Annotated in this window: 110 protein-coding genes, 3 tRNA genes and 1 rRNA gene (1 of these 114 running past the window's edge); 66 read left to right on the forward strand and 48 right to left on the reverse strand. The window is 47.3% G+C overall.

Translation table 11 applies throughout. The annotated features are described in order from the left end of the window. Positions 1–156 precede the first annotated feature (156 nt). From rrf to Q365_RS0118165, 4 genes are all read left to right on the forward strand, one after another. A 5S ribosomal RNA gene (gene rrf / locus Q365_RS0118150) occupies positions 157–272 on the forward strand. Positions 273–378: 106 nt separating this feature from the next. After that, a tRNA-Asp gene (locus tag Q365_RS0118155) sits at positions 379–455 on the forward strand. Between the two features lie 36 nt (positions 456–491). Continuing rightward, a tRNA-Trp gene (locus Q365_RS0118160) sits at positions 492–568 on the forward strand. A 552-nt stretch (positions 569–1,120) separates the two neighbouring features. Then, positions 1,121–1,978 (forward strand): endonuclease/exonuclease/phosphatase family protein, encoded by an 858-nt coding sequence (locus tag Q365_RS0118165; RefSeq protein WP_028024669.1) that lies wholly within the window; start codon positions 1,121–1,123, stop codon positions 1,976–1,978. A gap of 16 nt (positions 1,979–1,994) precedes the next feature. Here Q365_RS0118165 and focA read toward each other — a convergent pair whose 3' ends face one another. Continuing rightward, on the reverse strand, positions 1,995–3,449 hold the full coding sequence (gene focA / locus Q365_RS0118170; protein ID WP_028024670.1) for a formate transporter FocA: 1,455 nt from the start codon (positions 3,447–3,449) through the stop codon (positions 1,995–1,997). Between the two features lie 218 nt (positions 3,450–3,667). On the opposite strand from focA, the gene Q365_RS0118175 reads away from it, so the two are divergent. Then, a complete protein-coding gene (locus tag Q365_RS0118175) occupies positions 3,668–4,573 on the forward strand; it encodes a LysR substrate-binding domain-containing protein (RefSeq protein ID WP_028024671.1) in 906 nt (301 codons plus the stop codon). 65 nt (positions 4,574–4,638) lie between these two features. Here the strand turns inward: Q365_RS0118175 and Q365_RS0118180 are convergent, their stop codons facing one another. Together Q365_RS0118180 and gloB are read right to left on the reverse strand one after the other, a co-directional pair. Next, the gene (locus Q365_RS0118180; protein ID WP_028024672.1) at positions 4,639–6,210 is read right to left on the reverse strand and encodes a lytic transglycosylase; all 1,572 of its coding nucleotides are present in this window, start codon (positions 6,208–6,210) and stop codon (positions 4,639–4,641) included. A gap of 72 nt (positions 6,211–6,282) precedes the next feature. Then, on the reverse strand, positions 6,283–7,041 hold the full coding sequence (gene gloB / locus Q365_RS0118185; protein ID WP_028024673.1) for a hydroxyacylglutathione hydrolase: 759 nt from the start codon (positions 7,039–7,041) through the stop codon (positions 6,283–6,285). 31 nt (positions 7,042–7,072) lie between these two features. Here gloB and Q365_RS0118190 point away from each other — a divergent pair, with 31 nt between their 5' ends. After that, entirely contained in the window at positions 7,073–7,807 is a 735-nt protein-coding gene (locus Q365_RS0118190; protein ID WP_028024674.1) for a methyltransferase domain-containing protein, read from the forward strand. A 55-nt stretch (positions 7,808–7,862) separates the two neighbouring features. On the opposite strand, the gene rnhA is transcribed toward Q365_RS0118190, so the two are convergent. After that, complete coding sequence (gene rnhA, locus Q365_RS0118195; protein ID WP_028024675.1) at positions 7,863–8,330, reverse strand: ribonuclease HI; 468 nt, start codon at positions 8,328–8,330, stop codon at positions 7,863–7,865. A 51-nt stretch (positions 8,331–8,381) separates the two neighbouring features. Between rnhA and dnaQ the strand changes: the two genes are divergently transcribed. Continuing rightward, positions 8,382–9,110, forward strand: coding sequence for a DNA polymerase III subunit epsilon (gene dnaQ / locus Q365_RS0118200; RefSeq protein ID WP_035025348.1), 729 nt, complete (start codon positions 8,382–8,384; stop codon positions 9,108–9,110). Between the two features lie 11 nt (positions 9,111–9,121). After that, complete coding sequence (locus Q365_RS0118205) at positions 9,122–10,405, forward strand: TIGR03503 family protein (RefSeq protein ID WP_028024677.1); 1,284 nt, start codon at positions 9,122–9,124, stop codon at positions 10,403–10,405. 182 nt (positions 10,406–10,587) lie between these two features. Here the strand turns inward: Q365_RS0118205 and fadE are convergent, their stop codons facing one another. Further along, positions 10,588–13,038: an acyl-CoA dehydrogenase FadE gene (gene fadE, locus Q365_RS0118210; protein ID WP_028024678.1), complete on the reverse strand. Its 2,451-nt coding sequence runs from the start codon at positions 13,036–13,038 to the stop codon at positions 10,588–10,590. 287 nt (positions 13,039–13,325) lie between these two features. Here fadE and lpcA point away from each other — a divergent pair, with 287 nt between their 5' ends. Then, entirely contained in the window at positions 13,326–13,904 is a 579-nt protein-coding gene (lpcA, locus tag Q365_RS0118215; protein ID WP_028024679.1) for a D-sedoheptulose 7-phosphate isomerase, read from the forward strand. 77 nt (positions 13,905–13,981) lie between these two features. Next, positions 13,982–14,773, forward strand: coding sequence for a class II glutamine amidotransferase (locus Q365_RS0118220; RefSeq protein WP_028024680.1), 792 nt, complete (start codon positions 13,982–13,984; stop codon positions 14,771–14,773). Positions 14,774–15,104: 331 nt separating this feature from the next. Here the strand turns inward: Q365_RS0118220 and Q365_RS0118225 are convergent, their stop codons facing one another. The 3 genes from Q365_RS0118225 to purM form a co-directional block, all read right to left on the reverse strand. Beyond that, the gene (locus Q365_RS0118225; RefSeq protein WP_028024681.1) at positions 15,105–17,027 is read right to left on the reverse strand and encodes a methyl-accepting chemotaxis protein; all 1,923 of its coding nucleotides are present in this window, start codon (positions 17,025–17,027) and stop codon (positions 15,105–15,107) included. Positions 17,028–17,274: 247 nt separating this feature from the next. Continuing rightward, the gene (gene purN / locus Q365_RS0118230; RefSeq protein ID WP_028024682.1) at positions 17,275–17,910 is read right to left on the reverse strand and encodes a phosphoribosylglycinamide formyltransferase; all 636 of its coding nucleotides are present in this window, start codon (positions 17,908–17,910) and stop codon (positions 17,275–17,277) included. A 2-nt stretch (positions 17,911–17,912) separates the two neighbouring features. Continuing rightward, positions 17,913–18,956 carry a phosphoribosylformylglycinamidine cyclo-ligase gene (gene purM, locus Q365_RS0118235; RefSeq protein WP_028024683.1) on the reverse strand — a complete coding sequence of 348 codons (1,044 nt, stop codon included), beginning with the start codon at positions 18,954–18,956 and terminating at the stop codon, positions 17,913–17,915. Positions 18,957–19,136: 180 nt separating this feature from the next. Between purM and upp the strand changes: the two genes are divergently transcribed. Further along, positions 19,137–19,763: a uracil phosphoribosyltransferase gene (upp, locus tag Q365_RS0118240; protein ID WP_028024684.1), complete on the forward strand. Its 627-nt coding sequence runs from the start codon at positions 19,137–19,139 to the stop codon at positions 19,761–19,763. A gap of 79 nt (positions 19,764–19,842) precedes the next feature. On the opposite strand, the gene Q365_RS0118245 is transcribed toward upp, so the two are convergent. Beyond that, on the reverse strand, positions 19,843–21,084 hold the full coding sequence (locus tag Q365_RS0118245; protein WP_028024685.1) for a uracil-xanthine permease family protein: 1,242 nt from the start codon (positions 21,082–21,084) through the stop codon (positions 19,843–19,845). A 315-nt stretch (positions 21,085–21,399) separates the two neighbouring features. Between Q365_RS0118245 and Q365_RS0118250 the strand changes: the two genes are divergently transcribed. Continuing rightward, positions 21,400–22,572 (forward strand): DUF2066 domain-containing protein, encoded by a 1,173-nt coding sequence (locus tag Q365_RS0118250; RefSeq protein ID WP_245621576.1) that lies wholly within the window; start codon positions 21,400–21,402, stop codon positions 22,570–22,572. Between the two features lie 97 nt (positions 22,573–22,669). On the opposite strand, the gene Q365_RS0118255 is transcribed toward Q365_RS0118250, so the two are convergent. From Q365_RS0118255 to bepA, 4 genes are all read right to left on the reverse strand, one after another. Next, positions 22,670–23,083, reverse strand: a complete 414-nt coding sequence (locus tag Q365_RS0118255; RefSeq protein WP_028024687.1) for a DUF2069 domain-containing protein — start codon at positions 23,081–23,083, stop codon at positions 22,670–22,672. A 44-nt stretch (positions 23,084–23,127) separates the two neighbouring features. Continuing rightward, complete coding sequence (wrbA, locus tag Q365_RS0118260) at positions 23,128–23,721, reverse strand: NAD(P)H:quinone oxidoreductase (protein WP_028024688.1); 594 nt, start codon at positions 23,719–23,721, stop codon at positions 23,128–23,130. Continuing rightward, complete coding sequence (gene arsC, locus Q365_RS0118265) at positions 23,721–24,071, reverse strand: arsenate reductase (glutaredoxin) (protein ID WP_028024689.1); 351 nt, start codon at positions 24,069–24,071, stop codon at positions 23,721–23,723. Before arsC ends, wrbA begins: the two co-directional genes overlap by 1 nt. Positions 24,072–24,170: 99 nt before the next feature. After that, on the reverse strand, positions 24,171–25,628 hold the full coding sequence (bepA, locus tag Q365_RS0118270; protein ID WP_028024690.1) for a beta-barrel assembly-enhancing protease: 1,458 nt from the start codon (positions 25,626–25,628) through the stop codon (positions 24,171–24,173). A gap of 173 nt (positions 25,629–25,801) precedes the next feature. Here bepA and Q365_RS0118275 point away from each other — a divergent pair, with 173 nt between their 5' ends. The 3 genes from Q365_RS0118275 to Q365_RS0118285 all read left to right on the forward strand — a co-directional run bounded on the left by Q365_RS0118275 (position 25,802) and on the right by Q365_RS0118285 (position 28,698). After that, a complete protein-coding gene (locus tag Q365_RS0118275; protein WP_028024691.1) occupies positions 25,802–26,023 on the forward strand; it encodes a sulfurtransferase TusA family protein in 222 nt (73 codons plus the stop codon). A 12-nt stretch (positions 26,024–26,035) separates the two neighbouring features. Continuing rightward, entirely contained in the window at positions 26,036–27,118 is a 1,083-nt protein-coding gene (locus tag Q365_RS0118280; protein WP_028024692.1) for an AI-2E family transporter, read from the forward strand. 116 nt (positions 27,119–27,234) lie between these two features. After that, a complete protein-coding gene (locus Q365_RS0118285) occupies positions 27,235–28,698 on the forward strand; it encodes an FAD-dependent oxidoreductase (RefSeq protein ID WP_028024693.1) in 1,464 nt (487 codons plus the stop codon). A gap of 86 nt (positions 28,699–28,784) precedes the next feature. Here Q365_RS0118285 and Q365_RS25845 read toward each other — a convergent pair whose 3' ends face one another. Beyond that, on the reverse strand, positions 28,785–29,693 hold the full coding sequence (locus Q365_RS25845; RefSeq protein WP_051563824.1) for an MBL fold metallo-hydrolase: 909 nt from the start codon (positions 29,691–29,693) through the stop codon (positions 28,785–28,787). A 191-nt stretch (positions 29,694–29,884) separates the two neighbouring features. Between Q365_RS25845 and Q365_RS0118295 the strand changes: the two genes are divergently transcribed. Next, entirely contained in the window at positions 29,885–30,787 is a 903-nt protein-coding gene (locus tag Q365_RS0118295; protein WP_028024694.1) for a LysR family transcriptional regulator, read from the forward strand. Between the two features lie 158 nt (positions 30,788–30,945). Here the strand turns inward: Q365_RS0118295 and bcp are convergent, their stop codons facing one another. Then, positions 30,946–31,416, reverse strand: coding sequence for a thioredoxin-dependent thiol peroxidase (gene bcp / locus Q365_RS0118300; RefSeq protein ID WP_028024695.1), 471 nt, complete (start codon positions 31,414–31,416; stop codon positions 30,946–30,948). Positions 31,417–31,740: 324 nt separating this feature from the next. Here bcp and dapA point away from each other — a divergent pair, with 324 nt between their 5' ends. Beyond that, the gene (gene dapA / locus Q365_RS0118305; RefSeq protein WP_028024696.1) at positions 31,741–32,619 is read left to right on the forward strand and encodes a 4-hydroxy-tetrahydrodipicolinate synthase; all 879 of its coding nucleotides are present in this window, start codon (positions 31,741–31,743) and stop codon (positions 32,617–32,619) included. An 18-nt stretch (positions 32,620–32,637) separates the two neighbouring features. Continuing rightward, positions 32,638–33,663, forward strand: a complete 1,026-nt coding sequence (gene bamC, locus Q365_RS0118310) for an outer membrane protein assembly factor BamC (RefSeq protein ID WP_028024697.1) — start codon at positions 32,638–32,640, stop codon at positions 33,661–33,663. Positions 33,664–33,783: 120 nt separating this feature from the next. Here bamC and Q365_RS0118315 read toward each other — a convergent pair whose 3' ends face one another. The 5 genes from Q365_RS0118315 to Q365_RS0118335 form a co-directional block, all read right to left on the reverse strand. After that, the gene (locus Q365_RS0118315) at positions 33,784–34,887 is read right to left on the reverse strand and encodes a phosphoribosylaminoimidazolesuccinocarboxamide synthase (protein ID WP_028024698.1); all 1,104 of its coding nucleotides are present in this window, start codon (positions 34,885–34,887) and stop codon (positions 33,784–33,786) included. A gap of 240 nt (positions 34,888–35,127) precedes the next feature. Further along, positions 35,128–35,340, reverse strand: a complete 213-nt coding sequence (locus Q365_RS0118320; protein ID WP_028024699.1) for a DUF2897 family protein — start codon at positions 35,338–35,340, stop codon at positions 35,128–35,130. 2 nt (positions 35,341–35,342) lie between these two features. Further along, on the reverse strand, positions 35,343–36,014 hold the full coding sequence (locus tag Q365_RS0118325) for a M15 family metallopeptidase (protein ID WP_028024700.1): 672 nt from the start codon (positions 36,012–36,014) through the stop codon (positions 35,343–35,345). Further along, positions 36,014–37,147 carry a succinyl-diaminopimelate desuccinylase gene (gene dapE, locus Q365_RS0118330; RefSeq protein ID WP_028024701.1) on the reverse strand — a complete coding sequence of 378 codons (1,134 nt, stop codon included), beginning with the start codon at positions 37,145–37,147 and terminating at the stop codon, positions 36,014–36,016. Before dapE ends, Q365_RS0118325 begins: the two co-directional genes overlap by 1 nt. 37 nt (positions 37,148–37,184) lie before the next feature. Beyond that, positions 37,185–37,535, reverse strand: a complete 351-nt coding sequence (locus tag Q365_RS0118335) for an ArsC family reductase (RefSeq protein WP_028024702.1) — start codon at positions 37,533–37,535, stop codon at positions 37,185–37,187. Between the two features lie 194 nt (positions 37,536–37,729). Here Q365_RS0118335 and Q365_RS0118340 point away from each other — a divergent pair, with 194 nt between their 5' ends. Then, entirely contained in the window at positions 37,730–38,053 is a 324-nt protein-coding gene (locus tag Q365_RS0118340; RefSeq protein ID WP_028024703.1) for an ArsR/SmtB family transcription factor, read from the forward strand. A 98-nt stretch (positions 38,054–38,151) separates the two neighbouring features. Then, positions 38,152–38,433 (forward strand): winged helix-turn-helix domain-containing protein, encoded by a 282-nt coding sequence (locus Q365_RS0118345; protein WP_028024704.1) that lies wholly within the window; start codon positions 38,152–38,154, stop codon positions 38,431–38,433. 19 nt (positions 38,434–38,452) lie between these two features. Here Q365_RS0118345 and Q365_RS0118350 read toward each other — a convergent pair whose 3' ends face one another. The 3 genes from Q365_RS0118350 to Q365_RS0118360 all read right to left on the reverse strand — a co-directional run bounded on the left by Q365_RS0118350 (position 38,453) and on the right by Q365_RS0118360 (position 39,693). Beyond that, positions 38,453–38,833: an MmcQ/YjbR family DNA-binding protein gene (locus Q365_RS0118350; protein WP_028024705.1), complete on the reverse strand. Its 381-nt coding sequence runs from the start codon at positions 38,831–38,833 to the stop codon at positions 38,453–38,455. Further along, positions 38,834–39,274, reverse strand: coding sequence for a DUF1499 domain-containing protein (locus Q365_RS0118355; protein WP_028024706.1), 441 nt, complete (start codon positions 39,272–39,274; stop codon positions 38,834–38,836). A gap of 74 nt (positions 39,275–39,348) precedes the next feature. Next, entirely contained in the window at positions 39,349–39,693 is a 345-nt protein-coding gene (locus Q365_RS0118360) for a DUF2956 domain-containing protein (protein WP_028024707.1), read from the reverse strand. Positions 39,694–39,816: 123 nt separating this feature from the next. On the opposite strand from Q365_RS0118360, the gene Q365_RS0118365 reads away from it, so the two are divergent. The 13 genes from Q365_RS0118365 (at position 39,817) to Q365_RS0118425 (ending at position 53,617) form a co-directional block, all read left to right on the forward strand. Next, positions 39,817–40,137 carry a heavy metal-binding domain-containing protein gene (locus Q365_RS0118365; protein WP_028024708.1) on the forward strand — a complete coding sequence of 107 codons (321 nt, stop codon included), beginning with the start codon at positions 39,817–39,819 and terminating at the stop codon, positions 40,135–40,137. Between the two features lie 170 nt (positions 40,138–40,307). Continuing rightward, on the forward strand, positions 40,308–40,787 hold the full coding sequence (locus Q365_RS0118370; RefSeq protein ID WP_028024709.1) for a DUF2919 domain-containing protein: 480 nt from the start codon (positions 40,308–40,310) through the stop codon (positions 40,785–40,787). Further along, the gene (locus Q365_RS0118375) at positions 40,784–41,179 is read left to right on the forward strand and encodes a hypothetical protein (RefSeq protein ID WP_028024710.1); all 396 of its coding nucleotides are present in this window, start codon (positions 40,784–40,786) and stop codon (positions 41,177–41,179) included. The genes Q365_RS0118370 and Q365_RS0118375 overlap by 4 nt, the downstream gene beginning before the upstream one ends. A 123-nt stretch (positions 41,180–41,302) precedes the next feature. Then, positions 41,303–42,202 carry a Dyp-type peroxidase gene (locus Q365_RS0118380; protein WP_028024711.1) on the forward strand — a complete coding sequence of 300 codons (900 nt, stop codon included), beginning with the start codon at positions 41,303–41,305 and terminating at the stop codon, positions 42,200–42,202. Between the two features lie 319 nt (positions 42,203–42,521). After that, a complete protein-coding gene (locus Q365_RS0118385; RefSeq protein WP_035025356.1) occupies positions 42,522–42,833 on the forward strand; it encodes a PTS fructose transporter subunit IIB in 312 nt (103 codons plus the stop codon). Positions 42,834–42,835: 2 nt separating this feature from the next. Continuing rightward, positions 42,836–45,292, forward strand: coding sequence for a glycoside hydrolase family 2 protein (locus tag Q365_RS0118390; protein ID WP_028024713.1), 2,457 nt, complete (start codon positions 42,836–42,838; stop codon positions 45,290–45,292). 175 nt (positions 45,293–45,467) lie between these two features. Next, positions 45,468–47,126, forward strand: a complete 1,659-nt coding sequence (locus tag Q365_RS0118395; protein ID WP_028024714.1) for an ABC transporter substrate-binding protein — start codon at positions 45,468–45,470, stop codon at positions 47,124–47,126. Between the two features lie 125 nt (positions 47,127–47,251). After that, positions 47,252–48,238 carry an ABC transporter permease gene (locus Q365_RS0118400; RefSeq protein WP_028024715.1) on the forward strand — a complete coding sequence of 329 codons (987 nt, stop codon included), beginning with the start codon at positions 47,252–47,254 and terminating at the stop codon, positions 48,236–48,238. A gap of 2 nt (positions 48,239–48,240) precedes the next feature. Next, the gene (locus tag Q365_RS0118405; RefSeq protein WP_028024716.1) at positions 48,241–49,260 is read left to right on the forward strand and encodes an ABC transporter permease; all 1,020 of its coding nucleotides are present in this window, start codon (positions 48,241–48,243) and stop codon (positions 49,258–49,260) included. Further along, the gene (locus Q365_RS0118410; RefSeq protein WP_028024717.1) at positions 49,257–50,237 is read left to right on the forward strand and encodes an ABC transporter ATP-binding protein; all 981 of its coding nucleotides are present in this window, start codon (positions 49,257–49,259) and stop codon (positions 50,235–50,237) included. Before Q365_RS0118405 ends, Q365_RS0118410 begins: the two co-directional genes overlap by 4 nt. A 10-nt stretch (positions 50,238–50,247) precedes the next feature. Continuing rightward, the gene (locus Q365_RS0118415; protein WP_028024718.1) at positions 50,248–51,240 is read left to right on the forward strand and encodes an ABC transporter ATP-binding protein; all 993 of its coding nucleotides are present in this window, start codon (positions 50,248–50,250) and stop codon (positions 51,238–51,240) included. Positions 51,241–51,267: 27 nt separating this feature from the next. Then, complete coding sequence (locus Q365_RS0118420) at positions 51,268–52,656, forward strand: M17 family metallopeptidase (RefSeq protein WP_028024719.1); 1,389 nt, start codon at positions 51,268–51,270, stop codon at positions 52,654–52,656. A 34-nt stretch (positions 52,657–52,690) separates the two neighbouring features. After that, positions 52,691–53,617, forward strand: a complete 927-nt coding sequence (locus tag Q365_RS0118425; RefSeq protein WP_028024720.1) for a N(4)-(beta-N-acetylglucosaminyl)-L-asparaginase — start codon at positions 52,691–52,693, stop codon at positions 53,615–53,617. A gap of 103 nt (positions 53,618–53,720) precedes the next feature. Here Q365_RS0118425 and Q365_RS0118430 read toward each other — a convergent pair whose 3' ends face one another. From Q365_RS0118430 to Q365_RS25855, 4 genes are all read right to left on the reverse strand, one after another. Further along, on the reverse strand, positions 53,721–54,524 hold the full coding sequence (locus Q365_RS0118430; RefSeq protein WP_035025359.1) for a MurR/RpiR family transcriptional regulator: 804 nt from the start codon (positions 54,522–54,524) through the stop codon (positions 53,721–53,723). 45 nt (positions 54,525–54,569) lie between these two features. Further along, positions 54,570–57,233 carry a glycoside hydrolase family 38 N-terminal domain-containing protein gene (locus tag Q365_RS0118435; RefSeq protein ID WP_028024722.1) on the reverse strand — a complete coding sequence of 888 codons (2,664 nt, stop codon included), beginning with the start codon at positions 57,231–57,233 and terminating at the stop codon, positions 54,570–54,572. Between the two features lie 84 nt (positions 57,234–57,317). Beyond that, entirely contained in the window at positions 57,318–57,764 is a 447-nt protein-coding gene (locus Q365_RS0118440; RefSeq protein ID WP_028024723.1) for a PTS sugar transporter subunit IIA, read from the reverse strand. Between the two features lie 5 nt (positions 57,765–57,769). Next, the gene (locus Q365_RS25855; RefSeq protein WP_081796302.1) at positions 57,770–59,332 is read right to left on the reverse strand and encodes a PTS fructose transporter subunit IIC; all 1,563 of its coding nucleotides are present in this window, start codon (positions 59,330–59,332) and stop codon (positions 57,770–57,772) included. Between the two features lie 233 nt (positions 59,333–59,565). Between Q365_RS25855 and Q365_RS0118450 the strand changes: the two genes are divergently transcribed. Then, positions 59,566–60,459 (forward strand): helix-turn-helix transcriptional regulator, encoded by an 894-nt coding sequence (locus Q365_RS0118450; RefSeq protein ID WP_028024724.1) that lies wholly within the window; start codon positions 59,566–59,568, stop codon positions 60,457–60,459. 128 nt (positions 60,460–60,587) lie between these two features. On the opposite strand, the gene crr is transcribed toward Q365_RS0118450, so the two are convergent. The 5 genes from crr to cysZ form a co-directional block, all read right to left on the reverse strand. Further along, complete coding sequence (gene crr / locus Q365_RS0118455) at positions 60,588–61,097, reverse strand: PTS glucose transporter subunit IIA (protein ID WP_017009306.1); 510 nt, start codon at positions 61,095–61,097, stop codon at positions 60,588–60,590. A gap of 42 nt (positions 61,098–61,139) precedes the next feature. Next, positions 61,140–62,867 carry a phosphoenolpyruvate-protein phosphotransferase PtsI gene (gene ptsI, locus Q365_RS0118460; protein ID WP_028024725.1) on the reverse strand — a complete coding sequence of 576 codons (1,728 nt, stop codon included), beginning with the start codon at positions 62,865–62,867 and terminating at the stop codon, positions 61,140–61,142. A gap of 55 nt (positions 62,868–62,922) precedes the next feature. Beyond that, on the reverse strand, positions 62,923–63,180 hold the full coding sequence (locus Q365_RS0118465) for an HPr family phosphocarrier protein (RefSeq protein ID WP_028024726.1): 258 nt from the start codon (positions 63,178–63,180) through the stop codon (positions 62,923–62,925). 317 nt (positions 63,181–63,497) lie between these two features. Beyond that, positions 63,498–64,466, reverse strand: coding sequence for a cysteine synthase A (gene cysK / locus Q365_RS0118470; protein WP_028024727.1), 969 nt, complete (start codon positions 64,464–64,466; stop codon positions 63,498–63,500). 228 nt (positions 64,467–64,694) lie between these two features. Then, positions 64,695–65,456 carry a sulfate transporter CysZ gene (cysZ, locus tag Q365_RS0118475; protein WP_028024728.1) on the reverse strand — a complete coding sequence of 254 codons (762 nt, stop codon included), beginning with the start codon at positions 65,454–65,456 and terminating at the stop codon, positions 64,695–64,697. A 267-nt stretch (positions 65,457–65,723) separates the two neighbouring features. On the opposite strand from cysZ, the gene zipA reads away from it, so the two are divergent. Beyond that, complete coding sequence (gene zipA, locus Q365_RS0118480; RefSeq protein ID WP_035025362.1) at positions 65,724–66,716, forward strand: cell division protein ZipA; 993 nt, start codon at positions 65,724–65,726, stop codon at positions 66,714–66,716. 92 nt (positions 66,717–66,808) lie between these two features. Here zipA and Q365_RS0118485 read toward each other — a convergent pair whose 3' ends face one another. From Q365_RS0118485 to Q365_RS26530, 8 genes are all read right to left on the reverse strand, one after another. After that, entirely contained in the window at positions 66,809–68,377 is a 1,569-nt protein-coding gene (locus Q365_RS0118485) for a lytic polysaccharide monooxygenase (protein WP_028024730.1), read from the reverse strand. A gap of 332 nt (positions 68,378–68,709) precedes the next feature. Beyond that, positions 68,710–69,450 carry a DsbA family protein gene (locus tag Q365_RS0118490; RefSeq protein ID WP_028024731.1) on the reverse strand — a complete coding sequence of 247 codons (741 nt, stop codon included), beginning with the start codon at positions 69,448–69,450 and terminating at the stop codon, positions 68,710–68,712. Positions 69,451–69,467: 17 nt separating this feature from the next. Continuing rightward, complete coding sequence (locus tag Q365_RS0118495) at positions 69,468–70,004, reverse strand: protein disulfide oxidoreductase (RefSeq protein ID WP_035025364.1); 537 nt, start codon at positions 70,002–70,004, stop codon at positions 69,468–69,470. Continuing rightward, entirely contained in the window at positions 69,997–72,108 is a 2,112-nt protein-coding gene (locus tag Q365_RS0118500) for a protein-disulfide reductase DsbD family protein (RefSeq protein WP_028024733.1), read from the reverse strand. The genes Q365_RS0118495 and Q365_RS0118500 overlap by 8 nt, the downstream gene beginning before the upstream one ends. Before the next feature lie 64 nt (positions 72,109–72,172). Then, entirely contained in the window at positions 72,173–72,601 is a 429-nt protein-coding gene (locus Q365_RS26910; RefSeq protein WP_051563825.1) for a hypothetical protein, read from the reverse strand. A gap of 188 nt (positions 72,602–72,789) precedes the next feature. Then, on the reverse strand, positions 72,790–73,686 hold the full coding sequence (secF, locus tag Q365_RS0118510) for a protein translocase subunit SecF (protein ID WP_028024734.1): 897 nt from the start codon (positions 73,684–73,686) through the stop codon (positions 72,790–72,792). 2 nt (positions 73,687–73,688) lie between these two features. After that, positions 73,689–75,503, reverse strand: coding sequence for a protein translocase subunit SecD (secD, locus tag Q365_RS0118515; RefSeq protein WP_028024735.1), 1,815 nt, complete (start codon positions 75,501–75,503; stop codon positions 73,689–73,691). A 158-nt stretch (positions 75,504–75,661) separates the two neighbouring features. Beyond that, on the reverse strand, positions 75,662–76,255 hold the full coding sequence (locus Q365_RS26530) for a hypothetical protein (protein WP_245621577.1): 594 nt from the start codon (positions 76,253–76,255) through the stop codon (positions 75,662–75,664). A 117-nt stretch (positions 76,256–76,372) separates the two neighbouring features. On the opposite strand from Q365_RS26530, the gene ligA reads away from it, so the two are divergent. From ligA to Q365_RS0118540, 4 genes are all read left to right on the forward strand, one after another. Then, a complete protein-coding gene (gene ligA, locus Q365_RS0118525) occupies positions 76,373–78,385 on the forward strand; it encodes an NAD-dependent DNA ligase LigA (protein ID WP_028024736.1) in 2,013 nt (670 codons plus the stop codon). 523 nt (positions 78,386–78,908) lie between these two features. After that, entirely contained in the window at positions 78,909–80,255 is a 1,347-nt protein-coding gene (locus tag Q365_RS0118530) for a multidrug transporter (protein ID WP_028024737.1), read from the forward strand. Between the two features lie 249 nt (positions 80,256–80,504). Next, a complete protein-coding gene (locus Q365_RS0118535; RefSeq protein WP_028024738.1) occupies positions 80,505–80,690 on the forward strand; it encodes a hypothetical protein in 186 nt (61 codons plus the stop codon). A 221-nt stretch (positions 80,691–80,911) separates the two neighbouring features. Next, entirely contained in the window at positions 80,912–81,625 is a 714-nt protein-coding gene (locus tag Q365_RS0118540) for a YccT family protein (protein ID WP_028024739.1), read from the forward strand. A gap of 78 nt (positions 81,626–81,703) precedes the next feature. Here Q365_RS0118540 and Q365_RS0118545 read toward each other — a convergent pair whose 3' ends face one another. After that, positions 81,704–81,892, reverse strand: coding sequence for a hypothetical protein (locus tag Q365_RS0118545; protein WP_028024740.1), 189 nt, complete (start codon positions 81,890–81,892; stop codon positions 81,704–81,706). A gap of 258 nt (positions 81,893–82,150) precedes the next feature. Here Q365_RS0118545 and gltX point away from each other — a divergent pair, with 258 nt between their 5' ends. Further along, a complete protein-coding gene (gene gltX, locus Q365_RS0118550; RefSeq protein WP_028024741.1) occupies positions 82,151–83,572 on the forward strand; it encodes a glutamate--tRNA ligase in 1,422 nt (473 codons plus the stop codon). Positions 83,573–84,070: 498 nt separating this feature from the next. Further along, complete coding sequence (locus tag Q365_RS0118555) at positions 84,071–85,135, forward strand: porin (RefSeq protein WP_028024742.1); 1,065 nt, start codon at positions 84,071–84,073, stop codon at positions 85,133–85,135. A 138-nt stretch (positions 85,136–85,273) separates the two neighbouring features. On the opposite strand, the gene Q365_RS0118560 is transcribed toward Q365_RS0118555, so the two are convergent. Further along, a tRNA-Arg gene (locus Q365_RS0118560) sits at positions 85,274–85,349 on the reverse strand. An 82-nt stretch (positions 85,350–85,431) separates the two neighbouring features. Continuing rightward, on the reverse strand, positions 85,432–86,565 hold the full coding sequence (locus Q365_RS0118565) for a flagella assembly protein FlgT (protein ID WP_028024743.1): 1,134 nt from the start codon (positions 86,563–86,565) through the stop codon (positions 85,432–85,434). Between the two features lie 204 nt (positions 86,566–86,769). Between Q365_RS0118565 and Q365_RS0118570 the strand changes: the two genes are divergently transcribed. Next, positions 86,770–87,405, forward strand: a complete 636-nt coding sequence (locus tag Q365_RS0118570; RefSeq protein ID WP_028024744.1) for a FlgO family outer membrane protein — start codon at positions 86,770–86,772, stop codon at positions 87,403–87,405. Positions 87,406–87,422: 17 nt separating this feature from the next. After that, positions 87,423–87,851, forward strand: coding sequence for an LPP20 family lipoprotein (locus Q365_RS0118575; RefSeq protein WP_028024745.1), 429 nt, complete (start codon positions 87,423–87,425; stop codon positions 87,849–87,851). A gap of 196 nt (positions 87,852–88,047) precedes the next feature. On the opposite strand, the gene Q365_RS0118580 is transcribed toward Q365_RS0118575, so the two are convergent. From Q365_RS0118580 to flgA, 3 genes are all read right to left on the reverse strand, one after another. Continuing rightward, a complete protein-coding gene (locus Q365_RS0118580; RefSeq protein WP_028024746.1) occupies positions 88,048–88,479 on the reverse strand; it encodes a flagella synthesis protein FlgN in 432 nt (143 codons plus the stop codon). An 8-nt stretch (positions 88,480–88,487) separates the two neighbouring features. Continuing rightward, positions 88,488–88,799 carry a flagellar biosynthesis anti-sigma factor FlgM gene (gene flgM, locus Q365_RS0118585; RefSeq protein ID WP_028024747.1) on the reverse strand — a complete coding sequence of 104 codons (312 nt, stop codon included), beginning with the start codon at positions 88,797–88,799 and terminating at the stop codon, positions 88,488–88,490. A gap of 85 nt (positions 88,800–88,884) precedes the next feature. Next, positions 88,885–89,583 carry a flagellar basal body P-ring formation chaperone FlgA gene (gene flgA / locus Q365_RS0118590; protein WP_028024748.1) on the reverse strand — a complete coding sequence of 233 codons (699 nt, stop codon included), beginning with the start codon at positions 89,581–89,583 and terminating at the stop codon, positions 88,885–88,887. A gap of 130 nt (positions 89,584–89,713) precedes the next feature. Here flgA and Q365_RS0118595 point away from each other — a divergent pair, with 130 nt between their 5' ends. From Q365_RS0118595 to flgL, 14 genes are all read left to right on the forward strand, one after another. Further along, positions 89,714–90,646, forward strand: a complete 933-nt coding sequence (locus Q365_RS0118595) for a chemotaxis protein CheV (RefSeq protein WP_028024749.1) — start codon at positions 89,714–89,716, stop codon at positions 90,644–90,646. Between the two features lie 6 nt (positions 90,647–90,652). Continuing rightward, positions 90,653–91,480 carry a CheR family methyltransferase gene (locus tag Q365_RS0118600; RefSeq protein ID WP_028024750.1) on the forward strand — a complete coding sequence of 276 codons (828 nt, stop codon included), beginning with the start codon at positions 90,653–90,655 and terminating at the stop codon, positions 91,478–91,480. Positions 91,481–91,678: 198 nt separating this feature from the next. Next, positions 91,679–92,074, forward strand: a complete 396-nt coding sequence (gene flgB, locus Q365_RS0118605) for a flagellar basal body rod protein FlgB (protein WP_028024751.1) — start codon at positions 91,679–91,681, stop codon at positions 92,072–92,074. A 3-nt stretch (positions 92,075–92,077) separates the two neighbouring features. Beyond that, complete coding sequence (flgC, locus tag Q365_RS0118610) at positions 92,078–92,494, forward strand: flagellar basal body rod protein FlgC (RefSeq protein WP_028024752.1); 417 nt, start codon at positions 92,078–92,080, stop codon at positions 92,492–92,494. Between the two features lie 17 nt (positions 92,495–92,511). Next, positions 92,512–93,264 carry a flagellar hook assembly protein FlgD gene (locus Q365_RS0118615; protein WP_028024753.1) on the forward strand — a complete coding sequence of 251 codons (753 nt, stop codon included), beginning with the start codon at positions 92,512–92,514 and terminating at the stop codon, positions 93,262–93,264. A 21-nt stretch (positions 93,265–93,285) separates the two neighbouring features. Continuing rightward, the gene (flgE, locus tag Q365_RS0118620) at positions 93,286–94,593 is read left to right on the forward strand and encodes a flagellar hook protein FlgE (protein WP_028024754.1); all 1,308 of its coding nucleotides are present in this window, start codon (positions 93,286–93,288) and stop codon (positions 94,591–94,593) included. Between the two features lie 206 nt (positions 94,594–94,799). Continuing rightward, complete coding sequence (gene flgF / locus Q365_RS0118625) at positions 94,800–95,549, forward strand: flagellar basal-body rod protein FlgF (protein ID WP_028024755.1); 750 nt, start codon at positions 94,800–94,802, stop codon at positions 95,547–95,549. Positions 95,550–95,565: 16 nt separating this feature from the next. Then, complete coding sequence (flgG, locus tag Q365_RS0118630; protein WP_028024756.1) at positions 95,566–96,354, forward strand: flagellar basal-body rod protein FlgG; 789 nt, start codon at positions 95,566–95,568, stop codon at positions 96,352–96,354. A gap of 15 nt (positions 96,355–96,369) precedes the next feature. Then, positions 96,370–97,155 carry a flagellar basal body L-ring protein FlgH gene (flgH, locus tag Q365_RS0118635; RefSeq protein WP_028024757.1) on the forward strand — a complete coding sequence of 262 codons (786 nt, stop codon included), beginning with the start codon at positions 96,370–96,372 and terminating at the stop codon, positions 97,153–97,155. Between the two features lie 27 nt (positions 97,156–97,182). Then, positions 97,183–98,274 (forward strand): flagellar basal body P-ring protein FlgI, encoded by a 1,092-nt coding sequence (locus Q365_RS0118640; protein ID WP_028024758.1) that lies wholly within the window; start codon positions 97,183–97,185, stop codon positions 98,272–98,274. Between the two features lie 2 nt (positions 98,275–98,276). Beyond that, positions 98,277–99,278 (forward strand): flagellar assembly peptidoglycan hydrolase FlgJ, encoded by a 1,002-nt coding sequence (flgJ, locus tag Q365_RS0118645; protein ID WP_028024759.1) that lies wholly within the window; start codon positions 98,277–98,279, stop codon positions 99,276–99,278. Between the two features lie 58 nt (positions 99,279–99,336). After that, the gene (locus Q365_RS0118650) at positions 99,337–99,798 is read left to right on the forward strand and encodes a hypothetical protein (protein WP_028024760.1); all 462 of its coding nucleotides are present in this window, start codon (positions 99,337–99,339) and stop codon (positions 99,796–99,798) included. 159 nt (positions 99,799–99,957) lie between these two features. After that, positions 99,958–101,835 (forward strand): flagellar hook-associated protein FlgK, encoded by a 1,878-nt coding sequence (gene flgK / locus Q365_RS0118655; RefSeq protein WP_028024761.1) that lies wholly within the window; start codon positions 99,958–99,960, stop codon positions 101,833–101,835. 11 nt (positions 101,836–101,846) lie between these two features. Further along, the gene (gene flgL / locus Q365_RS0118660; protein WP_028024762.1) at positions 101,847–103,040 is read left to right on the forward strand and encodes a flagellar hook-associated protein FlgL; all 1,194 of its coding nucleotides are present in this window, start codon (positions 101,847–101,849) and stop codon (positions 103,038–103,040) included. A gap of 23 nt (positions 103,041–103,063) precedes the next feature. Here flgL and Q365_RS0118665 read toward each other — a convergent pair whose 3' ends face one another. Further along, the gene (locus Q365_RS0118665; RefSeq protein WP_028024763.1) at positions 103,064–103,951 is read right to left on the reverse strand and encodes an AraC family transcriptional regulator; all 888 of its coding nucleotides are present in this window, start codon (positions 103,949–103,951) and stop codon (positions 103,064–103,066) included. Positions 103,952–104,132: 181 nt separating this feature from the next. Here Q365_RS0118665 and Q365_RS0118670 point away from each other — a divergent pair, with 181 nt between their 5' ends. After that, positions 104,133–105,353 carry a sugar efflux transporter gene (locus Q365_RS0118670; RefSeq protein WP_028024764.1) on the forward strand — a complete coding sequence of 407 codons (1,221 nt, stop codon included), beginning with the start codon at positions 104,133–104,135 and terminating at the stop codon, positions 105,351–105,353. A 109-nt stretch (positions 105,354–105,462) separates the two neighbouring features. Here Q365_RS0118670 and Q365_RS0118675 read toward each other — a convergent pair whose 3' ends face one another. After that, complete coding sequence (locus Q365_RS0118675) at positions 105,463–107,559, reverse strand: tetratricopeptide repeat protein (RefSeq protein ID WP_028024765.1); 2,097 nt, start codon at positions 107,557–107,559, stop codon at positions 105,463–105,465. Positions 107,560–108,030: 471 nt separating this feature from the next. Between Q365_RS0118675 and Q365_RS0118680 the strand changes: the two genes are divergently transcribed. The 8 genes from Q365_RS0118680 to Q365_RS0118715 form a co-directional block, all read left to right on the forward strand. Beyond that, positions 108,031–109,173, forward strand: a complete 1,143-nt coding sequence (locus Q365_RS0118680; RefSeq protein WP_028024766.1) for a flagellin — start codon at positions 108,031–108,033, stop codon at positions 109,171–109,173. Positions 109,174–109,615: 442 nt separating this feature from the next. Beyond that, positions 109,616–110,755 carry a flagellin gene (locus Q365_RS0118685; RefSeq protein WP_028024767.1) on the forward strand — a complete coding sequence of 380 codons (1,140 nt, stop codon included), beginning with the start codon at positions 109,616–109,618 and terminating at the stop codon, positions 110,753–110,755. 65 nt (positions 110,756–110,820) lie between these two features. Then, positions 110,821–111,243 (forward strand): flagellar protein FlaG, encoded by a 423-nt coding sequence (locus tag Q365_RS0118690; protein ID WP_028024768.1) that lies wholly within the window; start codon positions 110,821–110,823, stop codon positions 111,241–111,243. Positions 111,244–111,259: 16 nt separating this feature from the next. Then, positions 111,260–112,627 carry a flagellar filament capping protein FliD gene (fliD, locus tag Q365_RS0118695; RefSeq protein WP_028024769.1) on the forward strand — a complete coding sequence of 456 codons (1,368 nt, stop codon included), beginning with the start codon at positions 111,260–111,262 and terminating at the stop codon, positions 112,625–112,627. A gap of 11 nt (positions 112,628–112,638) precedes the next feature. Beyond that, positions 112,639–112,932 (forward strand): hypothetical protein, encoded by a 294-nt coding sequence (locus Q365_RS0118700; protein WP_028024770.1) that lies wholly within the window; start codon positions 112,639–112,641, stop codon positions 112,930–112,932. A 12-nt stretch (positions 112,933–112,944) separates the two neighbouring features. Then, complete coding sequence (gene fliS / locus Q365_RS0118705) at positions 112,945–113,349, forward strand: flagellar export chaperone FliS (RefSeq protein ID WP_028024771.1); 405 nt, start codon at positions 112,945–112,947, stop codon at positions 113,347–113,349. A 172-nt stretch (positions 113,350–113,521) separates the two neighbouring features. After that, a complete protein-coding gene (locus tag Q365_RS0118710) occupies positions 113,522–115,000 on the forward strand; it encodes a sigma-54 dependent transcriptional regulator (protein WP_028024772.1) in 1,479 nt (492 codons plus the stop codon). A gap of 166 nt (positions 115,001–115,166) precedes the next feature. Further along, positions 115,167–115,343: the 5' portion of a sensor histidine kinase gene (locus tag Q365_RS0118715; RefSeq protein WP_028024773.1), read on the forward strand. Its footprint extends 873 nt past the window's final position; only the first 177 of its 1,050 coding nucleotides appear in the window; it begins with the start codon at positions 115,167–115,169; its stop codon lies off the right edge, out of view.

Consider the following 115,343-nt stretch of genomic DNA (forward strand, 5'->3'; position numbering starts at 1 on the left):
TGAGCTAACTGATACTAATTGCCCGTGAGGCTTAACCATACAACACCCAAGGGGTTTTAGCGGACTCAAATAAGAACATTGAATGTGTAAGAGAAGCTAGTCAGAATTTTCCCAGATTTTAGTTTTTCGCGAATGCGGGAAACACAACAAGATTTGCTTGGCGACCATAGCGTTATGGACCCACCTGACTCCATGCCGAACTCAGTAGTGAAACGTAACAGCGCCGATGGTAGTGTGGGGTCTCCCCATGTGAGAGTAGGACATCGCCAGGCTTCAAATTCGTTTTCATCTTTTTCAGGAAAAGATGAAGGCAAAAAGATTAGATACGTGTATTGAACGACATGTATCGGATAGGCAGGACACTGTTTATCACCGTGTGGAGCGGTAGTTCAGTTGGTTAGAATACCGGCCTGTCACGCCGGGGGTCGCGGGTTCGAGTCCCGTCCGCTCCGCCATTTATTCAGACAGAGTTAAGTCTTTAAAATAACTATAGGGGTGTAGCTCCAATTGGCAGAGCAGCGGATTCCAAATCCGCGTGTTGGGAGTTCGAATCTCTCCACCCCTGCCACATTTAAGGCTCTAGCAGAAATGCTAGAGCCTTTTTCGTATGCGTTATTTCAAAATCACACCGTTAGTCAGAATGCTGGCCTTGGATAAATCTCTCGAATGCTAGCTTTGTCCACCGCTGCCACATTTAAGGCACTAGACTGTGCGTAGCGAAGAAATGCTAGCGCTTTTTTGTATGCCAGCTTTAGACGAACTCACACCTGTCACATTTTAGACTCTATGAAGAGCTTCTCTTTGATGTTGGTATCTCTTGCTTTTGGTAAGGTGTGTAGGTGCTGTTATGTGAATGTTCTATAACGGATATGCCATTGATTAATGCAAGAACGCCAAATTGTTTGAATATCAACTTACTCTAGTAGCCAGCGTGATTTTTTAATCTGATATGTTCAATGTAATATGCCTTACTGGGTGCCTATTTATTACCCCGATTGAAGTGACTTGCTACGTTGATTGACAATGTTGAGAACAGGTGGACATGTCACTTACTATGATTTTTTCGCGTCGTTTTGTAGCGGATTTACACCCATCAATATATTAGATAATGAGCTTTCTTATGAGCCAATTTAAGCAACGCTGGGTTGTTATTTTTGCGCTATTGCTGCTTGTCGGATGTGCTGCTGTGTACTTCATGGTTGATGTTCCTGCTGAAGCGAGTCTTGCTTCCGGAGACAAGAAGGTGAAGTGCCGTGATTATGCATCACCGACGATTATCGACACGGGAGTGCCTCTCAATGTCGCGGTATGGAATATTTATAAGCAGCAGTTAGATGGCTGGGATACTGAGCTTTCAACGTTATCGAAAAGGAATGCGTTGATTTTATTGCAGGAAGCACAAAGTAAACCTAGGTTGTCCCAGTATATCGAACGTGAAGGTTGGCACAGTAATCAGGCTTATGCTTTCGCTGTAAATGGAGAGATTGCCGGGGTCATGACACTTTCAGATGCGATACCGAAGAGAGTCTGCGCGTACACAAAAGTTGAGCCGTATTTACGATTGCCGAAGAGTGCGCTGTATAGTCAGTTTGCTCTCTCAAACGGCGAATCACTCTCTGTGGTTAATATCCACAGCATTAATTTCACTTTTGGCACTGATGAGTATCGGGCGCAATTACGGGCGCTGGTGCAAGCCGCAAGCGGGCTTGATGGCCCTCTAATTGTTGCAGGGGATTTGAACACATGGAGTGATGAGCGGCTCGAACTCGTCAGCGAAGAGCTTCATCACCTTGGTTTGGCTGAGGTTGAATTTAGAAGAGATGAGCGATTGAAGGTCTTTGGGCATGCGCTTGACCATCTGTTTTATCGAGGCGTCGAACTTAAAGCATCCTCCTCGCAGTCTACGTCAGCCTCTGATCATGCGTTTATTGAAGCATCTTTTGTCTTTATGCTACATGACGAAAGGGACAGCTTGTAGGCTGTCCCTTCATTTCTTAACTGACTCTTTCCATCAGGCTTTGTGGCTCATTCTCATAGAGCGGCCTTAGTGCTTGAATGATGTCAGAGCGCGAAATAACACCGACCAATCGTCCATCCGTAATCACCGGCATGATATGTGGTTTGCTCACTTTTGCTTCTTTGACGCGTTCTTTCAGTGACAAGGTAGAAAAGCTAGTTGCAATACCCATTGGAGATACAGGGAACACTTTTTCTTTGTCCATCACTAGAAACTCCGCAACATCAATCAAACTTTCGTTGGCATTAAGCGCAGTCACTTCGTCGCTCATTAACTCGCCGACCAGAGAGTTCGTGTTTGGCAGGTAGTCTTCACACCAAAGGTTGACCATCGCATCGTGCACGGAGAAGAAGCCCACGACTTGCTGTTGTTCATTGCATACTGGTGCGCCAGTCAGGCAATTTGAAAGCAAGGTATCAATGGCGTCAGCCGTGCGGTCGCTTGCTTTCAGGACGATAGGGCTTTTGTTCATTAGGTCTTTTACTTTCACATTGTTCATCATGGCAGAGTCCTTAGTCGCTTTTTTAATGTCAACTGGCGTGTTAACGCTCAGCATGTCAGGTTGTTGCATCTGTTTACGGTAAATTCCCCAGTTGGCGAGCCCTACAAGCACAGCGCCGCCGACAATATTGCCGAGAGTGACTGGGATAAGGTTGTTGATTAAAAAGTTATTGATAGTGAGGTCGGAATAACTCGCTGCGTTTGTTCCAAGCCCTAACCAGAATGTGTCTGGTGAGAAGTGAGTAATGACGATACCCAGAGGCACCATAAACATATTGGCAATGCTATGTTCGAACCCACTTGATACAAACATGGCGACTGGGAGCATGGTCATCACGGCTTTGACGATAGGGTTAGCAGAACAAAAGGTCAGCCAAATTGCAGTACAGACCAGAATGTTACACAGCACACCCAATGTAAAAGCTTCGAGCCAAGTATGATGTAACTTGTGTTGTGCAATGTTGAGCGCATTGAGCCCCCACTGCCCGCCATCAAGTTGGTATAAGCCTGCAGCGGTAACCATGACAACAAGTAGCGTTGCACCCAAGAAGTTGCCTACATAGACCTTGCCCCAAGTGGAAAGCAATTTGCGTGTACCCACCTGATTGTTTGCCCATGAAATGCTCGACAGAACCGTACTGGTAAACAGTTCGCCTTCAAAAATCACAATCAGTATCAGTCCCATACTGAATGCAAAGCCGCCAATTAAGCGATTTACACCCCAACTCGTACTGTCGTTGCCGGTTGTCACCGTAATGTAGAAAAGAAATGCGAGCCCGATAAATGCGCCGGCTAGCGTTGCAAGGCTCAGTGTTGCGCCACTCTTTTTACTGATTTTTTTTAAGGCATAGCGTTCTGCTTCATTCATCATTTCTGATGCCGAGAACCCTTTGACTGAGACGAACTCGTGTTCAGAGTAGGCTGTTGTCATTACTGCTCCTCCCAAAGAATATCCATGTGTTTTCCTTTTGTTGTGTTTGGCTAAATGCCCGACTTCCTAATCAGCGTAATGGAGTGAGCAGTATCAAGTACAATTGATAATTCTTTGAATTGTCTTCAGATTTATTGATGATTTTTCGGCGCTCTGTACAATGAATACATAATAAAAAAATAGGTTATTTCGGTTGGTTTTTTAGGGAGAAAAAGACGATGCGATATTCGCTCAAACAGCTTGCAGTTTTTGATACTGTGGCGGACACAGGTAGTGTTAGCCAAGCCGCTGAAATACTGTCGCTGACTCAATCAGCAACCAGCATGTCATTGTCTCAGCTGGAAAAAATGCTAGGACGGCCGTTGTTTGAACGCAAAGGCAAGGGGTTGATTCTTACGCACTGGGGGAGTTGGCTAAGACCTAAGGCAAAACGCCTTTTGCGAGACGCAAAACAGATAGAAATGGGGATCTACGAGCAGCACTTGCTTAGTGGCGAAATTCGACTGGGAGCCAGCCAAACGCCTGCGGAACATCTCGTGCCAGACCTTATCAGTATTATTGATAATGACTTTCCAGAAATTCGAATTTCCTTAGGCGTTCATAGCACGAGTTCCGTCATTTCTGGTGTGCTCGATTATCGTTATGATCTCGGGATTATAGAAGGACGTTGTGATGATAATCGCCTACATCAAGAACCTTGGTGCAATGACCACCTCACTATTGTCGCTTCCTCCCATCATCCGTTTTCTCGTCATGATCAAGTTAGCATCGCGCAGTTAGAACAAGCTAAGTGGGTGCTGCGAGAGCAAGGATCAGGCACGAGAACGGCGTTTGAAAGCTCAATTTGCCACCATATTGAAGACCTTGATGTTTGGCGTGAGTACGAACATGTGCCCGTAATTCGGAGCCTAGTCGCGAATGGCTCTTACTTGACGTGTCTCCCTTATCTCGATGTTGAACCCTATATTGAAAGCGGCAAGCTTGTAGCACTGAACGTCCCTGAACTGAAAATGGCACGTTCGCTGTCGTTTGTATGGCGCGCTGACATGGCAGAGAACCCATTGGTTGACTGTTTCAAACGTGAAGGGATTAGGATGATGAAGCGTCATCCAATGGTCATGTGATTCTTTGGATCAAAAAAGGGCATTGTGGAATACAAGGCCCTTTTTATCTATCAGAAAAATTGAAGCTACGCGCTGACTTTTGTTACATCAATATACAGTTTCAATTGTTGCCCTGGCTGAATATAAGCGTTCTTCTTCAATGAGTTCCACTTAATCAGATCGGTTACAGAGACCTTATATCGAGAAGCAATGCCACTCAGCGAGTCTCCCTCGCGGATTTTGTAAAAGATAGTGCGAATACGAGCACCTTCTTCCGCTTTTTTCCACACAACCAAATCTTGACCGATACGCAGTGGGTCTTTCGGGCTCATACCATTCCAGCGGGCTAGCTCGCTATGTGAGACACCATGCTTCCGAGAGATTGTCCAAAAACTATCCCCTTTAGTAACCTTGTGAGTTAGCTTTACATCCCCGCGTTTTTTGCTTGTCATTTTTGCAAGACGTTGAGGTGCGCTCAGTGAATATTGGCTCTCATCTTTCAGTGCAACAGGGATCAGCAAATGTTGGCCAACACGTATATTGGTTCCTCTGATGCTATTTGCACGTTGAATCACTTTTACTGTTGTATTGTGTCGCTGCGCAATCAAGCCTAATGAGTCGCCGCCTTTGACTTTATAGCGGGTGACCTTAATGCCTTGATTGTTATTCTCAGCAAGGTTAGTCGTGAATTGTTCCACGTTGGCTTTTGGCAATAAAAGCTGGTTGTTTCCGTCAGGTGCGGTTGCCCAGTGGTTATACGCTGGATTTAGGCTTTGTAACTTAGACAATGAGAGTCCCGCATAGCTAGCGGCAAGCGCCAAATCCATCTGAACATTCGGTTCGACGACTTCGAGTACCGGCTGGTTCGCAATTGCCGGTAGCACCAAACCGTATTTTTCTTTGTTTTTAACCACATCAGCAACGGCAATCAGCTTAGGTACATAACCACTGGTTTCTTTGGGTAAAGACAATGACCAAAAATCGGTAGGTTTACCTGCTGCTTTGTTCTTGCGAATTGCACGGAAAACACGCCCTTCGCCAGTGTTGTAGGCTGCAAGCGCATGGAGCCAATCACCATCAAATTTCTTGTGGAGATACTCCAATAAGTCTAATGCTGCGTCGGTTGACGCCACAACGTCTCGACGACCGTCATACCACCAGTTTTGCTCAAGTCCGAAGCGGCGACCTGTTTCCGGTACAAATTGCCACAAACCTGCTGCGCGCCCATGTGAATATGCAAATTGGTCAAAAGAACTTTCGACCACGGGAAGCAATGCAATTTCTAGCGGAATACCGCGCTCTTCCACTTTTTCAGTGATCAGATGAAGAAACGGCTCTGCACGTTTAGAGACAGTGTGGAGGTGCTGAGGGTGCTTTAAGTACCAACTACGGTAGTATTTAACTCGTTCGTTTTCGGGTACAGGCATGTCCATTTGCATGGCAATCCGATTCCAGACATCCTCCTGATTTTGCGGAGTAATCACAGGTGCCTCAACCTTAGGTTCAAGCGTCTCAGCTTGTTGGTTCGTTGCAGCTTCCTTGGCTTGCAAGGTTTCCTGTTGGTCTGGCGTATTAGTCGTTGTTGCGACGTCATCTTGCCCTGTTAATTGGCATCCTGCGAGAAACATCGATCCCACTAATACGTAACGGAACTTCATTAATAGATTAACCTTTCAAAAAATGGCCGGTGATGATAATCGGCCTGACCGTTTGCTTACAAGTGACTTGCGTCAAAATTCATCTTTCCAACGTCTGAGCGCTGCAAATGTTTCAACATCAGAGCTGTCCGTCGCAGTATGTTTCACCGCTTCTTTGACTGAAGCGTGATTCACGCGCAAAAATGGATTAATGCTCTTTTCGCGACCAATCGTCGACGGCAATGTCATTTGATTGATGGCTCGTAAATCGTTAACAGTGAGTACATACTCACCAAGCGCAGTATTACTGGGTTCAACCACTTGAGCAAATTTCAAGTTTGATTGTGTGTATTCGTGCGTGCAAAACACCAAAGTTTCATCAGGAAAAGTGGCTAGGCGCATTAAAGATGAATGCATCTGAGAAGGCGAGCCTTCAAAAAGGCGACCACATCCACCAGAAAACAAAGTATCACCGCAAAACAGCATACCTTCGGTATGATAAGCAATGTGGTCAACAGTATGTCCCGGGACATGTAAAACGGTGAATGGCGTGTTAAGCAAAGAAAATGATGCGTTGTCCTCAAGAGGATGAGTGACTTGTGAGAATCGTGCGGTTGACGGGCCATAAACGGTGGCACCAGCATAAACAGATGTTAACGCATTGACACCACCCACGTGGTCAGCGTGATGGTGAGTTAGCAATATTGCGTCTAAGATAAGCTCATGCTCAGCCAGAAATGCGAGCACAGGCTTTGCATCGCCGGGATCAACAACAACACAATGATTGTCATCATTTTTTAGTAGCCAGATGTAATTGTCATTGAATGCGGGTATGCTTGATATCGATAGCATTTTCACTCTCCAGCTATAACTCAAATACTCTATGAAGCCAGCACGCAGTCAACGTCCATTGGAATACCCGTATACATGGGAACAATTCGCTCATGGTGAATGGGCGTGCTCTCATATTCAGACTCGGCTCGACGAATGGCTTCCTCGATTTTTTGGTTACCACATGCTGAAACTGGGCGGCTTAAGCTGCGAGTTAACCAGCGGGCATTGTAACATCCAACATCAAGTCTGCATTGATAAGTTAAACCCATTGCGAAATGTCGAAGCAGACGGCTACCAACTTCCGTTTGTTGATAAAGCTTTTGACGTTTGCATTCTCGCGAACCAGCTAGATTACTCTGGCGACCCCCATCGATTATTACGCGAAATTGATAGAGTGATGATCGATGATGGCTATTTGGTACTTTCTGGTGTCAACCCGAGTAGCTTGATGGGGATCGGACGCTTAATTCCGTGGCGTAAGAATAAACTGCCGTGGAATGGAAGAATGTTCAGTCCACTTCGTGTGCGTGATTGGTTGGGGTTGCTGAATTACGAGATCATGGAAATGTCGTGTTTTGGTTTGGTCCCTGCGACACAACACCGAACCTGCGGGGTTTGGTTTGAAAATGCATGTTCAGGTCTGTTGCCAGCAATGGGATCGCTCTATTTCATTGTGGCGAGAAAACGAACCTATCCATTGAAGCCGATTAAACCCGAGTGGAAAATGCGAAAACGCTTATCGCCAGTCAGTGTGAATTATAGAACCGGATCTGGCGACGTTTGAATGCGAGAAGGTGTCGGCGACAAGCATAGCGCTGTGCGCTTGATATTGGCGTGAATTACTCGTTGGGTTTGTAGCCTGTATCCGGTTGCGTTGGTTTTTCAGCACCTGCACGAGCGAGTTCGTCACAACGTTCATTTTCAGGGTGGCCAGCGTGACCTTTTACCCATTGCCAATCGATGGTGTGGCGCTGAGATTCCGTGTCGAGCTTTTGCCACAGATCTGCATTCTTCACTGGCTTTTTATCAGCTGTTTTCCAGCCTCGTTTTTTCCAATTGTGAATCCACTGCGTAATGCCTTGGCGTACGTACTGACTATCCGTGGTTAGTACTACTGAGCATGGCTCTTTGAGGCTAGCAAGGCCCATGATGGCAGCAAGTAACTCCATGCGGTTGTTTGTGGTGAGTTCAAAGCCTTCGCTCATCTCTTTTTCATGTTGCTTATAGCGTAAAACCACGCCATAACCGCCAGGTCCAGGATTGCCGAGGCAAGATCCATCAGTGAAAATTTCTACCTGCTTGACCATATTTGTTAGTATCTATTTAAATTAATCGCCAAGTCTGACATAAGTGACGCCATGAAAGCCAGTTACGACAGAATAATCGTTCTCGATACAGAAACCACGGGTATGAACCGTGAAGGTGGCCCTGTTTATGAAGGCCATAAAATTATTGAAATTGGTGCCGTTGAAATTGTTAACCGCAAGCTAACGGGGCGACACTTTCACGTGTATATCAAGCCAGATCGCGAGATAGACCCTGAGGCTATCTCCGTTCACGGTATTACCGATGAGTTTTTGGTGGGTAAGCCGGAATACGCTGCTATTCATGAAGAATTTCTGGCGTTCATTAAAGGGGCTGAACTGGTCGCGCATAATGCGCCCTTTGACGTCAGCTTTATGGATCACGAGTTCCAAACCGTTGATCCGAGCATCGGCAAAACTGAAGACTATTGTAAAATCACCGATACCCTTGCGATGGCAAGGAAGATCTTCCCTGGCAAGCGCAACAACCTCGATGTGCTCTGTGATCGTTATGGTATAGATAACTCGCACCGAACACTGCACGGCGCATTGTTGGATGCCGAGATACTCGCCGACGTTTATCTATTAATGACGGGTGGGCAAACAACCTTGTCCTTCAGTGGAACGGATTCAAATGGACAAGATACCAATGATGAATCAATCCGACGTGTTGAAGTGGGAACAAAAAAACTAAAGATCATCCATGCCTCTGCCGATGAACTAATAGAACATGAAGCGCAGCTGGACGTTATTGCGAAAAACGGCAGCTGTCTCTGGCGGTAACAGGAGATGATATGAAAATGGGATGGTTTGGCGTGCTGCTTGCGTTGCTGACGGTATTCAGTGCCGCAGCGGAGCAGACATCTGATCGTGACATTCGATTATTGAATAACCGTTTTCGTATCGATTCCACCATCACTCAGGTAGCGTTTGTTATCTATCGCAAGAACCCAAGCAAGCCCGTTGTTCTTGTGCAACCTGATGGCACCAAGCTGTATGAATGGCGTCACCCTGACAACGTGTCTTGGCACAAAGAGCCGGACATGGATATCGTATCCATTTTTGACCCAATGCCTGGGCCGTGGCAGGCAATAGGTAAAGTGACACCAGAGAATAAGATACGCATATTGTCGGAGCTGAGCATGAAGGTAGATACCTTCCCTCATCGGCTCTATCAAGGGGAAACCCTTAAGTTCACTGCACGCCTAATGCAAGCTGGCGAGCCACTAAACCTTCGAGACTTTCTCGATCGCGTCGAATTGACGGTAACCTTCACCGAATACTTGGAGAGTGTGGATGACATCCCCGTTGATCAGCGTCCGCAGGAAATGTCTCTGGGACGATTTATCGATGATGGTTCTGGGTTGGATGAAGTGGCTGGGGATGGCATTTTTACCGTTGAGTTGCCCGTCAATGCTGCGCCAGGAAAGTACCGTGCGCGGGTAACGTCTGGAAATGGCGTTTTCTTTCGTACACTAGAACAAGAGGTTCTCGTGTACCCAACGCCTTTAATGGCGACGTTTAAGCAAAGCCGCAAAAAAGCGCTTCCTCACCACCTGCTTGTGGAGTCAGACTCAGCAAGTATCGAAAATGGCTCCATTGCAGCACATGCTGAATTCAAAGATCCCAAAGGAAAAGTGTCGGTCTATCAAGGCGTGTCTGGCAAAGAATATACCGCGCTGAATGTCGATATTGATAACTTTATTGAGCCTGGTCAGCACAAGTGGTTTGCTTGGCTCTATGGAACAGACAAGTTATCGGGGCGCTCGTTGGTTTTCCATTTGCCTGAGCAGACGTTTGCAGTGGCAGACTACGAAGCCATTGAAAAGGCAAAGCTCGAGCGAGAGGAAAGAGAAGCTGAGCGTGCGCGCATTGAAGAGGAAAGACTTCAAGCGATTCAGCGAGAAGAAGACCGCAAGATGGCAATGATCACCATTATTGGCGGTAACATCTTATTGCTTGTTTTGGCGATACTGACTTGGTTTATCATTCGTAAAATCAAAGCGAAGAAACTCGCGGCTGAAACAGAAGAAGAGTTAGAAGCGCCACCTCCTGAGGGGTCTGATAAAGCAGCGTGATGCTTGTGGCTCGTGGTTTGTGGTAAGAGAGAAACCGCGTGTGAGACTACCACGCCGCGATTAAGCCTTAAAAGCCTTGAGGGCGTTTGATAGTCATCAGCGTAGACAGTATGAGTGAGACAAAAAAAGGAGAAGCGATGCTTCTCCTTTTTTGATGCCATGTTTGTTAACACATGCTCAGATTATGCTGCATGGATAACCTTATCTAAGGTTTTGCTTGCTGCGGCAAGCTCATCGGATTCAAAGTCGTCAACATTGATGGTTTCCAATCGACCCGCTTCTGCGATGCATAGGATCTCCGCTTCTTTGTCGGTGATCACGCCTTCACGTAAACCAATCTGCGCCACTTTGTCGAGGAACATGAACGGTAGCTTTTGACCTGTTGTATCACAGACCTTTTTGTAGACAGGCTCAGCCGCCAAAATGTCGAGTAGGGCTTTTTCAATCTTACCGACAGGGTTGTGCTCTGAGGCTTCGAGGAACTGACCACGACCAATTCGGCTTCTCGACTCTCCCGGCGTTTGCAAGATTTGAGCAACCTTGCCGTCCAATTGGTCATTCGGTTTGGTGCGACGAGTGCCAAATGGGAACAGCAGGACACGCAGTGGCGCCGCTACCCATCGGCTTGGGAAGTTATCCAAAAACTCAATCAACGCCGTCTCCGTTTGATACAAAGCGTCTTGCATGCCCCAATGAACCAAAGGCATATCGGCTTTCTGATAACCTTCATCGGCATATCGCTTCATGGTTGAAGAAGCGAGGTAGAGTTGGCTCAATACATCACCAAGGCGAGCAGAAAGACGTTCTTTGCGTTTTAGGTTACCACCAAGTACAGCCATCGAAATATCGGATAGCAACGCGAGGTTAGACGCATAGCGGTTCATTTGTTGGTAGTAACGTGCGGTTTCGTCTTTTCGTGGTGAATTCGACGTACGACCGTCAGTCAGACCTAGCCACACAGAACGAACCAGATTACTGATCACAAAGCCAACGTGACCAAACAGCGCTTGATCGAAAGAGCTAAGGGCTTCGCGCTCGTTTTCGTTGTATGCCGCTTCCATTTCAGTCAACACAAACGGATGGCAACGAATCGCGCCTTGGCCATAGATGATCATTGAGCGTGTCAGGATGTTCGCGCCTTCAACCGTAATGGCAATCGGTGAACCTTGGTAACCTCGGGCCAAGAAGTTCTTCGGCCCTAGACAAATGCCTTTACCGCCCACGACATCCATGGCATCAATCACACTGCGCTGACCACGGTGAGTACAGTGGTATTTCACAATGGCTGAGATAACTGAAGGTTTTTCACCTAAATCGATACCAGTCACGGTTAATGCACTAGCCGCATCCATCACATACGCATTACCACCTATTCGTGCCAGTGGCTCTTCGATGCCCTCCATTTTACCAATAGGCAATTTGAATTGGCGTCGAATACGCGCATAAGCACCCGTTGCCAAGGCTGCCGACTTAAGACCGCCCGTTGAATTAGAAGGCAGCGTGATACCACGACCAACAGAAAGACACTCGACCAGCATACGCCAGCCTTGACCAGCCATTTCTGGGCCACCAATGATAAAGTCCAAAGGAACGAAAATGTTGTTACCGCGCGTTGGACCATTTTGGAATGGCAGGTTCAGCGGGAAGTGTCGACGACCAATTTCCACACCATCGAGGTCAGTCGGGATTAATGCACAGGTAATGCCGAGGTCGGTTTCGTTGCCAAGCAATCCGTCTGGGTCTTTTAGTTTGAAGGCCAAACCAAGCACAGTCGCCACCGGAGCAAGGGTGATGTAACGTTTGTTCCACGTGATCGACATCCCCAGCACTTCTTCGCCTTGCCACATGCCTTTCGTAACGAAACCTTCGTCAGGAATCGATCCTGCATCCGAACCTGCTTCTGGGCTAGTGAGAGCAAAGCATGGAATCTCAAGGCCGTTGGCCAATCGAGGCAGGTAATAATCTTTTTGATCACGCGTACCATAATGCTGAAGCAGTTCGCCAGGGCCTAAGCTATTTGGAACACCAACGGTGGAAGAAAGCACACTAGATACACCGGTCAGTTTTTGCAAAACCAGAGATTGCGCGTAAGCAGAAAACTCAAGCCCACCATATTCTTTCTTGATAATCATGGCGAAGAACTTGTTGTCCTTTAAGTACTGCCATACGTCTTCCGGAAGGTCTGCAAGTTCGTGTGTCACTTGGTAGTCGTTGACTATACGACACACTTCATTAACGGGCCCATCAAGGAAAGCGCGCTCTTCAACACTCAAGCGTGGCGCAGGGATGTCATGCAGTTTGTTCCAATCTGGCGCACCACGGAAAAGGTCTGCTTCCCACCACACAGTGCCAGCATCAATGGCTTCCTTTTCTGTTTGTGACATTTCAGGCATGACACCTTTAAACATCTTGAGTGCCGGTTTGCTCAGCCAGCTTTCACGAAAAGCACGCACATTCAGAGGAATGGCGATGGCAAAGAAAACTAACCACGTAATTTGGCCTACGTTGCCAAGGAGTGATCCAATTATTAACAAAGTCGCTGCGGCGGCAGTGAACAATTTCAGGCCAGCACGGTGATACGCTAAAAGCGCAAGCACTGCTAAGAACGTTATTAGATATAGGGTTGTTGCCATGTCAGGTTCTCCTTCTCCATCAACCCAGCTTAAATTGGTAAGAGGTCATACCACTTAATTGTAAGCAGGTTTTTGCAAGAATGTAAAACAATGACCCGTAAAAATGTGCACCGTCTTTCACAGATTAGGTAAATTGCTCTAATCCATTTTTCAGATAATTGTTTTCATTCAACAATCACAACCGTCATGGGAATATCGACAGCTTCCAGTGTTTACGGGTACACTGGCTCAAGACAAATTTGGGCGGCTTGCCCCATGCCATTCAACATAAAAAAAGAGAATAGCCCATGTACCAAGACCTTATTCGCTCTGAGCTGACTGAAGCTGCAAGCGTGCTAGACGCGTTTCTAAAAGACGAAAAGAATATTGCGAACATTGAAGCTGCTGCAAAGCATCTGGCGGATTCATTTAAAGCAGGCGGCAAAGTGCTGTCATGCGGTAACGGTGGTTCACACTGTGACGCGATGCATTTTGCTGAAGAACTGACAGGTCGCTACCGCGAAAACCGTCCAGGTTACCCTGCGATTGCGATTTCAGACCCTAGCCATATCTCTTGTGTGAGTAATGACTTTGGTTATGAGTTTGTCTTCTCACGCTACCTTGAAGCTGTCGGTATGAAAGGCGATGTGTTATTTGGTCTGTCTACATCGGGTAACTCAGGTAACATTCTTCGTGCGATTGAAGCGGCAAAAGCCAAAGGCATGACATCTATCATGTTGACGGGCAAAGACGGCGGTAAAATGGCAGGACTGGCGGACATTGAAATCCGTGTACCGCATTTTGGTTATGCTGACCGTATTCAGGAAGTGCACATCAAGATCATCCACATCCTGATCCAGCTTGTTGAAAAAGAAATGGAAAAATAATTGGGCATTGCCCAAGCCGTGCTGAGTTGCTCACTGAAGAGCAACTCTCGCCGTTGATAAGGAAAGTGTGACGGAACATGTGTGAACTTCTTGGCATGAGTGCCAATGTCCCAACTGATATTTGTTTTAGTTTTACGGGTTTGATTCAGCGTGGTGGCAATACAGGTCCGCACCGAGATGGTTGGGGAATCGTCTTTTACGAAGGCAAAGGCTTTCGCACATTCAAAGATCCCAACCCTAGCTGTAACTCTAAAATCGCCGAACTCGTTCAAAGTTACCCCATCAAAAGCTGTGCGGTAGTGAGTCATATTCGACAAGCTAACCGAGGGGATGTGAATCTCGAAAACACGCATCCTTTTACACGTGAGATTTGGGGACGTTATTGGACGTACGCGCACAATGGTCAGCTGACAGGTTATGAAGATATGCCATCTGGGCACTTTAAACCGGTTGGTGAGACAGACAGCGAGAAAGCATTTTGCTGGCTACTGCATGAAATTGAGCAGTATTACCCAGAAAAGCCTGAAGACATGACGGAGGTCTTCCGTTTTATCGCAAGCCGATGTGACACATTGCGTGAACTGGGTGTGTTTAACATGCTGTTTAGCGATGGTGATTATGTCATGGCGTATTGCACCAATAATCTCCATTGGATCACTCGCCGTGCGCCGTTTGGCAAAGCTAGTTTGATTGATGAAGATGTTACGGTCGATTTTCAAGAAGAAACGACGCCAAACGACGTGGTGACTGTGATTGCAACTCAGCCACTCACTAACAATGAAACCTGGCACAAAATGCAGCCTGGTGAATATTGTGTGTTTCATCTTGGTGAAGTCATCACCTGTAATCGCGCTGATTTTTCTGGCTGATATACCCAAACAACCCGAAGATGCTGGATTCAGCGAGCTTTAATGACGTTATGATCAAGGCGTCACTTTGCCGATGTAGTGAGCTCCATTAAAAAGGGACAACACCGAGCATGACGTCAGTAAACTCGCCCGAAGGGAGGCCCTCAGAGCGTCCACTTCATCGTTAAATCCCTGTGAAATAGAATGACTATTCCTACAAGAATTTGCCTTGAATTGAACACTCTGATGGCCTCTGAAATCGAGCATCTTCAGGTTACTTGGGTATAAGAAGGGGTAAATGCCCATGTTGGCGCATTGACCCCTTTATCAATCCATGACTCTTTCTGGCGATCTATATTTTATAGTGAGCTAACTGTTGGGTCATATCTCCTGCGAGTGACTCCAGTGATGCACTGGATTTCTTCACTGTTTCAGTGTGATGAGTGTTCTCTTCGCTAATAGCGTTGATGAGCGAGACATTGTTAGTGATCTCTTCTGAAAGAGAGAGTTGCTGATTTGCCGTGCCACTGATCCCAGAGTTAGCCGCATTGATCTGTTGCACCGCATTCAAAATGTTTTTAAAGAACTCACCAGTAGATTTGGCTATCTCCAAATTTGATATTGCCGTATCGCGGTTTTTCTCCATCAACGATGACATCTGACTTGAGCCGGATTGCAGGCGCTCAATCATTCCTCGAATCTCTTCTGTTGATGCTTGTGTGCGGCTGGCGAGAGAGCGAACCTCATCGGCGACCACGGCAAAACCTCGCCCTTGCTCACCAGCGCGAGCCGCTTCAATAGCGGCATTGAGCGCGAGTAAGTTGGTCTGTTCTGCAATCTGCAAAATAACGTCCAAGATCCCGCTAATATCACCGGTCGCTTTGGTGAGTTCGTTCACCACATCTGTGGATGTGGTCATTGATTGGTGTTGATTCTCAATACTCTGAATCATCTCTTGAACGACGCGACTACCCGTTTGCACTTGCTCATCTGCGCTTTCGACAGCGGTTGTAGCGACCCTGACATTTTCAGCGACTTCTTGCACCGCTTCGTTGATTTGGTGAACGGACGACGACACTTTTTGTGTTTGTTCGCTTTGTTTTCTCATCGCAACCCAAGACTGTTGAGCCACATCAGAAAGGGAGTGAGAGGCGGTGGTTAATTCTTGAGATGATGTTGATGCTTGTTGAATGGTGTGCTGAATTCTGGCCAATACGCGGTCAAAACTGCGAGCCATCGTACCAAATTCATCTTTGCGGTCTGAATTGAATCGCTTGGTGAGATCACCTTCACCTTCAGCAATGTCATCGATTGTGGCGATAAACTCGTTCAGGGGGGTCACAATAATGCGTCTCATGGTAACGACGATAACCAAGGCAAAAAGCACCACGACTGCCATCACTGTGATGAATGCGCTCCATGCCGCATTCGAAGTGAGCGCTGTCACATCTGATTCGGGGTAGGCGAGCACGACGTCGTAACCCCACTTGTCAAAAGGAATGGTTGAAATATTCCAACCTTTTGCGTTGTCAGCGAGAGCGTCGTTTATCGTTGTGCTGCCCACGTCTTTAGAATGTGCGCGAATGCGTTGTTGGTTGTCGCGCAGCGCGATAAATCCATTCTCCAACAGCCCCGAGTTTTCGATGGCAAGATTGAGGTGGCTTAGTTCGGCAGAGTAGCCGACATACCAAATACCAATAATTTGATTGGTGTTATCTCGAATCGGGCTGTAAGCCGTGATGTAGGGGTCGCCGAGAATATCGATCTTACCGTAATATGCGTTCCCGTCTCTGATCGTTAAGTCGACCTTTCCGCCTGGGGACAGGATGGTTCCCGTAGCGCGTTTGTCATTTTTAATGACATTGGTAGCAATGCGAACGAATTCGTTGTTGTCCTTAGCAAAGATGGTTGCTGTACCGCCCATAATCTCTGTAATGCCGTCAACAAGTGCGAAATTATTCGCTTGGCTGGTGCCGCCCAGATACATGTTGGTGGCTTGTCGATCACTGACCGTGACTTTCTCTCCGAGTGCAGCTTCACCGAGAGAACTCCCTTCTTTGATCAATAGGTTCATACTGCTTCGGACGCGATCCATCACTAATCCATGAGAGCTTTCCATCAGCCCGATCATTTCCTGCCCAATCGCGTCTTTTTCTTTCTCAATTTGAAGCCGAGTAATCTCTGCTTGGTTGGAGTAATTGAGGAAAAAAACGATAACACCCACAATCAGACCAATCACGGCGATGATGAGTGAAAACTTTCGTTGAATAGGCATTGGTATATCCCCTATGTCAAAGGTGTTGCCTTTGATTTGATTCAAATGATTCATTTTTTGAACAATAAAAAGGAGTATAGACAAAGTTCTAGATGCAATGAGTGAAGCGTGATTTGGCGTGTGGGATATTAAATTTAACTAACTGAATATAATCAAAAAATACACGTCGTTTGATGGGTAAAAAAATGGCTGCCGTCCATAGGAAGGCAGCCAGTTCTATTGATTAATGAGAGAGGTTTAATTGGCGTTAGTCTGTCGCATAACCTGATAGGCCAAGTTCATTGCTGTCGAGAAATGCTTTTTCATTACTCATGTTGAGGCGGTTCTGACAGAACCACTCAATGACAATGGGATAGATGCGATACTCTTGCTCTTGAACCTTTGCCATTAAGGTGTCGGCATTGTCCTGCGCTAAGATAGGCACTTGAGCTTGAAGAATAACAGGCCCGCCATCGAGCTCTTCAGTCACAAAGTGCACAGAGGTTCCATGCGCTTTGTCACCTGCGTCAATGGCACGCTGGTGGGTATTCAAGCCCGTGTACTTAGGCAGCAACGAAGGGTGAATATTGATCATTTTACCGTGGTAATGCTGAACGAACTCAGGCGTTAATATTCGCATGAAGCCAGCGAGCACAATAAGATCAGGTTGATAACCATCAATGGCCGTCATCAACTTATCGTCATATTCGCTGCGATCTGTGATGCCTTTGCTTTTCACAACGACAGCATCAATACCAGCTTCTTTCGCACGGGTCAGTCCGTAAGCATCTTCTTTGTTTGCCACTACCGCTGCTATCTTGATGCCATCATTTCCATGGCATTGATCGATAATGGCTTGCAAGTTAGAGCCGTTTCCGGAAACCAGCACTACCACGTTTTTCATGATCACCCCTTGATTTCTACCTGCTCTTCATCAGCAGATGCATTCGCAATGTTGCCAAGTAGCCACGCGTTCTCACCTTCTTGGTTAAGAATGTCGATAGCTTGTTGAGCTTGCTCAGCAGGTAGGGCAATGATCAAACCAACACCACAGTTAAAGGTGCGGTACATTTCGTGTTGAGTGACGTTGCCGTTTTCTTGTAGCCATTTGAAAATCGCTGGCCATTCCCAGCTGTTTCCATCGATAACCGCTTTCGTGCCTTCAGGCAGAACGCGTGGGATGTTTTCCCAGAAACCGCCGCCAGTGATGTGAGAAATCGCATGCGCATCGCAGGTTTCTAGCATCTTAAGAACAGGCTTAACATAAATGCGAGTTGGTTCTAGAAGGTGGTCGCCCAACGGCTTTCCTTCAAGGTCTGCGGATACATCGGCGTTTGATACTTCGATGATCTTACGAACCAAGCTGTAGCCATTTGAGTGTGGGCCTGAAGATGCGATAGCGATGATCGCGTCTCCAGCACTGACTTTAGAGCCGTCAATGATGTCTTCTTTTTCCACAACACCGACACAGAAACCTGCAACGTCGTAGTCTTCTCCGTCATACATGCCTGGCATTTCAGCGGTCTCACCGCCGATCAAGGCACAGCCTGACTGCAAACAACCTTCACCAATACCAGTGACAACATCTGCCGCAGTATCAACATCCAGTTTGCCAGTTGCATAGTAATCAAGGAAGAAGAGAGGCTCTGCACCTTGAACAATCAAATCGTTCACGCACATAGCAACCAAATCGATACCAATGGTGTCGTGTTTTTTCAGATCCATCGCTAGGCGAAGCTTGGTACCTACACCATCAGTACCGGAAACCAGTACGGGTTGTTTGTATTTTGTAGGCAATTCGCAAAGTGCGCCAAAGCCACCGATGCCACCCATGACTTCAGGGCGACGCGTGCGCTTAACTACACCTTTGATTCTGTCAACGAGGGCGTTACCTGCATCGATATCTACACCTGCATCTTTGTAGCTAAGAGAAGACTTATTATCGCTCACTGGGGATCCTTACCGAGTTGTGGACTTAAAAGCGGCGCTATTTTAACAGTGCCATTCTAAAAAGGAAAACGTTTGCGTCAGGCAATTTGCAGCAAAAAAGCGCAACTAGTTGTCTGTAACTATTCCACCCATATTTCTTGTGTATAATGCGGTTAATTTGTTTTTTTGCAGGAGTCTGTCATGAAAGTGGTTGAGGTTAAGCACCCGCTGGTTAAGCATAAAATCGGTTTGATGCGTGAAGGTGACATCAGCACCAAGCGTTTCCGTGAGTTGGCCACTGAAGTTGGCAGCCTGCTGACGTACGAAGCAACATCAGACTTCGAAACCGAAAAAGTGACAATTGAAGGGTGGAATGGCCCTGTTGAAGTCGATCAGATAAAAGGTAAGAAAGTCACGGTTGTGCCAATCCTCCGTGCAGGTCTGGGCATGATGGATGGCGTGCTTGAGCATATTCCAAGTGCACGTATTAGCGTGGTTGGTATTTACCGCGATGAAGAAACGTTAGAGCCAGTGCCTTATTTCCATAAACTGGCGAGCAACATCAATGAGCGTATGGCGCTGGTGGTTGACCCAATGCTGGCGACTGGTGGTTCGATGATCGCGACAATCGATCTATTGAAAGAGAACGGTTGTTTCAACATCAAAGTGTTGGTACTTGTTGCCGCACCTGAAGGTCTTGAAGCGCTAGAGAAGGCGCACCCAGATGTTGAGCTGTATACCGCTGCCATCGATGAAAAACTCAATGACAAAGGCTACATCGTGCCTGGCTTGGGTGATGCGGGCGATAAGATTTTTGGTACCAAGTAAGTTTTAGTTGTACTTGCAACACCAATAATGAGAAAGGCTTCCATCATGGAAGCCTTTTTTGTACTTGTTTTTCGCTTAATCAGTCTTCCATTTGCGCATTGTCGACAACGTGGGTCTCGCCCATGTCATGCGGAAGGATGAGGTTAAGCAAGATAGCCACGATACCGCACAAGCTGATACCTTGAAGGCTGAATTCGCCAATACCAAACGCCATACCACCAATACCAAACACCAGTGTTACAGCCACAATGGTCAGGTTGCGTGCTTTGTGAAGGTCCACTTGGTTCTTAATCAATGTGTTAAGACCAACGGTTGCGATAGAACCGAACAGCAAAATCATAATGCCGCCCATAACCGGTACAGGAATGGTTTGCAGCACGGCGCCAAGCTTACCAACAAAGGCCAATATGATCGCAGTAACAGCCGCCCAAGTCATGATCGCTGGGTTAAATGCGCGAGTCAGCATAACCGCCCCAGTCACTTCACTGTATGTGGTGTTTGGTGGCGCACCGAACATTGAAGCGGCAATCGTTGCCACGCCGTCACCTGCCATGGTGCGGTGCAGACCTGGTTTCTTCAGGTAGTCTTTACCCGTTACGTTTGAAATAGCCAGCATATCGCCAACGTGCTCAACCGCAGGTGCAATCGCCACCGGGATCATAAACAAAATGGCATTGATATTGAAAGCTGGTGCGGTGAATGCAGGCATAGCAAGCCAAGCGGCGTTAAGAACGGGAGAGAAATCGACCACGCCAAAGAACAATGCAACGAGGTAGCCAGATACAATACCCGCTAGAATGGGAACCAGTCGAAAGAAGCCTTTTGCAAACACAGACATGGCAATGGTGGTGACTAGTGAGACGCCTGAAATCCAAAGTGCGACCGAACCATCAACAAGCTGAAAAGCGCCATCGCCAGATTTTCCAAGCGCCATGTTAACCGCAGCGGGTGCTAATCCTAGACCGATGACCATGATGACTGGGCCAACGACCACTGGCGGGAGCAGTTTGTGAATGAAGCCCACGCCACGTACTTTGATGATGCCACCCATAATGACATAAACCAAACCCGCGACCATGAGTCCGCCCATGGTGGCTGGAATACCCCATGTTTGAACACCGAACATGATAGGAGCAATAAAGGCAAAAGAAGAGGCAAGGAAAATGGGGACAGAACGTTTGGTAACTAGTTGGAAAAGAAGGGTACCGACACCCGCACCGAAGAGAGCAACGTTAGGGTCGAGTCCGGTTAACAGCGGAACCAACACCAACGCGCCGAAGGCAACAAATAGCATTTGTGCCCCTAATAAGAATTGCATCATGACGCTCCTTCTGAAATGAAAAAATCGGCGGATACTACCACTAAAAGTAGGCGCTTTGCAGTGATTGATGCTGTCTTGTCGACGAGTTACACAGTCATTTCTAACTTTCTTTGAAGCTTGTGGTCTATGAAATGTGTTTGTGAGGTTTATACTTTTTCTGTCGATGGGGATGGATATGTGGCGACGAATTGATCATATGTGGCTCATTGAATAGTGTCGCTTGGTTATATCGCTCAAATTCGGTGTTTTGCCATTGCTGACAGTGTGGCTTCAATTTATGATCAACGTTTAACATTCGAGTTGTCTGGCAAATATATGTTACGAATATTCTTTTTCGTTTTGGCGTTAGCACTAGGGCAAACCAGTGCAATGGCTTCTGCGTTGTTCAGTACGGAAGTTGTGCTGGATGATAGTGATACCGCGACAGAGCAAACCGCGAAACAAAAAGCGTTTGTTGATGTGCTGGTTCGTATGTCGGGTCAGTCCAATGTGGGCGAAAACCCAGTGATTCAAAAAGCGCTTCCTTCGGTAAACCAATATATTACGCAGTTGGGGTACGGAGAATCAGAAGGGCTACGCAGCTTAGTTTTGGCATTTGATGATGCAAAAATCAGAACACTACTAACACAAGCACAAGTGCCATATTGGGGGCTGCCGCGTCCTGAAGTGCTGTTTTGGCTGGTGGAAGACAGCGCATCACAGCGCAATGTGGTGTGGGAACAGTCTGGTTCTGACTTGATTACGACTCTCAAAGCGGAAGGAGAGCGACGAGGTTTGCCCGTTCTGATGCCAGTGGGCGACTTTGACGATGTGGTTGCGATTTCCATTCCTGATCTTTGGGGGGGATTCACTGGGCCAATTTCTCAAGCGAGTACGCGTTATAACCCGACCGGTGTTGCCGTTGTCAAAGTTCGTAATAATCGTTTGAGTTGGCAGTTATTTCCCAATGCGGCAAATATTGGTGGCGATGCGCCAATAGAGGGGCAAGTATCGGGTGCGCCAGCACAAGCATTTGCAACAATGGTTGATGATATCTCTAACTATTACGCTGAACGCTTAGCGATTAATCTTGGTGTTGCTGATAGCAATGCGACGGCGTTAACCATTACGGGCTTGAACGATGCTGAAGATTTCTTTGTGGTTGAGCGCACGCTAAAAGGACTTAACTCGGTTGCATCTCTTCGATTAGCGTCCATTGAATCAGGCACTGCGACGTTTCGCATCAGCCTATTGGCCAATGAAGAAATCTTCCACAATGAAATGATGTCTGACCGTCGTCTTCGTCGTGTTGAAGTATTACCAGAGCCAGTTGTTGAAACGCTACCAACACCAACACCGGCACCAACACAACCAGTCGGTGTTAATGGCGAATCACAAGAGACTATCGACGGTGTTATTGTTCCTGTTATTGAGGAACCCGCTTTGATTGAAGCGCCTCAGGTAACTCATACTGACACATCGACATTGACCTACCAATGGGTGGGTTAAGCCTGAAATAGTCGACGTTTATACAAAAAGAAAAGCAGGTGAATCCACCTGCTTTTTTTGTCTCTGAGCAATAGTTGTCAGTATCAGAGGCTATCGCTTATTTTTCAAATCGTGCTTTCTCTTCGCGTTCTACTTGGGAAAGTTTCTTAAGACCCAACCCCATTTCTTGCCCTTTTCGTTTCGCGAAATAGATGTTGCTGACAAATGAAATCGAAGTCAGTACCAATTCGACGAGGGCAAGCCAACGCTCTCCTTGGTCAATCCACAAGATCGTTAATGCATGAGTGAAGTAGAGCATCAAAATGAAGTTCGCCCACGCATGTGTATAAGGCTTACCCGTAATGATCCCTTTTAACGGCAAAAGTAGCGGCAATAACCAAGCGATGGTGACACCATAAGGGTTTACATGGATATGTGGCGACAAAATGCCATGCCACAACGCCACCCAGCCAAACAGGGCTAGGTAAGAAGAAAGCGCTACAGCCCTAAGGCGAGAAGTAGAAGAGAACAACGGGATAACTCCTTTTATCTAAGTCTTATTTCTGTCTCTTGGGATCAATGTCGAAGCTTCGTTGCAATGTCCGCGAGTCTTTTGCCTGCTGCGATAGCGAGACTTTTTTCGTCATTATCAGGTTGACGGTGACCTTCAACGCTAACGTGTGAAGGGCCATATGGAGAGCCGCCACCTGACGTCGTGTGCAATGCTGGTTCTGAATGGGGAAGTCCAACAATGACCATGCCATGGTGTAGCAGTGGCAACATCATGGACTGCAACGTGGTTTCTTGCCCACCGTGCAACATTGAGCCTGAGTTAAATACCATTGCTGGCTTACCGATTAATGTCCCCTCAAGCCATGCTTTGCTGGTGCTGTCGATAAAATGTTTCAGCGGTGCCGCCATATTACCGAAACGCACCGGGCTGCCCAATGCCATGCCATGGCAGGCCTTCAGATCGTCCAGCGTGACATAGGGATCGTCGGGGTTAGCCGTGGTCGCGGAAACGTCGGTGGCTTCCCCTGCGAACATTAACTCAGGTACCGTACGCAGCCTTGCAATCGCACCGGATGACTCAATGCCTCTTGCCAGCAGGCGAGCCATTTTTTTTGTGCCCCCGTGGCGGCTGTAGTAGAGCACCAATATCTCTGTCATTAGAGAATATCGAGCACATTTTCAGGGGGGCGACCCATTGCCGCTTTACCATTGGCTACTACGATAGGGCGCTCAATCAGTTTTGGATTTGCTGCCATGGCGACGATTAACTGTTCGTCAGTGACAGAGCTGTCGCCAAGGTTGAGTTCTTTGTAGATGTCTTCCTTGGTGCGCATCATTTCACGTGGCGACTCAAAACCAAGCTGAGAAAGCAATGTCTTGATGGTGTCTATCGAAGGAGGGGTATCTAAATAGGCCACAATTTCTGGCTCAATGCCACGCTCTGTAAGCAGCGCCAAGGTTTGGCGACTCTTTGAGCAACGAGAGTTGTGGTAAATGGTGACTGACATGAAAGCTCCTTGTACTGCGTTATTTGCCGCAGTTTATGTTGTCATTTCCCAAGCCAAGATATGCATAAAAGCATCTTGGCTTAGATTTAATGCCTTTTGTTAGCGTTGAAGTGCGCTGAAACGCGCTTCTTCCACCCTCAGCTGATCAATACGTGCATCGTAGCGAGCTTGATCAAGACTGCCAAGCTCAACCAACTGGCTAGCTTGTGTGTAATTGTGAATGGCTTTGTGCCAGCGCCCTTGCAAGGCATACAGTTCACCTTGTGCGGCCAAAGCGCCATGGCGAACCCCTTGTTTATCGAAGGCTTCTTGGAGAAGAGACCAGCCATTAACATCATTCGGGAAACGATGAGTGTATCGTGTGAGACCCGTTGTCGCTTCTTTGTATCTTTCTGCATTGATCAACACATAATCTCGGTTCAATAACAGCACCGGGTTATTAGGCTGACTCTCTAGCGCTTGGTCTAGGCGTTTCACTGCTTGGTCGAAATGCTTCTGACTCACGTCCAAATCGGTCATGGCATCAAGGAAAAAACGATTGTTAGGCTGCGCCTTGATGAGTGGGGCTAGCAGTTTCCCCGCTTTCTCAAACTGACGACTGTCAATGTAGATCAAAGCCTTGCCGTAGTTGATGGATTGCGCTTGAGCAGGCGATGCCTTTCTCAATTCACGGTTAAATCCATCCAACGCGGCGGCGTGATCCAAGCCAGCATATCGCGCTATCACACGAGACCTTGCTAGTTGATATTCTGGTGAGTAAGGCACGGTTTTTTGCGGATACTGCTGAGCGCGCGCACGTGAATCCGTAATGCGCGAATCTGGCATGGGGTGCGTCAGCAAAAACTGAGGCGGCTTAGAAGCAAAGCGATATTGGTCAGATAAGCGCGTGAAGAAACGCGGCATCGCATTCACATCAAACCCTGAACGCGACAAGGTTTCGATGCCGACGCGATCAGCTTCTTTTTCGTTACTGCGTGTGTAGTTGATTCGGCTTTGGATGGATGCTGCCGTTGTTGCTTGTGCGGCAGCGATACCCGCCTGTGGGGCGGCAATGGCCAGTAACAAAGACCCAACTAAGGCCGCTGTCGTCAATGGCGTTTGCTTTGCTTGATCTTCCATTGCTCGCGCGAGGTGTCGTTGGGTTAAGTGTGCGATCTCGTGAGCAACGACCGATGCCAGTTCACTTTCACTTTGAGCATGAAGGAAAAGGCCAGTATGAAGAGCAACGTGTCCACCGAAGAATGCAAACGCATTAATGTCACGATTGCGAATTAAGATGAACTCAAACGGCGTTTTAACATCGTTCGCATTTGCAACTAATGTTGCACCTAGCGATGAAATATACTCGGAAAGAAGAGGGTCGTTAACGATCGGCTGACTGCCACGCAGTATGCGCATGTAAGCCTTACCGTATTCAATTTCTTTTTCGACTGACAAAGTGCCAGCTGCGGCCGTCCCAATGTCGGGCAGACTGCTGTAACTGGTTGCCATCACAGGGGATGATAGTGAAAGAGAGGCGACTAAAAGACTTGTCGTCATTTTTTTAAACAACTGCATAACTGACGTTGGTGCCTCCAGCACGCGGAAAAAAAGGGTGCGAAATCTTATAGGTAGACAGCAAACTTGTAGAGAGGTTCTGTGTCGCTTAACGAAGCACGAGGTTACCTGAACTACATCTCCGCGCCGTTTAAGTATACAATGCGGTCGATAATAGCGATCAGTGAGAAAGAATGGAAATTCAATCCCTTGATTTGCGTGAGCATCGCTGTCCTATGGCGTTGCTTATGGCCAAAAGAGCCTGTGCAAAATTGGGGCAGGGAGAGCAATTAGCGCTATACGTGTTGGACAGCGGTACAGTGAAGGATATTCCCCGCTACTTAAATAGCAATGGGTTTGATTTTGAGCAAAGCGTTGTGTCTGGTGCGACGGTGTTTTACGTCACCAAACTTTAAACGGGAATTTACATGTTAGAAATGCTTAACCGTTGGTACAAAAGACGGTTTTCAGATCCACATGCGGTCAGTTTGATCACATTACTTATCATGGGCTTTGTGGTCATTTACTTCTTCGGCAATTTGCTGGCTCCGTTGTTGGTGGCGATTGTGTTGGCGTATTTGTTGGAATGGCCAGTGTCGAAAATGGTGTCTTTCGGTCTCCCTCGGGTGATGTCCGTCATTTTGGTGCTGACTCTTTTTGTGGGATTCATGTTGCTTGCCTGTTTTGGCTTAGTCCCCACGATTTGGACTCAGGTGATTAATTTGATCGCCGACATCCCGACAATGTTTAACGATTTTCAGTTCTATATCTCTCATCTACCAGAAGCTTACCCTGATCTTATTCAGCCAGAGATGGTGACTGCGTTTCTCGATACGCTTCAAAGTCGTGTTCTTGGCTTGGGCGAAACGGCAGTCAAAGGGTCTCTTGCCTCTTTGGTGAGCCTAGCTACGCTTGCCGTTTATTTGATCTTGGTACCGCTGTTACTGTTCTTTTTGCTGAAAGATCGCGATGAAATGCTGGCATCTTTTAGTACGTTTTTGCCTCGAAACCGAAAACTCACGAATCGTGTCGCGAGTGAGATGAATGAGCAAATTTCAAATTATATTCGTGGCAAAGTGACTGAAATCATCATTGTTGGCATCGCGAGTTACATTACTTTCGCGTTGTTAGATTTGCGCTATGCAGCTCTGTTAAGCGTCGCGACGGGTTTGTCGGTACTCATTCCTTATATCGGCGCAGCAGCAGTGACGCTGCCGATTTTCATGGTGGCGTTGTTCCAGTGGGGCATCAGCCCTGAACTTGGCTATTTGATGCTTGCATACGGCATTATCCAAGCACTGGATGGTAATGTTTTAGTTCCTGTCCTGTTCTCAGAAGCGGTGAACCTTCACCCTGTTGCGATTATTGTGGCCGTGTTGGTATTTGGCGGATTCTGGGGCTTTTGGGGGGTGTTTTTTGCCATCCCTCTCGCGACATTGGTCAAAGCCGTGTGGAATGCATTGCCATCACACGATCTCGAAGATGATGCAGTGTCTGAAACTTCAAACTAAAATGATCCGTAACGTCATGAATTCAGTAATGACAAGAGGCCTTTAGGGTCTCTTCTTTTTTGCAAACGTTGCAAATTGATACTTTATATATTTTTGAAGCGAGAATTTCGATCGTGGTGGGTAGTGAGCAAGCTGAGTTGGCGACATCGGCAGCGCCTTTTAGGGTAGGTATTGTTGGTGGTGGCGTTGCAGGTGCAACGGCAGCACTGAAAATGGCAGGGCTTGGTATTGAAACGCTGTTGTTTGAAGCGGGTGATAGCTTAGTCAGCGGTCCACCGATTTGTCACCTTCACGCGGGTGGTAACTTATACCGTGAAATTTCTGACGAGCAATGTATTGCGTTGCTTGAGCAATCCATTGCGACTGTGCGTGCTTACCCTGATACGGTAAACCGTCGTCCTACCGTGATAGCGATTCCGACCTCAGACGCAGGCGAGCCCGACACTATTCTGAAGCGGCTTGAGCAACTGACACTTCACTACAAAACATTGATTGAGCAAGATGCAGACAATGAAGTGTTGGGGCATCCTGAACAATATTTCACACTCTACGACAAGCACGATTTAGCGCGACTCGCTCAACAGTCACTGCCGGACAATCCACAAACACCTGATGATTGGCTTATCCCAGTGGCGAAATACATGCCACATGACAAGTTCAAGTTCCCATTGGTGGTGGTGCAAGAATATGGCCTGAGTGTATTTCGCTTAGCAGCGACTGCAGCGCTAGGATTGGAGCAATCTCAGAACTGTCGCGTTCACCTGAATAACACGATCACCCAGATTGAGCCGCTGACTGAGGGCTGGCGAATTGAGTCAACAGATAGAGATGGCGCCTCTCAGGTTCATGATGTCGACTTTGTCATTAATGCCTGCGGCTTCCGCACGGGGAAAGTGGATGACCTTGCATCATTTTCACGTAAACGATGGGTGGAGTACAAAGCGGCCTATGTGGCTCACTGGCCATCCCAGCCTGGAATGTGGCCAGAAGTTATCGTGCATGGCGATCGTGGCACACCACAAGGTATGGCGCAGTTAACCCCTTATGCAAACGGCTTTGTGCAGTTGCATGGCATGACACACGACATAACCTTGTTTGATGGCGGGCTGGTGGCGAGCACAGAGGCATCAGCGCAGCCAAATTTGCCGCAGCACATGGTGGCGAAAGCTGGCGGTGGTTGGGAGTGGACAGAAATCCGTGAACGTACCGAGCGCGCTATTTCTCACTTCAGCCAGTGGTTGCCTGAGTTTGAACATGCTGAAGTTGGTGGAAAGCCGCTTTGTGGCGCACAACAAATCCCAGGTGAAGACCCAAGCCTTCGTGCTGCCGATGCGACGTTTGAAGGTGAGCGTTATGCGCGTGTCGAATTGGTAAAAGCGTCATCCGCGCTGCAAGCCGCAGATCGTATCCTTGCACATTGTGAGCAGCATGGCTGGATTTCATTGCCTGCAGGGTGGGAAAACCCGACGTTGCCGCTAACCGTTTCTTTGGATAGCGATGCGATTGTAGAGAAAGCGCGCCGCTTAGCGATCAACCGTGATTATCCGGATGCGTTAGCGTTACCGTTTCCTCAACAGTAAACCGTTGTCGACCTTGATTGAAAGAAAAAGCCTGCGAACAGCAGGCTTTTTGCGTTTTATGGGGTGAATCATGCGGGCTTAATCGCTCAGTGTTGCATGTGGAAATCGACACTGTTTTTCAATAAGAAGCCTGCTTCTTTGTACTCTGGATAGCGTTTTTCCATTTCGGCCATCGCCTCTTCTTTTGAGGCCGCGGTCGCTGTGATTTTTTGGAAATCATCAATGTAAGTGATCATGGCGGAAAACAGACCGATATCTGAAGGTGCGCCGTGCCCTGGGTAAACCGTCGGGTTTAGCTCAGTGTAGCGTTCTTTCAACTCTGCCAGTTGCGTCTTCCAGTTGTTAACGTGTGCATTCGTGACGCCTTGTCCCATCCATAGATGGACTTTGTTGTAACCAAAGTCAGACGTAAATAGGCCATTGATGTCTTCAACATAGACAGTAGTGATGTGCTCCGCTTCCATAGGAAGGTACTGTGTCGTCAGAGCAAGCTCACCGCCACCCACCAATGACAATGTCTCGCCAGAAAGCACTGAGATGTTATTTTCGTAATCAAAGCCATTTGGGTTTTTATCTGACTTTGGCTTAAGAGCAGGCTCTGCATCTAACCAACCCACGCTTTCCATCCAAGTAGAGAATCCAATGATGTCTTTTTTGATGTCTTCATTCGCAACCACCACTTTTGCATCAGGAAACTCTTTGAGCAGCCAATCCATCCCAATGTAGTGATCAGGGTGACCATGACTGATCAGTAAATGCGTAAGCGGTAATTTCTTCGCTTTAATCACTTCACTCAGCTTTTTGGCTTCGTCGGTTGAGCGTTGTAAATCCATCACCACCAGTGATTCACCGTTTGAAAACAGGTACGAATTCACGGTCGCGGTTTCACCATTGAAAATATCGACGTCTACTGGCGTCGCCGCGAAGGCATTTGAGAACACGCCGAAAAACAAACTCATTGTTGCAATAGCTAAAGAATAAACACGTAACTTCATTTTTATTTCCCTCTTCTCATCGTTATCTCTTGATGCGACGTTACAAACATTGCCTTTATACCCAAGCACCCAAGCACCCAAGCACCCAAGCCGCTTAGCTCGGGCATCAAGTTGTGAAAAGACTAGTCGCTTGACTAAATGAGAGAAACAACAGCTAATAAATTCACTGTTTACTAAATAGCGCTAATAATATGAACCTTGTTTACTTGCAGACGTTTCTGGTTGTCACTGAAGAACGAAGCGTCACTAAAGCGGCAGATATATTAGATGTTTCTAAGGGATTGGTTTCTCGACACATTAAGCGATTGGAAGAATCACTGAATGTTCGATTGTTGCACCGAACAACGCGCACTGTCGCGCCGACAGAAGCTGGAAAGGAACTCTATGAAAAAGCGAAACAAATTCAACGATTAGCCTTTGAAGCTGAAGTTCGCATCAAAGGTCTTACTGATGAGATAAGTGGCGACCTAAAAATTACAGCGCCCTTTGAGTTTGGTCGCGCCTTGTGCCGTCATGTCATCTCCACTTTTAGCAAACAATACCCGACGGTAAGGTTTATTCTCGACTTTGGCCCTCAATTGAAAGACGTCGAGTTTGGTGACTACGATATCGCGTTTCGCGCCTATGAAGCTTTGCCTAATGATGTCATTCAAAAGCGACTTGGGTATATACGAAATGTCCTTGTTTGTAGCAAAGACTATGATGAAAAATCGCAAATCACGTGTGTTAACGACCTTCGAGAACGTCAGTTTATTCTCAACAATCAAAACGATGCATGGAACACCCTGATATTGATTGAGGGGAATCAAGAGTACTCTATCAAATCAAAAGGAAACATCAGTAGCAGCACCTATCATTCCATGTTGGAGTTAGCGCTACAGGGTATGGGAATCGCAAGCTTGCCTTACTATCAAGTCGAAGCATTCATCGAGAAAGGCGAATTGGTACACGTTCTTCCTGATGTATCGGTAAAAGCGCACCACCTCAGTTTGATATATGCCAACCGGCGAGTGACGCCCAGCAAAATAAGCGCGTTCAACAAAGCCGTGACTGAGTGGTTGGTTTTAAGTGATCACTACATCATCGAGCAGTAGAGATACCCAAGCAACCTGAACGCTTCTGAAACCGAGCCGCGAAAAAAAGCGCTTAATGAATATCATCAAGCGCTTCTTATTTGTTTGGTGAATCTGCTTATTGCGACAAGTATGGGTGTGCACCATGTGTGCCGTTGTTACCCGCCTTAGCGAGCAGATTACTCGCCTTTGAGGTAGTTGATAACCACGTCATGGTGATCTTTGGTTTTGAATTTGTTGAACACGTGCTCAACGTTGCCATCTTCACCAATGAGGAAACTGATGCGGTGAATGCCATCAAACTCTCTGCCCATGAATTTTTTCGGGCCCCAGACGCCAAAGGCATCTGCAACAGCATGGTCTTCATCGCTCAAAAGGGTGAAGTTCAGTTCTTTCTTTTCTTCAAAGCCTTTTAGTTTTTTTACCGGATCAGGGCTTAGGCCGAGTACCACGGTATTTAGCGCTTCTAACTCACTTTTACTGTCGCGCAGTGAGCAAGCTTGAGTAATACAACCTGGTGTCATTGCCTTTGGGTAGAAATAAACCAGAACTTTGTTTTTCCCTTTGAACTGACTCAGCGACACCATTTCGCCGTTTTGATCTTGAAGCGTAAATTCTGGTGCGGCAGCACCGGCAGTCAGCATTTGCATAAGTCTTCCTTAATTGAAAATAGTCACGTGTTAAGCGAATACATTTTTGTATGAAAAAATGCATTTGGACGCAAGCCTACACCTTTCTTGGTGGTGTAGGCACCTGCGGCCGTTCAATTTGTCTCATTGATGATATTTCAGCCAAAATAACGCTTTTTGATGCGTTCAGACAGATTTGGCAATCAACATTACGGTAGTCAGGACAATATCGTTCATTTTCGTGGTGATCAACCGCGCAAAGCCAGCGTTTAGGCGCGGTCTCGGCGCTTGTTTTTGCAGGTCGCCAAAAGTACCATGGGACAAAACGCATTTTTGGAGAAGGAAATGTTTTCAGGAAGTATCGTGGCATTGGTCACGCCGATGGATAGCTCTGGTGAAGTTGACTATACCAGTTTGAAAAATCTCGTAGATTTTCATGTTGATGCTGGCACAGATGCAATCGTTTCTGTGGGTACAACAGGTGAATCTGCAACCGTCACCGTGGAAGAGCACATCAAGATTGTTCTGAAGACGCTAGAATTCGCAGACGGACGCATCCCTGTGATTGCAGGAACAGGTGCAAATGCAACACATGAAGCCATTACCTTCAGCAAGATGTTTGCAGGTTCTGGTATTGCGGGTTGTTTGAGCGTCGTGCCTTACTACAACAAACCGTCTCAAGAAGGGTTATTCCAACACTTCAAAGCGATTTCTGAATCCACTGAACTCCCGCAAATCCTGTATAACGTACCGGGGCGTACTGTCGCTGACATGTTGCCAGAAACGGTTGCGCGTTTATCTGAATTCGAAAACATCGTCGGCATTAAAGATGCAACTGGCGATTTAGACCGCGTGCGTGTTCACCGTGAACTTTGTGGCGAAGATTTTGTCCTTTTAAGTGGTGATGATTTAACTGGACTGGATTTCGTTGCTGCGGGTGGACAAGGTGTTATTTCGGTATCGAATAACATTGCTGCTGCGCAAATGGCAAAAATGATCAAATTGGCATTGGCGGGTGAGCTTGATGAAGCGCGCTCAATCAATGAAAAGATCATGCCTCTTCATACTGATCTGTTTGTAGAAGCGAACCCAATTCCGGTTAAATGGGCACTGCATGAAATGGGCCTTATTGCGGATGGAACACTGCGTCTGCCGTTAACCCCGCTCAACACTGCGTTGCAGCCTAAGGTTAAACAGGCATTGATTGACGCTGGTGTGCTGTAACGCTTCTCTGGAGATACAATGAAACCTGTTTTTAAACTCGCCTTGAGTGGTGTACTGGTTGCCTCTTTGGCGGCTTGTTCAAGTGCGGACAAACGACGTCAAGCGTCCGATGATTTCGAGTATCTCAATACTCAGCCTATGACTCAGTGGCAGCTGTTGCCCGATCAGGTGCCAGAGTTTTCTGGTGCCTATCGCATTCCTGATCGTGACTTTGATGGCCCAGTAGGTCGTGATATCGATATTCGTCCTCCCCAGCAAATTCTTGAGCTTATCCCTGGTGCTCGTTATGAGCAGGATGCTGAAGGTGTTTCTGTTTGGATGCCTAGACCGGAGCAAGCTGCTCACCTGTGGCAATCCATTGAAGAGATGGCTTCAGGCCCTCAAGTTCCAGTTCGCAATGTTTCCCCTGGCAGCATTGAAACCGATTGGGTTGTGTGGAGCATTGAAGACGACGAGGAAGTGATTGAAAGCCGCTACCTTCTCACACAACAAAAAGAGCGTGCTCGTGAAGGTTTCCGCATCGAAATGGTGGAATGGAAGCGCAATGGGCAGGCTGAGAACTTAAGCTTGTCCTCTCGTTCTCGTTACAACGCGCAGATGACCAATCTGATTGCTGCTCGCTACGATGAAGAGTTGCGTGAAGAAGCGCGTCTTAAAGCACAAGAGTTGGTGAAGAATATTCCTATCAGCTTGGGCAAAGACCGCAGCGGACTGCCTGTCATCATTGCACGTGCACCTTATGATGTATTCTGGGAGCGTTTCCCGAACATTCTAGGTCAGCTTGGCTTTACGATTGAAGAGCGTAACCGTTCTCAAGGTACGTTGAGCGTTGCACTAAAAGAGCAGGATGATGAGTTCTGGCAAGATTTAGGTGTTCAACCTCTGCAGCTAGAGCGTAAAAACTACAACATTCAGTTGGGCGATTTGGGTAACCGAACGTCGATTAACGTCACTGATAGTTCAGGTAAGCCTGTTCCTGAAGAGCAACTGGCGAACCTTAGCCCTGCACTTGTGGCAGCGGTAGAGCGATTAAACCGTAACTAGTTGGTTATCTGTCTAGTTACCAGTGATTGATGTCGTTGAAATGAAAAGAGGACGCTAAGGCGTCCTCTTTTTTGTCTCGAAATCTGATTCTTGAGCCTTGATACCGACGGAATCAGTCAATCAGTCAATCAGGCCATAGTCTTTGCGCAGGATATCGATAATTTCTTGCTTAGGATTCTCGCTCAAGTGGATTGGCTGACCGATAATTTTCTCGGCGATGCCAATATAGGTGCGTGAAATATCCATTAAGGCGTCGACAGGCAATGCGTTGTCACGGGCCAAGGCTTCACGCTCTGGCATACGCTCTTTGTTCAGCAAGATATCGGGATCTGGGAAATAACCCAGTAAGAACTGACGAAACCCTTCTTTCGAGTTTTCGACAATATTGCCTGCTTCGTATTCTGCCGTATCCCAAATACGTGATGAATCAGGTGTGCCCACTTCATCCATGTAAATCAACTTTTCTTGCCCTGATGCGTCGGAGACGTAGCCGAACTCAAATTTGGTATCCACGAAGGTTTGGCCAACAGCATCAAGCGCGTTACTAATAACGCCAAAGCCTTCTTTTAGGTAGGTTTCGTAAAGAGCAATATCATCTGCAGACGAGAAATTGAACGCCGCAAAGTTATCTTCGATGTTCTGACGGGTGATGTTCACATCATCAGCTTCAGGCACACCGGGAATCCCTTTCAAAATCCCTTTGGTGGATGGCGTGATCAACAGCTCTGGCAAGGCTTTGTCTTTTTCTAAGCCTTCCGGCATTGCGATACCACAGAATTCACGTTCGCCTTTGGCATAAGAGCGCCACATCGATCCTGTGATGTACTTGCGGCAAATGGCCTCAATTTTAACAGGCTTGGCTTTTTGAACGATCCAAACGAACGGGTGGGGAATGTCGAGAATATGGCTGTCAGCTAAACCATTTTCTTTAAACAGTTTGAACCAATGGTTCGAAATGGCGTTGAGTGCAGCGCCTTTACCCGGAACGCCTTTTAGGCCGCCTTCCGCATGCCAGATACAATCAAACGCGGAAATACGGTCACTGATGACCATGATCGCGAGCGGTGCATCGGGAGCCACATCGTAGCCTTTTTCTTGAATAAGGCGTTGGCTATCAGCTTCTGTTAACCAATAAACGGAGCGGACTTTTCCGCTGTGGACTGGCTGGTGGGTACGAATGGGAAGATCGTCGTTAACGGCGAGAACTTGATCCGCGAGGCTCATTGAGACATTCCTATCTGTTGTTGAACGGCACACAGAAGATGGCAGGGAGCGGGAATTCCTTGCGCTTACCATCCATTTGACACGCATCATACCAAGAAGTCTTTACTCGCTGTTAGAGAAAAAGCAAACGTTTGCCTAAAAAAATAAAATGCAGGTTTTTGCTGGTGGATGGGCAAGAAGAAAGCGACGTTGGCGTCGCTCTTGTCATTGGAACTGAAAATAAATGAATGAAGTCAGGGCTTACCAAAAAGATGACTTGTCGTCTTCGTCATCCTCTTTGTTGGGTTGCGTTGTTTTTTTCTGTTCTTCATTGGGTTTATTGGCGTCGTCAGTTTTGGGTTTTTGCTTCATCCCAAACTTCGCATTTGCGGTGTACTTGAGCGCCATGATGTTACTGACCACTACCGCGACCACAATGAAAATAATCACATAAGGGTTGGTTAGAAAATCCATGATCAGGCCTCACACACATTAGAAATGTACTGTGAATATATCCAATTCAACATGGGAAGGATAGTTTCACGCCCTTGTATGTCGGATGACGCAATCACTGAATTCAAGGTTTGTGGTGTGAGTTGTTCTAGCAATCCCTGCGTGGTCGCTTTGTGGCTGATATGCCAAGGTTCGAATGCCACGCCGCCTTTGTCTTCACGATAAGGAAGGTAAAAGCCGTATTGCTCGAGGTGTTCTTCAAGCCAAGTAAAAAGGGGCGCTTGATGGCCAGAGAGATACTCCCACGGCTCTAGCTGCAAAGAGACATCTTGCGGCATAAGATTCGTCGCATACACGTCGATGTCAGTTCCCCAATGGTGTCGACTTGCGCCGGGCAGTGCTGACCATCGAAGGATCGCGCGTACTTTTTCTTCATCGCTTAGGCGAGAAGGGTCGAGCGCGGCACCAGTATCATCGAGGATCGGTCTAAGGCCTGTGAACTTGTTGTTCCAAATCAGTTGCTGACGTTCAAAGTCTCGAAAGCTGCTGGCAATCGTTAACTTGAACCCTACAGCCTGCGCGGCGGTTTGAAGGCGGATAAAATCCGCCTTCACGTCGGCATGCAGCAAGAAGTCACCATGAGAAACAAGGTGCTCTTGGGTTTGACCGGTCAGCGACGCAACACGCCAAGGCATTAGGCGAGCGCTTTCTCTAGGACTTTTTGATACATGTCCGTGAGCTTTTCTAAATCGGCAATTTTCACACACTCATTCACTTTGTGGATGGTTGCGTTCACAGGGCCAAGTTCGATGACCTGCGTGCCCATTTGCGCGATAAAGCGACCGTCAGATGTACCGCCTGTCGTAAGCAGTTCAGGTTTCTGATGGTTCACTTCATCAACCGCTTCAACAACGGCATCCAGCAAGGTGCCCGTATCCGTAAGGAAAGGGTGTCCGCTAAATGTCCATGCTAAATCGTATTCGAGGCCGTGTGCATCAAGCACCGAGTGAATACGTGATTTGATGTCATCAACCGTCGATTCAGTGCTGAAACGTAGGTTGAATTGCACATGAAAATCACCAGGAATAACGTTACTTGCGCCTGTGCCAGATGCCACATTCGGGATTTGGAAACTGGTCGGTGGGAAATAAGCGTTACCTTGGTCCCATTGAGTTGCCGCTAGTTCAGCCAGTGCAGGCAAGGCTTGGTGAATTGGGTTACGCGCCAGTTGTGGGTAAGCCACGTGGCCTTGGATCCCTTTGATTATGACGTCGCCAGTGATCGAACCGCGACGGCCATTTTTCACCACATCGCCCACGGCGTGCGTGCTTGAGGGTTCGCCAACAATACACATATCAATGATTTCGTTACGCTCGACCAAGGTGTCTACCACGCGGGTCGTACCATTGATGAACGGGCCTTCTTCATCTGATGTGATCAAAAAGGCGATAGAGCCTTTGTGGTCAGGGTTTTCAGCCACAAAACGTTCAGCGGCGACGACCATTGCAGCCAATGACCCTTTCATGTCGGCAGCGCCGCGACCATGAAGGTAGCCATCAATGACGGTGGGTTCGAAAGGTGGTGTATGCCATTGCTCAACTGGGCCAGACGGCACCACGTCGGTATGACCGGCGAAGGCAAACAAAGGACCCTCTGTGCCACGGCGTGCCCAAAGGTTCGTTGTGTCTTCAAACACTAAGCGTTCGATAGAAAAACCAATCGCTTCTAAGCGAGAGATCATAAGTTCTTGGCACCCTTCATCGATAGGGGTGACGGAAGGGCGGCCTATTAAATCCTTGGCCAAAGACAATACAGCACTGTCTGTCATGGGGGAGTGTGTCCTTTCTACTATCTATTTTTAAATGTTATTTTGCGAAAATGTTCGCGTATTCGTCGGGTTTGAAGCCAAGGTAGTATTGGCCACCATGTGCAAGCAACGGACGTTTAATCATTGCAGGCTGAACCAACATCAGCGCGATGGCATTTGACTCATCAAGATTATTTTTTTGTTCTTCAGACAGTGCACGGAACGTGGTTCCACGTTTATTCACCATCGCTTCCCAACCTAATGCTTCAACAAACTGTTTTAGCATGTCTTGATCAATGCCATCTTTACGGTAGTCGTGAAACGCGAAAGGTTTCTCTTCCGTCTCTAGCCACTTCAGCGCTTTCTTAATGGTGTCACAATTCTTTATCCCGTAAACCACTGTGGTCATTGACGGCTTCCTCTTGCTGGTCGTCTTTGGCGATAGATTGACATTGCCACGTTTTGAAAGCAAGGCGTGTGCAGGGATCCCATGACAAACCCAAAACACAGTCTGGTCAATAATTAAAATTGCTAATTTAGATTAAACTAATACAATTCACTTTAGTTAAATTAAATGTAATGAATCAGTTGTGAGGAAAGGAAGTGACACAAGAGTTGATTGACCAAGCAACGGACGCTGCGAAAGTGCTGCGTATTTTGTCGCACCCAGAGCGTCTGCTCGTGCTGTGCCAGTTGAGAGAAGGCGAGCGTAATGTCTCTGCACTTCTACAAAACAGTGCGTTAAGCCAGTCAGCGTTCTCACAACATTTGACTGTTTTGCGACAAGCCGGATTAGTGGCGACGCGCAAAGAATCTCAATCTGTTTATTACCGCATTGGTGATGCTAAAGTTGAAAATTTGATTAACGCTATTCAAGGTGCTTGGTGTGGCGAAATGCCGTTAGTATCAGAAGAGACGTCTAAGTGAGAGAGTGCTCCCGTGTGAATGCGCGTTCATATTGATCAAGCGCAATACCTCATTTGCAATTCATTGAATAATGGGGGAAGTCATATTAGGAGGTCTCAATGGAACTGAATCCGGTTTTTGCAAGAAGACTGTATCTCGCTTTCTTGGTAGAAGAAATGGAACGCCCCAATGTTCCGCGTTTGATTGAAGCGACAGGCTGGCCGCGTCGTACCATTCAAGACGTGATCAAATCATTAGCGGGTTTAGGTATTGAATTGGCATTCATTCAAGATGGGCGTCGCCACAACGATGGCTATTATCGCCTGACTGATTGGGGACCCTTCAAACGAGAATGGGTTGAGGAACGCAAAAGAGATATCGTTTGCACCCTCGAAGGCTAATAGAAAAAACGCAGTCAGTTCACTGCGTTTTTTTGTGCGTGTGAATATCGTTATCTAGCACGGGGCGCAAGGCACTTTGAACATACTTGGGCAATTTATCCACCACCAAATGCCAAGAACGGTTAATGATGTTTTCCAGTTCTGATGTGGGTAATGGGCATGCACTGCTAAACTCAATCCATCCGGCGCGAGCCAAATGTGGCGCGGGACGACACCCCGGTATCTCTGCCATCATCACAAACAAGTCATCAGGCACTTTACATGCCATTCTGCTGTCGTCAAAAAAGATGCACACCATCTTGGTTTGATGAACGCTGTAGACATCGACACCTCCCCACTTTACATCGTGACGAATGCCAATAAGTGATTGGCAGTGACCATGTAGTGCCTTGATGTCCATTTACTTAATAAGACCTTCAGCTTGCAGTGCTGCACGTAGGGCTTCTGTGCGTTTACGGTTAACACCAAAATCAGAATAGCCCACGCGAGATTCAGAGCGAACCATTAAGGTGCCATCTTCAATGCGAAGATCGAGGTCATCGACAAAGCGCATGATTTTGCTGACGTATTCAATGCGAGCATAGCCCGGTTCTTGAGCGCCTACACGAGCGCCTGGCAATGTGAGTGCGACGTCAATGATTCGTGGCATGGTGACGTCGTCTGAGGCTAGCTCGAAAGGGGCGATGGCATATTCCTCGCGGGTATCTACCGTTGAAACGCAATTTGGTTTATCGCCACAGGGCGTTCTTGATTTATCACTCACAGATTCATCTCCTTGTGCACACCCTTGTAGTATCAGTAATACTGCGCCACTGATCAGCGCGAGAAGTGTTTTGTTCATCGTTCCCTCTCAATTTATTCTCATTCTGCATATTCAATCGTTGTGTATTGTTCGCAACACAGCGATTGGTTGCATTAGGCTTTTGTCATGAATACATAGCCAACAAATCCTATCCAGCTTAGTAGTAGCAATATCCAAGGCAGGTGATTACTGCTACTCGTAGACTCGGCTTCTGGCACCTCTGTCACATTGTGAGCGGCTTGAGATGCAGTGATGTTCTTTTGTCGTTGCTGTTTCTTTTTGTCTTTATCTCGTTCGCGGGCTTTGGCTTTTTGTTGCTTCTTATATAGCGCAATGCCTTTCTCAATACCTTGAGCAATTAATTTTGTTTCTTCTTTAGATTGCCCCTGTCTTTGAGTGGCCTTGGCGATCTTCATGGCTTCTTGCTGAGTTTCAGGGGAAGAAGGGGTATTTGTCATGGTCTGTCATTCTTCTAGCAACATTGGGCATGAGTGAAATTATACTGTGATAACAAAATGTCACGAAACCTAAAACGGGTAAATGTGTCAAAGGTCTAGCATTAGAAACAAGGAAGCAAACAAATGATCTTAACAACAACGCCAACAGTACAAGGCCGAGATATCACTCACTACCACGGTGTCGTGGTGGGTGAAGCCATATTGGGTGCCAATATTTTTAAGGATATCTTCGCAAGTATTCGCGATATCGTCGGTGGTCGTTCTGCAGCGTATGAACGTGAGTTAGCCAAAGCGCGAGAAATTGCATTTGAAGAGCTACGTGAACGCGCCATTGAATCGGGTGGCAATGCCGTTGTGGGCATTGACCTTGATTACGAAGTGGTTGGCCCCAATGGTGGTATGTTGATGGTGAGTGTAAGTGGCACCGCGGTAACATTGGGATAAGCCATAATGTGCTTAACTGTGAACCCGCTTGAATCTTGTTGTAAAACTTACTGCGTTACACCGCAATTATTGGTGCATCTACTTTGCGCTAACCTGGAATATTGAGACAGTGTGGCTGCGGGTTGTGAACAATGTTTTATTACTCCCAGCCCCAAAGAAAACACACATAGATGAATACGCATTTGTACCAATCACCTGATTACTACGACAAACATGGCAATGCAAAGCCAAACCTTCTTTTTTGGCTAAGTTGTCTTTTCTTAGCGCGGTCTTGGTTGGTTTTTGTTATTGCAGGCGTAAGCCGAGAGCAGGGACAAGATCTTCTTGCACTGTTCTACCCGAGCCATAACGCCCTTTATATAGGCTTAGGCGTGGGGTTCCCAGCCGTCGTATTGATGCTGCTGGCGGGTAACCTCCATCGTTATCCTGCGTTTTTCGACAGGGTTTGGCATTGGGGAAAAACGCTGCTAATTACTGCGTTCTTTACTGACTTGATACTGCAAATCAAGCATTTGATGATATTACACTGGCAGTTCCAATGGAGCGGCGCAGTGACCTTACTGATTGCGCTTTGGCTGGTCATTTATTTGTTTAAGAGCCGTCGCACTCAGTTTTTGTTTAAAGCCCCGATTTTAAGAGAAGAAAAATGAATGAGTGGAAGAAAGGGCTTGTCCTATTTAGTGCCATGTTAAGCCCGTTGGCGATGGCAGATTGGCAAGTCGACGTGAATTTTGAAATGGACCGAGCAGGCAAGCAGCACCGCGCGCAAAGCTCTGTATCCCTAATCCCCGGCGAAGAAACCATTTTATTTGATGATGGAATGCCAAACGGCTCCGTAGTCGGAAAAGCCGAACTGCTTGAAGTGACCGCTGACGAAGTGCGAATTTCACTGGTTGTGCAAGAGCAATGTGACGATGGCGCATGGCGAACCATTATGTCGCCTGTGGTCTGTGCCGGTTTGAATACGCCAGCATCCATTAACTTCAGCAATGAGTCATTGGACGAATTTGCCTCACTTAAAGTAGAAATTACGTCCGTTTAACGTCCTCTTAGGTACCTTTACAGATCTGAGACAAAGTCATAGTAAAATATTGGCATTATGCTTAGACTTTTCTTCGTATCAGACATAATGAACTGATCGTTCTGTATTTATCTGGAGGTAACAATGGCGGTTTCTCAGCCAGCAATCGTGGCCGATGCTGGGCCGTTCGCACTTTACACTGTGCTGAAAGTCACTGGTTCATCATCTGCTGTATTGCAACAATGTCGTGTCATTCACTCGCTGGTTGACGAAATTAATGCCAATCAACCCGGCGCAGATCTAAAAGCTGCCGTGTCGTTTTCAGCGGCTTTTTGCCAAGCGAACGGTATTGCTACTCCAGAAGAGTTTGTCGATTTTCGCGCATTGGGGCAGGGCGATACGCAAGCGCCTGCAACTGATTGTGACATTTTGCTTCACGCTCACTCTACTCGCCATGATTTGAACTTCTTCATGTTGCGTAAATTCCTTTCTGATATCGCGTCTGACGTGACTGTGGTCGATGAGACCTATGGATACCGCTACCTCGATTCTCGCGATATGACGGGCTTCATTGATGGTACCGAAAACCCTGAAGGCGAAGATGATCGTCGTGAAGTGGCGATTATTGCAGATGGAGAGTGTGCTGGCGGCAGTGTGGTGATGATGCAGCGCTATGTGCATCGTCTTAATGCATGGGAACCGCTGTCAGTGAAACAGCAAGAAAAAGTGATTGGTCGTACTAAACCAGACTCTATTGAGTTGGAAGATGTGCCAGCAACTTCCCACGTAGGTCGTGTCGATATTAAAGAAGATGGCAAAGGCCTAAAAATGGTTCGTCATAGTTTACCTTATGGCTCAGTGTCGGGCGATCACGGGTTGCTGTTCCTAGCGTATTGTCATACTCAGCATGTTCACAAGACGATGCTAGAAAGCATGTTTGGCGAACGCGACGGAAAAACCGACATGATGTTGCGTTTCACCACGCCAGTGACAGGGGCATATTTCTATGCGCCATCAATGGATGCGTTAAGTGACCTTGCGTAACACAGACGTTATTGCGCTCGCGGCTAAATCGTCATCATAGCGGTAAAATAAGGGCGCAATAAGTTGAACTCAAAGCACTGCCAACAGGCGGTGCTTTTTTATTATGTGGAAACTAAATATTGAATCGACGTGCCTGCCATGATGCTCTTTTTCCTCGAACTGTGACCTAAGCGAAACAAACCTTTTCGCTAAGTTTGACCGCGCTTCGCTTTTGCAACACACCATAAAAATGTCCAGTGAATCTATCTCGACGCACCCGCACTCATTGTGATGATCTTCAGGGTATAACGTTATAAAAACAGACGTGCTGGAGAAGATCATGAACATTGTTGCCATTACTGCCTGCCCTTCAGGTGTTGCCCATACTTACATGGCTGCTGAATCATTAGAACAAGCGGCGATTGCTCGCGGCTGGACAATTAAAGTTGAAACCCAAGGTGCGCTTGGCACAGAAAACGAAATCACATCAGACGATGTACAAAACGCTGATGCAGTTATCGTGACGACAGACATTGAATTGGTTGGCATGGCGCGTTTCGAAGGCAAGGCTGTCATTGAAACCACAGTGAAAAAGTTAGTTGTAAATGCAGCTGAAATTCTTGATTCAGCCTGTGACGTAGCGGTGGCTTAACCATGACAATGTTGAAATTAGATGGCGAATGGACACTGACTTCTTTGGCGGATGCCACCATCGTTGCGCCCATCATGTTGCCAGGTGATGTACATAGCGCTTTGCTTGCCGCAGACATTATTCCAGACCCATATTTAGGCTGTAACGAAACCCAAGTGCAGTGGGTCGGCGAGCATGATTGGCGACTAGAAAAAACCTTCATTGCCGATGCCGATCTTCTCGACGCGAAAGCGGTCGATCTGATCTTGAACATGGTCGATACCATGGCCGAGATCGTGTTGAATGGTGAAACCATATTGCTATGCAGCAACATGTTCCGCCATTACCGCCGCGACGTTCGCCCATTCTTACGTGACGGTGAAAATACGTTAAGAGTCACGCTTAAACGCGCAGACATTGAAGCCAAAGCGCGCGCTGAGCGTTTGCCTTTCCCAGTACCTTGGGCGGTTGGAAACAACCAAATTCCTCACATGAATACTTTGCGAAAAACACAGTGCCATTCAGGATGGGATTGGGGTATTTGTTTAATGGTGAGCGGAATTTACGACAGTATTCGTTTACAAGCGGTGTCGGAAGTTCGCCTGCAACAGGTGCGTTCAACGCAGCAATGGCACAGCGATGGTAGCTGTGATGTTACTGCGATTATTTCAGCCGAGAGCATCACCCCAGATGCTGCTGTTCAGATTGAATGTTGTTTGGTTAGCCCTGATGGCGAGCGCATGTCGCAATCCGTAGCCTTGATCAGCGCTGAGGTGGAATGCTGTTTTCGTGTGCCTCAGCCTAAACGCTGGTGGCCTGCAGGTTACGGACAGCAGCCGCTCTATACGCTGACAGTGATGACGGATGGCCAAACTATCGAGAAACGCTTGGGCCTTCGTGAGCTGTATTTAGAAACGGGCGAAGACGAGGTGGGCGCGGCGATGACATTTGTCGTCAACGACAAAGCCATCATGGCTAAAGGCGCGAATTGGATACCGCTTGACGCAATGCCAAGTAGACAGACTCCTGACCACTACCGCCGTTTATTGGAAGATGCCAAAGCCGCCAACATGAACATGATCCGCGTTTGGGGTGGTGGCATGTATGAACGCGATACTTTCTACGACTTGTGTGACGAGTTAGGTTTGTTGGTGTGGCAAGATTTGATGTTCTCTTGCGCCTTATACCCATCAACACCGGATTTCCTTCGCGACGTAGAACAAGAGATCACCGAGCAAGTTCGTCGATTGAGCGATCACCCTTCACTGGCCTTGTGGTGCGGTGACAACGAAGTGATCGGTGCGATCAATTGGTACCCAGAATCTCGTGCGAATCGCGAAAAATACGTGGTGAATTACGATCGTCTCAGCCGCGTTCTACAGGAAGTGGTTGAGCGCGAAGACACAAGCCGTCGCTTCTGGGCGAGCTCGCCATGTAACGGTGAGTTAGATTTTGGTGATGCGTGGCATGACGACAACAAAGGTGACATGCACTTTTGGGATGTGTGGCATTCCGGTAAATCGTTCGATGCTTACAGCAGTATCAAGCCGCGTTTTTGTAGTGAGTTTGGTTACCAATCTTGGCCGTCATTGCCAACCGTGAAAACCTTTGCGGCAGAAGAAGATTGGAACGTAACGTCTCCAACCTTTGAGCAACACCAGAAAAACGGTCGTGGTAATAGCATTATCACTGAAATGTTTACCCGTTATTTCCGATTCCCGTCCAACTTCTCTCAGATGCTGTATTTGAGTCAGGTTCAACAAGCGCTGGCCATCAAAACGGCCAGTGAATACTGGCGTGCGAATAAGCCCGTTTGTCGTGGCATCTTGTATTGGCAGTTGAATGATTGCTGGCCAGTGAGTTCATGGTCGAGCATTGAATATACTGGGCGTTGGAAGCAACTTCACTACCATGCGAAGCGATTTTTCGCGCCACAACTGGCCGTGTTTATTGATGATGGTGAAACGCTAAAACTGAATGTTATCAATGATGAACACCGTAAACTCGGCGCCAAGGGACAAGTGACCTGGTACGACTGGCAAGGTGAAGTGATTGATACGTGGCCGGTCGAAGCGACGCTGGAAGAAGACGGTAACCAAGTGCTGTGGCAGTGCGATCGCAACGTGATCAACGAGCGCAAGCACGAAGGCTTCTTCCAAGTGGATATGGAATGCAATGGGCAAGCGTTAACGAATACATGGTTTGACGATGTGTATAAGCGCCTGCCGTTACCTCGTGCCAACGTAGAGGCTGATGTCATCGAGAAAAATGGCACGATGACCATCACGCTAACAACCGATAAACCTGCGTTCTTTGTTCATCCTGAACTTGAGGGAGAAGGACGTTTTAATGATTCAAGTTTTACCCTGATGCCATGTAGCCCAGTGACGCTCACTTACACAGGTGATGCATCGGCAGAAGAAATTCGTTCGAAACTTTCGATTTATCACTTAGTGCAAAGCTATACCCTAACTCACTAAAGTATCTGGGAAGAAAAACCATTGGCGATCTTTGTCGCCAATGGTTCGGTTTCGTGCGCCTTAAGAACGGGAATTTGAAGAAAAATCACGTTAATCAGGGCAATAAAAACCGTGTGAACCAGTGTTTTCTTGTGCAGGGATTTAGCAACAACGTCATTTGAAGTAAGGACACCCAATGCTTAGCAAAACGAAACTTGCAGCCATTGTGCTTGCCGCTTTAACCGCACCAACCGCGATTGCCACAGAAAGACACGAGCTGACCATCGTGTCGGATTTCTATCCGACGATGATCAGAAACTTCAACCCTTTCCTGTCCACCACGCTGCGTACGACGACAGATTTCGTCTACGAGCCTTTGGTCATTTTCAACCAGATGCACGGGAACAAGCCGGTTATGCGTCTGGCGAAAGATTACTATCTTTCAGAAGACCTGATGCAGGTCACGTTTGAAATTCGAGAGGGCGTGAAGTGGTCAGACGGTAAACCGTTCACGGCAGAAGACGTTGTTTATTCATTTGCACTCATTAAAGAAAAGCCAGAGCTCGATCCTAAAGGCATGGACAACTGGGTCAAATCCGTCCGACAGGATGGCAATAAGGTTATTTTTGACCTGACTGAGGTCAATACCAATGTCCCGTATGAAATCTCGACCATTCCAATTGTGCCAAAGCACATTTGGCAGAACATTGAAAAACCGGAGCTGTTCACCAACGACAATCCAGTAGGTTCGGGGCCATTTACCGAAATCGACACCTTTACGCCTCAGCTTTATATTCAGTGTCGTAATCCGCATTACTGGGACAATGACAATCTCGACGTCGATTGCTTACGTGTGCCTCAAATCGCTAACAATGATCAGTTGTTGAGTAAGGTCATCAAATCTGAATTGGATTGGAGTGGACACTTCATTCCTGATGTCGACATGGTCTATGCAGCAAGAAGCCCTCACCACAAATACTGGTACCCAGCGGCGGGCCCTCAATCCTTCATGCTGAATTTCAAAACGCCGCACCCAGGCAACAATGAAGCGATTAACAACATCGACTTCCGTCGTGCGTTCTCTATGTCGATCGACCGTCAGAAAATCATCAATATTGCGTTTTACGGTAACGGCGTGGTGAACGATTACGCGTCTGGTCTTGGTCAAGTCTTCGATTTCTGGGCAAACCAAGACACCTATAACCAATACAAAAACTACAACACATTCAGCGTAGACAATGCGAAAGCGTTGCTTAAAGAAGCAGGATTTATCGATATCGATGGTGATGGTTTCGTTGAAACGCCTACCGGTCAGCAAATTGAGCTTGAACTTCAATCTCCAACGGGGTGGACTGATTTCAATAATGCCGTCCAATTAGGGGTAGAGCAGCTTCAAAAAGTTGGCGTGAAAGCCAAAGCCCGTACCGCAGACTTCGCTGTGTACAACCAAGCAATGTTATCTGGCACTTATGACGTGGCGTATACCAACTACGTGATTGGTGCCGACCCTCATCGCTATTGGAACCGCGCTTTCCATTCTCGCTACCAAGAAGGAGCCAATGCGCCTCGCTATGCGATGCATTTCTTTAAGCATGAAGAGCTTGATGTCCTATTAGACAGTTTCTATAAAACGGACAAGCAAGAAGAGCAGATGCAAATCGCGCACAAAATCCAAAAAATCATCGCAGAGAATCAAGTCACGGTACCTGTGATGTCAGGTGTGGATGTGTATCAGTTCAATGAAAGCCGCTTCACGGGCTGGTGGAACGAAGCAAATCCAAAAGGTCGTCCAATGTCATGGGCGGGTGTACCTGAGCGTCTGTTGCATGTTCTGGATTTGAAACCTAAAGCCTAAGGCTATTCGGGAGCGCATGTTCGTATGCGCTCCTTAGTTTCTCGTTAATCAACACCTATCAGCGTAATAAAAATGGCTAAGCCTGTTTTTATATGCACCGGGTTAACTGTATCTGAGGATAAGGTATGGCCTTTTTTCTTCGACGGCTTTCATTCTATTTAATGGCATTAATTTTTGCCGCCACATTGAATTTTATTTTGCCCCGCGCAATGCCTGGCGATCCGGTCACCATGATGTTTGCGAATGCAACGGCAGAGGTAACGCCAGAGCGTATCGAATCCATGAAAAAGCTTCTTGGGTTTGTCGACGCGCCGTTGCCGCAGCAATATTTATCGTATTTGGCCAACATCTTCACCGGTAACTGGGGCATTTCCATTAAGTACTTTCCCATTACGGTGAACGAGCTGTTGGCAAGTGCGGTTGGCTGGTCTTTGTTTCTAACAGGTTCTGCCATTGTTCTGGCTTTCTGTATTGGTTCGGTGCTTGGCATTTTTGCCGCGTGGCGTCGTGGCAGTCACTACGACTCCTTCATTTCGCCCAGCATGTTGGTGGTGCAATCTATTCCATCCGTGGTTGTCGCCATGTTGGTGCTTTACACCTTTGCGATAGGCCTTGAGTGGTTCCCTTCCGGCAACGCTTATACCGTGGGAACTCATCCCGACTGGGGCAGTTGGGAGTTCTACAAAGACGTCGGCTATCACGCTGTCTTGCCGTTGTTCTGTGCCACGATTGGCCAGATTGGTGGCTTCCTTATCAGCATGCGTAACAACATGATCAATTTGCTCAATGAAGACTTCATTACAATGGCAAAAGCCAAAGGGTTGAGTGAAAACCGTGTTGTCTTCAATTACGCCGCCCGTAACTCCATGCTGCCAAGTGTCACTGCGTTGTCCATGGCGTTGGGGTCGGCCATCAGTGGTCAGTTGATTGTTGAAATGATTTTCAACTACCCAGGACTTGGCACTGTGTTGCTGAATGCCATCCATGCGCGTGATTACCAAGTGCTTCAAGGTCAGCTTCTACTCATGACCATGTTTATGTTGTTCTTCAACTTCTTGGCAGACTTGATGATCGTTTACCTCGATCCTCGTTTGCGCAAGGGAGGTAAATAATCATGAAAGCGTTAATGAGATTACTCATTGGGAATAAGAAGTCTCTGGCTGGGCTTATTATTCTGATCATGTTTGCGTTGGTTGCCATCTTCGCGCCTGTTATCACCAAACACGCACCTGATGTGGGCACAGGCAACCCACACGAATACCCTGCGTTTATCGTGAAAGCCGCGCAGGAAAATCCAGAAGGTTGGATAGCAAAAAACCTCGCCAATAATCCTCGTCGTTTGATGATGTCTGAAGGGGCTGATCACGTCCTTGGCACATCGAGAATGGGCCGAGATATTTGGTCGCAGTTAGTTTATGGCGCAAGAACATCACTGGCAGTCGGCGTTGGGGCGGGTGTACTGGTGTGCTTTTTGGCAACAGCGATTGGCGTAACGGCAGGTTATTTCGGCGGTAAGGTTGATGATTATCTGTCGGCAGCCATGAACATCATGTTAGTGGTGCCGCAGTTACCGCTGCTCTTTATCATTGCCGCGTTTATTGGCGAGGCAGGCCCCGCCACTATTGCTGTGGTGATAGCCATCACTTCGTGGGCTTGGGGCGCTAGGGTGGTTCGAGCGCAGACGTTATCGGTGCGAGAGAAAGAATTCGTGCGTGCGGCAGAAGTGTTGGGCGAGAAAACGTGGCGCATTATTGCCGTCGAGATTCTCCCTAACCTGATGTCGATTCTCGGCGCTAGCTTCATTGGTTGTGTGTTGCTCGCGATCATGACTGAAGCCAGCCTATCCTTCCTCGGGCTAGGTGATCCGAACTCCATCAGTTGGGGCGTGATGCTCTACAACGTTCAAACCTCTTCATCCATGCTGATTGGCGCATGGTGGGAAATTCTGGCGCCTTGTTTTGCGTTGACCATGATAGCGGTGGGCTTGTCGCTTCTTAACTTCGCGGTGGATGAAATCGCGAACCCACAACTGCGCTCACAGAAAGGCTTTCGCCTTTGGAAGAAACGCAACAAGTGGGAAAAATCGTCAGCTCGCGCAAAACGCCCAGTATTTGAAGAAGGACCGCACTCATGACAACCCCTCAAATCTCGATACGCAATTTGTGTGTGGACTACATCACCGATGCGGGTGATGTTCGCGCGGTGAATGATGTCAGCTTTGACATTGGTAAAGGTGAAGTGTTTGGGTTAGCCGGAGAGTCTGGCTGCGGTAAGTCAACGGTGGCCTTTTCACTGATGCGCTTGCACAAGCCCCCCGCGTATATCTCAAAGGGTGAAGTCTTTTTTGATGGTCATGGTGACTTGCTGAAGAAATCCGAACAGGCCATGTCGCGTTTTCGTTGGAAAGAAGTGTCCATGGTATTTCAAAGTGCCATGAACGCGCTTAACCCTGTCTTGACCATGGAAGAGCAATTTTGCGACGTGATCATGCGCCATACCGATTTCACTCGTGATCAGGCGAAACGACGAGCAGAAGGCCTGCTGGAGATTGTCGATATTCACCCGAGCCGTTTGACCGACTATCCGCATCAATTCTCTGGTGGCATGCGTCAGCGTTTGGTTATTGCAATCGCGTTAGCGCTGAACCCTAAAATGATCATCATGGATGAGCCGACAACGGCACTGGATGTTGTGGTTCAACGCGAGATTTTGCAAAAGATCCATGCGCTGAAAGAAGAGTTTGGCTTCTCGATTTTGTTCATCACTCACGATCTGTCTCTGATGGTCGAATTCTCAGATCGTATCGGCATTATGTATGCCGGCGAGCTGATTGAGGTCGCGCCATCAAAGCAAATTCTGACCACGCCTTTTCACCCGTACACAGAAGGATTGGGAAGTTCATTCCCGTCTCTAACGGGCCCTAAAACCCAATTGAAAGGCATTCCTGGTAGTCCACTTAACCTGTTTGATATTCCCACAGGCTGTCGCTTTCAAGCGCGCTGCGGCAAAACGCAATCGAGTTGTTTCACCCAATCAACTGCGCTGACATTGATTGAGCCGGGACGTTACTCAAACTGCCATTTGTTTACTTCGCCAACGGCTAAGGGCTGAGGAGATACTTATGAGTAAGCCAACAGGAAAACTCATTATCGAGGGCAAAAACCTCATCAAAGATTTTGCCGTTAGCAGTAATTCGCTTCAGAAAACGAAGATGCGCGCCATCAATGACGTGTCATTCAAAATGTATAAAGGGCGCGGATTAGCCGTGGTGGGCGAGTCGGGTTCCGGCAAATCCACTACGGCAAAAATGATTGCCAAAATGTACCCGCCAACGGGTGGGAGCATCGAGTACTTCGGGCGTGATATTCAGTCAATAACCAAGCGTGACGACCTGATGCTCTATCGTCAGGGCGTTCAAATGGTATGGCAGGATCCGTTTGGTTCGCTCAATCCTACCCATACGATTTTTCATCACATTGCTCGCCCGCTTCTCATCCACAACAAGCTGGATGGAAGCGACAAGAAAGCGCTAGAGGACATGGTTTATGACTTGTTGCAGCAAGTCGGCCTAACCCCGCCTAAAGAGACTGCCGCCAAATACCCGCATCAGTTATCGGGTGGTCAGCGCCAACGTGTCAATTTGGCGAGAAATATAGCGGTGGGTGCGGAGGTGGTGTTGGCCGATGAGCCTACATCCATGCTTGATGTTTCGATTCGTGCCGGTGTTCTGAACCTGATGGAAGAGATGAAAGTGGAGCGTGAAATGGCACTGCTTTACATCACTCACGATATCGCGACTGCCCGTTATATCGCCGAGGACATCGCCGTGATGTATGTCGGTCACATGGTTGAGTGGGGCGATGTGGAGCAAATTATCCATGATCCGCAGCACCCGTATACCCAATTGCTGGTATCAGCGGTGCCCGATCCTAGTAAATCGATTCATGAAAAGCTTAAAGGGAATCGCGGAGAGATCCCGTTGTGGACGCCTGACAGTGTCGGTTGTCCGTTTGCAGGTCGGTGTTTACATGCCACGCCTAAGTGTAAGGAAGCTTTGCCTCCCGTTACTCAATTATCAGAAAACCACTTTGTACGTTGTTATCTCTTCGACTAACACGTGATAACAACCGAGGACATTAGGATGTTTCAACTAGCGTTTATTCGCGTCAAAGACACAGAGTGTCAAGCGACAAGAACTTTGCATTTGGCTGTAGGCGAAGGCAAATCACTGGACGTGAATCAGGATATTGATGGGTTCAACAGTGAAATCAAGAAGGCGACGTTTACTGTCGCAGACCTGCAAGATATTGGTTACCTGTTGGCATCAACGTTTAAGCGAGCGCAAACGCTTGAGCTTCATGTTGATGACGACGTGCTGTCTCTTCATGCCCCTGAAGTGTGGGTTAAGTGGGTGTCATTGGGGCTGGCGTTATCGTCTTACGATTACAAGCACAGAGACAGTTTCCATCTCGAGCCTGGCATCAATGCCTTTGAGCTAAAAACCGATGAAAAAACGCTATCTACGGCGTTTTTTGAAGGACAAGTTCTAGCACAAAGCCAATTGATTGCCCGTGAATTGGTGAACAAACCCGGCAACGTGATCTACCCAGAATCCTTCGTCAGTGCTGTAAAAGAACTACCAATGGAGAACACAAGCTTATCGTTTTTGACAGAAGCCGAAATGCGAGAGCAGGGGTTTGGTGGTCTGGTTTGTATTTCTCAAGGCAGTGACCGTGATGGTCGCATGCTGTGCTTGGATTACCATCCCGAAGGCGCAAAAACGACGATTGCGCTGGTCGGTAAAGGCGTCACCTTTGATACCGGTGGGATCAGCATCAAAGGCCAATTACGCATGAGTACCATGAAGGTCGACATGGGCGGTGCGGCGGCGGTGGTTGGCGCATTGAATGCAATCGCTCAGTTACACCTTCCTGTTCGCGTGATTGGCTTGTGTGGTTTGGTTGAAAACATGCCGTCAGGCGGTGCTATCAAGCCGGGGGATGTCGTCACTATGTTGTCGGGTAAAAGCGTCGAAATTATCTCGACGGATGCCGAAGGACGCATGGTGTTGGCGGATGTGATGCACTACGCGCAGCAAACCTATCAGCCTGATTATTTGGTTGATATCGCCACACTCACTGGCGCAACGGGCGTTTCGTTAGGCAAGGCGTTTGCATCTTTGATGGGTAACAGTGATGAGCTGAAAACACTGGCCAAAACGGCGGGCAATAGCTGCTCAGAACCTTTGTGGGAAATGCCTATTAGTGCAGATCTTTTCGAAGCGTCGCTGAAAAGTGATTTCGCGGATGTTCGCCATGGCAGTGAAGATGGCGATGCAGGTGCGAGCGTGGCAGCGACTTTCCTTCATCACTTTGTGGCACCCGATCAGAAATGGATACACATCGATTCTGCGGCGATGTCTCTTGGTATGTCGCATCGAAAAATCTATCCAAAAGCGGCGTCAGGGTACGGCACATTTTTGCTTACTTCGCTTTGCCAACATATTGCATCTTTGACGAATAACGAATAACGAATAACGAATAATGACCAATAAGGACTACCCCATGATTTTGCTTGCCAACTCTGAAGCCTACCCTGGCATCGAAGAATCTGCTCGTCGCTTGCAAGCCGGTGAAGATGGCCTGATCTCGTTGATTGAAGGCATTAAATTGGTCGAACTCGACCCGCGTGTGCGTACTGTTGGCTACGGTGGCTGGCCTAACGTACTTGGCGAAATGGAGCTTGATGGCTCTGTAATGGATGGCGACAACTTGCGCACTGGTGCTGTTGGCGCTTTGAAAGGCTACATGCATCCCGTGGATGTTGCACACCGAGTGATGACAGACCTAAATCACGAGATTCTTGTGGGTGAGGGCGCGGCAATTTTCGCCAAAGAAATTGGCGCAGTCGCAGGCAACAACCTAATTGAAGACTCCAAGCAAGTCTGGTGGGAAAAGCTTGAGCAAGCGATGACCCCTGAGGAACAAGCAGCATTTCCCAATGTACCGCTTGCTCCATTGTCCAATAACGCCACAGACCCAGAGCGTGTGCGCGATACCACTGTTTTTTTGAGCAGTGACATCAACAAAAAAATCAGTGTTGCCACGTCTACATCAGGCTGGGCATGGAAGTACCCGGGTCGTTTAGGTGACAGCCCAATTATTGGTGCGGGTTCTTACGCGGATAGTCGTTATGGCGCGTGTGCATGTACGCATACGGGTGAAATGGCAATTCGTTGTTCGACCTCCCACGCTGTAGTGCTTTACATGAAAATGGGCATGAGTTTGGATGACGCTGTCTATGAAGCCATCAAAGACTTGGACTACCTAAAAGACGGGTACACCGAAGGCGTCACCATTCACGCGATTGACCGCTTCGGCAATCACAAAGTGGTGAGTCTCAATTGTCCTGGCAACATTACTTACTGGTTCTGGCAAACGGGCATGGATAAGCCTGAAGAGCGTCAGGCTGAAGTGATCTTCACGCGATAGTTTCGCCATCAATGATCAAATAAAAAGCCGCTTTTGATGAGCGGCTTTCTTTTCACTGTTATTCGGCTGTTGTTAGAGCGTCGTTGTTAGACGTTAACGCGGGTTATTTCCCAAATGGTGCTTCGGTCGACACCCAGTTTTTGATTGTCTCTCGGTCAAGCGATACATAGTGATAGTAGAGGTGATCGATAGCCATCAACATGGGCAGTTGCGCCGAAATCATGCCCGTACGCTCTTCGCCATTGAGCGAGGAGGTGAGCAAGGTTGCTGTCGCGGACTGTGACATCTTCGATTTTGGATTCGCTGAAATCAGATAGGTTTCGATACCACGGCGTGTCAGGTTTTTCACTACCTTAGCCATGTCATCATTTTGCGCATTCAAACTCAGCACGATCACTAGGTTATCGGTTGTCAAAATGTCTTGGTACATCTGCATCGAGTTTGTGTCTTGTACCACTTCAACGAACTTGCCGAGACGCCCAAATCGAAACTTAAAGTCCGCCCCCGCGAGTGCACTGAAGCCCGTGCCGAACACATGAATGATTTGGTGTTTCGCGATAGCGTGGGTGATTTGGTTGATAATGTCGCTATCAAGGCAGTGTTTCAGTTGCTGCAAGACATCGAAATAATCTTGATGAAGACCATCGTTTTCAGGTTTGGCGAGGGGGTTCGCGCTGTCCAATTGTTCTTGGTAAAGAAACAGGAATTCTTTGAGGTTATTCAGGCCGATTTTTTGGCAAAAACGCGTAATGGAGGCTGTGGATACGCCAATGTCCGCCGCCAGCTCTTCAATGGTTTTGACAGGGCGACGTGCGAGAAAATAGTCCGCAACTTTGTTGTCGGTAGTGGTGAATTTGCTCCGTGCATATTCAAACAGCAATCCAATGTCTTTGTTCATCAGTACCATAGGCCATCAATCATTCGCCCCACTACCGTAGGGCGAACGCTCCTCTTAATCAAGCGTGATCTTAATGGTGCGGATTTGCTTCGCACGAAAGTCGCCAAGTTGAATCACATTGTCATCAACCACCAAGGTATTCAGGGTGTCGAGCATCAGGTTGGTTTCTGCCGCGTGTTTGATTGCTGCATGCTTCACAGAGAGTGAACCTGTGTTTTCGATGCTGTATTCCGATGGATTAAACAGACGCACATGCAGGGCGTTGTTGTCGAACTGCACGCTACTACAAACAAGTTGCGGTGCATCTAGGGTAAACAAACTGTCGCTATCTTTTACCGCGCGCTCGAGCGGATGCATGACGAAATATTTCAAGGTATTGGTGAACTGATTGAGCGTTTGCGCTTGATAGTAAGGCGTATTCACACTCCACATTTGCCATTGCCGCACAGCGGTCGCTGGCGAGAAGCTTGAATCAATGTGTAGCCCAAGTGTGATGTGCTGGTGGCCTTTCATCTGGCTATCGGGGGTGGGGATATATTTAAACTGCTGACCTGAAGCAATCCCAGGGCGGCGAAGAAGGTCGGGCTTACCCAACCAACCAACGCTGCGGAACAACGTGAGGGCGAGGGTGCCGCTAGGCTGTTCCGCGCTATCGATAAGCACTTCATACTCTTTGATGCCTTGGGCGAACACGGTCAAGCTGGCTTGCTCATCGTGCAGGTTGGCATAGTTGATCATCGGGTAAATCCCGCAAGGCTCTTCTTTCCAGCCGCGCTCACGCCAGTCCGCCAACTGTGGTTGAAAGAGTGGACGACGCGCAAATCCAAATGGCGTATCCGCAATGCTTTCTTTGGCTTTTATCGGGCTGTTGATGACCAACTGTAAGCGGTGATCGTCGGCTTGGTTATCGATGGTCACATCGATCTGCAATGGCTGTTCATCGTTGGTGAGCGTTACCTTCACGGTGTACTCGCAAACGGTGTCTCGGAAACCCTGAGCGCGAGCTTCTAAGTTTTCTGGTAGCAACCATGTGCCTTTCAAGGTCATCTGTTGTTTACGCTGACCGGATTGTGTTGTGCATTCTGCGTGACTGAATGACAAGGTGATTACCCAATCATTTTCAGGTGGCGAGTAGTCGTAGGTATCGCCATCATCGCCGCCATCACGCAGCGTGAAGGCTTGCGGCCAATGCTGGCCAGTTTGCTTATCTGTAAGGTTCAATTCGCCGTTTTGATAGTCGATACGGTAGCGATCATTCTCGATGCATTTGCCAAGCACGGTGGGTAACACTTGCGCGTCTTTTTCTGGCACTTCTTGAATGATAAGGGACGTGAAACCTAATGCGGGAAGCGCATGTTGAACGGCGATGTCAGTTTGGTAGTAGTAGCCATTCGGGTCATTGTCTTCGGCATTGCGTTGGATACTGCCGTTGTAGTGCTGGTTTTGCGCTATCACATCAAACGCCACGTTCTCACCGTCTAAGGTGCTCAGCGTGAAATGGTTAGATTTGGTTGAAAGCGTGATGTCTTGTACCTGATCGCGGGTAACCGGCAAGGTATTGAACAGGGTCAAACGCGTGCCGTTGTCGAGTTCTGGCTGAGAGTCTGCCAACTTACGCACTAAGTAGTCTCGCGCTGCACTCGATGTTTGATCGACATGCTCAAAGCGTTCAACGATGATCTTGTTGGTTTTGTCGGTGTTGCAACCGCCGGCACTATCATGGGCGTGGTTACGCGTCATGGTGCGCCAAAGGTTATTAATGAGTTCAGGCTGATAGCCGATGCCATAGCGCGTGGCGAGCGCCATAAGGGGCTCAAGCTCAAGGGTGATGCGTCGTTCAAGCATATCGTTCAGGCGCTTATGATCGGCGCGTGACGAGTAAATGGATCGGTGGATTTTCGATACTTGCCCATCGATCATCTCGCCGCTCAGCGTGTCCATTGGCAGGTCTTGCGCGGCAAGCGAGGCGAACAGTTTGTCGTAGCTGCTTTCAATCAGCTGGCTATCAATGTTTGCATCTGCCAGCTTTTGATTAAACAGCGCAATACGTTCTTTGACATTGCGATCGACGAAGCGCTGGTCGCCGCCCAATGGCAGGGCAACATGATGGCTCAGGCAGTCTTTCTCAACTTGTTGTGTCAGTGAAATGGCATCATCAGAGTAGATCAGTTGCCCGCCCACGTAATAGCCATCTTTGATGTTGTAGAAAAGCACGTGGCTGCCATCTTCACTTTGCCATTGGCCTTCTCGGTGAGGATAAACGTCCGTCGACAGTCCGCGCCAAAACACCGTTTTATCGATGCCGACGCCGTTATAAATCTTTGGCATGTCCATGCTTTGACCAAAAGAGTCTGGCACGTAGCCCAGCATTTCACAGCCACCGAGTGATTCGCCGAGACGAATACCCAGTTGCAGGTTTCGGATGATGGATTCACCCGAAATGATCAGTTGATCGGTTTGGCTATACCAAGGGCCGATCTTGAGTTTTCCGCTTTCGACCAAATGACAAAAGCGTTCTTTGTGTTGCGGGCAGGCCGATAAATAATCTTCTACGATGCTCAGTTGTCCATCCAAGTAGTAGTTATCTACCTCGCCTTTTTCGAGCGCGTCCATCACTTCTTCGAGGTGATAGATTAATTGAATGAGCGATTCATGAGCGGAGAAATACCACTCAAAATCCCAATGAGTATGGGAGATAACATGTAGTTGTTTTTTCATAAACCTGTCCGCTTTGGAATGCTATCCGTTGATGCGAAGGTGCGGCTCAGTGAGCTGCACCTTCATGTCATTGGATATGTAAACTCACGCAATTACGTGTTGAATGGTGTCTAAAATGGCTTGCGTATCGTTCTGTTGTAGTGTGTTTCGAATATCGGGTTTCATCATGGCGCGCGACAACTTAGTCAGCATCACCAAGCTTTCTTCAGCGCCTGACTCTGGAATCGCTAACGACACTGCCGTGGTGACTGGTTCATCATCCATGGTTTCCCATTGGATAGGGTGGGCAAAGCGCACCACAAAAATCGCTGGTGTTTTCACATGGGAAGATTTGCAGTGTGGCACCGCTATTCCGCCGAGAAACCCTGTGCTGTCGTGAGACTCTCGCGCTTGTAAGCCACCTGCGAAGCCATCAATGCTGTCGATGTAGCCCAGTTGATGCGCGTGCGCAGCAATGAACTGAAAAGCTTGCTGCTGTGTCGTAGAGTGGGCATCAGTCAGAATATGTTCTGCGTTAAATACATTGCTCATCAGGTTTATCCATTCACTGTGGTTGAGGCGGCAACAGCGGGTGTGACTGCTTCTTGCTGCATGGTGGTTGATGCTGCGCCCGCGTCTTTTGCATCAGCAACAGGCTGTTTAGAAGGGCGTCGCCAGAATCCGATAATCATGGCCGTGGTTGCGATACCCGCGAAGGTACAAGCAATCCACGTTACGAAAGGAATCGGCTGCTCGATGTAACCGATGAACGTACCCAACGGAGAACCGATACCGCCATAGAATTTCACGTCCAAGTAGCCAACAAGGCCACCGGCTAGTGCTGAGCCGGCCACACTGGCGGTGATGATTTGAACGGGGTTCGCCGCAGCAAATGGAATTGCACCTTCAGTTACCCCGACAATGCCCATACCGAACGCGGAGTTTGCAGACACTTTTTCAGTGTCAGAGAAGCGGTTTTTGAACAGTTTTGACGCCAAGAAGATACCCAGCGGAGCAACAGAGATAGCCGCTTGCGCCGCAGTGCCTGGTACAAAGTTAGCGCCTTCAATGCCATATTTTGCAACGGTGTCTGTCCAAACGGCAGTACCGAAAATCAGTGCAGTTTTGTTGACTGGGCCGCCGAAGTCGAAGCCGATCATGGCACCGATAATGGCACCGATGATGAAGGTAGACGCGCCATACGTGTTGGTTAGCCAGTTTAGACCTTCATAGAGTGCACTCATTGCGCCAGCAATAGGTTGTCCAATGAAGTACAGCACCACAACGGTAATGAAGAAGGTCGCGATCAACGGGATGATCATGATAGGAACAAGCGGTTGAAGCAGTTTCGGCCATTTGATTTTCTTCAGGTACTTCACGAAGTAACCAACAAGGAAAGCAACAAGAATGGCTGATAGGAAGCCGCCACCTGCGTCGGTACCCAAGAATGCAGGGTCATTCGCCATGTATGCACCCAGCATCGCTGGAGCGATCGCGGGACGATCCGCGATGGAGTTTGCGACGAAGCCTGCAAACAGTGGGATCATTAGTAGGAAGCCGATCTGACCCACTTTGAACAAGTGCGCCATGAAGTAACCGAGAGGTTCGGTTTGGTCAAAGCCCCACGCGACCATGCGGCCTAGGTCATCACGCTGGAAAGCGAAAATATTCGCGATGGCCAGCAACAAACCCGCAGCAATAACCATGGGTACCATGTAAGAGATACCGCTCATGATGTGCTGAACAAAACCGTTCTCAGTGGTTTTACCCAAGGTCACGTTACCGACTTTTGTGCCTTTCGCACCAAAGACGGTCGCGTTTTCTTCTGCTTCTTTGATAAGTGCCATTGCGTCGCGAATCGCGGCTTTTGGACGTGCTTTGTAAACACGTTTCCCTGCAAAGCGAGCAAGATCAATTTCAATATCAGAGGCGATGATCACTAGCTCTGCATCGTTAATTTCTTGTTCGGTCAGGATGTTTTGCGCACCGATTGAACCTTGGGTTTCAACCTTTACAAAAAAATTGTGTTCTTTGCCAGCTTGTTCAAGGGCTTCAGCTGCCATGTAGGTGTGCGCAATACCAGCAGCACAGGCGGTAATCGCAACAACATTTTTGGTCATGAGGTTCTCCTTCTACGACCTTCAAATAGGGATTTGGCTGAGAGATGATGAAAACATTTCCAATTTAAGACTGTGATTGAGCGCATATTAGTCATTTTGTTGTAAATATTTACAGTTAAATGGTGCACTCCATCATGGAAATATTCTCAGAAAGCTGTAAATTTTTTCACCACAATCAGAGTAATTTTTATTCTGATGAATGAATTTTCACACCCAGCAGTGAGAGTGACACCATGCCGCACACGACCAACCAGACCGATACATTTTCATATTTGGTGCTTTCAGAGATCGCAGGTCGTTTAGAGGGAAAGCTAAATACCGAATGTCATTACGCGGTTCCATGCGGAGAGATGCCACTTCTCGCGTGGTGTACGCCCAATGAACGGGTAGATATCGTCGTCGAAGGTTCGGTAGACATGATGTACAGCCGAGGGAATGGTGAGCGAGGGTTGGTGCGCATGCTGCCTGGCGATGTGCTTCGCATTAAAGCTCACGGTTGGAATTTGCCTTATGCGAATGAGGCAAACACCCTGAGTATCTGCTGCCGTGGCGAAAAGCTAGGACTCAGTTACAACCATTGGCAAGATGGTCGTTGCATCAGTTTGGCAAAATGGGCCATGCCATTGACCTCTCTGAATGCGTTGTTGCTTGGCTTGACGTCTGAAGTGACGGGCTTGAGTGATGTGAAACTTGATGTGTTATTGCAAGCCATTTCTCGAAAGCTAAGTGCCAGAGCTTCCGATGTCTCCAAACAAAAGCAGCTATTTCATCAAATCCTAACCTACATGCGCTGCCATTTTCATGAGTCAATTTGTCGAGAGTCGGTGGCTGAGCATTTTTATATTTCAACGAGCTATCTTTCTCATCTGTTCCGACAGCACAGCGATATTGGCTTCAATGAATACATTAATCGAGAGCGCTTTGCCCACGCGAGGCATCTGTTGATAGAGAAAGGGTTGCGCGTTAAACAAGTGGCGCTGGAAAGTGGATTCGTGGATGCAGATTACTTTTGTCGTCTATTTAAACGGCTCGCTGGGATGACGCCAACCCAATATCGCCAGCAATACATCAGTCAGCAGCACCAATTTGTTCAAGAAGTTACGCAAGATTTTTCGGCTCGCTCCTAACGATTGTTTTAGGAAGAGGGGGGATGTTTCGCTGAGTGTGAAATCGTATGAGACGTGGCTGCGCGGGTACAAATAAAAGGCAACAAAAAAGCGCAGCCGAGGCTGCGCTTTTTCTTACACATTAAGAATTACTTCTTGATGCGTAGTACTGGTGTTTGACCAACAACAACAGAACCAGAAAGCTTGTTCAGCTCTTTGATTTCGTCCATGTTAGAAATAACAACAGGTGTCAGGGTAGACTTCGCTTTTTCTTCTAGCATAGCCAGATCGAATTCGATGATTGGGTCGCCAACTTTAACAGTTTGACCTTCTTCAGCGATACGCTTGAAGCCTTCACCTTTTAGCTCAACAGTGTCGATGCCGAAGTGAACGAACATTTCGATGCCGTCTTCAGATTCGATAGAGAAAGCGTGGTTAGTTTCGAAAATCTTACCAATGGTGCCGTTAACCGGTGCAACCATTTTGTCGCCAGTTGGTTTGATTGCGATACCGTCACCAACGATTTTCTCTGCGAAAACAACATCTGGCACATCTTCGATGTTTACGATTTCACCAGAAAGAGGTGCCATGATTTCAATCACACCTGCATCGCTGCTGTCGTCAGAAACCAGCTTCTTCAGTTTGTCAAACAGACCCATAGTGTTTGCTCCTAAGCGTTATCAATACTTTGCTGCCGTATTCTAGCAGACAGTTTTCTCAGCAATGAATTTATCTACGTGTGCAGTGATTTCAGCTGCGGTAGGCATTGCCAATGCTTCTTCTGCCATCGCTTTAACATCAGCAAAGTTAGCATTACGGATAATTTTCTTGATGCGTGGGATAGAGATGCCGCTCATGCTGAACTCATCAAGACCCATACCCATTAGCAACAATGTTGCTCGCTCATCACCTGCAAGCTCGCCACACATGCCAGTCCATTTGCCTTCTTTGTGAGAAGCGTCAATGACTTGCTTGATAACGGTCAATACAGCTGGAGACAATGGGTTGTATAGGTGCGAGATCATCTCGTTACCACGGTCAACCGCCAGAGTATACTGGGTTAAGTCGTTTGTACCAATGCTAAAGAATGCAACTTCTTTCGCTAGGTGGTGAGCAATCGCTGCCGCTGCTGGCGTTTCAACCATTACACCGATTTCGATGTTCTCGTCGAACGCATGGCCTTCTGCACGAAGCTCAACTTTGTACTCTTCGATCGCCGCTTTAAGCTCACGGATTTCTTCTACCGAGATGATCATTGGGAACATCACGCGTAGCTTGCCATGTGCTGATGCACGTAGGATTGCACGAAGTTGATCGCGAAGAATCTCACGACGGTCCAAGCTGATGCGAATAGCACGCCAGCCTAGGAACGGGTTCATTTCTTTTGGCAGATCCATGTACGGAAGATCTTTGTCACCACCGATATCCATAGTACGGATAATAATTGGGTGACCTTGCATTGCCAAGGCAACGTCTTTGTACGCTTTGTACTGCTCTTCTTCAGTAGGCAGTGCGTCACGATCCATGAACAGGAACTCAGTGCGGTACAGACCAACACCTTCACCGCCGTTACGGTTGATACCGTCACAGTCTTTCACTGTACCGATGTTGCCGCAAACTTCGACTTGGTGACCATCAAGAGTGATTGCTGGCAAATCTTTCAGTTTTGCTAGCTCATCTTTCTCTGCGATGAATTCGTCGCGGATCGATTTGAATTTGTTTAGCTCTTCGTTGCTTGGGTTGATCACAATCTTGTTGTTGATTGCATCAAGTACCAGCATATCGCCGTTGTTCACACGCTTAGTGATATCGTTAGTACCAACGATTGCAGGCAGTTCTAGCGAACGCGCCATGATAGAGGTGTGTGAAGTACGACCGCCGATATCTGTAATGAAGCCCAGAACATAATCGAGGTTGATTTGCGCTGTTTCAGAAGGCGTTAGGTCGTTAGCAACCAAAATAACTTCTTCATTGATTGAGCTCAAAGACACGATATTGATACCCAGTGCGTTTTTAATGAAACGCGAGCCAATATCACGTACATCTGTTGCGCGCTCTTTTAGGTATTCGTCATCTAAAGACTCAAGCGTTACAGCTTGTTCTTCAATCACGCTATAGATTGCGTATTCAACAGAAGCGTTATTGTCTTTGATGAAAGCTATGATTTCTTCTTCTAGCTCTTCATCTTCAAGCAGCATGATGTGACCTTCAAAGATTGCTTCTTTCTCTTCACCGAAAGTCGCAAGAGCTTTTTCTTTAATCACTTCAAGTTGCTGTTTAGATAGTTCACGCGCTTCGAAAAGGCGCTTGATTTGCGCGTCTAGCTGATCAGCTGGAAGCGGGTTTTTGTTGATGACGATGTCATCTTCTTGAAGTAGCAGCGCTTTGCCAAAAGCAATACCAGGAGATGCCAGGATACCTGAAATCATAGCCTTACCTTACATTTGATCAATTGAAATACTAATGGAAAGAAAAAGAGCTGGATTATTCCAGCTCGTCCATTAGCTTAACTAGGTGATCAACGGCTTCTTGAGCTTGTGCACCTTCAGCTTTGATAGTAACCACAGTACCTTTAGTTAGACCTAGAGTTTGCAGTTTGAACAGGCTAGTTGCGCTTGCTTCTTTACCACCAGATTCAACAGTGACTTTTGCTTCAAAGCTTTTTGCTTCTTTAACAAACTGAGCAGCAGGACGAGTGTGTAGACCGTTTTCAGCAGTGATTTCTACTTGCTTTTGATACATGTTTTACCCCGGTACATTATTTATTTAGGTTTATGTATTAAATCTGTGGATAGCTTAAACCGTATGGCCTGTTTTGGCTATCAATGGACGTTAAACTAACCAAGATTTACATGCCCTAGCTTAATCCAAGTCAATTTTTTGTGACATTTTTCCGTAAATCGATACCTGACTCACTATCGAGTCGAGGATTAAATTCGAGCTGGAAAATAAAAGGCTGGGAATTTTTACTAGAGCAGGCAGAAAAAATCAAATAAAAAAGCCCTGTTAGGGCTTTTTTGTTATCGACAATACGATTGTATTTAGGTCAAGAATACCGATTATTGTTGGTTCTCTAGCTCTGTAAAGATGCCGGCAAACAGTGCAGTACTCAGGTAACGCTCACCAGAGCTTGGCAGTATTGTGACAATGTTCTTGTCTGCAAATTCAGGCAATTCAGCGATTTTATTGGCAGCGACAACAGCAGCACCTGATGAAATACCCGCCAGAATACCTTCTTCTTCCATCAAACGACGAGCCATGGTGATCGCTTCGTCTGATGTCACCAATACCGTCTTGTCAATCAAAGACAAATCTAGGTTGCCAGGTACGAAGCCTGCGCCGATACCTTGGATTTTGTGTGGTGCAGGTTGCACGTCATCACCGTTGACTGTTTGCGTGATAACTGGAGACTCAGCGGGCTCAACCGCAACCGTTGTGATTGCTTTGCCTTTGGTGTTTTTAATGAAACGGCTAACACCTGTTAGCGTACCACCGGTACCAACACCAGCAACGAATACGTCGATTTCACCTTCAGTATCTTCCCAAATTTCTGGACCAGTGGTCTTTTCGTGGATTTCTGGGTTTGCTGGGTTATCAAACTGTTGTAGCAACAGATACTTCGCTGGATCAGTAGCAGCAATTTCTTCTGCTTTAGCAATAGCACCTTTCATGCCTTTTGCTGCTTCAGTTAGAACAAGATTCGCACCTAGTGCTTTAAGCAACTTACGACGCTCAAGGCTCATTGACTCAGGCATGGTTAGCGTCAGTTTGTAACCGCGAGCGGCTGCAACATATGCCAATGCGATACCTGTATTACCACTGGTTGGCTCAACCAGCTCAACGCCTGGCTTCAGTGTGCCTTTTTTCTCGGCATCCCAAATCATGTTTGCACCGATACGGCATTTGACGCTGAAGCTAGGGTTACGCGCTTCAATTTTAACCAACACTTTTCCATTAGATACGCGATTTAGGCGTACGAGAGGAGTGTTGCCAATGGTGGTTGTATTGTCTTCGTAAATTTTACCCATCTTCTTCGTTCCTTCGGTTTGTTGGGGAGTACGATTAAGAGCATAACTTTCTTTCTGAAATTGCAAAGGAATCGTTAGTTATATCTTATTGTTATCGATTTGGTTTCAGATGAAGTTCTCAAAAAAAGGCGAAATCTTAGTCAAAACACCTTGTTGCGTCGTTGTTCATGATGATGAACAACGACGCAAGTAACGTTGAAAGGCAATTTATTGGTGTCGGTGAGGGGATTAGTAGCGAGCGAGTTGATCTCGATACTTGTCTACCCACATGGCTGTAGCGCCACAAACGGCGGCTGGCATGACGAACAGGTTCAGTATTGGAGTCATAGTGAACACCATGACTAATGCGCCAAAGCTCATGGTTGCACCTTTTTGTTCGCGCAATGTGGCTTTCATGTTCTGAAACGGCACGCGGTGATTGTCGAACGGGTAATCGCAATACTGGATCCCCATCATCCATGCACTAAATAGAAACCACAGCACTGGGCCTAGCGTTTGACCGACAACGGGTATCCACATGAGCAACAGTAAGCCGAGGGCTTTTGGCAGGTAGTACCAAAGTTTTTGCCATTCGCGTTTAAACACACGAGGCAGATCTTTAACCACGTCAGTAATACCGTCATCAGGAGGGCGCTTCCCTGTTAACTTAGCTTCTAAGTGTTCTGCAAGAAGGCCGTTAAATGGGGCGGCAATCCAGTTGGCAACGGTACTAAAGAAATAAGAACAGATCACAAGCACGGCGATGGCAAGTAATGGCCAAAGCAGATAGGAAAGCCAGCTAAGTATATCGGGTAGGTAGGCTAACCATCCGTTGATCCAATCACTAAGCTGTGAAAGCACTACGCCAATCAAGGTTCCCATGAGCAGTAAGTTGACCAGCAGTGGAATGATCACAAAGCGGCGAACGCCGGGTGTGAATGCCAATGAAAAGCCGCGCAAAAAATAACTGGCGCCAGAGGCGGGCTGTTTGGCGAATTGAGTGGGTGTCATAGTCTCTCCTAAATGTTTCTCCCACAATGTTAACGGTTTCACAATGAGATTGGCAATTTACGTTTTGGATGAATTTTTGGGTCAGCTTATTGTCAAAACCTCGAAAGAACAGTGACTTTTTGAGTGTTCTGGCGGTATGGACGTTAACTTTTATACACTTTTTGGTACAGTAGTCAGCTAATGGTATGTGCGACATTGCCAAAGGTTGTACCAAGGTGTTTAGATGGGTACTCCGTTCGTCGTTAATTGGATAGATGCTGAGATTAAATGATGCAGGAATTGCGCCTTGTTTTAATCATTTTGGGAGCTGTGGCTATTGCAGCATTGTTGCTTCATGGCCTATGGACCAGTAGGAAAGAAAAACCTGCCAAATTTGGTGAAAAGCCAATAGGTAAATTGTCAGATGCCGATGAGACTGGGTTCGACCAAGATGGTATTGGATCTGTTCGAGTTGTTCGTTCTGGTAGTGAAGACAAGCCAAAAGCGGATCGTAAAGAACCAGGGCTAAGCTTCGGCGATAAGTCTGAGGTGGATCCGTTGTTCGCGTCTGAATCTGGTGCGGACGTGACGCTTGAAAAAGAGCGAGACATCGATTTACCTGCTTTTTCAGCGTCTGATGTTGAAGAGTCAACGCCTGTTGCCTCAGAGAGCACTCAGCCATCGAAAACGTCGCCGCCCGTCGATTTTTATCAAACCCATGACGATGAGATTGATGTCGTGGTGAAAGATGATGCCATCACTGAACGTGAAACGGGCACAGATGCGCATGCTATGATTGATGATGCTTCTGATGTGGTTGACGATGGTGATTTAGCGGCAGAGGAAGAAAGCCCTAAAGCGCCAGAGCAGCAAGTGTTGATCATCAACGTTCAATCCGGTGCCAATAAAGAGTTCAACGGCGAGGAGCTGATTAATTGTCTCGAACAACACGGGATGATTTTTGGTGAGATGGAAATTTATCATCGTCATGCTGATCTTGCTGGAACGGGGCAGGTGCTGTTTAGCGCTGCCAACATGTTTAACCCGGGTAGTTTCCCATTGGCGACCATTCACCATTTCACCACACCGGGTATTACGCTATTCATGACGTTGCCGTGTTATGGCGAGGCGGAGCAGAACTTCAAGCTGATGCTTCAAACCGCTCAACAAGTCGCGGATCAACTGGGCGGCTTAGTTACCGATGATAACCGTTCAATGATGACGCCACAGCGTTTAGACAGCTACAGAGACAAGATTAAGCAGTTTCACTCTCATGCTTAATCAATAAAAGTGCTCATAAAAAACGCCCCTATTGCTAGGGGCGTTTTGCGTTTAAGGTTTGTTGAATAAAGTTCTTGTTTACCTAGGTGCTATTACTTCACTTCGCCCCATGGACCGCCGTTAGTCGGTAGGTCGCCTTTCGTCCACCACTTCGCTTTGTAGCTCTTGCCACTGTATTCAACAATGTCACCACCAGAGTATGCCACGCCTTTACTCCAGCTTTGATTCACGCCACTTTCTGATGTCCACACTGCGGATGCGCCAGGCTCTTCGCCTTTGTTCCACCACTGTGCCGTGTAGTTAGTGCCAAGGTGTAAAACCGTATCCCCAGCGACATAAACTTTCGATGCATCCCAGTCGCTTTCACCAACTGGAGCTGATGCTTTCACGTTGATGGTGATAGTGGTTTGTGATGTCGCATTGCCATCGGTTGCGATCACGGTAATTACCTCTGTTAGGTCTATCGTGGTGTTTGGCGCAACATAGGACAAGGTTGCAGCGTTGCCGTTGACGGTCAGTGTTCCAGCACTTGCGGTAAAGCTAATCGCATCATTTTCTGCATCTGTCGCTGAAATTGAGATACTAGTACTTTTCCCGCTATCGACAGTGACTGACGACGGTGCGTTGATGACGGGCGCAGTGTTTGCAACCGGCTTTTTCACTTCAAGTTGGAAGCTGGCATCTTTGTCTTTTACAAAGACCAGGTTGCCGTAAAGGTCGCTGTTGTCCCAAGCGACAACGCCATTCGGATCGATCTTGCCGACTTTTGCCGAACTTGATGATGCATTCACTGAGTCAGCGATTTGCTGTGCCCATACCGATTCGACGTCGTTATTCGCATCAATAGGAAGCTTTTCAAACACAGTCTCTGAACCATTACCGTCAAATACACGGAACCAAACGGTATCGCCTTGAACTGCATCGGTTGTGGATTTCACAAAGCCGCCAATGCTTGACCATGTAGGCGCGATAACATCGCCACCAAAGCTTAAGTCGCTACAGTTGTAGAAGCCTTCGCCTGCTGGGTCATCTCGCTGCCATCGTGAATACAGAACTGCATTGCCTGTACGCTCTGTCGGTAGCGTGATCTGCATTTGGTAGTATTTCTTTTCATTGATCACAACCACAGGAACATTGCCGAACTCGGCAATGAGATCCAAATCTGACCATGCCAATGCATCGGTGGCTGAGTTGTAGCCTGCATTTGATAGATAGATTTTCCAAATGCTTGGGTTATGTGGGGTGGATGCGCGATAGAGTAAAGTTAATTTGCCGTTGGCAGCGGGATCTATCGGGGTGGTTTGCCATTCAGATGACGGAATGTCGAGACCCGCTTTTTTAGGGTCGGCCGCCGCACACAATGTGCCATCAGGAATAGCGGCCTCTACTGCAGCTTGACTATTGAAATTGGAAACCAGCTTGGCAAATTCAGGTTTTTGAACAAACGGAAACCAGCCAGATTCTTTAAATGCGGCGCGACAAGCGGCATTAGGAATGGTTGAACCGCTGGTTGAGTCCCAGTATCCGCCATCGCGGTCACAGACTTCCTGACGCGCCGGCGGATAGTCCATATAACCATGCGCAGCGGCGAATTGTGACACCATTGCTGATGATATTGCGGTGAGCACGGCGACATAGGGTAAGTGTCGAGTTCGTGACATGATATTTCCTCTAGTGTTGGTTGTTTTTAGTATTTTTTTGTTTGTGCACTAGAGGTTGTGTCATTTTTTTGGCGAGGTTCAATTTGAGTTTCATACAAATTAAGGGTCACTCGAAAAAGAAACTGACTTGTTACAAAATGGTGAAAAAACACCATTAAAACAGGAAGGTAAATCACTAAAAGCGTGTATTTCCGTTTTAATGACTGACAGCTTAACTTGTTGAGCTATATAGACTAAATGGCATTGCGGTGTAGGTGAGGGCAGGGCTGTGGGAATACAGAGGAAGTGAGAAGGAAAGCCCTTCTCACTTCTCGTTTAGTCAAATAGAGTTATTAGGACTTATTGAGTGCTGATTCAATCAGAGGGGCAAGTTTCTCTGCGGGTAAGTAACCTGGAACCACTTCATCACCAATGATCATGGCAGGCGTGCCACGAAGACCTAATTGTTGAAACAAGGTGTAGTTTTTCTCGACCATCTCATCGGTCGCTTCCTGATGCTTGAGTTGATCTCGTGTACCTGTTTTATCTGCAATACGTGCTAACGAGCGCTGATCATGAGCACTTGGTTTGGTGAGGAGTAATTGGTGAACATCGAAAAACTTTTCACGATCTTGCTGCCAAACGTTGAGCGCATACGCCGCTGAGTTCATGTCCGACAAAGGCGCGCCCATTTCTTTCAATGGTACATAAATATTGACCACTTTAACGTCTGGGTAGGCTTTGGCCATGTCTAGGAGAACGGGATCAAGGCGTTTACAGAACGGACAGTTGTAGTCTGTAAAGTTGATGATCGTTAGCTTAGGTTCCGTTGCGCCAAACTGCGTGTGTTTTGGATTGCGATAGAGATAGTCATCATTGGCAGCTATTATGCTCTTGAAGCCTTGTTGCTGGGCCACATATTGGGTCAGGCTTTGATGCAAGCCTGAAATGATATCTGGGTTTTGTTCCAACAATACATTGATGTCATTGAGTTGCTGCTGCTGTGCTTCGTTCAATGACGCTTCAGACAGTGCGTTGAAAGATGTCAGTGTGGTGAACATCGCCAAAAGCGCGGAAAATAGTTTATTTTTCATTTTGTACTCATCAATTATTAGGAAAACCACAGGCGAGCCAGCAGACCCGGCGGCGTAGTAATACCTGTGGTTATAGATTCAATCTTGCCATCTTTGATAATGACGATGGTGGGTGTTGCTTGGACTCCCCATTGCTGTCCAATCGCGCCTCTCTCATCATTGACGGTATCAAACTCAAGATCATGACTATTGAGATAACCGCTGACTCGTCGGTTGTCGCCAGACGTCATGGCAATGGATACCACTTGATAAGAATCGGACAGCCAATCAACGGTTGGCGTGACAAACTTGCACGCTGGACACCATGTCGCCCAGAAATAAAGCACGACGGGTTCATCACGACTGGCTGTGATTAAGTCGATGGTGTCTCCCGATATTGTGGTCAGTACCGTGGGTGGCACAGTGCCTTTTGGCATGTCTTGGGTTCGCCACCAATCTATCGCGAACGTCATGATGCTGAAGAGTACGATCAAGGTCGCCAACTCTTTCAGCCACCACGTTGGGTTCTTCCATTTGCTTTTGGGTTTCACTTGTTGCGGCGTGTTGTCACTCATAAGACGATCCTTGTGCAAACGCGATGGCGCTGAGAACGGAATCCTTAGAAAGGATCACTGGCAGAGGGATGCCATTTGGCGCATTGGGGCCATAAACGATATTGAACGGCACGCCATATCTGCCATGGCGTTGCAGGTACTGAGTAACGGAATCGCTAGGCGAGGTCCAATCGCCTTGCATTCGAATGATGTTTTCACCATTGAGTGCACTGTAAACTGGCTCTTGAAGCAATACGCCAATCTTGTTGGCTTTACAAGTGATACACCAATCTGCCGTCACATCCACAAAGACGGTTTTACCTTGCCCCACATAATGACTTATCTGAGGTGAGGAGAGTTTCTCCCACGTATGATCAGAAGGTAGCGGTATGGCCCATTTGGATGCTGTTAAGCTTGCGGTCACTATGCCAATCACCAGTAATACCATCACCAAAGCACTTGCCACTACGGTTGTTTTCCGTCCGTACACTCTGGCTGTACGCCATAGCAACACGGCGATAACCGCCAAGATGATGGTAATGACTCCGCCCAAAGACAGATGATTTCCTAATAGAGATATTAACCAGATGCTGGTGGCTAACATCATCACCCCAAAGGCGACTTTTAAGATGTTCATCCAGCGGCCGGGTTTGGGTAAGCGCTGGGCGATGGATGGCATTGCGGCAACCAGCAACCAAGGCATTGCCATACCGAACGCTAATGCAGTGAAAACGACAAACAGCATGAGGTAGTTTGTGGTGAGGGCAAAAGCGACGGCCGTTCCCAGAAAAGGCGCAGAGCAAGGTGTCGCGAGTAAGGTCGCAAACATGCCTTGCGTGAAATGACCTACGTAAGAGTCATCCCCTTTGCTGGCGAGCCAAGTGCTTGCTGTGCTCGGAAGGCGGATTTCAAATAAGCCGAGCATGTTGGCAGCAAAAACGGCTGTTACTGCCACCATCACACCGATAAAGAGTGGGCTTTGAAATTGAATGCCCCAACCAAATGCGTGGCCGGTAAGCTTGAGTGCGCTAATAAACGCCGCAATCACCCAGAACGAAAATAGAATTCCCAACGCAGAGGCAATGAATTGGCGTCGAATCTGAGATTTTTCTAATCCTTGCGCGGATACAACACTGCTTAGCTTCATACCGAGAACGGGAAGGACACATGGCATGATGTTTAAAATCAGTCCGCCCAATACGGCAAATAAGATCGCCGTTAAAAATGCCGGTTGCGAAGGCGAGGTTGCAATGCCTCTTTTCGCTGTCGATGCATGCTCTGCGATAAAGCTGTCATCGAGAAACGTTACATTGAGTGTTTCGTCCGTTAACTCCGGTTGTCCCATCCAACTGCTTGCGTCAAAACGTGCGCGCAAGGTATTTCCCGTGACTTGAATGTTGGGAACGGAGAAGAAGGTGTCCTTAACCGCGTCGGTGTTTCCATCAATTATCACATCCGGAGTATTCCAGCCCGTCGCTTTTTGTGCGGTAACGTCTAATTGCTGCGCACTTGGATCCCATACGACAGACAGCTCATCAATAAGCGGTGAAGGTTGAGGCACATTGCTCATGCCTTGTGCAAAAAGATGAAGGGCATTTGGGTCAGTGATTAGTGCCGAAGGGGTGACGGCTAGATCAATAGGATAGTCTGTCAGAACACATATCGTTGTGCATGAAGATATGGTGAGTGTCCCCTTGATTGTCACTGGCTTGTTGATGTCTTCGACCGTGAACGTCAAAGGGAAAACAGCGCGACTTTGGTATCCGAGTGTATCAATGCCCAATAAATCAAAGCGCTGAGGAGCGGGCCAATGCCAAGTAATGTCTTTGATGTTTTCTGATGCTAGCCAGTCAAAACTTGGTGCAATGCCGCCTTCACCAGGCGTTCGCCAATAGGTTTTCCAATCATCCTTTAATTGGACTTCCAAAAAGCCATCAAAGGTATTGTCGTCAGGATTGGTTGAGCCCGTTAACACGATGCGAGTGCTAAGCGGCGGGTGATTGGGGTTGGTTAGCCAGCCTGTTGAAAGGCTTTCTGCGTGAGCTGTCATTGCAGCCGACAGCGCGATCACGGCACTTATAATGAGTAAAGCGAACCGTTGTGAAAATGTCTTTAGCGCGTACATGTATGTATTCCTAGAAAATAAAACAAATATAAAAACGTCTGGCATGTGCCAGTTTTTAATGTGTTTATTCTTTAAAAACGCAAAACGTGAGGTGCAATCGCCGGGGGGGCGGAATGGGTTCTATGGTCTTTGGAACAAATGTTGATGTCGATAGCAGCCAAGCAAGAATGGCAAACGCTAGCACCCACATGGTGAATGTCGCCGACTCCCAAGTAGACGATGACAACTGAACAAGGTTTTCAGAGAGCTCGCAATGACCGGCCGATGTTGGGTTGGCTTGATTGGTCATTGGCTGGGAAGTTAGGTTAGATGCCTGAGAAGTACTTTGGGTTGATGACGCGCCGTCGATAGATAGAACGGGGCTATTGATACCGCAAACATTGAACAACCCTGCGTTTTGCGACAGACACACAAACACCACCCACCATACCAAGGTAAGTGCCCACTGCGCGCGTGTGCTGGGTGTTGTTGAGGGTTTGATTTGTCGTAACATCTAAAGCTCTGTGTTATCGAATCTGTCGTTTATCTCTCTATTGAACACGGTTGGACGCAGATTGGGAATGTTTGTTCAGTATTTTTTTATAAAAACATCTAAATCCAAAAAGTTGCATGAGGTAAAAAGCTGTCAGGCCCAAAAAATTGGGCCTGACAGGTGGAACGAAACTTGTTGATGAATCGCTTCTATGGCGTATCAGACACTGGCGCCGTTGCGTAGTGTTGAGGGCCAAGATGCGTCACTTCAGGAATGATGGTGGCGACTGTCATGGTTGACCATGTGCCCGCAACGATACCGATGAACATGGTGATGGAGAATCCGTACAGTGGCTCTCCGCCGAGCAACCAAAGCGAGCCCACAGAAATCAGCGTGGTACCCGATGTGATCAAGGTACGCGACAAGGTAGAAACAATGGCGCGGTTGTTCAATTCAGCAATCGGCAGACTGACGTTCGCTTTCAACAGTTCGCGAATGCGATCCGAAATGATGATGGAGTCATTGAGTGAGTAACCCAATACTGCCAACAATGCTGCTAACACGGTGAGGTTGAATTCCATTCCAGTGATGGAGAAGAAACCTAGCAGCAAGACCACGTCATGAACCAAGGCCAGTAATGCACCTGAAGCCAGTCGCCATTCGAAACGCATGCTTAAGTAGCCAAGGATCACCAACAGCGTAATCAATACTGCTAATCCCCCTTGCTCTGCGAGTTCTTGCCCCACTTGTGGGCCAACCAAACTGACGTTGAGCATTTCAACGTTGTCTGAAAAACCACTGAGTAGCGTTTTGATTTCAGGCTGATCGCTTAGCGTCTCAGGTGCGGCATAACGAAGTACCCACTGACCTGGGTCACCGGCTTCTACCACCGACACGGGTTGGTTTAATGCGGTTTCTAAGTGAGATTGGATCTCTTTGGCTGTCAGGGTTTTATCCAGTCTGACTTCACTGATCATACCGCCCGTGAAATCGAGCCCGTAGTTCAAGCCTTTCGTGGCGAGTGTGAAAATGGAAATCAGCATCACCACGCAAGAGATGATGCTGCCTGCGTGGCGCAATTTGGTCATATTTTTCATTGTCATCATGGTTATACCCTCACATCACGGCGCGCATCTTTACCCCAAAATAGGTTAATCACCGCGCGAGAAGCGAAAATACCCGTGAACATGCTGGTCAATAGACCTAGCCCCAATGTGAGGGCGAAGCCCTGAATCGGACCATTACCGATTGCGTACAAGGTTGCGGCGGAAATTAGCGTGGTGATGTTTGAGTCCAAAATGGTGGCAAACGCACTGCTAAAGCCAAGATCGATTGATTGCGCGAAGCTTCGTCCTTCCCGCATTTTTTCTTTTATTCGCTCGAAGATAAGCACGTTGGTATCAACGGCCATACCGATGGTGAGAACCAGACCCGCAATACCCGGAAGCGTCAGAACGGCCCCTGGCAGTAATGCGATAAGACCTAGCAACATCACCATGTTGATGACAAGAGCAAGGTTCGCCACCCAACCCAGTTTGCGATACCACACCGCCATGAACAACAAGGTCAAACCCATGCCAAGAGCCAGCGCCGCGAAACCGTTTTGAATGTTTTCAGCGCCCAAAGAAGGGCCAATGGTGCGTTCTTCAACAATGGTGACCGGCGCAGTCAGTGAGCCTGCGCGCAGCAATAGCGCCAAGTCTTGGGCTTCATCAAGTTGGCCGACACCCGTAATGCGAAAGCGATTACCCAGTTGAGATTGAATCGTCGCAATGCTGATGATGGTGTTGGTTTGCTCGACATTGCCTTTGCTATCGCGGCTGTATTCGCTATAAGCCGTGCCCATTGGGTCGCCGATGTGCTTCGCCGAGTAATCTGACATCATTTTGCCGCCAGAGGCATCCAGTGAAATGTTCACTTCTGGCGTGCCCATTTCGCCCATTCCAGCTCGCGCATCCACAATGTGTTCGCCAGAAAGAATCGGTTTACGGCTCACGTAAACAGGGGCACCTTTGTCATCGGGGATCATCATTGAGCCCGGTGTCGGTGATGTTTTCACTTCATAGAAAGCCAAACTTGCCGTTGCGCCGATAACATTTTTTGCCGCAGCTGGGTCTTGAACGCCTGGCAATTCAATGCGAATGCGGTGCTCTCCTTGACGTTGAACGGCCGCTTCAGTGATCCCCAATTCTTCGATGCGGCTGCGCATGGTTTGCAGGTTTTGTTGAACAGTCAGGTTGGTCAGTGTTTGTTTTTCAGCCTCTTTCAAGCGGACTGACAAGCCCAAATCACCTTCACCTTGCACATTCCATTGCGGGAATTGCTCGCGAATATATTGTCGCACGGCACTTTGCGCCTCATCAGAGGGCGCATTTACCACGAAACCATCGGTGCTGGACTGGTGAACACGTAAGCCACGAATGCGGCTTTCGCGGGCAAAGGTTTTGACGGATTCTGCTGCCTGATCGGCGTGAGAGCGGAATACCTGCTGCATATCCACATCGAGCAGGAACTGCACACCACCACGTAAATCTAGTCCAAGCTTGATGGGTTTAAAGCCCATTTCAAGCAACCAACTTGGCGCGGCGGGTACCATACCGAGGGTGACAATGTCATCTTTGTTCGAGAACTCCGTCAGGATACCTTTGGTTTTGTTCTGATCGGCGGCATCTTGCAGAACAACGGTGGTGCTGTTGCCTTTTTGGTCAATGCGTTTTATGTCGATACTGTGAGCATCTAACTGATGTTTGAGGGTGACAGGGGCAGCGCCATTGTCTTTATGCTTGATGAAAACTGCGGCTTCTTCACCAAACCAAGAAGGGAGGGCGCTGAGAAGCATAATAATGATGGTCGTAACAAGAACGACGTATTTCCATGCTGGATAATGGTTCAGCACGGTCTTTCGTTTCGATTTTAACTGCATAGCAATCGTCTCACTGGCAACAGGCCAGCAACTTTGTCTTATACCAATCAGATTGGTATTCATTCATGACACGTAGAGACCCGCCAATACGACAAGTTCGCGTATGACTAAGTTTTCAAACGTGCAAAAGCGGTGAGCGAGGCGCTCAAACAAAAGAATTAAGACGTGGCGTCAGATTGGCTAGCAAACCGATAGAGAAGGTTGGATTCCTTCCATCCTGAAATCCGATGGGAAGAAGGTAGGGCTCTTAGCGTCCAATCGTGCCAATAACGCGAAGAAACATACACATGGTGCAATCGAGAGGGAATGCTTGAAGGTTCAAAATCGAAAACGAGTTCGTAGTTTGGTTCCGCATTGTGCAATCTCTCGGGTAAGAAAGAGCCATTTCGAAGCGTGGATGCTAAATCGGGCGCGATGGATTTTGCGGGAGCGCGATGTTCTAGATGAGCATCGTTTTGTGATTGTGAGGTATCTTGCTGATGTTGGTGTTGGTGAGTCGCGGGAGACAGAACAACGCGCGAAAGATCTGAAGCGGCTGTTTGTTGGTCAAAAGATGTTGATGCACTAGCGGAAAAACAGACGAGCAGAAAACTGAGCAAAACGCCCAATAGACTTCGTTGTTTATTCCAAGAACGGCACATACAAGGACTCACCCATAAATTCGGTTTCATATTACTGGCGAGGACGGCTTTCAACAAGCAATGAATGCGGCTTTCTGCGGGATACTGTGATTGGTGAATCTTGTTCATCATCGATGAATTTCGACACGGCTTAACTGCAACGAACGTAAGCTTGAGGTTATACTAGCGCCTTATTCTATTTATCCTTTACTCGCAGTTTGAGTGAAGAAGACTGACTGGGCTGAATTGATGACCTCGGATATCCAACAACAATTGCAAGCGCTGAAAGAGCAGCTTAATTATCATGGCCACCTTTACTATGTAGAAGACAAACCAGAGCTTCCTGATGCAGAGTATGACCGTTTGATGCAGCAATTGCTGGCGATAGAGTCAGAACATCCTGAATTGGCTTCTGCAGATTCTCCAAGTCAACGCGTTGGAGGAAAGCCGTTAAGTGCGTTTGTTCAAGTGCGTCACGAAATCCCAATGCTATCGCTTGATAATGCGTTTGATGATGACGAGCTAAAAGCCTTCGAAAAGCGCATGAAAGACAGATTGAACGACACTTCTGATTTTACGTATAGCTGCGAGCCAAAATTGGATGGCCTTGCTGTCAGTTTGATGTATGAAAATGGCATTCTCGTTCAAGCGGCAACCCGTGGTGATGGGGCAACAGGTGAGAACATCACGCACAATGCCCGTACGATCCGCAACGTTCCATTACAACTTCAAGGCTCAGGCTGGCCGGCACGTTTAGAAGTGCGCGGCGAAGTGTTTATGCTCAAAGATGGCTTCGATAAGCTGAATGAGAAAAACCTAAAAAAAGGTGAAAAAGCCTTCGCCAACCCCCGAAATGCCGCGGCTGGCAGCCTTCGTCAGCTAGATCCAAAGATTACTGCAACCCGTCCTCTCCGCTTTTATGCCTATTCGGTGGGTGTTATGTCTGAAGCGTTCGGCGATTCGCATATTGGCCGTTTAGAGCAGCTTCGTCAGTGGGGCATCCCACTTAGCCCTGAAGTGAAGAAAGTGAATAGCCTAGACAATGTGATTGCTTACTACCAAGACATCATGGAACGCCGTAACACTCTGCCATATGAAATTGACGGTGTTGTGATTAAAGTCGATGCTATTGCAACGCAAGAACAACTGGGCTTTGTTGCTCGCGCGCCGCGCTGGGCCATTGCTTATAAGTTCCCAGCTCAAGAAGAAATCACCACGCTTTTGGATGTTGAGTTCCAGGTAGGCCGAACCGGTGCCATTACGCCTGTTGCCAAGCTTGATCCAGTCTTCGTCGGTGGTGTGACGGTATCTAATGCCACGCTGCACAACGCAGATGAAATCGCCCGTTTAGGCGTCAAAATTGGCGACACTGTGATTATTCGTCGCGCTGGCGATGTTATTCCGCAAATAGTGAATGTGGTTGAAACCAGAAGACCTGACGACGCAAGAGACGTTGTGTTCCCAGCGGCTTGCCCTGTGTGTCATTCACACGTGGAACGCATTGAAGGTGAAGCTGTTGCCCGTTGTTCGGGAGGTTTGATTTGCCGCGCGCAACGTAAAGAAGCCATCAAGCATTTCTCATCGCGTAAAGCGCTCGATGTTGACGGCTTGGGCGATAAAATCGTTGAGCAACTGATTGATAAAGAGCTGGTTCAAGCCCCTGCGGACTTGTTCAAGTTGTCTGCAGGTAAAATCACCATGCTTGAGCGCATGGGGCCGAAATCAGCACAGAACTTGGTGGAGTCATTGAACAAAGCGAAAGAAACGACGCTGCCACGCTTTATCTACTCGTTGGGCATTCGAGAAGTGGGTGAAGCCACGGCGGCGAATCTAGCGAACCATTTCTTTACACTTGAAGCGATTCGAGAAGCCACAGAAGAAAAGTTGATAGAAGTTCAAGATGTCGGCGTCATCGTCGCTAAGCATGTGTCGTCGTTCTTTAGTGAAGAGCGTAATAAGGAAGCCATTGATGCGCTAGTGGAGGCTGGTATTCATTGGCCTGAAATAGCAGCGCGCGATGAGAATGTTTCACTGCCGCTTGAGGGCAAAGTGGTCGTGTTAACAGGAACCTTGTCGCAAATGTCTCGAGGTGATGCCAAAGCAGCACTTCAAGCGCTAGGTGCAAAAGTCACAGGAAGTGTGTCTGCGAAAACAGATTTGCTTATTGCTGGCGAAGCCGCGGGCTCAAAATTGACCAAGGCACAAGAGTTAGGAATCGATATTCTTGATGAAGATGGAATGATGGCGCTAATTTCTGGCTAATTTAAACATTCATAGACGTGATAAAACGCCAGCTTATGCTGGCGTTTTTTTATGTGTCTTAGGTCAGTTGCGATCCAGATCTAATATTTCACGAAGAGAATTATGGTGCCAAATTAACCAATTGTTGGATGTTTTATGAGAATAATTATATGTGATCTTGATCGCTGTGATTTTTAATCAATATTTTTCTCAGTATAGAAATGAATGTAACTATATGAAATTAATAAATTTATATTTTTAGTTTTATTGTTTTATATGAATAAGAGATCCTGATCACGAAGTGGTAGGGAACTTTGCACCTAGTCATATTTTTTTAACAACAAATAAAGTTCTCGTTGATGTTTTTTTGTGTGGAAGTAGGCTGATTACATCGATTGAGGGAGAGTTCAATCGGTTTCTAAAATTCTAAAGCGATAAGGTTTACGTCGTTTTAGAAGTGCAAATAATCTGATCATTGTTTTCGGCGGCCAACCTTTAAAACAGTGAGATGGCATTTAGATATCCCTTTTAGGAGTTATTTTCCATGGAAAAAATGTTTAAGGTTTCAGCTATTGCAGCAGCAACTTTCGCGGCATTAGCAGCAACCCCTGTAGTTGCTCAAGACAACTTAGGTTCAGCTTACACCGGTCAAGTTTCAGAGTTTTTTGCTGATTCGACTATCAGCGGTAACCTTAACCTTTGGATGCGTGCGCGTGACCGTGGCGGTGTAGATGCTGATGGTAACAACACCGAAAAAGAAACGAACCTGAACCATGGCAGCATGTTTGTTAACTTGGGTTTTAACTCAGGTTATGTAGCAGATACTGTTGGTGCCGATGTTGTGATCTACAGCACTTGGGACATGTGGAACGACGGCGGTACCGGTCACGAAATGAACTTCTTGGATTGTAATGGCCCGAATTCTTCGGACTGTTATGCTAACCCAGAAAAAGGTGGAGTTTCTTTTGCTACGGCTGCGGCCAAGTTTAAATTTGGCGACAACGTTCGTGCAAAACTAGGTTACTTCCAGCCTTCAGTGCCTAGCGGTTTGGGTGTTAACTGGTCATTTGCTCCAGGTACTTACCGTGGTGGTGAAATCGGTGCTTCGTTTGCTGGTGTTGACCTTGGATTCGTCGTGGCAGACGAGTACAAAGCACCATGGTTCACAAATACCGATGCATTCATTGGTCAAGATGGCGGTGAAGAGACGTTGTTCTCTCTTGGCGCGCGCTACACGCTAGGTAGTGGCATTGGTCTTGACGGTGCTTTTTCTAAACTGGATGAGCGATCTACTGCTCACTTTAAAGTGAAAGGCACAACTGACGGCGGCTTCTACTGGTCTCCACAGCTGTACGTTGTAAAAGATGACAATCAGTATGATGACGGCGATACAGGCTACCAATTCGCTTTCTTGTCTAGCTACTCTGCAGGTCAATATAGCTACCGTGCTGAAGCAACTTATACATCAGCAGAAGAAGATGGCAACTGGTTTGCTTATCGCCCAACTGCTGGCTACGGCGGTTCAAACGGTGCGTATGAAGTATGGTGGAACAACCGTTCTGACTTCAACCACCATGGTGAACTAGCTGTATTCGGTTCTGTTGCTCGTGATTTCTCTGATATTGGCGGTGAAGGTTTCAGTGCTGGTCTAAGCGCAGCATATGGCACTGGCGCTGGTGTAGATGGATATAAAGATCTGACTGAGTATGCATACAGCGCATTCGCTAACTATGCGATTCAAAATGGTGCTTTGACTGGCGCAACTGTAGCCTTCCACTACACCAACTACTACAACGATTCAGATGCACCTGACTGGGCTGTTTACGGAAACGCATTCCAAGACGAGACTGACTTTAAACTTATCGTTGCTATCCCATTTAACGTTAAATAATGTTGTTGGGCATGCAGGCAAAACTAAGCGTGTGATTGCTTGCTAGAACACAGTAAATTGAAAGCCCTTGATTTTGGTCAAGGGCTTTTTTATCTGCCTTAATATCTACTTTGTTACTAAGTATATTTATTTGGACGCGAATCGTTTTTTTAGTGGTACATTAATTTCCATTAAAAAATAATGAGATATTGGTCGCATTTAATTTTGTCGTCCTATACTCCAATAGACACAACATTGGAGGAATGTCACATGAAAAAAAGAACTTTGATTGCAGTTGTATTCACTGGACTTGCTTTTGTTCCTGGACTCGCGTTCGCCACTGGTGGAGTTTCTGCAGTGCCAATTTATCGATGCGTTGTTGATGATAACAACATTGATTCCACGTATGTGCCAGCATATGTTTGCCGCAACATGAACGGTAAAGTGATACTTTAGCGATGTCTTAAGTATCGGTTGTATGAAATCGGGGTAACTTGCCCCGGTTATTTCTGTCTGCAGTGAATGCTTGGATTTCTGATTTAAACCTCTTACATACCAGCCTCAATGTGAGTTAATACATAATTCTCCGCCCAACTAACACTGTTCTATTTTCTTTTTCATGAAACACGTGTATTAGTATTTGCGCCTTATCGCGTAGTTTTTTCATGGAGGGCTGTATGAAACAGGTTTTGAAATCAGTACTAGTATTGGGAGCGTTAGTTCCATTTTTCGCTAGTGCGGCAGTTAATGTGAAGCTCCACAAAGATGTAGAAGCGATAATTGTTAATGGTGAAGAGTTACCCATGTTGGTTATGGGGCAGAGCCAATTCTCAATGGAAAACGGAACCAACCAATTGGTTATCCGTCTGTCTAAGTTGATTGCGACAGGTTCAGAGTTCGAAAAATTCAAATCAGACCCGTTGGTGGTGACTTTTACATCCGAAAACACAGACATTTTGATCGAATCTTCGCGCCAAATTGATCGAGAAGCTCAGGTAAAAGACTTTAAACAGTCGCCTGCTTTTACTTTGACTGACCAGTCGGGAAATTCAGTTTCTTCTCAACAAGATGTTCTTCCCCAAACACCTGGATTTTTGCGGGACTATGAAAAAGAGCTTGCTAAGTTTAATGCTAAGCAGGGAATTACCCTTGGTGTAACTTCGCAAACAGCTTCTGTTGTTGCACAAGCCCCTAACGAAAAAGTGTCGGAAATCAATCCAGTACCCGTTGAGCAAATGATGGTTTCACCTCAAAAAAACACGTCCATTCAACGAGTTAATGGTGTTTCATCAGAGAATTCAATCATTTTGTTACAGGCAGACTTTTTGCGAATGAGCCCAGATCAGCAGAAGCACTTTTTACAGTGGGCAGTAAAAAATGTTCGCTCTTAATACTTTCTATTGATCGACGACGTATAAAATAAGAACGCCCTTGGGCGTTCTTTTTTGTTTCGGCTAGAGGCAATATCTCTAAAGAACGATTTTGCCATCACCATAACGGCAAAGCAGGGAAGGCATTTCATTGGTAGAGCCGTCACTGTATTCACAAGTGACTAGAGGACCCGCTTCCGTTGCTCCTGATGCGCCATTGGCTAACACTGAAAAGCTTGCTGCAGAAGTGAAACCTGACGCGGCGATAATAAGTAGTAGTTTTTTCATCAGTATCTCTCCTAATTGTTTGCTATGTCCTTCACACTTATGTTAGGAGTCATTTACATTTTTTGTTAAAAAATAAGATCTAAATCTTATTTTAGATACTAAGTGGTTGTGGTTTTAATATTTACATAGCTTTCAACTGTCGCATCTTACTTCTCCATAAAGTCTAACGTTGTTCAGGCGTAAGACTCCGCTTACAATAGTGTCTTTACGGAGCTCACTCCGCATCACTCAAATTTTGCCAAACGTAATAGGATTAACATGAGCGTTAAAACACGTTTTGCTCCAAGCCCAACAGGTTTCTTGCATGTAGGCGGTGCTCGCACTGCACTTTATTCATGGCTTTACGCTAAACATACTGGCGGGGAGTTTGTCCTTCGTATCGAAGACACTGATATTGAGCGTTCTACTCAAGAAGCAATCGATGCGATCATTGAAGGGATGGAGTGGCTAGGTCTAGATTGGGATGAAGGTCCGTACTATCAAACCAAGCGTTTCGATCGCTATAACGAAGTGGTTGATCAGCTATTAGCTGAAGACAAAGCCTACAAATGCTATGCACCAAAAGAACTTCTCGATGAGATTCGTGAAGAGCAAATGGCTGCAGGTGTTAAGCCACGATACGATGCTAGCCATCCACGCGTGATCGCTGCAAATGCTGACGCAACAGAAAGCTCTCCTTTCTGTATTCGTTTCCGCAACCCTAAAGAAGGGACTGTGGCGTTTGACGATAAAATTCGTGGCCGGATTGAGATTGCTAACAGCGAACTCGATGACCTAATTATTCGCCGTACTGATGGCAGTCCAACCTATAACTTCTGTGTAGTTATTGACGATTGGGATATGGGCATCACCCAGGTTGTTCGCGGTGAAGATCATATCAACAACACGCCTCGCCAAATCAATATCTATAAAGCCATTGGTGCTGCAGTGCCCGAGTTTGCGCATTGCTCAATGATTTTGGGTGACGACGGCGCGAAACTGTCGAAGCGTCACGGCGCAGTGAGTGTGATGCAATATCGTGATGAAGGTTACTTGCCGCAAGCGTTGCTGAACTACTTGGTGCGTTTAGGTTGGTCTCATGGCGATCAAGAAATTTTCTCTTTAGAAGAAATGATTAGTTTGTTTAGCCTTGAGTCGGTAAGCAAGTCAGCGTCAGCATTCAATACAGACAAGCTTCTTTGGTTGAACAACCACTACATTAAGACAGCAGAACCTGAGTACGTTGCCAAATATCTTCAATGGCACCTTGATGCCAAAGGCATTTCGACTGAAAACGGCCCAGCAATCACAGACGTGATTAAGTTGGTTGGTGAGCGTTGCAACTCTTTGATCGAGTTGGCTGAGCAATGTCGATACTTCTACCAAGATTTCGAAGAGTTTGAAGCGGGTGCAGCGAAGAAACATCTTCGCCCTGTTGCAAAAGAAGCCCTTGAATTGGCACTTCTTAAAGTTAAAGCGCTGGATGTGTGGACGGTTGAAAACCTGCACGCTGTTATCGCTGATACGTGCAGTGAACTCGACCTTGGCATGGGCAAAGTTGGCATGCCACTTCGGGTTGCAGTTACTGGCCAAGGGCAGTCGCCATCTGTTGATGCTGTAATGGTATTGGTTGGACAAGCGCGAGTTGTTGCTCGTATCGAACAAGCGTTAGCATTTATTGCTCAACGTGAAGCGCAATAAGCCACGAAACTCCTCTTAAGGACATCTGCTAACTGAAAGCCCCTCGTAGACATTACGAGGGGCTTTTTTTGTTCAAACCTCGAAACCGATGACGTTCCGCTGCTAGCTCAATTCTCAACCTTCCGCTCGAAAGAAATATGCGTATCAGCTCACTTTAAATCATTTAGGTTTTGGCTTTTGGTGTTTATATCTTTCTGGGATTTGGGGTGAACTGTGATTGCGGTCGTGCTTATTGGGTGTGATGTGAATGTCTACTCGTCTTTATGGTTTTTTATATTGATATAACCTTCTGTTTTTAAAGTATTTATAACCTTTTATAAGTTAAATTTGAACCAATTCAAATTTCATTCAGCAATGTGTTTTTTTTTTATCGATACGAATTAAGCTCCACTTCGTTGATAAATCGAATCAATAAATAAACACCGGTGTCGTTGCTTACGGCGGCCAACTAAGAGCAGCAAACTCTCCACCGGGCTTTTAAAATTTAAGGAGTTTTCCATGGACAAAACTTTTAAACGTTCACTACTAGGTATGGCTGTTGCAGTTGCTGCAATGTCTGGTTCTGCCAATGCAGCAATCGATCTGAACGGCGAAGCAGTACAAATGTACGGTCAAGCAGCTGGCTTCATGCACATTACTAACCCAGAAGTTGGTGATGGCGCAGCGCAAGCGGTTATCGAATCACGCATTGGTTTTAAAGGCCGCGTAGCATTTGAAGAATTTGGTCCTGACTTTGTATGGCAAATTGAAAGTGGTGACGCGAACAACACTGATTACGGTGCGTTCGGTATGCGTGATACCTTCTTGGGTCTAGATTTTGACGGCGTTGGTAGCTTCAAATTTGGTCGTCAGCTTGTTGCTGCTTACAACTACGTTGACTGGCCACACTCAAACCCAGGTCTAGGTAACGTATTCGATTGGCACAACGCTATCGACGCTTCTTTTGAAGACCGCGCAAACAACAACTTCCGTTTTGACTCTGCTACTTGGAATGGCTTCAACTTCCAAGCAACGTTGAGCGGCATGGGCTCATCAACTGACGCACTAGTTGCAAGTATCGCGACATCTTACTCACAAGATATGTTCAGCGTTCATGCTGGTTACTACAACCAAAGCAAATACGACGCGACTGTAGCTAAAACTGAAGATAGCGTTGTAGTAGAGAACGGCGTAGCTGTGGTTAAACCTGGCACTGCTGCAACTACTGAAGAAGCTGGCGATGTGTCTTACACCATCGTTGGTGGTAGCGTATACCTAGGTGACGTGACTCTTACCGCTGCATACAAAATGATGGAAAATGGTCTAACAAATGATGACCAAGATGCATACTCTGCAACTGCACAGTACGTTATCGACGGTACTTGGGTACTGAAAGCAGGTTACGCAGCAACAAGCGAATCTAAACTGGGTAATGACGATGATTCACAAGCAATCACTGGTCGCCTAGGTTATTTGCTTCCAAGCACTTACCTATACATGGACGTGCGTTCATATGACATGAACGGTTCTGATGAAGCATCAGACGGCACTAACATCCTAATCGGTGCTGAGTACTACTTCTAATCTCCTAGAACGTTGTCCTTAGATATAAACGGGCCTTTATGGCCCGTTTTTCTATTTGTAGTGAAATAAAAAACAATGGGACCAAAAGGAAGTGTATTAAGGAGTTTATGTCTAGGAGGATGCAATGAGGCCAAGAAATGGCGCTCCCACAGGGACTCGAACCCCGATCGATCGCTTAGGAGGCGACTGCTCTATCCTGTTGAGCTATAGGAGCGGAAGGCGCTGCAGTAGGTAATTAGCAAGCGCCGGACGATCAGTATACCTAAAAGAATCTTTAGGTTAAGGCTTTCATAACGTTATAGCGTGTGTTTGGTTACCATATCACCAATTTGGATGCTTGGGCTTAGCTCTGGTGGCGAAACCGAGATTTCTGCAGAACTTTCATAAACACGCGTGACGGTGAGCTTCATGTCACTTTTTCGAAGTTGTGTTCTGTTCACGCCATATTGGTCTGTGAAAGATGCATTGTGCCAAAGTGCTAATTCATCGCCGTATTTCACGCCGTGAATACGACCGGCACTTATTTGCCCTGTTTGACCATTAATGGAAACCACTTCTGGCGTGCTTGCTCGGCAGGAAAGGTTGCTTTCCAAATCGAGGAGAATATTGCGGCTGACACGTTGAGCCATTTCCCCATAAGGCGATGTCCAAAACCTTGCTGTTTTGGTATCCACTTTGCTATGACGTTCAAATGGCCATGCGGCAATATCTCGATAGATATTTTGATAAATGACTTCACCAGACTTCCCATCCAGCACGTCGATAGACATCGCTAATTGGCGATTGGTCTTGTCTTTTGCCAATACTTTTTCATCGAGCGTGGCCGACATGTCTGTGATTGAACCGATCAGAACATATTGAGCGCCTGTATCTTCGGCAATCATAGCGGCAACATCTGGCTGCGTTGGGGAGACATTGTGAGGAGTGATCCCCTGCGCAACAAAGCTTTGTGCTTGGGTTTCAATTTGACGCTGAAGCAACACTGTAAAGTCATCACCAAACTGAAAAATTCCGCCCAACGCTGCTTGCTGCGGAGATACAATGTCGAACCTGCTCATCAGCAGTCCTTTTTTGTACTGATTCTTGTGGCAAGCTTTTGCCGTCGGGTAGATATCAATACGGGCCGTCAATTTAGTGACGCCATCGCGATTCTTGGCATCAAGTACCTGAATGTGTCGGATTTCATTCCCGCTGAATTGGTAGTCGCTGCGTGACTCAGCCAAATAAGGACGGATTTCTGCCAGCCCGGCAATATTTGCCCCTGAGTACCTTAAAGCCTGAAAAATGGCATCTTCCAGTGCACGTTCTCTCGCTTGCTCTTTGCTTTCTAAAATAGTGCTGGTGCCCGTCACTTCGTACCATGCGGCGTTTGCGGTGGCACTGGCCAATGCCATACAGGCAACGAGCGGCGTAATAATTTTTTTGCGCATGACCCTGACTTCCAATAGTAGGTACAAAAATTGCTAGACCAGATAACATCGCGGAAAAAGCGGCAATGTGGTTAACAATGACAGTCAAAATATAACCCCATTGATGCAAATTATGTTCCTAAAAGTTGAAACTATAAATTTGTTATCGTTTCTTCTTGGTTGAGCCTTATGCCAGCCCTAAAACGTGTCCGGAGCCAGACAACGATGAAAAACTGGATAGTGATATTACTGAGCCTTGCAACCGCATCTTGCGCTTACAATCCGATCTATAACGGTAAAGAACCGTATGCGGGTAGTGAGTTTTTGTTGCAGCAAACACCAAGGCATACGCTGGATTACTTCCTCGACGGTCTTGCTAGCGAATTGTTGGAAACCAACAATTACCTGACGGCGAGAACACCACTGGCTGTGGTGTCGTTTGTCGATGTTGAAGAAATGAATCAGACCAACTGGTTAGGGAATTCCGTTACCGAAGGGATGATTTATCAAATGCAGCGACGTGGTTTCACTCTCATCGATTTTAAAAATACCGGCACAATTCGTGTGACGGAAGAGGGTGACTTCTCTTTAAGCCGAGACTGGAAAGAGCTGCATCCTGAACAGCAAATTGATTACGTGCTGACAGGCACGATGCTTCGCCAAGGTGGCGGTGTGCTTGTTAATGCGCGCATTGTCGGCATGCGCTCGCGGGTTGTTGTCGCGTCGGCGCAAGGCTTTTTGCCTGCAGAACGCATCGGCAGAGACATAGATACATTGAGAAAAGTGCGTATCGAAGACGGCGTGATTATTCGCGGTGATCAAAGGAAGCACTTACCTGACACCATCATTTTGAAACCTTAAAGGTTCATGGAGACACAATGAAGATTTGGTTATCTTTGGCCATGCTACTGATGATTTCAGCATGTCAGCCCATCACTCAAATGCGCTCAGAAGAAATGCTGTCAGCCGTCGGAACGGCGTCGATCAGTGCGCAACGTGGCGATACCTTTGAAGAAAAACAATTTCGAGCCATGCGTGCTTCAAAACTTGAAGCATATAAAGAGCTATCTGAGCAGGTGTATGGCATTCGCGTGAGTGGTCTGACACAAGTAGACGATCAGCAACTTGGGCAAGACCGAACTCATGGCGCTTCTGACGGAATTATCCGTGCCGCCGAGGTGATAGCGAGCTATCAAGTGGGCGACAGCTATGTGACGGAACTAGAGTTAAATCTGCGAAAAATGAACAAGATGAAAGAGTATGGCGAATCCCATCATGTTCCGAGAAATGATGCGATTATCTTCTAGCATTGAAGTTGTCGCTGATAACGTTAATCGTCGGCGTGAATGAATGAATGAATGAATAAAGCTGCCCATGGCGGCTTTTTCTTTGCCTGTCGTTTTGTTTCGCGAACATATTCAGGTGGATGGCAAAGATAGGAGCATATTTGTTAGGTATTGAAGGAGTAGGTGAACAGACCAACTTGAAGTGGAGCTGGAAAGGTTAGGCTTTTACGTTGGTGCCAAGCGTACGACTGCCAGAGGCTTTACCATCGCTGTCGTAAGTCATTTCATGTTTGCCCGCGGCTTCTTGGAATAGGTTTCTGAGCTTGTGGATGCTGAGATGGGCGCGCTGTAATGCGATACCATTGGCTTCATTGAGTTGATGACATTGTTCCAGAACCGCTTTTATCTCACTAATGGTTTGCTTCGCATCATCAGAAGGGGATGCCGCCTCTGGGCACTTACCAATTTGGGCATCGCAAAGCTGAATCGTTTGTATGAGCGAAAGCTTTTGTTTCGCATACGATGCGATGTCTGAGGATTTTCTGGAGGCTATCGCCAACGTCTCATTTTTCATGACGTCAAGAAGCTCACTGACATTATCTGTCTGTGCTTGAAGGAATTGCTCAAAGCTTGTTACTTGGTCAGACATGGGCAATGCTAGATTCCGCGGAAGTCATCTTCATGCTTCAACATATTGCTTGCCAGTTTGTCTGCATCCACTTTATACGAGCCGTTAGCAATGGCCGCTTTGATTGCCGCAACTTTCGCGCTATCAAAGTGACTTTCACTTGCCATTTGTTGATTGAGCGCACCAATAGCTTTGCTCTCATCACTCATAGAAAATGCATCGGTGCGCTGTGTGTTAACTTGCGCTGCACCGGACTCAACTGAAGTACTTTGAGTTTTGTTTTGATTGGTTCTGTTCGTATTTATGGGTTGACCAGAACGCAAATGATCGATACTTGCCATAATAAAGCCTTATAAATGTCCGAACCTTCTGTTGCTCACAGTATCGGCTGTACTCATATGAACTTTAGCACTTAATTGCATCAAGTTAGAATTTTACTGCGACTTGGCCGACAGAGGTAATTATACCATCCACAATCCGATTCGATTTGCTGTTACGGATTTTAATTTGCTCACCGAGAGCACCATCACTTAATGCTGTGCCTTTTGCAATAATATTCAGTCCGTTACCGGAGGCCGTAATAACGACTTCGTCATTTCTGCACACCATGCAAATGTCATTGCCCTGAATAGGTTCGCCAATTCCTACAACTCGTTTAATTCTAGACCCAATAATCGTGGAAGGGTTCGTATAGGTCTGCCCTCGCTGAAATCGAGCGTCAACCAATTGAACAATCAAGTCACTTTGGCTAATTGTCACGCCGCGATCCATCGGACGCTTCGCCACCACGATAGGTGTCATGAGTCGAATTTGGACAGGCACGTAAACTTGCCAGTTGTCTTCTTTGCAGCTGACCAGCACGGTGACGCTTTTGTTGAGTGATTGGCGGCCAGGTACGATGGCTTGAAGAGGAGACGGGCAGTTAGACAGCGTTAATCTCGAGTCCAAATGACCCGCTTCCACTTCTAGTTTTCCGAATTCAGGCGTCGTGATTAGCGTTTCTACATGCGCCTCTGCAGCTTCTTTTACAGCTTCAAGTTGATTTACTGGAGCAGCGGCTATAATTGAGCTAAAGCCACTGAGAAATGTGCCGATAAAGAGCCAGACTAATCGTTGATAACACATAAGTCTCAAATTGGTTAGTATGATAAATAAATAGCTGCAGTGTGCTTTCAACTTGCGTGCCAACATGTGGCGTCAGGTATTTGCTTGCTGCAATACGATAACAATTACAAGGCAATATGGAGTTTATCTTATGTCGGGGATTCTTGATACGGTCAATCAGCGCACACAACTTGTGGGCCAGAACCGATTAGAACTATTGACCTTCCGTTTGATGCGTAAGCAGCGTTATGGCATTAACGTATTTAAAGTAAAGGAAGTTCTCCAGTGCCCTAAGCTAACGTCCATGCCAAATCTTCACCCTTTGGTTAAAGGTGTCGCTCATATTCGTGGTCAAACGATTTCTGTCATTGACATGAGCCTCGCTACTGGCGGCTTACCGATTACAGATCCAGAGAACCGTTTTATTATTATTTCGGAATTCAACCGTTCGACACAGGGCTTCTTAGTGGGCTCGGTTGAGCGCATTGTTAATATGCACTGGGAAGCGATTTTGCCCCCACCTGAAGGTACTGGGAAATCGAACTACCTAACCGCAGTCACTGAAATTGAAGGTGAGTTGGTAGAAATTCTTGATGTGGAAAAAATCCTAAACGAGATTTCCCCTGTCAATGAAGCTATCAGTGATGAAGTGCTTGCACAGAAGCCAGTGTTTGAAGAAGGTGGCGAGGAGGCAAATATTGTCCTCGTGGCTGATGACTCGAGTGTTGCTCGCCGCCAAGTGAAGCGTGCAGTAGAGACTATTGGTTATGAAGTCATGTTGGCGCATGATGGACGAGATGCACTGATTAAGCTTCAAGAGTTAGCTCAAGAGGGCAGTATCTACGATAAAATTGCGCTTGTTATCTCTGATATTGAAATGCCAGAAATGGATGGTTACACGTTAACCACTGAAATTAAAAAGGATCCGAATCTTAAGGATCTTCATGTAGTATTGCACTCATCTCTCAGTGGTGTATTCAATGAAGCCATGGTTAAGCGAGTAGGTGCAGACGCATTTATTCCTAAGTTTGACCCTGATGAATTGAGTGCGGCAGTGATAAATGCGGTTAAAGGCCAAGAATAATAATCCATGACGAATATAGCGATCACCGAGCAAGAATACCGTGATTTTTGTAAATACCTTGAAGGCAAATGTGGCATCGTTCTTGGTGACAGCAAGCAATATCTAGTAAGAAGCAGACTCAGTCCGCTCATTAGTCGATATAAGCTCGCGTCAATGACGGAGTTGTTTCAACTTGTGCTTACCAACAGAAACCGCGATCTAGCTGTTGCAGCCATTGATGCCATGACGACCAATGAAACGTTGTGGTTTCGCGATACTTATCCATTTGAAGTGCTTGCTAACAAGTTACTTCCAGAAGTGGCTGAAGGTCGACGCCCAATTAAGATCTGGTCGGCGGCAAGTTCGTCTGGTCAAGAACCTTACTCAATTGCGATGACAATTCAGGAAGTTCAAGCGAAAAAGCCAGGGCTTCTGAGTAACGTTTCCATCACGGCGACAGATATTTCGTCGACCATGCTGGAAAACTGCCGAGCGGGTGTATATGACAATCTGGCGTTAAGTCGTGGTTTGTCTCCTGAGCGAAAGCGACAGTTCTTTGAAGACGCCGGTGACAGCAGGATGGCAGTGAAAGACACACTGAAGCGTATGGTGACCTTCAAGCCTCAAAACTTGATGGACAGCTATAGCATGCTGGGTAAGTTTGACATCATTTTCTGTCGTAACGTATTGATTTATTTCTCACCAGACATGAAATCACAAGTGCTGAATCAAATGGCGGGCAGCTTAAACCCTGGCGGGTATTTGTTGTTAGGCGCTTCAGAGTCGTTGACGGGCCTAACAGACCGTTTTGAAATGATTCGCTGCAATCCAGGCATTATCTACAAATTGAAGTAGCCCGACGCTACATAAGAAAAAGCGGCACAGAAGTTGCCGCTTTTTTTGTGTCTGGCATTCTTAGCTAGCGCTGTGACAAATAACGGATTGTCGTTAATTGACTGAAATATATGCGCATGTCAGTGACTCAAAGGGAATAGCGTAAAGTTGGCATCACTATTGCTTTTGTTTGGGTAGTAAAGTTTAGGAGGTTGCCTCATGGCGATATCGTTCGACAAAGCGCTGGGTATACATCAACACACCGTAGGGGTGCGTGGTCAAAGGGCTGAAACCCTCGCAAGTAACTTGGCGAACGCAAATACGCCGGGATACAAAGCGCAAGATGTTGACTTCGAACGCGCTCTGAAAGCGGCAACCTCTGGGGCAAATATTGGCCTAAGCAGAACGGATGGGCGGCATATAGCTGCCTCTACAAACGTGAGCGGCCAAAAAATGTATCGAATTCCAAATCAGCCCGATACCGGCGACGGCAATACAGTGGATGCGCAAGTTGAGCGTAACCTGTTTATGCAAAACGCCCTAGAGTATCAGGCATCGTTGGATTTCCTTGGGTCAAAATTTAAAAACATGTCCAAGGCATTGAAAGGGGATTAATGGATGAGTCTATTTAATGTATTTAACGTCACTGGGTCTGCGATGAGCGCAGAGTCTGTTCGACTGAATACCACGTCCAGCAATCTGGCGAACGCGAACTCTGTCAGCAGCTCTGCTGAAGAAACTTATAAAGCGCGCCACCCAATTTTTGCTGCGGAATTAAACAAATTCACCGGCCAACAAGGCTCCAGTGTTCCTGTACGTGTTGAGGGCATTGTTGAAAGCCAAAAGCCGCTTCGCGCTGAATATAACCCTGAGCATCCGATGGCGAATGCTGAAGGTTACATTTTCAAACCGAACGTCAACGTGATGGAAGAGATGGCGAATATGATTTCCGCATCCCGTTCCTATCAAACCAATGTAGAAGTCGCAGAAGCCAGCAAGCAAATGCTGATGCGTACCCTACAGATGGGCAAGTAAGGTAGGAGGACGGCATTATGAATCCGATTGATGGCGCAGGGGGAACAGGTAGCGGCAGCTACATTGACCAACTGAAAGCGCTACAAGAAAAGCAGCGCACTGAGCGCGGTGACACCGGTGAGAAAGTAACCGGTCAGACCGATCTCAATCAGGAAGATTTTCTTTCTTTGCTGACCAAGCAGCTTGCTAACCAAGACCCGTTCAAACCGGTTGATAACGAACAAATGATCGCGCAAATGGCATCGTTTGCGACCGTTGACGGTATCGGCAAAATGAATGAGCAGTTTGGTTCATTGAACGCCGCAATGACATCGAGCCAAGCGCTTCAAGCATCATCTTTGGTGGGGCAAGACGTGCTGGTACCTGGCAATGGCGGGTTTAAATCAGCCGAAGGTGGCATCGCTGGCATGGTGAAACTGCCGCAAGCGTTGAACGATGTCATTGTCCGAATTCAAAACGACCGAGGTGAATTGCTACGTAGCTTTAGCCTTGGTGCAAAATCCCCAGGTGACCATCGTGTTGAGTGGGATGGAAAAGACGATACAGGCAAGACACTGCCGGAAGGCAACTACAGCATGAATGTCAGCGGCAACATTGACGGCAAGTCACAAGACTTTGAACTTTCAACGTATGCCAACGTTAACAGTGTCCTCTTGGGCAATGGTGACGGCAATGTGATGTTAAACATCGCGGGTTATGCATCTCCGGTCAAACTCACCGAAGTGCTTGAAGTAGGTAAAGCTGGCGTCACCGGCGCGGGTAAAAGCTAAAAGGACAGAGGAGTTCCAGCAATGGCATTGAATATCGCACTGAGTGGCCTAGCGGCAGCTCAAAAAGACATGAACACCACCAGTAACAACATTGCGAACGCCAACACTTTTGGTTTTAAAGAGTCGCGTGCTGAGTTTGGTGATGTTTACTCCGCGTCGATTTTTTCGAACGCGAAAACTACAACGGGTAGTGGTGTGCAAACGTCCATCGTCGCGCAGCAATTCCATGAAGGTTCAAGTATTTACACCAATAACCCGCTTGACCTGAGAATTAGTGGTAACGGCTACTTTGCCGTGGCGAATGACAATCTTGCCACCCAAACTAACCAGCTGACGCGCAACGGCGCTTTCCACCTAGATAAAAACAACAACATTGTTAACTCCGAAGGCCAATTTCTTCTTGGCTACAATGTGGACAATGAAACCCTGCAAGTGGGGTCTTTCGAACCAAAATCATTGAATGTACCGGATCAATTTGGTCAGCCTCGAGCCTCGGAAAACGTTGATATTGGCTTGAACTTGCCTGCGGGCGGTGAAGAGAAAGATCCTACGTTGTTCAACTCTGAAGACCCTGATACTTACAACAAAGCGACGTCGGCAACCATCTTTGACTCACTGGGTCAGCCTTATAAGCTCACCACTTACTACGTCAAAGACAACGTCACCCCGAACAAGTGGGCGGTATACTATACAGCGACTGATCCTACTGGCGAAAAACCCGTCAACCTAGCGGCTGGTGAGTTTACCAATGCGACGGGTCATGTCGGTCACTCGCTGGAGTTTAACAGTGACGGCTCCGTGAACAACGTGAATGGTGGTCAACCTATTCAAACCGTTGAACTGGGTGCGAACGGTGCTGGTCTCGAAATGAATGGCGCTGATGGCACACAGTCGTTAACGCTAAACTTTGAAGACCCGACGCAGTATGCATCACCGTTTGAAATGCGTAAGTTCACCGAAGATGGTGCGACCACGGGTTATCTTGCGAAAGTGGATATCGACCCGAAAGGTACCATCATGGCGACTTACAGTAACGGTGAAAATGTCGCGCTGGGTCGTGTGGCAATGGTGCGTGTTTCGAACCAGCAAGGTTTGTCGCAAGCGGGTAATACCCAGTGGAAAGTGACGCAACAATCCGGTGAAGCAGTATGGGGCGAAGCAATGCAGGGTGCATTTGGTCAAGTGAAGAGCGGTACGATTGAGCAGTCGAACATCGACATGACCCAAGAGCTGGTGGACTTGATCACCGCACAACGCAACTTCCAAGCAAACTCGCGTTCACTGGAAGTGGGTAACCAGATGCAACAAACCATTCTTCAAATTCGTTAACTTCACGTATTTGCACATTGGTTTACGACTATTCTTTTGCCGCCCGATATTTGGGCGGCAAATCTATTCCTAAATTGCCCTTCACTTTTGCCATTCTTCCTGAATGGAACGTTCAAAAATTACACTAACCTCTTGTAAATAAATAACTCTACATATTGGCACTCTTCTTGCTTTGAATGAATCATAAGCGACAGGAGAACGTCTTTATGGATCGCGCATTATTTCTTGCCATGAGTGGCGCAAAACAAGACATGCAAGCCCTTCAATTACGTGCCAACAACTTGGCTAACGTAAGTACCACGGGTTTTCGAGCAGATTTAGAACAAGCCCGTGCGATGCAAGCATATGGCGAAGGTCTGCCGACGCGCGTTTTTAACATGACTGAGCGCCCAGGGCACAGTTTTGCACAAGGCTCCACCATTACTACAGGCCGTGAACTGGATGTTGCCGTAAAAGGTGACGGTTGGTTGGCGGTTCTCGATGGTACCGGACAAGAAGGCTACACCCGCGTAGGTAACTTGAAAGTTGACCAAACGGGCATGCTGCAAAATGGTCATGGACACTTGATCCTTGGCGAAGGTGGCGCACCGATTTTTCTTCCGCTTCCAGTGTCAAAAATTGAGATTGGCTCGGACGGCACCGTGTCTGTGTTGCCGCAAGGCGCACCACCAGACGCGATGGAAGAAGTCGACCGCATTAAGCTTGTTCGCCCTGATAATGCTGAACTATTTAAAGACAAGAATGGTGTATTCAAACCTGTGAACCCCGGTACTAATTATGCGGCGGATGCAGGTGTCACCCTTCTTACAGGTGCATTAGAAGGCAGTAACGTTAATGCCGTCAGTGAAATGACGGGTCTTATTGACCTTCAACGTCACTTCGAAATGCAAGTAAAACTAATGAAGACTGCAGAGGAAATGGATCAAGCATCTAATTCTCTGTTGCGCATGGGTTAATTAAGAGGGAATTAGCATGCATCCAGCTTTATGGGTAAGTAAAACCGGCCTAGACGCACAACAGACCAATATCTCGACCATTTCGAACAACTTGGCGAATGCCTCAACCGTGGGGTTCAAAAAATCTCGCGCGGTGTTTGAAGATTTGTTTTATCAAAACATCAATCAGCCGGGTGGTCAGTCTTCTCAAAATACAGAGCTGCCGAGTGGTTTGATGCTGGGTGCAGGTGCCAAAGTGGTTGCCACACAACGTGTCCACACCAACGGCAACGCGCAAACGACCAACAATGCCTTGGACATGATGATCGAAGGCGATGGTTTTTTCCAAGTCTTGCTGCCTGACGGCAACATTGGTTATCAACGAAACGGTCAGTTCACCTTGAACGACGAAGGCGTGCTTGTCACCACGGGTGCCGGTTATGCACTTGAGCCAGAAATCGTTGTTCCGCCTGATGCAATTCAAGTGACCATAGGTACAGATGGCGAAGTCTCTGCAAGGCTTCGTGGTCAAACTGCGAATGCGGTACTTGGGCAGATCACGACGGTTGATTTTATCAACCCGGGCGGCCTTGAGCCGATTGGTCAAAACCTTTACTTGCCAACCGGCGCAAGTGGAGACCCGCAAGAGGGTGTTCCTGGTATTGATGGCTTGGGCAGCATTCGACAATCCATGCTGGAAACGTCCAACGTGAACGTGACGGAAGAATTGGTCAACATGATCGAAGCGCAACGCGTGTACGAAATGAACTCGAAAGTGATTTCATCGGTCGACCAAATGCTTAGCTACGTTAACCAGCAGCTATAAGGGAGTAGAGCGAGGATGAAGAAGTTACTGATCACAGGCTTTTTGTTAGCAACGGTATCGGGTTGTGGCCTGATCAACGAAGAAGCCCTGCTCGCGCAGAGTGACATTGTTCAAGGCACCACAGAGACCGATGCGGTTGAAGGGAATACTGAACAAAGTGGTGATGGCTTAATTGGTTTGCTGCGAAATCGCGAAGATGCGATCGCAGGCGACCCAAGCTGGGCGCCGCTTCATCCTACTCGTCAACCTGAACATTACACTACCGCCACTGGCTCATTGTTTAGCGTTACTCAAGCTCAAGATCTTTATGATGACACCAAGCCACGTGGTATTGGCGACATCGTTACCGTGCTATTAGAAGAAAAAACGCAGGCGAAAAAGAGTGCCAGCAGCGATGCCGCTAAATCCAGTGATTTGAGCATGGACCCGCTCGAAATGGGCGGACAAGAAGTCACCATCGGCGAATCCAATCTTTCTTATGCCTCGAGCCATGACAATTCAACCAGCGGTTCTACCAGTGCAGACCAAAGCAACAGCATCAGTGGTTCAATCTCGGTAGAAGTGGTCGATGTATTGTCGAATGGCAATCTTATTATTCGTGGTGAAAAGTGGCTGACGTTGAACACGGGTGACGAATATATCCGCCTGAGCGGCACGATTCGTCCAGATGATATTAGCCAAGAGAATACCGTCGCTTCGACGCGCATATCAAATGCGCGTATTCAATATTCTGGCACGGGCGATCGACAAGATACGCAAGATCAGGGTTGGTTGGCACGATTCTTCAATGTTGTTCTATAAACGTAGTGACGTTGTCGGAGATTTGACGTGAAAAATTGGCTAACGCTTTTGTTTATTACTGTACTGGCAAGCCCTGTTGCCCATGCTGCCCGCATTAAAGATGTGTCGGAAGTCGCTGGTGTGCGCAGCAACCAATTGGTCGGATACGGCTTGGTGGTTGGCCTTGCAGGTACAGGTGAAAGCACGCCTTTTACCGATCAAAGCTTTAATGCGATGCTGAAAAATTTTGGCATCCAATTACCGGCAGGCACGAAACCGAAAACTAAAAATGTCGCAGCGGTGGCCGTGAGTGCGGAATTACCGGCTTTTTCCAAGCAGGGTCAAAAGATTGACATCACCGTGTCGTCTATCGGTTCTGCGAAAAGCTTACGCGGCGGTACGTTAGTGCAAACCTTTATGAAAGGTCTTGATGGAAAAACCTATGCCATCGCTCAAGGTAACTTGATTGTGGGTGGCTTCAGTGCAGAAGGCGCTGATGGTTCGTCTATTGTCGGCAATACGCCGACAGTGGGTCGTATTACCAACGGTGCGACTGTCGAGCAAGAAGTGCCGAGTCCGTTTGGGCGTGGCGACCACATCACATTCAATTTATTCGAATCTGATTTCACGACAGCGCAGCGTATGTCGGATTCTATCAATAGCTTCTTAGGGCCAAATACGGCTTCGGCGATGGATTCCATGTCCGTGCGCGTGAGAGCCCCCCGTGATTTATCTCAGCGTGTCGCTTTTTTGTCGACTATCGAAAACCTTGAGTTTGAACCTGCAGATGGCGCGGCAAAAATCATTGTGAATAGCCGAACCGGTACCATTGTTGTTGGGCAAAACGTGCGTCTTCGCCCTGCTGCGATTACCCATGGAGGTATGACGGTCACTATCAATGAAAACCTACAAGTGAGCCAACCGGGTGCTTTCTCTGGTGGTGAAACCGTCGTGGTTCCAGATTCAGGTGTGGAAGTGACTGAAGAGGATGGTCGAATGTTCCACTTCAAGCCTGGTGTGTCTTTGGACGATCTCGTTCGTGCCGTGAATGGCGTCGGCGCTGCTCCTTCTGATTTGATGGCGATCTTGCAAGCATTGAAGCAAGCTGGCGCTATCGATGGCCAACTCATAGTGATTTAATCATGAAGACACCATTAGACACCGGATTTATCCATGACATCAGCCGTTTAGATCTACTGCGTCAAAAAGCCGCGAGTGGCGAGCAATCGGATGATGCAATGCGTGCAGCGGCGGAACAATTCGAAGCCTTGTTCACGCAAATGCTGTTTAAATCCATGCGCCAAGCTAACGAAGCATTCGAGTCTGATCTCGTCGATAACCGCACCTCCAAGTTCTATGAACAAATGGCCGATGAACAGCTGTCCAGTGCGTTGTCTCGTGAAGGCTCATTAGGGCTAGCCGATTTGATTGTTCAGCAATTTAAAGGGTCACAAGGCAGTGAGCCAATGGATGCAGGAGAGAACTCCGCCAGTGACCGTATTCAGCTTGGTCAGATACCACCGTTAGTTGCCCCGCCATTGGCTGAAAAGAATCCCAATGTGTTGCAAGAAGACACCTTCAATATGCTTGATAGGCCAACCGAGCAGACCATGATTCCAAGCCCGCATCTATTGGCAGAAAGAAATGCTGCTCCTAAGAGACCGGAAAGTAAGCCATTTGAAACACCAGACGAATTCGTCGAACGGTTAACGCCGTATGCGCAAAAAGCAGCTCGTGCGTTGGGCACCGATCCTGCCATTTTGATCGCACAAGCGGCACTTGAAACTGGATGGGGCAAGAAAGTGATCGCGAATGCGCGAGGCAGCAGCCATAACCTGTTTAACATCAAAGCTGATCCGCGTTGGGAAGGCAATAAAGTGGCCACTCAAACGTTAGAGTTTCACGATGATATTCCGGTTCAGGAAATGGCGTCATTTCGAGCATATTCGTCCTATGAGGATAGCTTTAATGACTATGTGCGCTTTCTTAATAAGAACCCAAGATACTCAACCGCGCTTCAAAGTACCGAGAAACCCGAGACATTTATTCGTGGTCTGCATCAGGCAGGGTATGCAACCGATCCACAGTATTCAGACAAAGTGATGAGCGTTTTTAGTCGGGTGAAAGGAATCATGGAGCAATAGGCTACGCTATTCATATAGATGATGGCTTTAACCATACAGCCCTAAAAGGAATGGATTGATGACGGAACCCCAACGACGCATCACAGAGCCTCAAAATGAGCGAATAGAAGCCAAGCAATCGCTCAATGAAGTTGGCTCTCTTCGTCGTGATCCCTTTATTCGTTCCTTTTTAGAAAAAGTGCCCGATGATGTAGGCGCAACGTTTACTGAATCGCAATTGCTGCAAGTGAAGTTGATGTACGGCACGCGAGGGAAGGCCAGTCACGCGGTTGATATTCGCACCGTGATGGGTGGGTTTGGTTGGAATTACTATTTAGTCTTACTGTTTGGCCGTAACCGTCGTGAATTGTCGAAAGCGGAACAAACCGCCGCCAATGCATGGCGCGTCGTCCTATTGCTGGTTGGTACCTTTGCCTTGTTTTCCATGGCTGTCGTCGCGTTGTATTTACTTAAATCTTTCGCGGGCATCGATTTACTGCCGAAATTTTCTTTTGGCTTATGGTCTTGGCTCTCCTCCTAACGGCAAGCTCTTGCCTACCTCGCAAAAAAACACCGCCAATCTGCTCCGTATCTACCCTATCTGTCAGATAAATAAAGAATAAATATCATGGCATGATTCTTGAATTAAAAGTTCAATACACACTTTTGTAGGTTATGCATTTTCGCATACGGAGGCAGAATGGGGTTTGATCTGCTATCGCTCGGTTCCCAGGGCGTATTAACAGCACAGCGTCAACTCAATACAACGGGTCACAACATCTCGAATGTGAATACTGAAGGCTATAGCCGACAGTCCGTTGAGCAGCGCTCCAACGATTCTGCCTATTGGTCTGCTAACCAATGGGGGCAAGGGGTTCATGCGGCTGCCGTAAGGCGTAACTACGACAAATTTGCGGTCAACGAATTCAACATCGCCACCTCTGCGCTTTCTCATGCAGCGACCCGTAATGGTCAGCTCACTATGCTTGACGACATGATGTCGCACTCGGCAAAAAAAATCCCCGAGAACATGAATGAATTCTACGGCGCGGTCAAAGGCCTCACCGATAGTCCGAGTGACATGGGGGCACGTAAAGTCGTGCTCGAAAAATCTCGTTTAGTCTCTGCCGGTTTGAATGACATTAACACCATGCTGCAGGCGCAAGAAATGGATACCACGGTTGAAATCGATGCGACGCTGACCCGCATGAATGATATTGGCCGAGAGATTGTCGATATTCATAAGGCATTGTTGAAAAGCCAATCAGTCGATAACGATTTACTCGACCGTCATCAGCGCTTGATCAATGAGTTGTCTGAATTTACGCAGGTCAGCATTAACCAACGCGACGACGGCCTTTACAATGTCATTATTGGCAGCGGACACACACTAGTGTCTGGCCTTCACTCCAGTGAACTTCGCACGGTTCCTGGTGTGCCTGACCATCAGAAACGACGGTTAGCCTTGGTAGAAGGTAAGGCACTTAAGCCTATTGATAACGATGATATACGCGGAAGGCTGGGCGCCATGTTCGAATATCGTGATAAGACTTTAGGTCAAGCGCGTGATGAACTTGGACGACTAGCAGCAGGCTTTGCCATGTCAATCAATGATCTTCAGCGCCAAGGTTATGATCTCAGCGGAAACGTTGGTGGCGATATCTTTGTTGACTTCAACAGTGAAAACATCGCGCGTGACCGGGTGATAAAAAGCCCTGACTCTACGGCTGACATGAAAGTGTACATCGCCGATTTGTCGAAGCTTAAGATTGGGGACTACCAATTAAAGTATGACGGCAGTCAATATACCTTGGTTGATCCTGATAAAAATACCATGTCGGTAGCGCCATCAGGTACACCACCGACGATCAGTGTTGATGGCCTTAATATTCAACTCGACACGGGTCTAGTTGCTGGTGAGAGAGTGATCATTCGTCCTGTACGTCAAGCGGCAGGTCAAATCGGCGTGACAATGGAAGATTCGGCAAAAATTGCCGCACAAAGTTATGTTAGTTCGAAGTCACAGTTAACCGGGCAAGGAGACTTGAAAATTCTTCAGCCCGGCGCACAGCAAGAGTTTCAGGTCGCTATTTCACCGGATGCTTCTCAGTTTGCTGTGCTTGATATGAAGGGCAATATTTTGCTCGCCCCGCAGTCTTACCCGCCAAATACCCCCGTGAATGTGAATGGTACTGTGTTTGAGTTAACCGGGGGAGCGGCGCCAGAAGACGTTTTTTCTGTCAGTCTTGTCCCTGCAGACGGTGAGAACGGCAACTTGATCCGTATGCAGAAACTACAGACCCAAAAGCTGATGGATGGTGGGCGCTCGAGTCTGATTGATGTTTACGAAGGTTTAAACACCGACCTAGGGGTACAAAAAGCCTCTTACGTTCGTCTTGAGGACGTTAGCCGTGTTGAACACGATGCCGCATCGGGGCGCGTTGCCGAAATATCAGGGGTTAACCTTGATGAAGAAGCGGCCAACATGATGAAGTTCCAGCACGCCTACATGGCGTCGTCTCGTATCATGACGGCGGCAAATGAAACGTTTGAAACCCTGCTAAACGCAACCCGATAAGGATGTGAGTAATGATTAGCCGCATTGCCAGTTTTCATAACTATCAATCAGTGTCGAATGACTTGATGCGCCAGCAGGTGAAATTGCAGGATAACCAAGATCAGCTTGCGACAGGTAAGCGTGTGTTGACCTCTGGCGACGATCCTGTTGCATCCATATATATTCAGAACTTCAGTCAACAAGACAAACAACTCGATCAATACATTGATTCCATCACGTTGGCTCGAAACCGCCAAACCCGTGCCGAAATTGCCATTGATGACGCAGAGCAATTGACGGACAGCGCCAAACGAAAAACCATGGAAATGATCAATGGTTCGTTGTCGGACGATGATAGAAGCGCACACCGTCAGGATTTGAAAGGTCTCTACGATAACTTCATGAACTTGGTGAATGCCAAAGATGAGTCCGGCAATTTCTTGTTTGCGGGTACGCAATCGAGCAAGCAACCGTTTTATCGTGATGGCGCAGGTAGTGTTCGTTACGCGGGAGATAGTTATCACCGCACGGCGCAAGTGGCTCCAGCCGTGGAAGTACAAACGAGCGACCCTGGCGATGAAGTATTCATGGAAATCGAAAATCCTTTTGGGGATTACCAGCCCGAGTATGAGCTGCAAAGCGGGTCGCTATTACTGCTTTCCAGCGCCACAAACAGCAACAATGCTGATATCTCGGACTATGCGGTGACGTTCAATGTTGATACCAATGGGCAAACACAATACGAACTCATGCAAAATGGTGCGGTTGTCAGCACCGGCATGTATGACCCGCAAGATGGCGTTCAGTTTGGTACGCTAACCATGCGTTTCGAGGGTGAAATGCTAGACGGCGACACCATTGCCCTAGAGCGCCAAGAGACCTTCAATGTCTTTGATGCGTTCAAGCGAGGTATCGACTTGTCTCATGAAAGCATCTTTGACGCGTCCGCCACCGCCGAATTGCACCAGGTGACTGAGCAGTTCTCTGCAGCGTTTCAGCATTTGAACAAAACGCGTTCAGAAGTGGGTACACGCTTGACGACGCTTGATCGCCAAGAGAGCATGCATCGTGACTTCAAACTGGTCTTGAATCGCTCACTGGGTACCATGGAAGATTTGGATTATTCCACAGCGGTGATCGAAATGAATGAGAACCTATTGGCGTTGCAAGCGTCCCAGCAAGCATTTTCAAAAGCCAAAGATTTGACCTTGTTTAACTACATATAAGGTCAAAGTCACTCCCGATCTCCTTATCTAAATAGCCGACGAAATGCCGTCGGCGTCATGCCTTTCGCTGCTCGAAACTGACGATTGAAATTCGACAGGTTGGTAAACCCGACTTGTTCGGACACCACAGAAACCGCAATGTTTGATCGTATCAACCATTCGCATGCTTTGCCTAAGCGATGATTTTTCAAATGATCTGAGAAGCTTTCGGCAAAGTGTTTTTCGAACATGCGATAGACCGAGCTTTCACTCATGTGGAGGTGTTTGCAGATATCTTCAACAGAAATTTGCGTGTTGTAGTTGTCGGCGATAAACTGCTGCGCTTTTTCCAGCTTGTCGAAAATCGGCGTATCTTTCGCCACATAAAAGCAGAAGGGGCGAGAAGTCAGTGTCTGCGCTGATTTGTCTTCACATAGCAGCATAAGGATTTCCACCACCCGCAAAAATTGCGCGGAGGGTTTCAGCTGCGACGCACCATTCATCAAAGGGTACAAAGCATCGAACGTCGCTTTGGACAACTTAAGCCCTTTGTTGGCGCGTACCAATAAGTCGCTGACGGCAGACATTGCCGGCACGGTGACCATCAAGGACTGTAACCAAGACTGATCAAGCCAAAGTACATGAGAACTGCTGGGCGTTTCCGGCGTGGCCGTAGATGAGACGCAGGTCAGCATGTGCGGTAAGCCGGGGCCTGTGAGGTAGGCATTGTTGTTTGATGCATCGCCGATGTAATCATCAATGATGATTTTGCCTGGCGACACGTTGAGGGGATCGTAATACAGCACCAGTTCAATTTCATCGTGATAGTGCCAACCACATTGCACACCAGTCTTAGATTCTGTGCAGTGGTAATCGGCAAAGTGCCAGCTAGGGCTGACATCTTTGTGGACGCGTTCGATGATTGGTCGCATGGCGTTGTCTCAACGAATAAATGGTTGGAGTAGCCATACTTTTACCCAGATTGTCAGTGGGTTAAAAGAAAATGAAGGAATAGTATCAGTGGTTGCGCGATAGATATCACATGAGATGCATATTTATCCCTAAACTGCACCACAAGTTAAAACCGAAACTCACGATTACTGAGAGATATTGATGAAAAACTATGTCAGTTTTTTAACGAAGAAAGCGACAGTCAGCTATTTGCTGGTTAGCCTGTTTAGCGGGCTAAGTGGTGGCTTCTTTTATCCACTTTTAGGGATCTTTGTTGTCGATGGATTGAATGCGTCGCCGCTACAAATGGGCGTGTTTTTGGCTGTTTCAATTTTCAGCGGTGTGATTGTGTCGCAACGCATTGCCAAACTGTCTGATTTGGGCTGGGAACGCCGTAAAATCATTATGTTGTCGCAGAGTGCTTTTGTTGTTGTGATGGCACTCTTTATGTTTATCCGCGATTTTTATCTGGCATTGGCGGTGATGGTATTCATTGCGAGTTTCACTGCTGCTGCGATGCCACAAACCTTTGCCGTCGGGCGAGAGTTTGCCGACAAAAATCTGGGGGATAAGAGCACACTGTTTGTGTCCTTGATGCGTGCCATGCTGTCGTTGTCTTGGGTGATTGGCCCTCCATTGGCTTTCATTCTTTATGATGCAGTGGGATTCAATGGCGCGTTTATGTTTGCAGCAACGACCATGGTGATTTCTGTGCTGATCGTTTGGCGTATGTTCCCGTCAAACAAGGTGCAAGATACGGAGACCAATAGTGTTACGGACGTTCGTCAACCTTGGCGAAAAGTCCCTGGTGCGCCTCTTTATCTGATTGCGGTGTTCATGTTGTTTTTTGCAAATAACATGTACGTGATGTCGATACCGCTGTATGTCACCAAAGAACTCTCGCTAGCAGGCTCTGTGGCTGGGCAAATATTAGGACTGGCTGCATTTATTGAAATTCCGGTGATGGTATTGGCGGGCCTTTGGGCGGCCAAAGTAGCACCGCAACGATTAATGGTGCTGAGTGCGATATCGGCGAGTGCGTTTTACGGCTTGTTGTTTAATGCAGAAGCTTTGTGGCAAATCTATGCCTTGCAGGTACTGAATGGTTTCGCCATTGGTATCAGTGCAAGCCTTGGCATGGTGGTTATTCAAAACAAAATGCCAAACCAGATGGGGGTTGCAACGACGTTGTTTAACAACGCGATCATGATTGCGAGCCTAGCGTCGAGCGTGACTGTGGGCATTGTGGCCGAGCTTCATAACTATCACAGTGTGTTCCTTGTGATGCTGGTGGCAGGAACGATGGCCTTAGGGTTGTTGCTTGTCTCTGCGAGAGAAACGCGGCGTCCGCCATGCGTCATCAACGTGGCGGCAGAAGCTTAAGCTATTTCTGTTAAACATAAAAAGGTCAGCGAATGCTGACCTTTTTCTTTTCAATCAGCGCCTATTCAGCAATTGTAGAGCAGGTGAAGTGCTGTGTTGAGCTAGCACGCTAGTTTGCTTGAATCTGACGGGCAATCGATTCCAGCAGCCGGTACTTGTTCTCCAACATTGGTGGGTAGAAATAGCCAAATTCATTGTCACAATACAGGGGGTGTGGTGTCGAGTAATCCGAATCCTTTTGCCCTGCAAAGAAAACATGGCAAGGCGTTCCAACGGCGGTAGTGAGTCGATGAACGGCTGTACCGGCCGTGATGACAGCATCCAGTTGTTTGATGACAGCGGCCGTGCCTTCGAAGTCATCCCTCAGATCCAATCCTTCTAGCTGCAACACGTCAACGCCGGAGCGTTTGGCTATCTTTTTCAGCTCCTTTGAGCAATCGCCGTACTGAAGGTTGATAAAGAGGGCATTCGGAAACTGCTTAACCAGATGTGCGACTTCTTCTGCAATCAAATAGTGAATATTTCGGGTTGCCGCGGCTAGGCCGCTTCGCCAGCAAAGACCAATCAATTGTTTATTGGGGTGGGCTTCGCGAATCGCTTCAAGGCGAGACTGCCAGTGTTCAGACACCGCTTGGCCTAAGTCGATATATGCGGCTTGGTAAACGTGACGACCATGTGTTTGATAACACATAGCAGCCAAACTGCCGCCAGCCACCCAGCTAGTAATATCATCCATCACATCTTTGGGGACATCGATATCTTGGTGATCAATACGCTTAATCGGCACAATGATGGCTTCTGGGAAAGCGCGACGCAAAATAGGCTCAAGACGAGGGTCACAGGCCACATAGACCTTTTTGCTGTTTTCTAGTACCAATTTGAGGTTATGGAAGTAAAGGATCTCATCCCCAACACCTTGCTCTGGCATCACTAAAACAATGTCATCTTTAGGGCGGGCTAAGTTCCATTGTGGCAGCGCGCCTTGGTAGCGCAATCGACGGCCACAGGCCAAGCCCAACTCGTTAGTACGATAGTAGTTTTCCCACTCTTCCAAGGTACGATAAACAAAGCAAGCATTGAACCCCGCTTCAATGTCGTCAGGGAATGCTTGCATGTGGTTTTCAAGTAATGCTTTTGATGCGAGTGCTTCGCCTTTATACCAAAGCACTTCGGCGAGATAGAGCGACAGACGTTGTTGGTTTTCTTTATTCGCCAAAGTCGACGCGGTCTCAATGTGTTTCTGGCAATCAAGAATGGCCGTGGTGGTGAAGTTATGGCGCGATCTTAATAGATTGAAGCTTGCGGTGGCGAGACGGTATCTTAAGTCGGCATCATTCGGGTGCTGCCTGCTGTACTCGAGCGCGATGCGATACGCTTCCAACCAATTGGCGTCTTTTTCGTAGCTTTGAACCAGCAATCGGCACAGCAAAGAATTATCAGGCCAGTGCTTTAAACCTTGTCGGCAAACATCTCTTGCCGCTTTGTATTCGCCCAGCTTTATTTCGCAATGGCTGAGTAAGATAAAGAACTCGTTGTCAGAAAACTCAACATCAAAAGCGCGAAGCAGTGTTTGTCGAGCGAGTCCGAAGTTTTCGTCTCCAAGTTGCAGCTTTGCCAGTCCGAGTAAAGCCTTGGGCACATCGCCCGCCACACTGATCACAGCTTGATAAAGTTGCTTCGCTTGTTCTTTATTACCCTCAGCGAAAAATTTGTCGGCAAGGGTCAAGGTTTCCAACACTTCGGCATCAATCGCGCTGGCAGCCTGAGACTGCACATTGGCTTGATACTTTGCCGTTCGGCGGCTTTCACCCACGTTGCCGATCGCTGCGGTAAGCTGTTGCCGCATGGTGAGCAAATCTTGGTGCTCAGGCGCGACAGCCAACAAACTGTCGACGATCTCAAGTGCTTCCTTGTTTATACCTTGTTGCAGCAGTATCTGAGCTTTATCAAAAAGCAGAGAGCCGTCGCCCGGTTCAATGGTTAGTGCTTTATCGAGCTTATGCAGAGCGTCTTGCCAATTCCCTTTCTCAACGTCAAGCACAGCAAGCACTTGGAGCACGGGCACGGCGTCTGGTGCCAGTTGCAGTATTTGCTCAAAGATCTCACGAGCTTCATCTTTTTTCTGATGCTGATACAAGCTAACGCCCTGCTCAAAGGCTTGTTCAAGCGTTAAGGCATTGCCTTGAGATTCGGAAACTTTGGTCATAGCGGATCCATTAAAAGTGGGTGCGTTGGGCGTGACGTCTGCAATATCAGAAAAAGCAGCAAATACCGTGCCGATTGCCTATACCTATAAGAGTGATTGTTTCATTTTTGAGCGTTTAGTTACTAATATGGGGTTTTGCCCATGAATGGCGTTCATCTTTTTGTGTGCTGTAACGGTAAGAAGGCACATTTTATTCGCAAAACTCAGAGGCGGTGAATTGCCGTTTGGTGTGAGGCAAAGGATGAAACCCTTTGCCGCTTTTACGAACACAATGAGAGTGTTTGTGATTAAGTTGTTGAAAATAAATAAAATAAATTATTGGCACGCAATTTGTATTAGGTTGAGCAAGTAAGTATCGCCTTGGTTGATACGTCCCTAATAACGAACTGAAGGCTGCTCCCGCTAGTAATCGGAATTATTTGTCGCGGGTAGGCTGTTTCGCAAAGTACGCGAAAGTCAAAGGAGAGCAAAATGGGTGTAACAGTTAACACCAACGTGTCTGCGATGACTGCGCAGCGTTACCTGAATAAGTCGACAAATGATCTTAATACGTCGATGGAACGCTTGTCGTCTGGTAGTCGAATCAACAGCGCAAAAGATGACGCTGCGGGTCTGCAGATCTCAAACCGACTCATTGCCCAAACCCGCGGCTTAGATGTCGCCATGCGAAACGCCAACGATGGTATCTCCATCGCGCAGACCGCAGAAGGTGCGATGCAAGAATCGACCAATATCCTGCAACGTATGCGTGACTTGTCTTTGCAGTCCGCTAACGGCGCGAATGGTAGTGCCGAGCGCGTGGCAATTCAAGAAGAAGTGGGTGCACTTCAAGATGAATTGAACCGTATCGCTGAAACCACAGCTTTTGGTGGTCGTCGTCTTCTTAATGGTTCATTTGGTGAAGCATCATTCCAAATTGGCTCTGATTCTGGTGAAGCTATCATCATGGGGCTGACCAGTATTCGTGCTGATGACTTCCGCATGGGTGGTGCAGAGTTCACTGGCGCGACCGCCAAATCTGCAGGTTGGGAAGTGTCTTCTGCAGCATCAACGCTGACCATGTCTTTCGTAACGAAAGCGGGCGACACCATTAACCTGAATATCGAAACCGTCGCCGGTGATGACATTGAAGAGGTCGCTACCTTTATTAATGGTCAGTCTGATGAGAGTGTTTCAGCGTCAGTTGATGGCAACGGACAACTTCAAATTTTTATCGCTGAACAGAAATTAGAAGGCAGTATCACGTTTGGTGGTGGGCTTGCTGCATCATTGGGCTTGGTCACAGGCGCGGGTGCCGCGATTACATCTCAAGACATTGATGTCAGCGATGTTGGTGGCGCACAAATGGCCGTGGGCATTATTGACTCCGCCATGCAATATATTGACAGTCAGCGTGCGGATTTGGGTGCAAAACAAAACCGCCTGAGCCACACCATTAGTAACTTGTCGAATATCCAAGAGAACGTGTCTGCATCGAACAGCCGCATTCGTGACACGGACTTTGCGAAAGAAACGACCGAACTCACCAAAGGTCAGATTTTGCAACAAGCAAGTACCTCTATACTTGCGCAAGCGAAACAGTTGCCGCAAGCAGCGCTCAACTTGCTTCAGTAGTCGCTTTATGAGCAACTAAACAATAGAGCAGCAAGAAGCGGCAATCAATTGCCGCTTTTTTTATGCCATTTCCACGGCAATCTCCCGCTTTTTTCTCCGTATTTGTCCGCTCGTCATCACGTAATTAATTTCATTTCTTGTTTATCAACGCCACGTAAATTCTCCCTGCAGCTCAGTCTCCATCAGGGTTTTGAGGATATGCGTATTTAGTCATAGATAAATTTTTAAATTCAATCCTAAAGTTTTTCTCTCCGAGGGCGAAAACACTCATAGCACTATGATTTAACGGGTAAACCCAAGCATCATCAGGGTGTAAAAATATTAGGAAAAAAGGTGTAAAGGTTTTTCTTAATGTGCCGTTACATAGGGTGTGAGAGATTTAGAACTGGTTTTCCCTACATAGCTGGGCGGAAGCCGGACTTAGTACCGAAGGAGAATAGTTATGGCTATTACAGTAAACACTAACGTGCCCGCAATGACCGCTCAGCGCTACTTGAACAGTTCAACTGACTCGTTGAATGCTTCAATGGAACGTCTGTCTTCAGGCTTCCGCATTAACAGTGCGAAAGATGATGCAGCAGGTCTTCAAATTTCTAACCGCTTGATTTCACAGAGCCGCGGTCTTGATGTTGCAGTTCGCAACGCCAACGACGGTATCTCAATGTCACAAACTGCTGAAGGTGCGATGGAAGAAACCACCAACATCCTGCAGCGTATGCGTGACCTATCCCTACAATCAGCTAACGGTGCTAACGGTTCTGAAGAGCGTAAAGCGATTCAAGAAGAAGTTGTTGCACTCCAAGATGAAATTAACCGTATCGCAGAAACGACCTCTTTTGGTGGTGCGAAACTGTTGAACGGCACATTCGGCACCAAAGCATTCCAAGTGGGTGCGGACGCCGGTGAAGCTGTCATGATGGAGTTCAAAAACACCCGTGCTGATGAAGCGATGATGGGTGGTAGCACCTTCAAAGCAACAGTTGCAGCAAGTACTGACATGGCAGCATGGACAGCAACCGCTGGCTCAACGCTAAACATGGCAATTACTAACGCCGATGGCTCAACATCAACCATTAGCATTTCTGCTAAAGATGGCGATGATGTTGAAGAAATCGCAACTTACATCAACGGTCAAGCAGACAGCAAAATCTCTGCATCTGTGTCTGAAAATGGTGAGCTGCAAGTTGTTGCTGCATCAGGTTCTGACATTACCTTTACCGGTGCATTAGGCGCGTCTCTGGGCATGAACTCAGCGACTAAAGTGTCTGAAACCGTTAAAGATGTGGATGTGAGCACCGTGGGTGGCGCACAGAAAGCTGTTGGTCTAGTTGATAACGCAATGCAGTATATCGACTCACACCGTGCAGAACTGGGTGCGAAGCAAAACCGCTTGAGCCACACCATTGCAAACTTGGATAACGTTAACGAGAACGTGAGTGCGTCTAACAGCCGTATCCGTGACGTTGACTTCGCGAAAGAGACGACGCAGTTTACGAAATCTCAAATCCTGCAGCAGTCTGGTACGTCTATACTTGCACAAGCGAAGCAGGCTCCTTCAGCTGCATTGAGCCTGTTAGGATAATAGAGATGTAGCAGATGACGGTGAGTCGCCTCTCACCGTCAATAGCTAACAGGAGGTGAAGAAAGATGGACATATCATCCGTTTCGACGTCATCCCTGTCTCAAGTGACTCCACAGTCCGGCACAAAAGTTGCTAGCAGTAAAGAATCTGTGGGGGGGACTAAACCCGAAATCACGAACCAGCAACAAATGGCTGAGAGTGCTGAGAAACTCGCCAAACGTCGTGTAGAACAAATCGACAGATTTGAAAGCACACAGAAGGTACAGCAGGAACAGCTTGAAATGCTGGTAGAGCGACTAGATGAGTTTGTGTCTACCTTTAACAAAGGCTTATCATTTCGATTAGATGAGGATTCTGGAAAAAGTATTATCACTGTTTATGAAATGAGTAGTGGCGATATCATTAGACAGATCCCTGAAAAAGAAATGTTAGAGCTAGCACAGCAACTTTCCCTTCATTCAAGGGGGCTTGTTGCAGAAAAGGTATAAACGAGGTGGGTAAGTAATGGGTTTAAGCGCAACAGGCCTTGGCAGTGGAATGGACATAGGTTCCATGGTCAGCAAAATTGTTGAGGCAGAGCGCGCGCCCAAGCAAGAGCGTATTGCTAAGAACATGAATGATGTTGAAACTAACATCAGTGCTTACGGTAGGCTTAAAACTTCCCTCGATACGATGAAAGATCTGATGTATGACTTTCGCCGTAGCAATACCTTCGCGTCGCGGAGCACGGTTTCAGATAATCCAGAAACCGTCTCCGCTTCCGCTGACCATCAAGCCGTTACCGGCGTATATTCAATCGATGTTCAACAACTCGCCCAATCTCATAAATTGGTGTCTGACGGATTAGATGCCAAAGCAGATTTCGGCGCAGGTAAGCTTACGCTAAATCTCGGTGGACGTTCGGCGACCATTGAAATAAAGCCCGAAGAAAGCACCTTGTTGGACATTGTCCGTACCATTAACAAACATCCATCCAACCCAGGTATCAAAGCCTCTGTTATTAACGATGACAGTGGCGCACGTATGATCTTAGGGGGGGATAAAACCGGCGCAGACAATCAACTCGCTGTGACAGTGAACGCGCCCATCACGAGTCCGCTGCAGGCGTTGGCGTTCAACCCAGCCAGTCAGAACAATGCGATGAACGAAATGCAGGCCGCGAAGGATGCACGCATTTTGATTGACGGTTTGGCATTGGTGTCGAGTGAAACCAATACATTTTCTGATGCAATACGTGGTGTTGATATCGAAGTGTCGAAAGTGACGACGGCCGAAGATGGGCCTGTCACCGTGAACGTCGATGAAGACCGTGATACCGTTAAGGCGTCATTGGAACAATTTGTCGATGCTTACAACGCTTTCTATCAAGTGACCAAAGCGTTGTCGAAATATGACCCTGAAACTCAGCAAGGTGGCCCCTTAGTGGGTGACAGTGTGATTCGCTCTGCAGTGAATCAAATGCGTTCTTTGTTTTCGACGCCGATAGAAGGTGCGCCTGATTCGTTGAAAACCCTGAGTGAGTTAGGGCTTTCTACGACAATGGACGGGCGACTAGAAATTAACAACTCGATGTTAGATAAACAGCTGACGCAAAATTTTTCTGCGTTAGAAGGTTTTTTTGGCGGCAATGATGGATTTGCTCGCAAAGTCGAAGAAGCTGTTCAATCATTTACTGGTGTAGCGGGTACGATTCGAAACCGCGAGAGCAGTCTTGGTGATCAGAGAGTACGTTTGCGTGATGAGCAAGAAACACTAGATCGCCGTATGGAAGATCTCCAAAACCGTACATTGAAGCAATTTTCTGCGATGGATAACGCCATGGGCGAGATGCAATCGCAGTTATCTGCCATGATGAATATCATGCCATCGTAAGGACGTAGGTCATGAGTTCACCAGTCGTGCGGTTAGAAGCAATAGACGATCAGTTACTTTCAGTGCTTTCTCAAGGTCAGGTTGACCAAGATGAAATGGCACAGTTATTGAGTGATCGAAAGCAATGTCTGGCAGAAATCACGATGTTGCCGGAAGCACCGGAAAAAGAAGCTTGGTCAGTCGCGATAGCGCGCACCGAGCATATATATAGTCTGATAAAAAGACATCGTGACAGTGCTGCAGCCAATGCCAGTTCTTTTCTTAAAGGGCGTAAGTCAGTACAACTTTATAAAAAATTCGAGTAGGTGAGGATTGTTATGAGAGGGTCACTTCAGGCCTACAAAAAGGTATCTGTCGATAGCCAATTAAGCGCTGCTTCACCGCATAAGGTGATACAAATGCTAATGGCGGGAGCGATTGAACGCCTGATCCAAGGTAAAGCTGCGATGCTACAAGGCGATATTCCAATGAAGGGAGAGCGTCTTGGGAAAGCATTGGATATCATTATCAGCCTAAGAACCTGTCTTTCTATGGATGATGGTGGTGAAATTGCTACCAACTTAGATGCACTTTACGATTTTATGATCCGTCAGATCTCTGAAGCTAACAGGGATAATCTCGATGCCCCGATCGATGACGTGATCGATATTTTGCGCGAAATTAAGTCTGCGTGGGATCAAATACCCGCTGAATATCACAATATTACTCAAGCAGACGCATAAAAACGCTTCATTTTCACTACAATAGAATCTGTCTTGGCACAAGAGTCACAGCTTTATGGTGTCTCTTGTTGCCTTATACCAAGCAATAACTACAATAGCTGGATTAATCGGTCGTGGAGCGCTCGTGCTCGTCGATGTCACAGATGGTTTTTGGGGCAGATATATCTCACACATGCAAGGTTTAACGAAGATTCTTGTAATCGAAGATGATGAAAAGTTTCGTCACGATGTAGGCGTTATCTTGGAGTTTATTGGTGAGCAATACCTGCTATGTTCAACCACTGAGCTAAATGATTCGCACTGGAAGCAGGCAGAGGGAGCCTGTTTCTTAGGTAATGTTCACTCACCTCAGCGTTTATCCCAGGTACTCGATAACCTGGCTATCAATAACCACATTCCGGTTATCGCGCTAGCAAAACATAAAACAGAATTGTCCGGCTTGCCTAACTTTGTTGGCGAGCTGGAGTTGCCGTTGAATTATCCGCAACTGTCAGATGCATTAAGACATTGTCAGGAATTCTCGGGTAAACAAGCATTTAACATTCCACAACTTAGCCGTAAGAACACTTTGTTCCGCAGCATGGTCGGTCGCAGTTCGGCCATCAGTGATGTCCGTCATTTGATTGAACAAGTGGCAGGTACCGATGCTAGCGTGTTGATTCTTGGTGAATCAGGTACGGGTAAAGAAGTGGTTGCACGAAACATTCACTACCATTCATTGCGTGGCAAAGGGCCGTTTGTGCCTGTTAACTGTGGAGCGATCCCACCAGAGCTACTTGAAAGTGAATTGTTTGGCCATGAGAAAGGCGCATTTACAGGAGCGATATCAGCCCGTAAAGGACGTTTTGAGCTTGCTGAAGGTGGCACACTGTTTCTTGATGAAATCGGTGATATGCCCCAGCCAATGCAGGTAAAACTGCTTCGTGTGTTGCAAGAGCGTTGTTTCGAGCGTGTGGGTGGGAATAAAACCATTCAGTCTAACGTGCGCGTTGTCGCCGCGACTCACCGTAATCTCGATACCATGATTGAAGAAGGCTCGTTCCGTGAAGATCTCTTCTATCGTTTGAATGTTTTCCCAATTGAAATGCCAGCGCTTAGAGAGCGAATGGAAGATATTCCATTGCTGATCCAAGAATTGATGACGCGCCTGGAATCTGAAGGTGGCAATCAGGTTCATTTAACACCGCGCGCTATCGCATCGTTGGTTGAACATGATTGGCCGGGTAACGTTCGTGAGTTGGCGAATCTTATCGAACGCATGGTTATTCTGTACCCGGGTCAAATGGTTGATGTAAACCGTTTGCCGAAGAAATACCGTTACAGTGATATTCCCGAGTTTCAGCCCGAGCAGTTTGTTCATGTTGAAGATTGTGAAGCCATGGAGCGAGAAGCGTTGCATGCGGTCTTTGCGATGGATGATTTTGAAGAAGACATGCCTGGTTTTGCGCCGACTGCAGCACCGACAGGGTTACCTCCAGAAGGCGTTGATCTCAAAGCGTTACTTGCTGATCTCGAAGTTGATATGATTCGCCAAGCTTTGGAGGCGCAAATGGGCATTGTTGCTCGCGCAGCGGATATGCTTGGTATGCGCCGCACGACATTGGTCGAAAAAATGCGCAAGTATAGTCTCACCAAAGAAGACATTGCTTAACCTCACAGCGCGATAACTTGTTCAATTAATAAGCGAAGTCAAAAAAATGACTTCGCTTTTTTATTGCCTCAACCACTAACCTATTGATTCTATTTGTCTATTTATTGGCACATTTTCTGCTTAGTGCTGTTCAGCGTCAGAAATATAGAGCTGAAAGTATAGGATCATGGAAGCCAAAAATTCGCCACTCGGAACCGTCGATCAACAGGTTCTACGATACAAACAAGTGCTAGATGTGATGCCTGCGGGTGTCATCTTGCTTGATCCTTTCGGCCGCGTCGCTGAAGCCAATCCCGAAGCACACCGTTTGCTTGGTGCACCGCTAGAAGAAGAGCGGTGGGTG

The organism is Enterovibrio calviensis DSM 14347 (assembly GCF_000621165.1).
Lineage (GTDB): Bacteria > Pseudomonadota > Gammaproteobacteria > Enterobacterales > Vibrionaceae > Enterovibrio > Enterovibrio calviensis.

What these genes read in the sequence shown, in the direction of transcription:
- Q365_RS0118435 (WP_028024722.1), bottom strand. Translation starts at nt 57,233, where the DNA reads ATGAAAAAACAACTACATGTTATCTCCCATACTCATTGGGATTTTGAG.
- Q365_RS0118500 (WP_028024733.1), bottom strand. Translation starts at nt 72,108, where the DNA reads ATGTACGCGCTAAAGACATTTTCACAACGGTTCGCTTTACTCATTATA.
- flgK (WP_028024761.1), top strand. Translation starts at nt 99,958, where the DNA reads ATGGGGTTTGATCTGCTATCGCTCGGTTCCCAGGGCGTATTAACAGCA.
- bepA (WP_028024690.1), bottom strand. Translation starts at nt 25,628, where the DNA reads ATGCAGTTGTTTAAAAAAATGACGACAAGTCTTTTAGTCGCCTCTCTT.
- flgC (WP_028024752.1), top strand. Translation starts at nt 92,078, where the DNA reads ATGAGTCTATTTAATGTATTTAACGTCACTGGGTCTGCGATGAGCGCA.
- Q365_RS0118665 (WP_028024763.1), bottom strand. Translation starts at nt 103,951, where the DNA reads ATGCGACCAATCATCGAACGCGTCCACAAAGATGTCAGCCCTAGCTGG.
- fadE (WP_028024678.1), bottom strand. Translation starts at nt 13,038, where the DNA reads ATGGCAACAACCCTATATCTAATAACGTTCTTAGCAGTGCTTGCGCTT.
- Q365_RS0118670 (WP_028024764.1), top strand. Translation starts at nt 104,133, where the DNA reads ATGAAAAACTATGTCAGTTTTTTAACGAAGAAAGCGACAGTCAGCTAT.
- Q365_RS0118380 (WP_028024711.1), top strand. Translation starts at nt 41,303, where the DNA reads ATGGCGGTTTCTCAGCCAGCAATCGTGGCCGATGCTGGGCCGTTCGCA.
- Q365_RS0118335 (WP_028024702.1), bottom strand. Translation starts at nt 37,535, where the DNA reads ATGACCACAGTGGTTTACGGGATAAAGAATTGTGACACCATTAAGAAA.
- Q365_RS0118355 (WP_028024706.1), bottom strand. Translation starts at nt 39,274, where the DNA reads ATGAACAAAACACTTCTCGCGCTGATCAGTGGCGCAGTATTACTGATA.
- Q365_RS0118595 (WP_028024749.1), top strand. Translation starts at nt 89,714, where the DNA reads ATGTCGGGGATTCTTGATACGGTCAATCAGCGCACACAACTTGTGGGC.
- fliS (WP_028024771.1), top strand. Translation starts at nt 112,945, where the DNA reads ATGAGAGGGTCACTTCAGGCCTACAAAAAGGTATCTGTCGATAGCCAA.
- flgH (WP_028024757.1), top strand. Translation starts at nt 96,370, where the DNA reads ATGAAGAAGTTACTGATCACAGGCTTTTTGTTAGCAACGGTATCGGGT.
- Q365_RS0118575 (WP_028024745.1), top strand. Translation starts at nt 87,423, where the DNA reads ATGAAGATTTGGTTATCTTTGGCCATGCTACTGATGATTTCAGCATGT.
- flgB (WP_028024751.1), top strand. Translation starts at nt 91,679, where the DNA reads ATGGCGATATCGTTCGACAAAGCGCTGGGTATACATCAACACACCGTA.
- Q365_RS0118535 (WP_028024738.1), top strand. Translation starts at nt 80,505, where the DNA reads ATGAAAAAAAGAACTTTGATTGCAGTTGTATTCACTGGACTTGCTTTT.
- zipA (WP_035025362.1), top strand. Translation starts at nt 65,724, where the DNA reads ATGATGCAGGAATTGCGCCTTGTTTTAATCATTTTGGGAGCTGTGGCT.
- Q365_RS0118440 (WP_028024723.1), bottom strand. Translation starts at nt 57,764, where the DNA reads ATGAGCAATGTATTTAACGCAGAACATATTCTGACTGATGCCCACTCT.
- Q365_RS0118690 (WP_028024768.1), top strand. Translation starts at nt 110,821, where the DNA reads ATGGACATATCATCCGTTTCGACGTCATCCCTGTCTCAAGTGACTCCA.
- crr (WP_017009306.1), bottom strand. Translation starts at nt 61,097, where the DNA reads ATGGGTCTGTTTGACAAACTGAAGAAGCTGGTTTCTGACGACAGCAGC.
- flgG (WP_028024756.1), top strand. Translation starts at nt 95,566, where the DNA reads ATGCATCCAGCTTTATGGGTAAGTAAAACCGGCCTAGACGCACAACAG.
- fliD (WP_028024769.1), top strand. Translation starts at nt 111,260, where the DNA reads ATGGGTTTAAGCGCAACAGGCCTTGGCAGTGGAATGGACATAGGTTCC.
- rnhA (WP_028024675.1), bottom strand. Translation starts at nt 8,330, where the DNA reads ATGGTCAAGCAGGTAGAAATTTTCACTGATGGATCTTGCCTCGGCAAT.
- flgL (WP_028024762.1), top strand. Translation starts at nt 101,847, where the DNA reads ATGATTAGCCGCATTGCCAGTTTTCATAACTATCAATCAGTGTCGAAT.
- Q365_RS0118280 (WP_028024692.1), top strand. Translation starts at nt 26,036, where the DNA reads ATGTTAGAAATGCTTAACCGTTGGTACAAAAGACGGTTTTCAGATCCA.
- Q365_RS0118465 (WP_028024726.1), bottom strand. Translation starts at nt 63,180, where the DNA reads ATGTATCAAAAGCAAGTAGAAATCACTGCTGAAAACGGTCTACACACT.
- Q365_RS0118555 (WP_028024742.1), top strand. Translation starts at nt 84,071, where the DNA reads ATGGACAAAACTTTTAAACGTTCACTACTAGGTATGGCTGTTGCAGTT.
- Q365_RS0118450 (WP_028024724.1), top strand. Translation starts at nt 59,566, where the DNA reads ATGCCGCACACGACCAACCAGACCGATACATTTTCATATTTGGTGCTT.
- Q365_RS26910 (WP_051563825.1), bottom strand. Translation starts at nt 72,601, where the DNA reads ATGTTACGACAAATCAAACCCTCAACAACACCCAGCACACGCGCGCAG.
- flgE (WP_028024754.1), top strand. Translation starts at nt 93,286, where the DNA reads ATGGCATTGAATATCGCACTGAGTGGCCTAGCGGCAGCTCAAAAAGAC.
- Q365_RS0118685 (WP_028024767.1), top strand. Translation starts at nt 109,616, where the DNA reads ATGGCTATTACAGTAAACACTAACGTGCCCGCAATGACCGCTCAGCGC.
- Q365_RS0118430 (WP_035025359.1), bottom strand. Translation starts at nt 54,524, where the DNA reads ATGGTACTGATGAACAAAGACATTGGATTGCTGTTTGAATATGCACGG.
- Q365_RS25845 (WP_051563824.1), bottom strand. Translation starts at nt 29,693, where the DNA reads ATGAAGTTACGTGTTTATTCTTTAGCTATTGCAACAATGAGTTTGTTT.
- flgA (WP_028024748.1), bottom strand. Translation starts at nt 89,583, where the DNA reads ATGTGTTATCAACGATTAGTCTGGCTCTTTATCGGCACATTTCTCAGT.
- Q365_RS0118320 (WP_028024699.1), bottom strand. Translation starts at nt 35,340, where the DNA reads ATGGATTTTCTAACCAACCCTTATGTGATTATTTTCATTGTGGTCGCG.
- Q365_RS0118570 (WP_028024744.1), top strand. Translation starts at nt 86,770, where the DNA reads ATGAAAAACTGGATAGTGATATTACTGAGCCTTGCAACCGCATCTTGC.
- Q365_RS0118365 (WP_028024708.1), top strand. Translation starts at nt 39,817, where the DNA reads ATGATCTTAACAACAACGCCAACAGTACAAGGCCGAGATATCACTCAC.
- Q365_RS0118565 (WP_028024743.1), bottom strand. Translation starts at nt 86,565, where the DNA reads ATGCGCAAAAAAATTATTACGCCGCTCGTTGCCTGTATGGCATTGGCC.
- Q365_RS0118220 (WP_028024680.1), top strand. Translation starts at nt 13,982, where the DNA reads ATGTGTGAACTTCTTGGCATGAGTGCCAATGTCCCAACTGATATTTGT.
- Q365_RS0118190 (WP_028024674.1), top strand. Translation starts at nt 7,073, where the DNA reads ATGAAGCCAGCACGCAGTCAACGTCCATTGGAATACCCGTATACATGG.
- Q365_RS0118350 (WP_028024705.1), bottom strand. Translation starts at nt 38,833, where the DNA reads ATGGACATCAAGGCACTACATGGTCACTGCCAATCACTTATTGGCATT.
- dapA (WP_028024696.1), top strand. Translation starts at nt 31,741, where the DNA reads ATGTTTTCAGGAAGTATCGTGGCATTGGTCACGCCGATGGATAGCTCT.
- arsC (WP_028024689.1), bottom strand. Translation starts at nt 24,071, where the DNA reads ATGTCAGTCACCATTTACCACAACTCTCGTTGCTCAAAGAGTCGCCAA.
- secF (WP_028024734.1), bottom strand. Translation starts at nt 73,686, where the DNA reads ATGATGACAATGAAAAATATGACCAAATTGCGCCACGCAGGCAGCATC.
- Q365_RS25855 (WP_081796302.1), bottom strand. Translation starts at nt 59,332, where the DNA reads ATGACCAAAAATGTTGTTGCGATTACCGCCTGTGCTGCTGGTATTGCG.
- Q365_RS0118180 (WP_028024672.1), bottom strand. Translation starts at nt 6,210, where the DNA reads ATGAAGTTCCGTTACGTATTAGTGGGATCGATGTTTCTCGCAGGATGC.
- Q365_RS0118485 (WP_028024730.1), bottom strand. Translation starts at nt 68,377, where the DNA reads ATGTCACGAACTCGACACTTACCCTATGTCGCCGTGCTCACCGCAATA.
- Q365_RS0118345 (WP_028024704.1), top strand. Translation starts at nt 38,152, where the DNA reads ATGGAACTGAATCCGGTTTTTGCAAGAAGACTGTATCTCGCTTTCTTG.
- Q365_RS0118370 (WP_028024709.1), top strand. Translation starts at nt 40,308, where the DNA reads ATGAATACGCATTTGTACCAATCACCTGATTACTACGACAAACATGGC.
- purN (WP_028024682.1), bottom strand. Translation starts at nt 17,910, where the DNA reads ATGAAAAACGTGGTAGTGCTGGTTTCCGGAAACGGCTCTAACTTGCAA.
- Q365_RS0118615 (WP_028024753.1), top strand. Translation starts at nt 92,512, where the DNA reads ATGAATCCGATTGATGGCGCAGGGGGAACAGGTAGCGGCAGCTACATT.
- upp (WP_028024684.1), top strand. Translation starts at nt 19,137, where the DNA reads ATGAAAGTGGTTGAGGTTAAGCACCCGCTGGTTAAGCATAAAATCGGT.
- ligA (WP_028024736.1), top strand. Translation starts at nt 76,373, where the DNA reads ATGACCTCGGATATCCAACAACAATTGCAAGCGCTGAAAGAGCAGCTT.
- Q365_RS0118675 (WP_028024765.1), bottom strand. Translation starts at nt 107,559, where the DNA reads ATGACCAAAGTTTCCGAATCTCAAGGCAATGCCTTAACGCTTGAACAA.
- Q365_RS0118205 (WP_028024677.1), top strand. Translation starts at nt 9,122, where the DNA reads ATGAAAATGGGATGGTTTGGCGTGCTGCTTGCGTTGCTGACGGTATTC.
- Q365_RS0118495 (WP_035025364.1), bottom strand. Translation starts at nt 70,004, where the DNA reads ATGAGTGACAACACGCCGCAACAAGTGAAACCCAAAAGCAAATGGAAG.
- Q365_RS0118650 (WP_028024760.1), top strand. Translation starts at nt 99,337, where the DNA reads ATGACGGAACCCCAACGACGCATCACAGAGCCTCAAAATGAGCGAATA.
- bcp (WP_028024695.1), bottom strand. Translation starts at nt 31,416, where the DNA reads ATGCAAATGCTGACTGCCGGTGCTGCCGCACCAGAATTTACGCTTCAA.
- Q365_RS0118275 (WP_028024691.1), top strand. Translation starts at nt 25,802, where the DNA reads ATGGAAATTCAATCCCTTGATTTGCGTGAGCATCGCTGTCCTATGGCG.
- Q365_RS0118415 (WP_028024718.1), top strand. Translation starts at nt 50,248, where the DNA reads ATGAGTAAGCCAACAGGAAAACTCATTATCGAGGGCAAAAACCTCATC.
- Q365_RS0118250 (WP_245621576.1), top strand. Translation starts at nt 21,400, where the DNA reads ATGTTACGAATATTCTTTTTCGTTTTGGCGTTAGCACTAGGGCAAACC.
- cysZ (WP_028024728.1), bottom strand. Translation starts at nt 65,456, where the DNA reads ATGACACCCACTCAATTCGCCAAACAGCCCGCCTCTGGCGCCAGTTAT.
- Q365_RS0118710 (WP_028024772.1), top strand. Translation starts at nt 113,522, where the DNA reads ATGCAAGGTTTAACGAAGATTCTTGTAATCGAAGATGATGAAAAGTTT.
- Q365_RS0118680 (WP_028024766.1), top strand. Translation starts at nt 108,031, where the DNA reads ATGGGTGTAACAGTTAACACCAACGTGTCTGCGATGACTGCGCAGCGT.
- cysK (WP_028024727.1), bottom strand. Translation starts at nt 64,466, where the DNA reads ATGGGTAAAATTTACGAAGACAATACAACCACCATTGGCAACACTCCT.
- Q365_RS0118425 (WP_028024720.1), top strand. Translation starts at nt 52,691, where the DNA reads ATGATTTTGCTTGCCAACTCTGAAGCCTACCCTGGCATCGAAGAATCT.
- dapE (WP_028024701.1), bottom strand. Translation starts at nt 37,147, where the DNA reads ATGACAGACAGTGCTGTATTGTCTTTGGCCAAGGATTTAATAGGCCGC.
- Q365_RS0118540 (WP_028024739.1), top strand. Translation starts at nt 80,912, where the DNA reads ATGAAACAGGTTTTGAAATCAGTACTAGTATTGGGAGCGTTAGTTCCA.
- Q365_RS0118410 (WP_028024717.1), top strand. Translation starts at nt 49,257, where the DNA reads ATGACAACCCCTCAAATCTCGATACGCAATTTGTGTGTGGACTACATC.
- flgJ (WP_028024759.1), top strand. Translation starts at nt 98,277, where the DNA reads ATGAAGACACCATTAGACACCGGATTTATCCATGACATCAGCCGTTTA.
- Q365_RS0118165 (WP_028024669.1), top strand. Translation starts at nt 1,121, where the DNA reads ATGAGCCAATTTAAGCAACGCTGGGTTGTTATTTTTGCGCTATTGCTG.
- Q365_RS0118390 (WP_028024713.1), top strand. Translation starts at nt 42,836, where the DNA reads ATGACAATGTTGAAATTAGATGGCGAATGGACACTGACTTCTTTGGCG.
- Q365_RS0118385 (WP_035025356.1), top strand. Translation starts at nt 42,522, where the DNA reads ATGAACATTGTTGCCATTACTGCCTGCCCTTCAGGTGTTGCCCATACT.
- Q365_RS0118325 (WP_028024700.1), bottom strand. Translation starts at nt 36,014, where the DNA reads ATGCCTTGGCGTGTTGCGTCGCTGACCGGTCAAACCCAAGAGCACCTT.
- secD (WP_028024735.1), bottom strand. Translation starts at nt 75,503, where the DNA reads ATGCAGTTAAAATCGAAACGAAAGACCGTGCTGAACCATTATCCAGCA.
- gltX (WP_028024741.1), top strand. Translation starts at nt 82,151, where the DNA reads ATGAGCGTTAAAACACGTTTTGCTCCAAGCCCAACAGGTTTCTTGCAT.
- flgM (WP_028024747.1), bottom strand. Translation starts at nt 88,799, where the DNA reads ATGGCAAGTATCGATCATTTGCGTTCTGGTCAACCCATAAATACGAAC.
- Q365_RS26530 (WP_245621577.1), bottom strand. Translation starts at nt 76,255, where the DNA reads ATGATGAACAAGATTCACCAATCACAGTATCCCGCAGAAAGCCGCATT.
- Q365_RS0118405 (WP_028024716.1), top strand. Translation starts at nt 48,241, where the DNA reads ATGAAAGCGTTAATGAGATTACTCATTGGGAATAAGAAGTCTCTGGCT.
- Q365_RS0118600 (WP_028024750.1), top strand. Translation starts at nt 90,653, where the DNA reads ATGACGAATATAGCGATCACCGAGCAAGAATACCGTGATTTTTGTAAA.
- Q365_RS0118545 (WP_028024740.1), bottom strand. Translation starts at nt 81,892, where the DNA reads ATGAAAAAACTACTACTTATTATCGCCGCGTCAGGTTTCACTTCTGCA.
- Q365_RS0118245 (WP_028024685.1), bottom strand. Translation starts at nt 21,084, where the DNA reads ATGATGCAATTCTTATTAGGGGCACAAATGCTATTTGTTGCCTTCGGC.
- flgF (WP_028024755.1), top strand. Translation starts at nt 94,800, where the DNA reads ATGGATCGCGCATTATTTCTTGCCATGAGTGGCGCAAAACAAGACATG.
- Q365_RS0118360 (WP_028024707.1), bottom strand. Translation starts at nt 39,693, where the DNA reads ATGACAAATACCCCTTCTTCCCCTGAAACTCAGCAAGAAGCCATGAAG.
- wrbA (WP_028024688.1), bottom strand. Translation starts at nt 23,721, where the DNA reads ATGACAGAGATATTGGTGCTCTACTACAGCCGCCACGGGGGCACAAAA.
- Q365_RS0118700 (WP_028024770.1), top strand. Translation starts at nt 112,639, where the DNA reads ATGAGTTCACCAGTCGTGCGGTTAGAAGCAATAGACGATCAGTTACTT.
- focA (WP_028024670.1), bottom strand. Translation starts at nt 3,449, where the DNA reads ATGACAACAGCCTACTCTGAACACGAGTTCGTCTCAGTCAAAGGGTTC.
- Q365_RS0118375 (WP_028024710.1), top strand. Translation starts at nt 40,784, where the DNA reads ATGAATGAGTGGAAGAAAGGGCTTGTCCTATTTAGTGCCATGTTAAGC.
- gloB (WP_028024673.1), bottom strand. Translation starts at nt 7,041, where the DNA reads ATGCTATCGATATCAAGCATACCCGCATTCAATGACAATTACATCTGG.
- Q365_RS0118420 (WP_028024719.1), top strand. Translation starts at nt 51,268, where the DNA reads ATGTTTCAACTAGCGTTTATTCGCGTCAAAGACACAGAGTGTCAAGCG.
- bamC (WP_028024697.1), top strand. Translation starts at nt 32,638, where the DNA reads ATGAAACCTGTTTTTAAACTCGCCTTGAGTGGTGTACTGGTTGCCTCT.
- Q365_RS0118530 (WP_028024737.1), top strand. Translation starts at nt 78,909, where the DNA reads ATGGAAAAAATGTTTAAGGTTTCAGCTATTGCAGCAGCAACTTTCGCG.
- dnaQ (WP_035025348.1), top strand. Translation starts at nt 8,382, where the DNA reads ATGAAAGCCAGTTACGACAGAATAATCGTTCTCGATACAGAAACCACG.
- Q365_RS0118175 (WP_028024671.1), top strand. Translation starts at nt 3,668, where the DNA reads ATGCGATATTCGCTCAAACAGCTTGCAGTTTTTGATACTGTGGCGGAC.
- lpcA (WP_028024679.1), top strand. Translation starts at nt 13,326, where the DNA reads ATGTACCAAGACCTTATTCGCTCTGAGCTGACTGAAGCTGCAAGCGTG.
- Q365_RS0118315 (WP_028024698.1), bottom strand. Translation starts at nt 34,887, where the DNA reads ATGAGCCTCGCGGATCAAGTTCTCGCCGTTAACGACGATCTTCCCATT.
- Q365_RS0118490 (WP_028024731.1), bottom strand. Translation starts at nt 69,450, where the DNA reads ATGAAAAATAAACTATTTTCCGCGCTTTTGGCGATGTTCACCACACTG.
- Q365_RS0118580 (WP_028024746.1), bottom strand. Translation starts at nt 88,479, where the DNA reads ATGTCTGACCAAGTAACAAGCTTTGAGCAATTCCTTCAAGCACAGACA.
- Q365_RS0118400 (WP_028024715.1), top strand. Translation starts at nt 47,252, where the DNA reads ATGGCCTTTTTTCTTCGACGGCTTTCATTCTATTTAATGGCATTAATT.
- Q365_RS0118395 (WP_028024714.1), top strand. Translation starts at nt 45,468, where the DNA reads ATGCTTAGCAAAACGAAACTTGCAGCCATTGTGCTTGCCGCTTTAACC.
- ptsI (WP_028024725.1), bottom strand. Translation starts at nt 62,867, where the DNA reads ATGATTTCAGGTATCCTGGCATCTCCTGGTATTGCTTTTGGCAAAGCG.
- Q365_RS0118295 (WP_028024694.1), top strand. Translation starts at nt 29,885, where the DNA reads ATGAACCTTGTTTACTTGCAGACGTTTCTGGTTGTCACTGAAGAACGA.
- Q365_RS0118225 (WP_028024681.1), bottom strand. Translation starts at nt 17,027, where the DNA reads ATGCCTATTCAACGAAAGTTTTCACTCATCATCGCCGTGATTGGTCTG.